This is a genomic window from Pseudomonas sp. Os17 (assembly GCF_001547895.1).
GTDB lineage: Bacteria > Pseudomonadota > Gammaproteobacteria > Pseudomonadales > Pseudomonadaceae > Aquipseudomonas.
The window spans coordinates 6451004-6563506 of record NZ_AP014627.1 but is presented as its reverse complement, the minus strand read 5'-3'; the positions used below and the strand labels follow the sequence as shown (position 1 = coordinate 6563506).

Here is a 112503-nt window from a genome sequence, read left to right as displayed (position 1 = left end):
CCAACTGGGGGGTATCTGCACAGTTTGATTCTAGATACCCCAGCGGAGTTCCGTGACCCGTCAGTCAAGGTTTTCGACCAGCAGGACGGCGCCCTCCTGGCCTATCACCCGCACCCGGGCCCCCACCGGCGCGTCGGCGCCCTTGGCGATCCACACCCCGTCGGCGACCTTGATCCGGCCGCGGCCGTCGATGATCGCCTGGTGCACGACGAAGGTCTTGCCGATCAGTTCCTGGCCCCGCAGGTTCAGGTTCGGCTGGTCGCTGGGGCGGACCACGCTGCGCTGGCGTCGCCACCAGTACAGGGCCGTCAGCACCGACAGCAGGCCGAACAGGAAAAACTGCACCTCCCAGGACAGCCCGGGAATCAGGAAGGTCAGGGCCCCGACGAAAGCGGCTGCCAGTCCGATCCACAGCAGATAGCCGCCGGCACCGAACACCTCGAAGATCAGCAGGAGGGTGCCCAGGGCGAGCCAGTCCCAGAACGACAGGGTTTGCAGGTATGCCAGCATGGTGCGTGCCTCAGCCTTTCTTGCCGTCGAACGTGGCCTTGACGATTTCGCCAATGCCGCCCACGGCGCCGATCACCTGACTGGCCTCCAGCGGCATCAGAATCACCTTGCTGTTGTTGGCGGCCGCCAGCTTGCCCAGGGCATCGATGTACTTTTGCGCCACGAAGTAGTTGATCGCCTGAACGTTGCCGCTGGCGATCGCCTCGGACACCACCTGGGTCGCCCGGGCTTCGGCTTCGGCTTGACGCTCCCGGGCTTCGGATTCGAGGAACGCCGCCTGGCGCTCGCCCTCGGCTTCCAGAATCTGCGCCTGTTTCTTGCCTTCGGCCGTGAGGATGGCCGCCGCCCGCAGGCCTTCGGCTTCGAGGATCTGTGCGCGCTTGACCCGTTCGGCCTTCATCTGCCCGGACATGGCCGCCATCAGGTCGGCAGGAGGGCTGATGTCCTTGATTTCGATCCGGGTGATCTTGATGCCCCAGGGCGCGGTGGCTTCGTCGACGGTGCGCAGGAGTTTCTCGTTGATGCCGTCACGCTGGCTGAGCATCGCGTCCAGTTCCATGGACCCGAGCACGGTGCGGATATTGGTCTGCAGCAAGTTGCGGATGGCGTGCTCGAGGTTGTTGACCTCGTAGGCGGCCTGGGCCGTGTTGACCACCTGAAAGAAGCACACGGCGTCGATTTGCACCGTGGCGTTGTCGGCGGTGATGACTTCCTGGGGAGGGATGTCCAGCACGCTTTCCATGACGTTGATCTTGCGACCGATGCGGTCCATCACCGGAATGATGATGTTCAGCCCCGGCTTGAGGGTGTTGGTGTAGCGGCCGAAGCGCTCCACGGTCCATTGATAGCCTTGGGGCACGACCTTGAAGCCCATGAACACCAGAGCTACCGCCAGGGCGACGAAAAGTAACAGTACGCTTCCGATCTGCATCACATTCACCTGCTCAGTCATTGCTCAAGGGGACGGTGAGCACGAGTGTAGGGGGCTGCCCGTTCTGACGTTGGGATACCTGGGCCCTTGCATCATCAGGACACACAACACCGCTTCGATCCGCTCAAAGCTGGAAGCGGGTGACCGACGTCTGCAAAGTGGCCACGGAGTTTTCCATCTGCTCCACCGTGAGGGTCAGGTCCCGCATGGCCTGGCTGTTGCGCCGTGCCACCTGGCTGATCATTTCCACCCGCTGGGCCACTTCGCTGCCGGCCTTGGACTGTTCGCCGATGGTGTGGGAAATCTCTTCCACCATCAGTGCCGAGCGCTGGGCGCCCTGGCGAATCTCGTTGATCGACGTCCCCGCCTGTTGGGCCATGTGCACTCCGTCGTTGACCCGGCTGACTCCGGTTTGCATGCTGCTGACCGCCTGTTCGGTGGTTTCGCGGATGCGCTGGATCATGCCGGTGATCTCCCGGGTGGATTGCGCGGTGCGCGCCGCCAGGTTGCGCACCTCGTCGGCGACCACGGCAAATCCGCGTCCGGCCTCGCCGGCCCGGGCCGCCTCGATGGCGGCGTTCAGGGCCAGCAGATTGGTCTGCTCGGCAATGCCATTGATCACCTGGATGATCGAGTGGATCTCTTCCGAGGACTGTCCCAGGGCGGTGATGCTCTGGGACGAATTGTTCACCGCTTCGGCAATGTGGCTCATGCCGTCCACCACCCCTAGGATGACCTGGCCACCGCTGCCGGCCAGGGATTCGGACTGGGCGGCGATGCTCTGGGCGTTGCGCGCATGCTCGGCAACCTGGGCAATGTTGCTGATCATCTGTTCCATGGCGGCGGCCATGTTGGTGGCGCCGTCGGCCTGCTCGGTGGCGCCGTCGGCAATGCCCAGTGAGGTGTCGCTGAGGCTGTGGGAGCGTCCTCGCAGCTCCTCGCTCTCGTGGCGGATGGTGGTGATCATCTGCCGCAGGTTGTCCTGCATTTCACCCAGGGCCTGCTGCAACTGCCCCGCTTCGTCCCGGCTGTCGATACTGATGACGGTGGTCAGGTTGCCCTGGGCGATGGCCCGGGCGGTGGCGACGGACTTCTCCAGGGGCTTGAGTACCCGGATGAGCAACTGGCGGGTCAGCAGGCACAGGATCAGGGCGGCAATCAGGCTGCCGCCAATCAGCCACCCGGCCGCCTGGCGCACGGCATGTTCACTGTCCTGGCGAGTTTGGGCGGAGCTGGCTTCGATCTTGCTGCTCAGTGCCGTGTTGCGGGATTCCACTTCGCTGAAGCGCTGGGAAAACTCCTGCATGTGCTGGCGTGCCGCCTGCGGATCCTTGAGGGCCTGTTCGGCGATGCTTTCGGCGGCGTGAATGTAGCTCTCCAGGACCGGCTGCAGCTCGCTGATGGCATCGCGGATATCCGGCGCCAGGGGCAGTTTGGCGTTTTCCGCCAGAGCCTTGCGGAACCACTCGCCGTGTTCCCGCAGGCTGCTACGCACCTCCTCGCCGGCCGCAGTGTCGCCGGGTTCGCTGCTGAGCGCCTCCAGCACATCGGCCCGCAGGGCGTCGTGCATCATGTCCGCTTCCAGGTGGTTGCGCAGGGCGCTGGCATTGAGTTCATTGTCCTGCAGGGCGCCGGCCAGGCGCGATTGTCCCCACAGACCGAGGCCCGCCACCAGGGCAATGGCCAGTAGGCTGAGAACCCCGGAGGCGATCATGTTTTGACGAATATTCATGCCTGGCTTCCTGCTCGTTTTGGCGGTAACTGAAGCGTAGTCCAGCGCTCGCGGTTCGCCGCTGGTCGAGTGCTCGGTTATCCGTCCGGGTTCTGCGGCGTGACCCGCAATACCTCCTCGAAACTGGTCAGGCCTTCGGCGAGTTTGCGTGCGGCGACCTGGCGCAGGCTGTGCATGCCGTCCTCGGCGGCCTGACGGCGCAGATCGGCGAGATCGAGGTCGCTTCGGATCAGGGCCCGGAGCGCGGCGCTCAAGGGCATGACTTCGTAGACCGCAGTGCGTCCGTGGTAGCCGGTGCCCCGACACTCGGCGCAGCCCACGGCGCGCATGCTCTGGCGCGGTGGTGGCGCTTGCCGGGGATGGATCAGGTTCTGCCAGTCGTCGCTGGCGAGTGCGGCGGGGGCCTTGCAGTGTCGGCACAGGGTGCGCACCAGGCGCTGGGCCATGACCCCGACCAGGGTGGCCCTGAGCAAATAGTGCGGCACGCCCAGTTCCAGCAGGCGGCTGATGGCGGCCGGGGCGTCGTTGGTGTGCAGGGTGGACAGCACCAGGTGCCCGGTGAGCGCGGCCTGGATGGCCATTTCCGCTGTTTCCAGATCACGGATCTCGCCGATCATGATGATGTCCGGGTCCTGGCGCATCAGGGCCCGTACGCCGCTGGAAAAACTCAGGTCGATGTTGGGCTGGACCTGCATCTGGTTGAATGCCGGTTCGATCATCTCGATCGGGTCCTCGATGGTGCAGAGGTTGATTTCAGGCGTCGCGAGCTGCTTCAGGGTGGTGTAGAGGGTGCTGGTCTTGCCCGAACCGGTGGGCCCCGTGACCAGGATGATGCCGTGGGCCTGGGAGGTCATGGCCTGCCAGCGGCTCAGGTCCTCGGCGCCAAAGCCCAGTTGGTCGAAGTCCTTGAGCAGCACCTGGGGATCGAAGATGCGCATGACCAGTTTTTCGCCGAAGGCCGTGGGCAGGGTCGACAGGCGCAGCTCGATTTCGCTGCCTTCGGGAGGGCGGGTCTTGATCCGGCCGTCCTGGGGTTTGCGCTTTTCTGCGACGTTCATGCGTCCCAGGCTCTTGAGGCGGCTGACCATGGCCAGGGTGACCTGGGGCGGAAACTGATAGACGTTGTGCAGCACACCGTCGATGCGAAAGCGCAGGGTGCCGTGTTCGCGGCGTGGTTCGATATGAATGTCGCTGGCCCGTTGCTGGAAGGCGTACTGGAACAGCCAGTCGACGATGTTGACGATGTGGGCGTCGTCGGCATCCGGTGCCTGATCGTTGGCTCCCAGCTTGAGCAGTTGTTCGAAGCTGCCGGGGCCGCTGGTCTTCTGTTCGCTGCTGGCGCCGCTGACCGACTTGGCCAGGCGATAGAACTCCAGGGTCAGGCGCTGGATATCCGCCGGGCTGGCCACGACCCGGCGGATCGGGCGCTTGAGCACATGGACCAGATCGGCCTCCCAGCTCCTGACATAGGGCTGGGCGCTGGCCACGGTAACGCTGTGGGCATCCACCGCCACGGCAAGGATCTTGTGCCGTTGGGTGAAGGCGAAGGAGATCAAGGGGGTGATGCCGGCCACGTCGATCCGTAACGGATCGATGCGCAGGTAGGGCTGCCCCGCCTGCCGCGCCAGCCAGGCGGTGAGGCTGTCCAGATCCAGGTGTTGCCCAGGGTGCTGTCGGTCGGGCAACTGCCGGCTGGCGATGAACTCAAGAGGATGCAGGCTCGGGTCGGCCCCCTGGCGAGCGGCGCTCATGGCCTGTTCGGCGGCGTCCTGGCTGATGCGCTGCTGGGCCAGCAGCTCACTCAGCAGCTCGCTGAGATCCAGCCAGCGGTCCGGGGACACCTGGGCGGCGTTCATGGGGACTCCTCGGCAGCGTGGCCCAGAGTCGGGTCTCTGGTCGCAAACTGCCAAGAATAGTCGCATCGGACGGCATGGCCGCCGGCCAAGGGTTGCAGGGTTTTACCGGCCTCAGCCAGCGGCCTGCAGGCGCGAGGCCTCCACCAATTGCAGCTCCACCGAGCTGACACTGATCAGGTTGCGCAGCTTGTCGCCGATCACCCGGGCCCGGTGCCAGCTCAGGCCCGCGAGCTCCACTTCCATATGCAGCGTGTCGTCCTGCTGGATGACCGCGACCCGGTGCGGCACCAGGAGCTGCAGGGCGAAATGGTTGAGTACCCGGCACAGCACGTCGGCCTCGACATCGGCGAGCAGCTGGTAGTGCACGTGGCACGGGGCATTGTCGGGGTTCCAGACATCGGCGCGGGTCGCAGGGCTCGGGGCGGGGCTGTGAAAGGGCATGGCGGTCTCCAGGTCAGTGGAGAAATTTTTACATTCGGTTTCGGGTTTTTCTTATCTAAGATGCAGACAATTCGCCTGTTTTCGAATTAGATAATTCGACTTTTAATAATTTTAGGGGTTGATTATGCAAAGCGAGCTGGATGCCTACGATCGCCGGATCCTGGCGTTGCTGCAAGACGACGCGTCGCTTTCCAGCGCCCAGATTGCCGAACAGGTGGGGTTGTCCCAGTCGCCTTGCTGGCGACGGATTCAGCGCATGAAGGATGAAGGGGTGATTCGCGGTCAGGTGACCTTGCTCGACCGCAAGAAGATCGGCCTGAACACGCAGATCTTTGCCGAGGTCAAGCTCAACGCCCATGGACGCTCCAACTTCACCGAGTTCACCGAAGCCATTCGCGGTTTTCCCGAGGTGCTGGAGTGTTATGTGCTGATGGGGGCGGTGGACTTCCTGTTGCGAATCGTGACGGCGGATATCGAAGCCTACGAGCGGTTCTTCTTCGAGAAGCTGTCCATGGTGCCCGGCATTCAGGAGGTGAACTCGATCGTCGCCCTGTCGGAGATCAAGTCCACCACCAGCCTGCCGGTATTGCGCTGAGGGCGAGCGATTACAGGCGCAGCAGGGTCTTCCAGGCGCGGTTCTGGAACACCGCGATGGCTTGCTGCTTGCGAGCATCGAGGGCTTCGTCGGTGATCGGTTCGTTGGCCAGTTGGGCCAGCTTGTTCAGTTCACCGTAGAGGCGGTCCAGCTCGGCGATGTCCAGTGCGGCGCGGGCATGGTGCAACCAGGCCTGGATGCGTTCGATCCGTGGCAGTTGCTCGGCCAGGTCTTCGGGCTGCTGCTGGTAGCGCGGCAGTTGCAGCGAGGTGGCTTCTTCGGCCAGCAGGCGTGGCAGCCAGCTGCCCAGTTGCGCCGCGCCCTGGCGGTTGCCACGGGTGTTGCGCTCGGCAGTCCAGGAGCGGGCCAGCAGCCAGCGCGAAGTGTTCAGGGAGAACAGGCCCCAGCGCACGTCCTGCAGCTCTTCGATGAATTGCTCCGGCGCGGCCTTGCGCACGTCTTCATCGTCGAGGCCGGCTTGCACCAGCGGGCGCCAGTCTTCCAGCAGGGCATCCAGGGCACTGCGCAGTTCGGCAGTGGACTGGCGCGGCGCGGCCTGGCCCAGGCTGCTGGCCAGGGCCCGCAGTTCGGCGAGGTTGTCCACCCAGTCCTGCAGCAGGCGCCAGTGGCCGTTGAAACGATACTGTTCGGCCAGGCGCTGGCTGCTGCCCAGCAGATGCCAGGCCAGGGCGGCGAAAGCGTCGTCCAGCGGGGTTTCGGCGCTCAGCTGTGGCGCCGGCAGGCTCAGGGAGTAGCTGCCTGCATCGAACAGGCGATAGCCGCGCTCGGCCTTGCTGATGTCGCAGGGCATCAACGGCAGGGTGAGGGCCAGTTCCGCGGCCAGTTCCAGCAGCGCGGCCGGTTCGCCTTCGCGCAGTTCCAGCTCCAGCTCGCAGATTTCTTCCTTGTGCTTGCCGGCAATCACCTGGCCCAGGTCCAGGGCGGCTTCGATCACCACCTTGGTCTTGCCCCGGCCCCAGGCGATTTCTGCACGCTCGCGGACAAAGTCGGTGGTGAACAGCGGCTTGAGGGTCTTTTTGTCCAGCTCGGCGAGGGCGTCGGGCCAGCATTCGCCGTCGAGTTTCTTCAGGTCGAGCTTGGCCTTGGCCAGTTGCCAGTCGTATTCGTTGCGCTCGGACAGGCCGGCGACGCTCTGACCGCTGGTCTTGAGGGTCTGGATCACCGCGTCACCGTCGCGGCGCAGGCGCAGGGCGACTTTGGCCCGGGCCAGATCGCGTTCTGGGGTGTCGAAGTACTGGTTCATCAGCTCACGGCGTTCCCAGCCACTTTTGTTGCGTTTTTTCAGGAGCGGGTGCTCGCGCAGGGCGGCGAGGGTTTCGCGGCTGACGCGGAGTTTGATTTCGGTTTCTTTCTGCATGGCCGGAAAATCCAGGATCGGGAGTGCAGCCGGAGGAAGAGTTGGCTGCCAAGGCCGTGCAGTGTACAGGACCGGGCGCGTGGAGGCGCCACGACGGTTCCTTCCTCTCGCCCGATGCCTCTATGATGCTGCTCATCTTGGGATTTCCGGAGCCAGCTCATGCCATTGCCGTCCTTGAAGGAGCAGTTCGCCGCACTGATCGCCGCGCCGTCGGTGAGCTGCACCCAGCCTGCGCTGGACCAGTCCAACCGTGAGGTGATCGACTTGCTGGCCGGCTGGCTCGGCGACCTGGGGTTCAACTGCGATATCCAGCCGGTCAGCCCCGGCAAGTTCAACCTACTGGCCAGCTACGGCAGTGGTCCTGGTGGACTGGTACTGGCCGGGCACAGCGACACCGTGCCGTTCGACGCCGCGTTGTGGCAGACCGATCCGCTGAAACTGACCGAAGTCGACGGTCGCTGGGTCGGTCTGGGCAGTTGCGATATGAAGGGCTTCTTCGCCCTGATCATCGAAGCAGTGCGGCCGTTGCTCGAGCAGCCGTTCAAGCAGCCGCTGCTGATCCTGGCCACTTGCGACGAAGAGAGCTCCATGGCCGGGGCGCGGGCCCTGGCGGAAGCCGGGCGTCCCCTGGGGCGCGCGGCGGTGATCGGCGAACCCACGGGGCTCAAGCCGATCCGTCTGCACAAGGGGGTGATGATGGAGCGCATCGATATCCTCGGGCGCAGCGGGCACTCCTCCGACCCGAGCCTGGGCCGCAGTGCCCTGGAAGCGATGCACGACGCCATCGGCGAGCTGCGGGGGCTTCGGCTGCTGTGGCAACGCGAGTACCGCAATCCGCAGTTCAGCGTGCCGCAGCCGACCCTGAACTTCGGCTGCATCCATGGTGGCGACAATCCCAATCGCATTTGTGGCCAGTGTTCCCTGGAGTTCGACCTGCGCCCCTTGCCGGGCATGGACCCGCAGCTGTTGCGCGAGGCCATTCGTCAGAAGCTGGCGCCGATTGCCCAGCGCCATGAAGTGCAGATCGACTATGCCCCGCTGTTTCCCGCCGTGCCGCCGTTCGAGCAGCCCGAGGACGCGGAGCTGGTGCGGGTGGCGGAGCGGTTGACCGGGCATCGCGCCGAAGCAGTAGCGTTTGGCACCGAAGCGCCTTATCTTCAGCGCCTTGGCTGCGAGACCCTGGTGCTCGGTCCGGGTGATATCGCCTGTGCCCACCAGCCGGGGGAATACCTCGAAATGTCACGCTTGCAGCCTACCGTGCATCTATTACGAGAATTGATCGAACATTACTGCCTGACACCGGCCCAGCTTTAAGTAAATTGCCGGTGTTCCTGTCCGTACCCATTGAGGAGAGTAAGCGTGTTGCCAAGCCTGTTCCGACGATAACCATCAGCCCGCTGTGCGTTTTCCGTTTCGTCCTTTTATAGGCTGCTATTTATTTACAGGCTCAGGTTCATGCCCGAATACGTCAATTGGCTTCGCCACGCGTCTCCCTACATCAACGCTCACCGGGATTGCACCTTTGTGGTCATGCTCCCCGGCGACGGTGTTGAACACCCCAACTTCGGCAATATCGTTCACGACCTGGTGCTGCTGCACAGCCTGGGGGTGCGTCTGGTGCTGGTGCACGGTTCCCGCCCGCAGATCGAAGCGCGCCTGGCGGCTCGTGGCCTGACGCCGCATTACCATCACGGCCTGCGCATCACCGATGCGGCGACCCTGGAGTGCGTGATCGACGCCGTCGGCCAGCTGCGCATTGCCATTGAGGCGCGCCTGTCCATGGACATGGCTTCTTCGCCGATGCAGGGCTCGCGGTTGCGGGTGGCCAGCGGCAACCTGGTGACGGCGCGTCCGATCGGGGTGCTGGAAGGCGTCGATTTCCATCACACCGGCGAGGTGCGCCGGGTCGATCGCAAGGGCATCAACCGCCTGCTGGATGAACGCTCCATCGTGCTGCTGTCGCCCCTGGGTTATTCGCCCACCGGTGAAACCTTCAACCTGGCCTGTGAGGACGTGGCGACCCGCGCCGCCATCGACCTGGGTGCCGACAAGCTGCTGCTGTTCGGTGCCGACCCCGGGTTGCTGGATGAAAACGGCAAGCTGGTGCGCGAACTGCGTCCGCAACAGGTGCCGGCCCACCTGCAGCGCCTGGGCAGCAACTACCAGGCCGAACTGCTGGATGCCGCCGCCGAGGCCTGCCGTGGCGGGGTGGGGCGCAGCCATATCGTCAGCTATGCCGAAGATGGCGCGCTGTTGACCGAGCTGTTCACCCGTGATGGCGGCGGCACCCTGGTGGCCCAAGAGCAGTTCGAGCGGGTGCGCGAGGCGGCGATTGAAGACGTCGGCGGGTTGCTGGATCTGATCAGTCCGCTGGAAGAGCAGGGCATCCTGGTGCGGCGTTCCCGCGAGGTGCTGGAGCGCGAGATCGAACAGTTCAGCGTGGTCGAGCGCGAGGGCATGATCATTGCCTGCGCGGCCTTGTATCAGATTGCCGATTCCGATGCCGGCGAACTGGCCTGTCTGGCGGTGAACCCGGAATATCGCCATGGCAAACGTGGCGATGAACTGTTGGAAAGGATCGAGGCCCGGGCCCGGGCCCAGGGCCTGAAAACCTTGTTCGTTCTCACCACCCGCACCGCGCACTGGTTCCGTGAGCGGGGCTTTGTGCCCAGCAGCGTCGAGCGCCTGCCGTCGGCCAGGGCTTCGCTGTACAACTATCAGCGCAACTCGAAGATCTTCGAGAAGGCTCTCTGAGCCTTCCGCTCGTCCCGCAAACGGCAACGCCTCGGTCCCCGGATCGAGGCGTTGTGCTTTATGGACATGTCAGAAAAATTTCATTTCGATACAAAAACTGTAACAAATTGACGGGAGGATAGGCTCTTAGCCATGATTGCGTCGCTTTTTTGATCCTGTTTGACGTTTTGCGCCCAAAACGCATCGGATCATGGGCCGCGGGAGTGGGAAAAATCTTTTCAGTCATAAGCTCGTGAGCGTCTACGCTGGGACGTTCAGCGTATTAGTGGCGAGCTTTATTCCTGAAAGGCATGAAAAAGAATTAAACAATTCTTTTTGGGTTTATGAGTAATTCATTACCCTGCAGGGACCAAATTACGGCGATTAGACCATGGTCGTAGACACAGATCGTTACGATTGACTTATCAGTCACGGTCTGGCGCTAATCGCGCATCTGTGGCACCCGGGCGTTCGATCCGGGGCCAGGAACCACAAGAATTAGAAACGAGAGGAGCGAAACATGAACAAGTCCACCTTGGCCCTGGCTGTGGCCGTAGGGGTTTTGGCGCAGCAGGCAGGCGCCGCCGGTTTCATCGAAGACAGCAAGGCCACCTTGGGGCTGCGTAACTTCTATATCAATACCGATAACCGTGACAGTGATACCAAAGCCGCCAAAGCCCAGAACAAGCAGGAAGAGTGGGGCCAAGGCTTCATCTTCAACTTCACCTCTGGCTACACCGAAGGCACTGTAGGTTTCGGTCTGGATGCGATCGGTTTGCTGGGCGTGCGCCTGGATTCCGGTGGCGGCACCAACGGCGCGACCACCACATCTGCTGGCGGCACCGTTTTCCCGACTCACTCCTCCAGCGGCAAGAACGCTCAAGCGGTGAACGATTACTCCAGCCTGGGCCTGACCGGCAAGGTCAAGGTTTCCCAGACCGAGCTGAAGATCGGCACCCTGCAACCGAACAACCCGGTGATCAAGTACAACGACGGTCGTCTGTTGCCACAAACCTTCCAGGGTGGCCAGATCACGTCGAACGAAATCAAGGACCTGACCCTGACCGCAGGTCAGATCGAACACGCCAAAGGGCGTAACTCGAGCAACAACGAAGGCCTGTCCATCGCCGGTGCCAACGCCAGCTCCAACTACGATGCCGGCAAGTTCAGCAACAAGTTCTACTACGCTGGTGCGGACTACAAGATCACCAAGGATCTGACTGCTTCGTACTACTACGGTGAGCTGAAAGACTTCTACTCGCAGAACTTCCTGGGCCTGGTGCACAACTGGTCCATCGGTCCTGGCGTGCTGAAAAGCGATCTGCGCTACTACCGCAGTCGCGACAACGGCTCCAACGGCGACACCGCCGCTTACTACACCACCGGCTACTACCCCGACAAAGGCCTGTCGGCAATCACCAAGGGCAAGGTCGACAACAACCTGTACAGCTACCTGGCCCTGTACTCGGTTGAAGGTCACACCTTCGGTGGCGGCTACCAGTACAGCAACGGTGACAGCGACTTCCCTTGGCTGAACCAGGGTGACGGTTCGTCCAACAGCACCATCACCGACATGCAGATCCAGAAGTTCGCCCGTGCCGGCGAGCGTACCTGGCAGGCTCGCTACGCCTATGACTTCGCCAAGGTTGGCGTGCCTGGCCTGACCGCCGGCATCATCTACCTGCGCGGCAACAACATCGACACCGCCGGTAAAGTCGGCGCTGCTCAGAAGCTCACCCTGGGCACTGGTGGCACCGAATGGGAACGCGACCTGACCCTGTCCTACGTGGTGCCGCAAGGTCCGCTGAAGAACCTGGGTCTGACCTGGAAAAACGCCATGTGGCGTAACGACATTCCGGGCCAGCGCGACCAGGACGAAAACCGTCTGATCGTCAGCTACTCGATCCCGTTGAAGTAATTCGCGGTTCAAGCCTCGCCCGGCGCAATGCCGGGCGAGGTATTGCTTCAAGTCAGGCCCACCCCCGTGAGCCCTTCCTGAATTCCCCTCTTTGTACAGCGACTCAAGGCCTTCTCGAACCTTGTTGAGAAGGGTGGTCTTCGCCGGTGCGCGCGTCCAGTGAAGAGATTTTTAATATTCCTTGTAGTTCTTAATAAATCGATATTTATTCTTTTTAAATAAGCTCAGGCGCAGGCAGAGTAGCTCCATCACGCACTCACAGGAGCAGCAGCCATGAGCCTCAGACTGGGCGATATCGCCCCCGACTTCGAACAGGATTCCAGTGCCGGCAAGATTCGTTTCCACGAGTGGCTGGGCGACAGCTGGGGCGTGCTGTTTTCCCATCCGGCGGACTTCACCCCGGTGTGCACCACCGAGCTGGGCTTCACCGCCAAGCTCAAGGATGAATTCGCCCAGCGCGGGGTGAAAGCCATTGCCCTGTCGGTGGACCCGGTGGATTCCCATCACAAGTGGATCGAAGACATCAACGAAACCCAGAACACCCGGGTCAACTTCCCGATCCTGGCGGACGCTGATCGCAAGGTGTCGGACCTCTACGACCTGATCCACCCCAATGCCAGCGACACCCTGACCGTGCGTTCGCTGTTCATCATCGACCCGAACAAGAAGATTCGCCTGACCATTACCTATCCGGCCAGCACCGGGCGCAACTTCAACGAAATTCTCCGGGTCATCGACTCGCTGCAACTCACCGACAACTACAAGGTGGCCACGCCGGCCAACTGGCAGGACGGTGACGAAGTGGTGATCGTGCCTTCGCTCAAGGATGAAGACGAGATCAAGCGCCGCTTTCCCAAAGGCTATCGCGCAGTGAAGCCTTACCTGCGCCTGACTCCACAACCCAATCGCTGACCCGCTCACCGCTGCAGGGGCCGGCTTGCCGGCGAAGGCGGCGGTGAGACCGGTGCTAATTTCGCCGATCCTTTCGCGGGCAAGCCCGCTCCTGCGCTGAATGCAGGGGTAACAGAACCATAAAGCAGGGGTTTTAAGGCCGTTTCGACGGCCTATTTTTTTGCCTGGAAATCACCATCACTTATATTCATTTAAGGAATAAACAAATGAAAAAATAAGATTTATGGATATATAAATAGGCTGTTAAGGTCTGTGCAGTCCGGCGAGATCGCATCCCGCGAATCGCTTATCTAGTTCAAGGAATCCCCCGAATGCTGGTGGTCTCTCTCGGTGGCAGTCCCAGTCAGCGATCCCGTTCCGGGGTGCTGCTGGAGTTGGCCAAGCGCTGGTTACAGCACAACGGCGTGGAAGTGGTCAGTTACCAGGTGCGGGACTTCCCGGCCGAGGATCTGCTTCACGCCCGCTTCGACAGCCCCAAGGTCATCGACTTGCTGCAACAGATCGACCAGGCCGATGGCCTGTTGATCGCTACGCCGGTGTACAAGGCGTCGTTTTCCGGGGCATTGAAAACCCTGCTCGACCTGCTGCCGGAGCGTGCCCTGAGCCACAAGGTGGTATTGCCCATGGCGACCGGCGGCAGCATCGCCCATATGTTGGCGGTGGATTACGCCCTCAAGCCCGTGCTCTCGGCGCTCAAGGCCCAGGAAATGCTCCAGGGCATCTTTGCTGAGGACAGCCAGATCGCCTACGGCGAAGGCAGTGTCCAGCCGCAGCTGGCCGAGGCCCTGGAACTGCGCCTGCGTGAAGCGCTGGAGCAGTTCCACAGTGCCATGGCGCGCCGCCCCAAGCCGCTGGATCCACACCTGTTGAATGAACGTCTGTTGAGTGCTCGCTGGAGCATTTGAGCCACACCCCTGATGTGAATTACTGACCTTACTCGCCCGCCAACGGGCAAGCAGGTGCAGCCACAACCCCCACAGCAAAAAGGAGAGCGCCATGCGCCCTGTCATTTTGCGTCGCGGTCTGGTCGCTCTGTTTGCTGCGGCTGTGTCCTTCGGCGCCATCGTTCAAGCTCAAGCCGAAACCCTGCGTATCGGTTATCAGAAGTACGGCACCCTGGTGCTGCTCAAGGCCAAGGGCACCCTGGAAAAGCGCCTGGCGCAGCAAGGCGTGGACGTGAAGTGGACCGAGTTTCCGGGTGGTCCGCAGTTGCTGGAAGGGCTGAACGTCGGTTCCATCGACTTCGGCGTGACCGGCGAAACCCCGCCGGTGTTCGCCCAGGCCGCCGGTGCCGACCTGCTCTACGTGGCCTACGAACCACCGGCGCCCCATAGCGAAGCGATCCTGGTGCCCAAGGACTCGCCGATCAAGTCGGTGCAGGACCTCAAGGGCAAGAAAGTGGTGCTGAACAAGGGCTCCAACGTTCATTACCTGCTGGTTCGTGCCCTGGAAGACGCCGGCCTCAAGTACAGCGACATCCAGACCGTGTTCCTGCCGCCGGCCGATGCCCGCGCTGCGTTCGAGCGTGGCAGCGTTGACGCCTGGGTCATCTGGGACCCTTACCAGGCGGCGGCCGAGCAGCAACTGCAGGCGCGCACGCTGCGCGATGGCAGCGGCATCGTCGACAACCACCAGTTCTACCTGGCGACCAAACCCTATGCGCAACAGCACCCCGAGGTGATCAAGGCCCTGGTGGAAGAAGTGCGGGCGGTGGGCGAGTGGTCCAAGGCCAATCCGCAGGAGGTCACCGAGCAGGTGGCGCCGCTGCTCGGCCTGCCCACTGAGATCACCCTGACCTCGGTGAAGCGCCAGGGCTACGGCGCGGGCTTCCTGACTCCGGAGGTGATCGCCGCGCAGCAGAAAATCGCCGACAGCTTCTATCAGCTCAAGTTGATTCCCAAGCCGCTGAGCATCAAAGACGTGATCTGGACGCCCACCGCCGCAGTGGCCAAAGCGCCGTAAATCGACCCCTTAGGAGACAACTCCATGAGCCTCAACATCTTCTGGTTTCTGCCCACTCACGGCGACGGCCATTACCTTGGCACCGCCGAAGGCGCCCGCGCCGTGGATCATGCTTACCTGCAGCAGATCGCCCAGGCCGCCGACCGCCTGGGGTTTGGCGGCGTGCTGATCCCCACCGGACGCTCCTGCGAGGATTCCTGGCTGGTGGCGGCTTCGCTGATTCCGGTGACCCAGCGCCTGAAGTTTCTGGTCGCCCTGCGCCCCGGGATCATTTCCCCGACGGTGGCGGCGCGCCAGGCGGCGACCCTGGATCGGCTGTCCGGCGGCCGGGCGCTGTTCAACCTGGTGACCGGTGGCGACCCGGACGAACTGGCCGGTGACGGCCTGTTCCTCGACCATGAAGAGCGTTATCAGGCGTCGGTGGAGTTCACCCGTATCTGGCGCCGGGTGCTGGAAGGCGAAACCGTGGATTACGACGGCCAGCACATCAGTGTGAAGGGCGCCAAGTTGCTCTATCCGCCGCTGCAGCAACCGCGCCCGCCGCTGTATTTCGGTGGCTCTTCGGAAGCCGCTCAGGACCTGGCCGCCGAGCAGGTGGACATGGTTCTGACCTGGGGCGAGCCGCCGGCTGCCGTGGCCGAGAAGATCCGGCAGGTGCGTGACAAGGCCGCCAAGCTTGGACGCAGCGTGCGCTTCGGCATCCGCCTGCACGTGATTGTGCGGGAAACCAATGCCGAAGCCTGGCAGGCCGCCGAACGCCTGATTTCCCATCTGGACGACGACACCATCGCCCGGGCCCAGGCGTCCCTGGCGCGCTTCGACTCCGTTGGGCAGCAGCGCATGGCGGCCCTGCATGGCGGCCGTCGCGACCGGCTGGAAGTCAGCCCCAACCTCTGGGCCGGTGTCGGCCTGGTGCGTGGCGGGGCCGGCACCGCCCTGGTGGGAGACGGCCCGACCGTGGCGGCGCGGATGAAAGAGTACGCGGACCTGGGCATCGATACCTTCATCTTCTCCGGTTATCCACACCTGGAAGAGTCCTATCGCGTGGCCGAGTTGCTGTTCCCGCACCTGGATATCGAACGGCCCAAGCTGCCTGAAGCCGCCGGTTACGTCAGCCCGTTCGGGGAGATGGTCGCCAACGACATCATTCCCAAAGCCGCGTCCCAGAGCTGAGGTGCGGCCATGAATGGACAACGCATAGTGCAGCGTCTGGCGCCCTGGGCCCTGCCCTTGCTGCTGCTCGCGGTGTGGCAACTGTCGGTGTCGGCGGGTTGGCTGTCGACCCGCATCCTGCCGGCTCCCAGCGCAGTGATCGAAGCCGGGATCAGTCTGGTGCGCAGCGGTGATATCTGGACCCACCTGGCCATCAGTGGCTGGCGTGCGGGGCTGGGGTTTGTCATCGGTGGCGGTATCGGCCTGGCGCTGGGCTTCATCACCGGTCTGTCGAAGTGGGGCGAGCGGCTGCTGGACAGTTCGGTGCAGATGATCCGCAACGTGCCGCATCTGGCGCTGATCCCCCTGGTGATCCTGTGGTTCGGCATCGATGAGTCGGCGAAGATTTTCCTGGTGGCCCTGGGCACCCTGTTTCCCATCTACCTCAACACCTACCACGGCATCCGCAACGTCGATCCGGCGCTGGTGGAGATGGCGCGCAGTTATGGCCTGTCAGGCTTTGCGCTGTTTCGCCAGGTGATCCTGCCGGGGGCCTTGCCCTCGATCCTGGTGGGCGTGCGCTTTGCCCTGGGCTTCATGTGGCTGACCCTGATCGTCGCCGAAACCATCTCCGCCAGCTCCGGCATCGGCTACCTGGCGATGAACGCCCGGGAGTTCCTGCAGACCGACGTGGTGGTGCTGGCCATCGTCATGTACGCGGTGCTCGGCAAGCTGGCGGATCTGGCCGCACGTGGCCTGGAACGGGTCTGGCTGCGCTGGCATCCGGCCTACCAAGTGGCCAAAGGCGGTGCCCAATGACGGCTCAACAACCTCCACGGCTGCTGCGGGGCATTCCCCTGGCCGTGCGCAAACTGCAAAAGACCTTCGGCTCGCGCCAGGTGCTGCGGGAAATCGACCTGCACATTCCCGCCGGCCAGTTTGTCGCGGTGGTGGGGCGCAGCGGTTGCGGCAAGAGCACCTTGCTGCGCCTGCTGGCCGGACTCGACCAGCCTTCGGGCGGGGAGTTGCTGGCGGGCTCCGCGCCCTTGAGCGCCGCCATCGAAGACACCCGGTTGATGTTCCAGGAAGCGCGTTTGCTGCCCTGGAAGAAAGTCATCGACAACGTCGGACTCGGTCTGGCGGGCCACTGGCGGCCCCAGGCCCTGGAAGCCCTTGAGGCGGTGGGCCTGGCCGATCGCGCCAATGAGTGGCCGGCGGCGCTGTCCGGTGGCCAGAAGCAGCGTGTGGCGCTGGCCCGGGCCCTGATCCATCAACCGCGGCTGTTGTTGCTGGACGAACCGCTGGGGGCGCTGGATGCCCTGACCCGGATCGAGATGCAGCAGTTGATCGAACGCCTCTGGCAGCAGCACGGTTTTACCGTGTTGCTGGTGACCCACGATGTCAGCGAGGCGGTGGCGATTGCCGATCGGGTGATCCTGATCGAGGACGGCGAGGTGGGGCTGGACCTGCACGTCGAGCTGCCGCGTCCGCGCGTGCGCGGTTCCCATCGCCTGGCGGCCCTGGAAACCCAAGTCCTCAACCGCGTGCTGTCACTGCCCGGCTCGCCGCCGGAACCGGAACCTGTTTCACCCTTGCCCACGCAGTTGCGTTGGGCGCTTTAGAGCAGCGGCAAGTTTTCAGCTGCAAGCGGCAAGCAAGAGCGTCGCGCTTGTGCTTGCCGCTGAGCGCTTGAAGCTTGCAGCTCTGTTTTTCGACCCTAGGAGAAATACCATGACCATCAAAGCCATCAACGTACGCAACCAGTTCAAGGGCACCATCAAGGAAATCGTCGAAGGCGACGTGCTCTCGGAAATCGATGTCCAGACCGCTTCCGGGATTGTCACTTCGGTGATCACCACCCGTTCGGTCAAGGAGCTGGAACTGTCCATCGGCAGCGAAGTGATTGCCTTTGTGAAGTCCACCGAGGTGTCGATCGCCAAGCTATGAGCGATGCCAGAGATCAGCCCCGAAGGGTGCGAGCCCTTCGGGGCTTTTTCATGGGCGCTGTAAATACCGGTCAGATTTGATACTTTCCCTGCTTTCGGCAAGACCTGAACAGTAAACATGACAACAGAGCAGGGTCCAAACGCAGGGTATCTGGAGTTCGATCGCGACCACTGGTCGGCGTTGCGGGCCGGAGAACCCATGAACCTGTCGCCGTCCGAGATGGACTCGCTGACCAGCCCGACCCAGCCCATGGCGTCCGAAGAGGTGCGGCAGATCCTGCTGCCCCTGTCGCGCCTGCTGCATTTGCATGCAGCCCAGGTGCAGTCGCTCAAGGTGCCCCAGGCCGGCTTCAAGGCCCCCTATGTGATCGGTGTGTCCGGCAGCGTGGCGGTGGGCAAGAGCAGTTTTGCCCGGGTCCTGGCGGCGCTCCTGGCCTATTGGCCGGGCAAGCCCAATGTGCACCTGGTGACCACGGATTCGTTTCTGTTCCCCCTGGCCACCCTGCAGGAAAAAAATATCCTGCATCGCAAGGGGTTTCCCGAGTCCTACGATGAGCCGCTGTTCGTGGATTTTCTCCAGGCCGTGTGCCGCAGGGGCGAGGCGGCGCGGATTCCCATCTATTCCCATGTCCGCTACGACATCCTGGCCGATGAGGCACAGTCGGTGGAGGCGCCGGACATCATCATCCTCGAAGGCCTGAATGTGCTGCAGGGGGAGCGGGGCCAGGGCTTGAATCCCCTGGACTTCATCGACTTCTCCATCTACGTCGACGCGTCCGAGGAGGCGATCAAGGCCTGGTATCTGGAGCGTTTTGTCTACTTGAAGAACACCGCTTTCCAAGCGGCAGATTCCTATTTCAACAAGTACAAGGGGCTTTCGGACCCCGAGGCGTTGTCGGTGGCGTCCGATACCTGGGATAGGGTTAACCTGAAGAACCTTATCGAAAACATCCTGCCGACCCGGGAACGGGCCAACCTGATCATTCACAAATCAGCGGATCACAGCATCGACAGGCTGCTACTGCGGCAAGCTTGAGCGCTCAGAGTGGCGCTGGGCGCTTGGGCAGGTAGGGCGGTAGATATAGGCTCAGGTAGGCGTCGAACACGCGCATGCCTTCCTCGGCCATGCGCGGGGTGATCTGCCCGTGCTGCTGCACCGAGCGGGCATACACCCGGTCCCCGAGCTCCATGGCCAGGGCGAACACGTCCACGTCGGCGGGCAATCTCGGCAGTTCGAAGTGTTGATTGAACAGTGTGTGCATCAGGTCCCCCAGCTCAAGGTCGTGCTGGCGATCGGCCTGGGTGACTTCGGTCAGCCCGTGCTGGGCGAGGATCAGCTGGCGGGCCGCCGCGTCCGCGCCGTAGATGTCGAGCATGCGCTGTTCCACCAGGCGTGACAGGTCACGCCAGCCCTGGAGCCGGTGGTGGTCGATGGGGGCTTGCAGGCAGGCACGAAACGCAGCGTGCACATCGGCGGTCAGGGCCTCCAGCAGGGCCGGGACGCTGGCGAAGAAGTGATAGACCGATGAGGGTGGAATCTGCGCCCGTTCGGCCACGCTGTAGATCGACAGGCTGGCCACGCCCTCGCTGGCCAGCAGGGTCCGGGCGGCCTCGAGTATCGAGTCGATCCGGGCCTGGCTACGTGCACGGGGTTTGCGAAGCGGGGCGGTGCGCGTCATCGGTGTCTCCTACTGGGCAGCGGGCATTGTACGCGACAGTGCGAGGATTCCTGAATCCGCCGACCATGGATCCGAGCCCCAAAAAAAACGCCGCGAGCGGTGAGCTGCGCGGCGTTCTTTATTTTGCGACAACCGCTTACACGGTGTGCAGGTACCAGTTGTACTCGAGGTCGGAGATGGAGTGTTCGAACTCCTCCAGCTCGCTCTCTTTGCAGGCCACGAAGATATCGATGTATTTCGGATCGATGTACTTGGCCATCACTTCACTGTCGTCCAGCTCGCGCAGGGCATCGCGCAAGTTGTTCGGCAGGCTTTGTTCGTTCTGCTCGTAGCTGTTGCCTTCGGTCGGTGCCGGCGGCTCGATCTTGTTGGTCAGGCCGTGGTGCACGCCCGCCAGGACCGATGCCATCAGCAGGTACGGGTTGGCGTCGGCACCGGCGACCCGGTGCTCGATGCGCACCGCATCAGCGGAGCCCGTCGGTACGCGAATGGCCACGGTACGGTTGTCCAGGCCCCAGCTCGGCGAGTTCGGCACATAGAACTGGGCGCCGAAACGACGGTAGGAGTTGACGTTCGGGCAGAGGAAGGCCATCTGCGCCGGTAGGGTCTCGAGCACACCGCCGATCGCGTGACGCAGTGCGGCGTTCTGCTCGGGATCCTCGCTGGCAAAGATGTTCTTGCCATCTTTATCCAGAACCGAAATGTGGACGTGCAGACCGTTGCCCGCCTGGCCCGGGTAAGGCTTGGCCATGAAGGTGGTGTCCATCTCATGGTCGTAGGCGATGTTCTTGATCAGGCGCTTGAGCAGTACCGCGTAGTCGCAGGCCTTGATCGGGTCGGCCACGTGGTGCAGGTTCACTTCGAACTGCGCCGGGGCACTTTCCTTGACGATGGCGTCGGCCGGGATGCCTTGCTCCTTGGCACCTTCCAGAATGTCCTGGAGGCAGTCGACGTATTCGTCGAGATCGTCGATCAGGTAGACCTGAGTGGAATGCGGGCGTTTACCGGAGATCGGTGAGCGTGGAGGCTGTGGACGGCCGTTCACGTTCTCCTGGTCGATCAGGTAGAACTCCAGTTCGAAGGCTGCGCAGATGGTCAGTCCCAGTTCGTCGAACTTGGTCACGACCTGACGCAGCACTTCCCGTGGATCGGCGAAGAACGGATCGCCTTCCAGCTCGTGCATGGTCATCAGCAGCTGCGCGGTTGGGCGCTTCTGCCAGGGTTCATTGCACAGGGTATCGGGGATCGGATAGCAGATTCGGTCAGCATCGCCGATGTCCAGGCCCAGGCCGGTGCTTTCCACCGTAGAGCCATTGATATCCAGGGCAAAGAGGGAGGCCGGCAGGTTGATGCCTTTCTCGTAAACCTTGTGGAGGCTGGTGCGTTCGATGCGCTTGCCGCGCACCACACCATTCATATCCGCAATCAGAAGGTCAACGTACAGAACCTCAGGATGTTCCTTAAGGAACGCGTTCGCTTCGTTAAGCTGAACGGCACGCGGGGGTACCGACATGATGCAACACCTTTGTTGTTAAAAATATCAATCATTGATCTTTTCTGGTTTCAGTCAACCCGAACGGCATGCCGAAGTCAAGTAAGGCTCTTTACGCCCTAATAAAGGGCTACCAAGGCTCTTTTGGGGCAAAACAGGGCATTTTTTGGGACTCGACTGCCTCGGGTAGCGCAGGCTTGAGCGGGCCGTGTTGTATTTTTTACGGGGGTGTTGTGTAAAAAAATGAACAAGGCTAAGCTCGAATCAAACCCATAACAGCAATAATACCGGGGTGTTTCATGTCTCGCCTGCCGTTAATCGGCATCACCGCCTGCTCCAGGCAGATCGGTCTGCATGCTTATCACATCAGTGGCGACGAGTATGTCCAGGCAGTAGCCAGCGCAGCCCAGGGCGTGCCGGTGATTCTTCCATCCCTGGCGCAGCTGCTTTCCCCGTCCGATATTCTGGACGGCCTGGACGGCATCCTCTTTACCGGCTCTCCCTCCAATATCGAACCTTTCCATTACCAGGGGCCCGCCAGCGCGCCCGGCACTGCTCATGATTCTGCACGGGATGCAGCGACCCTGCCCCTGCTGGACGCTGCCGTTGCCGCGGGCGTTCCCGTGCTGGGCATCTGCCGCGGGTTTCAGGAAATGAACGTCGCCCTGGGCGGCAGCCTCCACCAGAACGTGCATGAAGTGCCGCCGTTCATGGACCACCGCCATGATGAAGAGGCCGACCAGCCCCTGGATGCCTGGTACGCACCGGCCCATGACGTGCATGTCCAGGCCGGTGGTGTCCTGGCGGGACTGGGCCTGCCGCAGACGATCCAGGTCAACTCGATTCATGCTCAAGGCGTTGAACGTCTGGCGCCGGGGCTGCGGGTCGAGGCGCTGGCTGTCGACGGCTTGGTCGAGGCCGTTTCGGTCGAAGCAAGCAAGGCTTTTGCGTTGGGGGTGCAATGGCACCCCGAATGGCAGGTAAGCTGCAACCCTCACTACCTGGCCATTTTCCAGGCTTTTGGTGATGCCTGCCGCCAGCGGGCAAAACAACGCGACGCCGAAGCGTCACACAACGCCTGACTTAATAGAGAGTCAGGAAACTCAGCCTAGAGGCATTTATGAGTAACAACCTCGACCAGCTCACCGATTGGTTGAAAGACCACAAGATCACAGAAGTCGAATGCATGATCGGCGACCTGACCGGTATCACCCGGGGCAAGATCTCGCCGACCAACAAGTTCATTGCCGAAAAAGGCATGCGCCTGCCCGAGAGCGTGCTGTTGCAGACCGTGACCGGCGACTATGTCGAAGACGACATCTACTACGAGCTGCTGGACCCGGCGGATATCGACATGGTCTGCCGTCCGGACCATAACGCGGTGTACCTGGTGCCCTGGGCCATCGAGCCCACGGCCCAGGTGATCCACGACACCTACGACAAGCAGGGCAACCCCATCGAGCTGTCGCCGCGCAACGTCCTGAAGAAAGTCCTCAAGCTCTACGCCGACCACGGCTGGCAGCCCATCGTGGCGCCGGAGATGGAGTTCTACCTGACCAAGCGCAGTGACGACCCCGACTACCCGCTGCAGCCGCCGATCGGCCGTTCCGGCCGCCCGGAAACCGGTCGCCAGTCGTTCTCCATCGAAGCGGCCAACGAATTCGATCCGCTGTTCGAGGACGTCTACGACTGGTGCGAACTGCAGGAGCTGGACCTGGATACGCTGATCCACGAGGACGGCACGGCGCAGATGGAAATCAACTTCCGTCACGGCGATGCCCTGTCCCTGGCCGACCAGATCCTGGTGTTCAAACGCACCATGCGCGAAGCCGCGCTCAAGCACGACGTGGCCGCCACCTTCATGGCCAAGCCCATGACCGGCGAGCCCGGCAGTGCCATGCACCTGCACCAGAGCATCATCGACATCAACACTGGCAAGAACGTCTTCTCCAACGAGGACGGGACCATGAGCCAGCTGTTCCTCAACCACATCGGCGGCTTGCAGAAGTTCATCCCCGAGCTGTTGCCGCTGTTCGCTCCCAACGTCAACTCGTTCCGCCGCTTCCTGCCGGACACTTCGGCACCGGTGAACGTCGAGTGGGGCGAGGAGAACCGCACCGTGGGCCTGCGGGTGCCGGATGCCGGTCCGCAGAACCGTCGGGTGGAAAACCGCCTGCCGGGTGCCGACGCCAACCCCTACCTGGCGATCGCCGCCAGTCTGTTGTGTGGCTACATCGGCATGGTCGAGGGCCACAACCCGAGTGCGCCGGTGGTCGGGCGCGGCTATGAACGCCGCAACCTGCGTCTGCCGCTGACCATCGAGGACGCCCTGGAGCGCATGGAAAACAGCAAGACCATCGAGAAGTACCTGGGCCAGAAGTTCATCACCGGCTACGTCGCGGTGAAGCGGGCCGAACATGAAAACTTCAAGCGCGTGATCAGTTCGTGGGAGCGGGAATTCCTGTTGTTCGCCGTCTGATTCGCCGGGCGCCACTGCCCGCCAGTGGCGCCTTCACTGACACTTAGGAGAGATTGATGACTCAAAAAAACCCGCAAACCCGCGAGTGGCAAACCCTCAGCAGTGATCACCACCTGGCGCCCTTCAGTGATTTCAAGCAATTGAAAGAAAAGGGGCCGCGGATCATCACCCACGCCAAAGGCGTGTATCTCTGGGACAGTGAAGGCAATCAGATTCTCGACGGCATGGCCGGTCTATGGTGCGTCGCCATCGGCTATGGCCGTGATGAGCTGGCCGATGCCGCCAGCCAGCAAATGCGCGAACTGCCGTACTACAACCTGTTCTTCCAGACCGCGCATCCGCCGGTGCTGGAGTTGTCCAAGGTGATTGCCGAGATCGCGCCGCAAGGCATGAATCATGTGTTCTTCACCGGTTCCGGTTCCGAAGGCAACGACACCATGCTGCGCATGGTCCGCCATTACTGGGCGATCAAGGGCCAGCCGAACAAGAAAACCATCATCAGCCGGGTCAATGGCTACCACGGCTCCACCGTGGCCGGCGCCAGCCTCGGCGGCATGACCTACATGCACGAACAGGGCGACTTGCCGATCCCGGGCATCGTCCATATCCCGCAACCCTACTGGTTCGGCGAGGGCGGCGACATGAGCCCCGACGAGTTCGGCATCTGGGCGGCCAATCAACTCGAAGCAAAGATCCTGGAACTGGGCGTGGACAACGTCGGTGCCTTTATCGCCGAGCCGATCCAGGGCGCCGGTGGCGTGATCGTGCCGCCAGACAGCTACTGGCCGCGGATCAAGGAGATTCTCGCCAAGTACGACATCCTGTTTGTCGCCGACGAGGTGATTTGTGGCTTTGGTCGTACCGGTGAGTGGTTCGGTAGCGATTTCTACGACCTCAAGCCCGACATGATGACCATCGCCAAGGGCCTGACCTCCGGCTACATCCCCATGGGTGGCCTGATCGTGCGTGACGAAGTGGTGGCGGTGCTCAACGAGGGCGGCGACTTCAACCACGGTTTCACCTATTCCGGGCATCCGGTAGCCGCTGCCGTGGCCCTGGAGAACATCCGCATCATGCGCGAGGAAAAAATTATCCAGCGCGTCCATGAAAAAACGGCACCTTATTTGCAGAAACGTCTGCGTGAGCTGAACGACCATCCGTTGGTGGGCGAGGTTCGCGGGGTGGGTCTGCTGGGGGCGATCGAGCTGGTCAAGGACAAGGCCACCCGGGCGCGCTATCAGGGCCGGGGCGTGGGCATGATCTGTCGGCAGTTCTGTTTCGACAACGGTCTGATCATGCGTGCCGTGGGCGACACCATGATCATTGCCCCGCCGCTGGTGATCAGCGAAGCGGAGATCGACGAGCTGGTAGCCAAGGCGCGCAAGTGCCTGGACCTGACCTTGAGTGCCCTGCAGGGCTGAGTGCTAGGCTTTGATCGCGGTGCTTGCGGGCGCCCTGTTCGAAGCAGGCATAAAGGCCGGTCTTTCCTTGAAAGCCGGCCTTGGATCTTGCCAGACTACCCGCCGTTTTGGTTGCCCGGATATTGGCCGCTGAACGAGTGGTTAAAAAGAATAATTGGAGCATTACGCATGAAGGCATTAGGTATGAAGTTAGCTGGCAAGACCCTCCTCGCCATGTCCCTGATGGGCGTGATGGCGGCGGCAGCACAGGCGGACGATAAAGTGCTGCACGTTTACAACTGGTCCGACTATATCGCTCCGGACACCATCAAGAAGTTTGAAGCCGAGTCGGGCATCAAAGTGGTCTACGACGTGTTCGACAGCAACGAAACCCTGGAAGCCAAGTTGCTCGCCGGCAAATCCGGCTACGACGTGGTAGTGCCTTCCAACAACTTCCTGGCCAAGCAGATCAAGGCCGGCGTCTATCAGGAGCTGGACAAGTCCAAGCTGCCGAACTGGAAGAACCTCAACGAATCGCTGCTCAAGGCGGTATCGGTGAGCGACCCGGGCAACAAGCACGCATTCCCTTACATGTGGGGCTCGATCGGCATCGGTTTCAACGCCGAGAAGGTCAAGGCGGTGTTGGGTGCCGACGCACCGACCAACTCCTGGGACCTGCTGTTCAAGCCGGAAAATGCCGAGAAGTTGAAGGCCTGCGGCGTCAGCTTCCTCGATTCGCCAACCGAGATGATTCCGGTGGCGCTGCACTACCTGGGCTACCCGACCGACAGCCAGGACAAGAAACAGCTGGCTGAAGCCGAAGCGCTGTTCCTCAAGATCCGTCCTTCGATCGCCTACTTCCACTCCTCCAAGTACATCTCCGACCTGGCTAACGGCAACATCTGCGTCGCCGTGGGCTACTCGGGCGATATCTATCAGGCCAAGGCCCGTGCTGCCGAAGCCGGTGACAAGGTCAAGGTCAGCTACAACATTCCGAAAGAAGGTGCTGGCAGCTTCTACGACATGGTCGCCATCCCTAAAGACGCGGAAAACGTCGAAGGCGCCTACAAGTTCATGACCTTCCTGCAAAAGCCTGAAGTCATGGCCGAAATCACCAACGCCGTGCGTTTCCCCAACGGTAACGCGGCTGCAACCCCACTGGTCGATAAAGACATCACCAGCGACCCGGGCGTTTACCCGCCAGCTGAAGTCCAGGCCAAGCTGTACGCGATTGCCGACCTGCCGGCCGCGACCCAGCGCATCCTGACCCGCAGCTGGACCAAGATCAAATCCGGCAAATAAGCCGATTTGCAGCACGACCTGTTGCCGTCGTCATGGCGAGGGCGGCAACAGGAAACAATTAAATGACAGAAAGTTTTGCTGGATTGGTTTATCGAGGGTAAGTTGCGCGCCGGTTTTGTTGCTGGGCAGCTCGGAGGCTGTCAGGTAGCGCGGGGCAACTTGGGCCCAACTATTGAAGAGGACCTCCACTTGCCTATTTCTTTATTTCGCAAAGCCATGCTGGTCGCCGCCAGCCTGACGCTGGTGGCTGGCGTCCAGGCTGCACCGTCCGTGCATATTTATAACTGGTCCGACTACATTGGGAAAAACACCCTGGCCGAGTTTGAAAAGGCCACGGGCATCAAGCCGGTGTATGACGTTTTCGATTCCAACGAAACCCTGGAAGGCAAGTTGCTGGCCGGTCGTACCGGTTATGACGTGGTGGTGCCGTCCAACCACTTCCTGGGCAAGCAGATCAAGGCCGGCGCGTTCCAGAAGCTCGACAAGAGCTTGCTGCCGAACTACTCGAATCTCGATCCGGCGCTGCTCAAGCGCCTGGAAATGAACGACCCGGGCAACCAGTACGCAGTGCCGTACCTGTGGGGCACCAACGGCATCGGCTACAACGTCGACAAGGTCAAGGCCGTGCTGGGCGTGGACAAGATCGACTCCTGGAGCGTGCTGTTCGAGCCGGAGAACATCAAGAAGCTCAACAGCTGCGGCGTGGCCTTCCTCGACTCCGCCGATGAAATGCTGCCCACGGTCCTCAACTACCTGGGCCTGGATGCCAACAGCACCAACCCCCAGGACTACAAGAAGGCCGAGGCCAAGCTGCTGGCGGTGCGTCCCTACGTGACCTACTTCCATTCGTCCAAGTACATCTCGGACCTGGCCAACGGCAATATCTGCGTGGCCATCGGCTTTTCCGGCGATGTGTTCCAGGCCAAGGCCCGGGCCGCCGACGCCGGTAAGGGCGTGAACATCGCCTACACCATTCCGAAGGAAGGCGGTGCCCTGTGGTTCGACATGCTGGCGATCCCCAAGGACTCGACCAACGTCAAGGAGGCTCACGCCTTCATCAACTATTTGCTGCAACCTGAGGTGATTGCCCAGGTCAGTGACTACGTCGGTTATGCCAACCCCAACCCCGGGTCGGACAAGCTGATGGAGCAGTCCATTCGCACCGACGAAGCGGTTTATCCACCGCAAGCCGTACTCGACAAGACCTACGTGTCCATCGAGTTGCCACCCAATATCCAACGCTTGATGACCCGCAGCTGGACCAAGGTCAAGACGGGTAAATAGTTCCACAGGCTCAAACTATCCAAGGTCCGCCCGCATGGGGCGGGCTGCAAATTTTGTTGGGAGTTTCGCAAATGGCAGTTGCCTCCGGCGCCTATAAGAAAGCCCTCGAGGGCGACCAGACACCTAAGCAGGTGCTGGTCAAAATCGACCGGGTCACGAAGAAGTTCGACGAGACGGTTGCCGTGGACGATGTGTCCCTGGAAATCAAGAAGGGCGAGATCTTCGCCCTGCTCGGCGGTTCGGGTTCGGGCAAGTCCACCTTGCTGCGGATGCTGGCCGGTTTCGAACGGCCAACGGAGGGGCGAATCTTCCTCGATGGCGTGGACATCACCGACATGCCGCCTTACGAGCGGCCGATCAACATGATGTTCCAGTCCTACGCGTTGTTCCCGCACATGACCGTGGCCCAGAACATCGCCTTCGGCCTCAAGCAGGACAAGATCCCGCCGGCGGAAATCGACGCACGGGTGGCAGAAATGCTCAAGCTGGTGCAGATGAGCCAGTACGCCAAGCGCAAGCCGCACCAGCTGTCCGGTGGTCAGCGCCAGCGCGTGGCCCTGGCCCGTTCCCTGGCCAAGCGTCCCAAGCTGCTCTTGCTGGACGAACCCATGGGCGCCCTGGACAAGAAACTGCGTTCGCAGATGCAGCTGGAGCTGGTGGAAATCATCGAGCGCGTCGGCGTGACCTGCGTGATGGTGACCCACGACCAGGAAGAGGCCATGACCATGGCCGAGCGCATCGCCATCATGCACCTGGGCTGGATCGCTCAGATCGGCAGCCCGATCGACATCTACGAGACCCCGGTCAGCCGCCTGGTCTGCGAATTCATCGGCAACGTCAACATCTTCGAGGGTGAAGTGGTGGACGATGCCGAGGGTCACGCGCTGATCACCTGCAAGGACCTGGATCGCAACATCTACGTCGGCCACGGCATCAGCACCTCGGTGCAGGACAAGTCGGTGACCTACGCGATTCGTCCGGAGAAGCTGCTGGTCACCGCCGAAATGCCGACCTGCGAATACAACTGGTCCAGCGGCAAGGTGCATGACATCGCCTACCTGGGCGGGCATTCGGTGTTCTACGTCGAGCTGCCGAGCGGCAAGCTGGTGCAATCCTTCGTCGCCAACGCCGAGCGCCGTGGCGCGCGGCCTACCTGGGGTGACCAAGTCTACGTCTGGTGGGAAGACGACAGCGGCGTGGTACTGCGCTCATGAACATGCGAAAGCTCAAGCGCCGACTCAATCGAATAATTCCCGGTGGCCGTCAGATGGTCATCGGGGTTCCGTTCATCTGGCTGTTCCTGTTCTTCATGCTGCCGTTCTTCATCGTCCTGAAGATCAGCTTCGCCGAAGCGGACGTGGCCATTCCGCCGTACACCGAGATCTACAGCTACGTCGACCAGAAGCTGCAGGTGCTGCTCAACCTGGGCAACTACGCCATGCTGGGGGACGACGAGCTGTACATCGCCGCCTACCTCGGCTCGCTGAAGATGGCGTTCTTCAGCACCATCCTCTGCCTGCTGATCGGCTACCCGATGGCCTATGCCATTGCCAGTGCCCGCAAAGAGCTGCAGACCGTGCTGGTGCTGCTGATCATGATGCCGACCTGGACCGCGATCCTGATCCGCGTCTATGCCTGGATGGGCATCCTCAGCAACAACGGCCTGCTCAACGGCTTCCTGCTGTCCATGGGCTGGATCAACGAGCCGCTGCAGATCCTCAACACCAACATCGCGGTGTACATCGGCGTGGTCTATTCCTACCTGCCGTTCATGATCCTGCCGCTGTACGCCAACCTGGTGAAGCACGACACCAGCCTGCTGGAGGCCGCCGCCGACCTGGGCTCGAGTACCTTCAACAGCTTCTGGAAGATCACCGTGCCGCTGTCCAAGAACGGCATCATCGCCGGCTGCATGCTGGTGTTCATCCCGGTGGTGGGCGAGTTCGTGATTCCGGAACTCCTGGGCGGCCCGGAAACCCTGATGATCGGCAAGGTGCTGTGGCAAGAGTTCTTCAACAACCGTGACTGGCCGGTGGCGTCCGCCCTGGCGGTGGTGATGCTGGCGATCCTGATTGTGCCGATCATCCTGTTCAACCGCAGTCAGGCCAAGGAAATGGAGGGCAAGGAATGAAGCGCTTCAGTTTCTCCAGCCTGATGCTGGTGTTGGGCCTGTTGTTCATCTACCTGCCGATGCTGATCCTGGTGATCTACTCGTTCAACGCCTCGAAACTGGTGACCGTTTGGGGCGGCTGGTCGATCAACTGGTACGTCGGCCTGCTGGATAACACCCAGCTGATGGGCTCGGTGGTGCGTTCCCTGGAGATCGCCTGCTACACCGCGGTGGCGGCGGTGGCCCTGGGCACCCTGGCGGCGTTCGTGCTGACCCGGATCACCCACTTCAAGGGGCGCACCCTGTTCGGTGGCCTGGTGACCGCGCCGCTGGTGATGCCCGAGGTGATCACCGGTCTGTCGCTGTTGCTGCTGTTCGTGGCCATGGCCCAGGCTGTGGGCTGGCCGCAGGAGCGCGGCATCGTCACCATCTGGATCGCCCACACCACGTTCTGCGCGGCCTATGTGGCGGTGGTGGTGTCGGCTCGCCTGCGTGAACTGGACCTGTCCATCGAAGAGGCAGCCATGGACCTGGGCGCGCGGCCGTGGAAGGTGTTCTTCCTGATCACCATCCCGATGATCGCGCCCTCGCTGGCGGCCGGCGGCATGATGTCCTTTGCCCTGTCCCTGGATGACCTGGTGCTGGCCAGCTTCGTTTCCGGCCCGGGTTCCACCACCTTGCCGATGGAAGTGTTCTCGGCGGTGCGCCTGGGGGTCAAGCCGGAGATCAACGCCGTGGCCAGCCTGATCCTGCTGGCGGTGTCCCTGGTGACCTTCCTGGTCTGGTTCTTCAGCCGTCGCGCCGAAGAATCCCGCAAGCGCGCGATCCAGCAGGCCATCGAAGAAAGCGCCGCCGACTCGTGGAAGCAGCCGGACGTGCGTCGGGCCCAAGCGCCGGAAGCGGTCTGACCTCAGGTTCGCAACACCTCAGGTTCGCAATAAAAAAAACCTCGCCCCGTAACCGGGAGCGAGGTTTTTTATTGCCTCATGCCGCCTGTTTCGCCGTAGGAGCCGGCTTGCCGGCGAAAGCGTTCGCGAGATGCACGCCAGGCTTGCAAGCCTCTTCGCTGGCAAGCCAGCTCCTACGGGGCGGGGTGCTCAGGGGCGGCGCGCCGGCAGCAGCTTCAGGGTGCTGCGGGTATTGGCGGTGACTTCCTCGTCGCTGAAGTGCGCCTGTTGGTAGACGCCTTCGATATAGGCCTCGGCCTGGTCGTCGTAGTGCTTGTCGAACAGCACGCCGCTCTGGCCCACCGGGTTGATGGTCAGGCTGTGGGCCGGGTCGGCGAAGTCGATGATGCGTCGGGTCGAGGGACCGTAGACCACCGACCAGGGCGCCGGCCCGATCTTGGCGGTGAGGTTGTTCGGCACCTCATGGCTGCCGGGAGCGTCCAGGGGGCCGACGTTGAATACCCGGTCCAGAGGCTTCTGCATCCCCAGGGGATGGCCGTGGGTCAGGGTGTGGGCGCTGCCCCAGCGCCACTGTGCCGGGTTGGCGCCGAGGGTCAGCCGCAGGTGGTCGATGCTGGCGCGCCAGGCCACCCTGACCGTGTCGGCCCGGCTTTCGCGCTGTGGCGTGGTGCGGTTGTCCCACCAGGGCGAGTCGGGATCGGCCGCCAGCCGGGGCAGGGCGGCATCCACCACCCGGGCCTGGATCAGCGCGTCGAAGTAGGCGTCACCGAGTTTTTCATGGAAGGTGGCGTTGGCCAGCTCGAACAGGAACTGGTTGAACAGGGTGGCGCTGGTGGAGTCCAGCGGGTAGTCGCCCTGCCACTTGGCCAGTTGCTCCACCAGCTTCTGTTCCTCGGGGTCGCCGACCACGTCCCGCAGCACGGGCAGCAGCGGTGCCAGCAGGCGCGGCCCGTAGGCGGTGGTCGTGCCCAGTTGCAGCTTCTGGGTGTTTTCCAGGTCCCATTTCACGCTCTTGTCGCTGAGCTGGCGATCCAGTTGCTGGCCGCGGTCGGCGAGGTTGTAGTAGCCGGGAATCTCCATGCCGGTAGGGGAAACCGGTTGGAAATTGGCCGAGACAATGTAGCCCCGGGCCGGATTCTCTTCCTGAGGGTTGGCACTGAAGGGATAGAAGCCTTCCTTGTCGGCCATGACCGTGCTGCCGTCGAGCATGAACGCCGGCTTGGCCCCGGCCGGGCGTTTGGGCAGCAGCGCCGCCGCCCACCAGCCGATATCGCCCTTGGCGTTGGCCCAGATGATGTTGAGGCCGGGGGCATGGACCTTGGCCGCCGCAGCGCGGACCTTGGCCAGGGTGTCGGCGCGGTTGAGCTGGTAGAAACCGTCGAGGATCGGGTTCGGGGTTTCCAGGAAACCCCACCACATGGCCACCGGGGCCTTGCCCACGGTGGTGCCGAGCATGTCGTTGATGATCGGTCCGTGGGGCGAGCGGCGCAGGGTCAGGGTGACCGGGGCCTGGCCCTTGACCGCAATCTGCTGCTCGCTGCTGATCAGGTCGACCCACTGGTCACGAAACCAGACCTGATTGGCGTTCTGCGGGTTGACCTTCTCGGCGATCAGGTCGAGATCGTCGTTCTGGAACATGGTCAGGCTCCAGCCGAAATCCAGGTTGTGGCCCAGGAAGGCGAAGGGCACCAGGGCCTGATGATGGCCATAGAGCTCGAAGCCCGGCGCCGACAGCTGCGCCTCGTACCACACCGACGGCAGGGAATAGCGGATGTGCGGGTCGCCGGCCAGCAGGGGGCGGCCGCTTTTGGTCCGTGTGCCGGCCACGGCCCAGGCGTTGCTGCCTTCGAATTGCGGCAGTCCGGCGTCGCTCAGGGCATCCTGGCTCAGGCGCGAGATCCGGCCCAGGTCCTGCCAGTCGACCGCGGCCAGGGGCAGCGCCGGTTGCGGCTTGCCCTTGGCCAGCACGCCCTTGGGCTGCCAGTCGAGGTCGAAGACTTTCAGGTAATCGTTGCCCAGCTGATCGCGGATGTAGGTCAAGAGCGGTTCGGTGCGAAAGGCCATGGCGAAGCTGTAGGCCATGAAGCCGGCGACGCTGACCGTGTCCTCGGCGGTGAACGGCCGCTTGTGGATGCCCAGGGCATCGAACTCCATGGGGCTGGCGTGGCTGTCCTGATACTGGTTGATGCCGTCCAGATAGGCTTCCAGGGCCTTCCACGCCGGAGACTGGCGGTCGAGGCCGGCCACGTAGCTGTCGGCGCGCTCGCGGATGCGCAGGCTGCGGAACAGCTTGTCGGTGTCCAGCAGCTTGGGGCCGAGGACTTCTGCCAGCTCGCCCCGGGACAGGCGGCGCAGCATTTCCATCTGGAACAGCCGGTCCTGGGCGTGGACGTAACCCAGGGCGCGATACAGGTCGGCTTCGTTTTCCGCACGGATGTGCGGGACCCCGCGCTCGTCGTAGCGCACGGTCACCGAGCCCTGCAGGCCACGGATTTCCACCTGGCCCTGACGCGTCGGCTGCTTGCTGTACAGATAACCGGCGGCACCCGCCAGCAGGGCGAGGATCAGAACGGCGACCAGAGTCAGGCTGCGTTTCATGCGGGCTCCTTGCTGTTGTTGTCAGTGCCGCCTTGAGAGCTGCAGAGATTTAGCACAAGTCTTGGGCCTCGGGCAGGAGGCGGTCCTTGAATAGTCGCGAATGCCCTAGTGGGTGCTGGCCGGCCAGGGACAATAGCAGCCTACCGCCAGGGTATGGGTGGCATTGATCTGGCGATCGCTGGCCAAGGCCTGGAGGATGGGCTCGATGAAGCTGTTGCTGGAATTGCAGGTCAGGCCTTCGCTGTAGGGCCCGAAGTAGGCCAGCTTGCCGTTGCGATCCCAGATCGCCACCGCCGGACTGGCGGGGATCTGTTCGGCGCCGGGCAGGTGGTCGAGGGACTTCAGGGCGCTCAGGGTCGCGGGCAACTGGCCGTGACTGCCGGGTTTCTGCACCGAATAGAACTCCACGCCTTGCGAGCCGTAGGTGGCGATCAGCTCGGCCAGGTGCTGCTGGTTGCCGACGTTGCAGGGGCAGGCCGGATCCCAGAAGTGCACCAGGCGAATGGCGCCAGGGCCGGCCAGTTCGGCGGGCAGTTGCAGCGGGTCGCCGGAAAATACCGCGGTGTGTTCACTGAACGCCCGCAGATAGCGCCCCTGGAACCAGTCGTAGGCGCTCCACAGCACAACGGCGCACATCAGGACGAGCAGGCTGGCAAGCAGGGGCGTGCGGTAAGACTGGCGCATTAAGATCGGTCCTCGAAGGTCGCGTAGCTTGCCATGCTTGTCGCGACAGATGAATATCGCAGGCCCAGAAAGCCCGTTTTGTCTCAATGCCCTCCGTTTTGGAAAACCCCATGTCCGTGAACTTCGACCCCGACCATCTGCGTGCCAGCCTGCAACCCCTGGTGGCCGGGCAGCCCTTGTCGGCCGAGGCTCAGGCCTATCAACGCTTCTACGGGCTGGACTTTGCCGGACGGGCGCTGGTGCCCCGCAGTCGCCTGGGCCGTATCCAGGTGGACGACTACGAGGTGGTCTGCCAGGTCTGGTGGCCGGAGCAGCCGCGGGCGACGCTGTTTCTGTTCCACGGCTTCTACGATCACATGGGCTTGTACCGGCATGTGATCGAATGGGCGCTGCAGCGCCGCTTCGTGGTGATCTCCTGCGATCTGCCAGGGCATGGCCTGTCCAGCGGCGAGCGCGCCAGCATCGATGATTTCGCGGTGTATCAGCGGGTGCTGCAAGGCCTGTTCGGCGAGGCCCGTGCCCTGGACCTGCCCCAGCCCTGGCACCTGTTCGGGCAAAGTACCGGCGGCGCCATCATCATGGATCACCTGCTCAACCAGGGCGCCGAGAGTCCGGCCCAGGGGCGGGTTGTGCTGCTCTCGCCCCTGGTGCGGCCGCGGGCCTGGGGCTGGTCGATGCTCAGCTACTACGTGCTGCGGCCCTTCGTCACTGGCATTGCCCGACGCTTCAGCGAGAACTCCAATGACCCGGATTTCCTTGCCTTCCTCCAGGCCGACCCCTTGCAACCGCAGCGCTTGCCAACGGCCTGGGTGGGGGCGCTGTCGCGCTGGATCAAGCGCCTGGAAGCGGCGCCACACAGCTCCAGGCAGCCGCTGATCGTCCAGGGCGACGCGGACATGACCGTGGACTGGCAGCACAACCTGCAGGTGATACGCGGCAAGTTCGCCGCGCCCGAAATCCTCATGCTGGCGCAAGCCCGGCACCACCTGGCCAATGAAATTGCGCCATACCGCGACCAGTATTTCGCCTTTCTTGACCGGTATTTCTGAGTCGCCGCGGCGACCGCCCGCGAGCGTTGCGTGCAGCAGCAATCTGCTGCGCGGCCCTGGGCAGTCGCTACGAGGGTACTTTGCGTGCCGGGCTCAGGGGGCGAGGCTGGAGGTGCTCTGGCCGACGGCCAGGCCGGCGCGAATCGCTGCCAGGGCCGCTTGATAGTAGGCCTTGCCTTCGCTGGATTCGGCGAAGGTGGCGAACTCTTCGAGTTCGGTGTCGGACAGATCCCGATAGACGTAGAGCAAGGTGTTGTTCAGGTCGTTGCCGATCTGCTGCATCAATCGCTGGCGCTGGCCATTGAGCATGCCCTGGGCCTGGCCGCCTCCCAGCAGTCCGGGAATCATCTGGCTCAGGCTGTCGGCGGCGACTCCGGCAATCGCCAGGCTGACTTCCGCCCCGGCTTCCTTGGCCGGCAGGGCCTGGGCCAGGTGGCCGATGATCAACTGGCGGGTGTCGCTGGCCTGCATCTTGGGCAGGCCCTGGGCGTTCTTGGCCAACTGGTCGCGACGGGTGGCCAGCAGTTCGGCGGCAACGATCTTGCGTCCCAAGGGCGATTGGAAGAAGGCCAGGGCCGGTGCGGGATCGGCCAGGTGCTGGCGCAGTTGGGCTTCGGCACGGCGGTCCACGGCCTGGGGCGCAAAGCGCTGATTGCTGTTGTCCACCAGGGCCTGGTAGACCGCTGGCGGCAAGCTGTTCTGGTAGCGCTGCTGGGCGGCGCTGAGGGCATCGTTGAAATGCGCGCGCTGTTCCGGCCAACCGGCGACCTTGTACAACTGGTCGTGGCTGTCTGCCCAGGCAGGCAAGGCGCAGAACATCAACAGTGAGAAAAGCAAACGGCGCATAAGGACTCCTGTCAGCAGGCGACTATTCTCCGGGGCAAGGCGATGGTTGTCGAGAATTCGTATCAGGATCGCCAGCTAAAGTCATGAGTGGAAAGTGCATTGGAAAAAAATGCTCGATCCTCCGCTCTGCGGCTCTGTCAGATTTATCTGATGCTGGATACTATGCGCGCCATGCAAATACCCTCTGATCATCCGCTGTTGTTGAACATTGTCGACGACCTGGCCACCCGTGGCTGGTCGCAGCAAAATGTCTTTCTGTCCGAGGATCTGACCCTCGAACTGGCGGCTGAGTGCCGTAAACGTGCACTCGAAGGTGAACTGGCGCCTGCGGCGGTGGGGCGTGGCCCGGCCCAGGAAATACGCGAAGCGATTCGCGGTGACCATATCCAGTGGCTCGAGCCCGGTCAGGCCGAGGCCAGCGATACCTATCTGGGGTTGATGGACAGCCTGCGCGAGGCCCTCAATCGCGGCCTGTTCCTGGGGCTGGAGGACTTCGAGTGTCACTTCGCGATGTACCCGCCAGGGGCTTTCTACAAACGCCATGTGGACCGTTTTCGCGACGATGACCGGCGCATGGTGTCGGCGGTGATCTACCTCAATGAACAGTGGCTGCCCGAGCATGGCGGGCAATTGCGCATGTACCTCAATGACCAGGGGCAATACGACGTGGTCCCCGTCGGGGGCCGGCTGGTGGTGTTTCTTTCCGGCGAGGTGCCCCATGAAGTCCTGCCCGCGACCCGGGAACGCCTGTCCCTGACCGGTTGGTTCCGGCGTCGTGGCAACGAGCCGTTCTGAACATGCACAAGATCCTGGTCAGCCGCTGCCTGTTGGGCCACCGCGTACGCTACGACGGCGGCGCCAGCGGCCCGTTCGATCAACTGGCCGCCTGGCTGCAAGAGGGGCGGGTGGTTGCGCTCTGTCCGGAAGTGGCCGGTGGCTTGCCGACGCCACGGGCGGCGGCGGAAATTCCCGGTGGTCAGGGCGGCGATGTGCTTGCAGGGCGGGCACCGGTGATGACCACGGAAGGCGAAGATGTCAGCGCCCAGTTCCTCTCGGGGGCACGTCAGGCGCTGGAGCTGGTGGAACAGCACGGGATTCGCGTTGCCGTGCTCAAGGCCAACAGCCCATCCTGCGGCAACCTGCTGACCTACGACGGCACCTTCAGTGGGGTCAAGGTCTCGGGAGAGGGCGTCACCGCGGCGTTGCTCAAGCAGCACGGCGTGCACGTCTTCAGTGAGTTTCAACTGTCCGAAGCCGCCAGCGCCCTCGCCGCATTGTCCTTGTAGCCGCTGCCGAGCCCCGGCGAGGCTGCGAAAAGGCTCGCAGAGCCTTGCCTGGCGGTCTCTCGCCGACCTCTAGCGGCCAAATCCCTGCGTCCCTTCGGGCCGTTCGCAGCCTGCGGCAGCGGATACAGGTCAATCCGGCAGGTTGTGTCGTTTACTGCCCGGCGTCGCTCTTGGGCGGTTTGCTGGCATCCATGCCGAACCATTTTTCCGACAGGGCCATCAGCCGACCATCGGCCTTGATCCGCTGCAGGGCGCTGTCCAGGCTGGCCTGGAACGCCGGGTTACCTTTCTGGAACGGAATTGCCAGGCTCAGGGTCGGCCCCACCTTGGCCCCTTCCTTCACCGGCAGGCGGCTGTCGCGAATGGCGTAGGGAATCAACAGGCGATCGCTGATGGCGGCGTCGATCTGTTTGTCCGCCACGTCCTTGATCGGCTGCTGGGCATCGGCGTAGCTGCGCAGGTTGATCCCTTCCACGGTGCGCGCCTGGTCGACGAACTGGCTGCCCTGAGCCACGCCCAGGGCCTGGCCGCGCAGGGCCTGCAGGGAAAACAGCGGGCGCTGCTCTTCCTTGCGCACGATCAATTGGGCGCTGGAGTAGCTGTAGGGTTCGCTGAAATCGAAACGATCCTTGAGTTCCGGGGTCACTGCTATGTGGTTGATGGCCACGTCGAAGCGGCCGCTTTCCACACCGGGCAGCAGTTCGGCGGCAGCCGTCACCACGAAGTCCGGGCGCACATCCAGTTCACTGGCCAGCAACTGTCCCAGCTCCACCTCGAAACCGGTGAGTTTGCCGTCATCCTTGAAGTTGAAGGGTGGCGCATTGGCTTCCAGGGCGATGCGCAGTTCCCCGCGGTCATTGATGTCGTCCATCAGTTCGGCTTGAGCGTAAGTGCTCACAAGGGGCAGCAAAAGTATCAGGCCAGGCAGGAAACGCATGGTCACTCCTTGAATTTATATGAGCGATGCGCCGTTCAGGCTCGCTTTGCTAAGGTGTTGAGTGCCTTCGACAACGAATCGCCACGAAGTTGTCATAACCGTAAAAGAATTGCGGAAAAACTGGAGAAGATAATGAAAATTTTTATGTCTCGTGCGGCCCTGGCCGGGCTGTTGCTTGGTGCCTCGATGCTGGCCGGCGCAGCGGAAATACCGCGGACTGCAGCCCCCGCCGGCGCCAAGGTGTTTATCGTTTCTCCCGCTGACGGGGCCGTTGTGGACAAGACCTTTACCGTCAAGTTCGGCGTTGAGGGCATCGCCCTGGCCCCAGCCGGCGATCAAACCGCCAACACCGGCCACCATCACCTGTTGATCGACGTCGACCAGCTGCCGGCGGAAAACCTGCCGATCCCGATGGACGCCAACCACCTGCACTTCGGCAAGGCCCAGACCGAAACCGAAGTGACCCTGACTCCCGGCAAGCACACCCTGCAACTGGAGCTGGGAGACAAGAACCACGTGCCGTTCGACCCGGTCATCGTCTCCAAGAAAATCACAGTGACAGTGAAATAATCGTAAATGCCGCGCAAAAAAAGGGAGCCTTGAAAGGCTCCCTTTTTTGTCCGGCTGGCTGCGAGTCAGAGCGTGCTCTGGCTTGCAGCTTGAAACTTGCCGCTTGAAGCTGCTCTTAGAACAGCACGCGGCAACGGATGGTGCCGTTGATGTGCTGCAGCTTCTCTTGCGCCAGGTCCGAGTACTCGGCGTCGACGTCGATCACCACGTAGCCGACCTTTTCGTTGGTCTGCAGGAACTGACCGGAGATGTTGATGCCGTTTTCGGCGAAGACCTTGTTGATCTCGCTCATCACGCCCGGGATGTTCTCGTGGATGTGCAGCAGACGGTGCTTGCCAGGGTGGGCCGGCAGCGCCACTTCCGGGAAGTTGACCGAGGACACCGAGGTGCCGTTGTCGCTGTACTTGACCAGCTTCTCTGCCACTTCCAGACCGATGTTGGCCTGGGCTTCAGCGGTGGAACCGCCGATGTGCGGAGTCAGGATCACGTTGTCCAGGCCGCGCAGCGGGCTCTCGAACTCTTCGTCGTTGGAACGCGGCTCGACCGGGAAGACGTCGATGGCCGCGCCGATCAGGTGCTTGTCCTTGATCGCGTCCGCCAGGGCGTCCAGCTCGACCACGGTGCCGCGAGCGGCGTTGATCAGGATGCCGCCCTTCTTGATGGCGCGAATTTCCTTCTCGCCGATCATCCACTGGGTGGCCGGGGTTTCCGGTACGTGCAGAGTGACGATGTCGGACATGCCCAGCAGTTCGTGCAGGTTGCCCACTTGGGTCGCGTTGCCCAGCGGCAGCTTGGTCACGGTGTCGTAGAAGAACACCTGCATCCCCAGGCCTTCAGCCAGGACCGACAGTTGGGTACCAATGGAGCCGTAACCGACGATACCCAGCTTCTTGCCGCGGATTTCGAAGGAGTTGGCCGCGCTCTTGATCCAGCCGCCACGGTGGCAGGAAGCGTTTTTCTCGGGGATGCCGCGCAGCAGCAGGATGGCCTCGGCCAGCACCAGCTCGGCGACCGAACGGGTGTTGGAGTAAGGCGCGTTGAACACCGCAATGCCGCGCTCGCGAGCGGCAGACAGGTCAACCTGGTTGGTGCCGATGCAGAAGCAGCCCACAGCGACCAGTTTCTTCGCGTGGTCGAAGATCTCTTCGGTCAGTTGAGTGCGGGAGCGAATGCCGATGAAGTGTGCATCGGCGATCTTTTCCTTGAGCTGGGCTTCCGGCAGAGAACCGGTGAGGTACTCGATGCTGGTGTAGCCGGCGGCCTTGAGGACGTCGACAGCGGATTGGTGGACGCCTTCGAGGAGAAGGAACTTGATCTTGCTCTTATCGAGAGAAGTCTTGCTCATCTGCGTAAACCTGTGTCCCGGAGAAAAATGGCAGGGAAATGGACAGCTTGAGCTGACCTGGACGGCATGCAACCGCCACCGCGGGAAGGCCCTTGGGCACTCTCCTGCGGGGGCGGTATGCTAGCATACGCGCCCCGCTAAACACTCATTCCTGCGACGTGAAGCGTTCTCAGGATGACCATGAATTGTTCGAGAGTTCTGTCGATGACCAATCCTGCCCTGATTGATGAACTGAAGACCCTGGTTGAGCCTGGCAAGGTGCTGACCGACGCTGACTCCCTGGAAGCTTACGGCAAGGATTGGACCAAGCATTTCGCCCCGGCCCCCACGGCCATCGTGTTTCCCAAGACCATCGAGCAGGTTCAGGCCATCGTGCGCTGGGCCAATCAGCACCGGGTGGCCCTGGTGCCTTCCGGCGGACGTACCGGCCTGTCGGCCGCCGCCGTGGCAGCCAATGGCGAAGTGGTGGTGTCTTTCGACTACATGAACCAGATTCTCGACCTGAACCTGACGGATCGCACGGCGGTGTGCCAGCCGGGTGTGGTCACCGAGCAGTTGCAGAACCTGGCGGAAGAAAACGGCCTCTACTACCCGGTGGATTTCGCTTCCGCAGGTTCCAGCCAGATTGGCGGCAACATCGGCACCAATGCCGGTGGAATCAAGGTCATTCGCTACGGCATGACCCGCAACTGGGTGGCCGGCATGAAAGTGGTGACCGGCAAGGGCGACCTGCTGGAACTGAACAAGGACCTGATCAAGAACGCCACCGGCTACGACCTGCGCCAGCTGTTCATCGGTGCGGAAGGCACGCTGGGGTTCGTGGTCGAGGCCACCATGCGCCTGGATCGGGCGCCGAAGAACCTCACCGCGATGGTGCTCGGCACCGCCGACTTCGATTCCATCATGCCGGTGCTGCACGCCTTCCAGAGCAAGCTTGATCTGACCGCCTTCGAGTTCTTCTCCGACAAGGCCCTGGCCAAGGTCCTGGCCCGTGGCGACGTGCCGGCGCCATTCGAATCCGAATGCCCGTTCTACGCGCTGCTGGAATTCGAGGCCACCACCGAGGAGGTGGCCAACCACGCCCTGGAAACCTTCGAGCACTGTGTCGAGCAGGGCTGGGTCCTGGACGGGGTGATGAGCCAGAGCGAAACCCAGCTGCACAACCTGTGGAAGCTGCGCGAGTACATCTCCGAAACCATCTCCCACTGGACACCCTACAAGAACGACATCTCGGTCACCGTGTCGAAAGTCCCGGCCTTCCTCCAGGAAATCGACGCCATCGTCGGCAAACACTACCCGGATTTCGAAATCGTCTGGTTCGGCCACATCGGCGACGGCAACCTGCACCTGAACATCCTCAAGCCGGACAACCTGAGCAAGGACGAGTTCTTTGCCAAGTGCGCCACGGTCAACAAGTGGGTGTTCGAAACCGTCGAGAAGTACAACGGTTCGATTTCCGCCGAACACGGCGTGGGCATGACCAAGCGTGACTACCTGACCTACAGCCGCTCGCCGGTGGAGATCGAGTACATGAAGGCGGTCAAGGCGGTGTTCGATCCCAACGGCATCATGAACCCGGGCAAGATCTTCGCCGTTTGAGCGCAAGCGGCACCCTGATGAAGCACACAAGCAGGAGTCGGTAATGAGCTATCAGCACCAGTATGTCGACGGTACCCGGATTCATTTTCCGGTAGGCAAGTTGGTATGCATCGGCCGCAACTACGCCGAGCACGCCAAGGAGTTGGACAACCCGGTTCCTACCGAACCCCTGCTGTTTATTAAGCCGGGCAGTTGTGTGGTGCCGCTGGAAGGGGGGTTCGCCATTCCCACCGAGCGTGGCTCGGTGCACTACGAGGCGGAGATCGCGGTGTTGATCGGCAAGCCGCTGTCCACCCAGCCCAGCCGCGAAGAGGTGCTGGACGCCATCTCCGGTTTCGCCCCGGCGCTGGACCTGACCCTGCGGGACAAGCAGGCCGAGCTGAAGGCCAAGGGCCTGCCGTGGGAGATCTCCAAGTGCTTCGATGGGGCGGCGGTCCTCGCGCCCTTCGTGGTAAGCAGCAGCTTTGCCGACCTGACCGACATCGGCATCCGCCTGACCATCAACGGCGAAGTGCGTCAGGACGGTAACAGCAGCGTCATGCTCAATCCCATCGTGCCAATGATTCAGCACATGGCCGGTTGCTTCTCCCTGCAGGCCGGCGACGTCATTCTCACCGGCACACCGGTGGGGGTTGGTCCACTGAATGTCGGTGATGAGCTGGTGCTGGAGCTGCCGGGCGTCAGCCGTTTCACCAGCAGCGTCCGTTGATCTGAAGCGCTCTGCGCTGTCCCTAATCCAGGGCGCGGCGCAGAGAGCTCAGCGAGCTTTAACCGGTTTTTCACATTTACTCCGGATAATTCCGATGTTTATGGTTCGCGGATCCGAAATTCGTGTGCTATTACCATTGGCCGAGCTTCTGGAATCTGTGTGATGGACGCCCACTCCCTACCCAAACCTCACCCCATCCACCGCCTGCGTTTGCGCATGCGCTGGTACTCCTGGCTGCTGCTGGCCGGCGTGATCTGCTATGGCGTTGCCAGTGTCATGCACTGGGATGATCGTGGCGCGCTTTGGGTTCAGGAAGGTTTTGTCAGCAGCGCCGAGCGCAACGCCAGCGTCTGGCTGCCCAGCTACCGGGCGGTCATCGATGCCAAGGCCCTGCCGGGGATGGAGCGCGATGAAGCCTCCGACCTTGCCTACAATCCGCAAACCAAAACCCTGTTTTCAGTGATGGGCAAGAATCCGTTCCTGGTGGAGCTGACCCTGCAAGGCGACGTCCTGCGCAAAATGCCGCTGGTGGGTTGGAGCAATCCGGAAGGGGTGGCGGTCCTGGAAAACGGCCTGCTGGCGATCGTCGATGAGCGCCAGCACTCGCTGGTGATCGTCAAGGTCGATGCCAACACCCAAGCGCTGAACATCGCTGATTTCCCCCAATACGACCTGGGCCCTTCGAAAGACCAGAACAAGGCGTTCGAAGCCATCGCCTGGAACCCGCGCAAGCAGCAACTGCTGCTGGGCGAGGAGCGTCCTCCGGCGCTGTTCACCTGGAACAGCGATGGCAGTCAGGTGCTCAAGGGCGACAAGCAGAAGCTGGCCAGCGACGAACTCGACCTGCGCAACCTGTCGGCCCTGGGCGTCGACCCACGTACCGGTCATGTGTTGGTGCTGTCCGCCGACTCCCACCTGCTGCTGGAGCTGGACGAGCAGGGCGAGCAAGTCAGCTTCATGGCCCTGCTCGGTGGCTTCAACGGCTTGAAGAAAACCATTCCCCGGGCCGAAGGCGTGGCCATGGATGACGCCGGCAACCTGTACATGGTCAGCGAACCCAATCTGTTCTACCGCTTCGAGAAGCAGTGAATCCCGGGCTCGGCCCCCGAGCCGGGCCGTCCCGCGCATTAAGCTTGAATTCAGTCGGCTGTGATATTTCATTCGCCTGTCCTGATTTCGAGCCTGCCCGCCATGTATCGCCTGACCCGTCTGCAACCCCTCTACCTGATTCTCGGCCTGATGGCCGTGCTGCTGGCGGCGTTTGTCCACAACCACCGCTTGTGGCAGCGCGCCTGGTTCGACTGGCAAGCCTACTGGCAGGTGGCGGCCCCTGAATCGCTGGGGCTGGGCGACTATCGGGCGGTGCTGGAGGCGCAGCCGATCAAGGGCCTGGACGAAGTCTCGGCGCTGACCTACGACCCCTTGCGCAATAGCCTGTTTACCGTGACCAACAAGAATGCCGAGCTGGTCGAGCTGTCCCTGGACGGTCAGGTCCTGCGGCGCATCGCCCTGGTGGGCTTCGGCGATCCGGAGGCGGTGGAGTTCATCAGCGCCAATACCTACGTGATCAGCGACGAGCGTCAGCACCGGCTGATCAAGATCCAGCTGGATGACGAAACCACCGTGGTGGATGCGGCAGAGGCCGAGCAGATCACCCTCGGCGTGCACCTCTCGGGGAACAAGGGCTTCGAAGGGCTGGCTTACGATTCAAAGGGCCAGCGGTTGTTCGTCGCCAAGGAGCGCGACCCGATGCTGATCTATGAAGTACAGGGCTTTCCCCATCACGATCCGGAAAAATCCTACGGCGTGCACGTGCTGAATAACCCCAAGCGCGATGCCGGACTCTTTGTGCGTGATCTCTCCAGCCTGCAATACGACGAGCGCAGCGGCCATCTGCTGGCCTTGTCGGACGAGTCGCGGTTGGTGGTGGAGCTGGACGTGGACGGGCGCCCACTCAGCACCCTGGCCCTGGGGCGGGGCCGCCAGGGTTTGAGCAAAGCGGTGCCCCAGGCCGAAGGAATCGCCATGGATGACGCCGGCAGCCTGTACCTGGTGAGCGAGCCGAACCTGTTCTACGTCTTCAAGAAATCGACCCAATAGACACTGGCGGGTGCAGGAGCGGGCTTGCCAGCGAAGAGGCTCAAGAGCGCCTTCACCCGCCCGCTGGCTCCTACGCCCGGCCGGCTCAGGCCTTGAGGGTTTTCACCCCTTCAGCGGTGCCCAGCAGCAGTACATCGGCAGGGCGTGCGGCGAACAGGCCATTGGTGACCACGCCGACGATGGCGTTGATCTGGCTTTCCAGTTCCACCGGGTTGGTGATCTGCATGTTGTGCACGTCGAGGATGATGTTGCCGTTGTCGGTGATCACGCCTTCGCGGTACACCGGGTCGCCGCCCAGTTTCACCAGCTCACGGGCCACGTGGCTGCGGGCCATCGGGATCACTTCCACCGGCAGCGGGAAGTTGCCCAGCACCGGCACCAGCTTGCTGGCGTCGGCGATGCAGATGAAGGTCTTGGCCACGGCGGCGACGATCTTTTCCCGGGTCAGGGCGGCGCCGCCCCCCTTGATCAGGTTCAGGTGCTCATCGCTTTCGTCGGCGCCATCGATGTAGAACTCCAGGTCGCTCACGGTATTGAGTTCGTACACCGGAATGCCGTGGCCCTTGAGGCGTGCGGCGGTGGCTTCGGAGCTGGCCACGGCGCCGTCGAAGGCACCCTTGTGCAGGGCCAGGGCATCGATGAAGCAGTTGGCGGTGGAGCCGGTGCCGACCCCGACGATGCTCTTGTCATCGAGTTTCGGGAGGATAAGGTCGACGGCGGCCTGGGCGACAGCCTGTTTGAGTTGATCCTGGGTCATGCGGGCTCCGAAGCGGGCAAGGGGGGCACAAAGGCCGGCATTATAGGCGCCGCGGCAGATCAGGTCATTGCCCGTTTGGCTAATCGGCCGGGGTGGACGGGCCGTTCGCATGGCGGGGAAGGGGTGGCGAGGGCGCCGGCTAAAACCTCGGTATTCGTGTGGTCGCCCGGGCAAACGCTGGGTTAGACTCCTTGGCCCTGCCCAACCCGCTCAGTGATGCTTTCCGATGCTCGAACAGTACGTCAAGAAGATCCTCACCTCGCGCGTTTATGACGTTGCCGTAGAAACCCCATTGCAGACTGCCCGCCAGCTCTCCGAGCGGCTGGGCAATCAGATCTGGCTCAAGCGCGAAGACTTGCAGCCGGTGTTCTCGTTCAAGATCCGTGGCGCCTACAACAAGCTGACCCAGCTTAGCGACGCCGAGCGCGCCCGTGGCGTGGTCACCGCGTCGGCCGGCAACCACGCCCAGGGCCTGGCCCTGGCGGCCAAGGTGCTGGGGGTCAAGGCCACCATCGTGATGCCCAAGACCACCCCGGAGATCAAGGTCGAAGGCGTGCGCTCCCGTGGCGGCAAAGTGGTGCTGCACGGCGATACCTTCCCCGAGGCGCTGGCCTATTCGCTGAAGCTGGTGGATGAAAAGGGCTACGTCTACATCCACCCCTACGATGATCCCCACACCATTGCCGGGCAGGGCACGGTGGCCATGGAGATTCTGCGCCAGCACCCGGGGCCGCTGGACGCCATCTTCGTTCCGGTCGGTGGCGGCGGGCTGATTGCCGGCATCGCCGCCTATGTGAAGTACCTGCGCCCGGAGATCAAGGTGATCGGCGTCGAGCCGGACGACTCCAACTGCCTGCAGGCGGCCATGGCCGCGGGCGAGCGTGTGGTGCTGCCGACCGTGGGGATCTTTGCCGACGGTGTGGCGGTGGCGCAGATTGGCCAGCACACCTTCGATATCTGCAAGCACTATGTGGATGAAGTGATCACGGTCAGTACCGACGAGATCTGCGCCGCAATCAAGGATATCTACGACGATACCCGCTCGATCACCGAACCTGCCGGGGCCCTGGGAGTGGCCGGGATCAAGAAGTACGTCGAGCAGCGCGGCATCAGTGGGCAGACCCTGGTGGCCATCGATTCCGGGGCCAACGTCAACTTCGACCGCTTGCGCCATGTGGCCGAGCGCGCCGAGCTGGGTGAGGGCCGTGAAGCCATCATCGCCGTGACCATTCCCGAGAAGCCGGGCAGCTTCAAGGCGTTCTGCGAGGCGGTGGGCAAGCGCCAGATCACCGAGTTCAACTACCGCTACAACACCGGCAGCGAAGCGCACATTTTCGTCGGGGTGCAGACCCACCCGGAAAACGATCCGCGCAGTGCCCTGATCGCCAGCCTGACCGAGCAGGGCTTTCCGGTGATCGACCTGACCGACAACGAACTGGCCAAGCTGCATATCCGCTACATGGTCGGTGGCCATGCCGAGAAGGTCAGCGACGAAGTGGTGCTGCGCTTCGAGTTCCCGGAGCGTCCGGGTGCGCTGTTCAACTTCCTCAACAAGCTGGGCGGGCGCTGGAACATTTCGATGTTCCACTACCGCAACCACGGCGCGGCGGACGGCCGGGTGGTGGCCGGCCTGCAAGTGCCGGCCGAGGAGCGTCACCTGGTGCCGGCGGCCCTGGAGCAGATCGGTTATCCGTACTGGGATGAAAGCGACAACCCGGCGTACCAGCTGTTCCTGGGCTGAACGACTACGCTGAGGAACGGAGCCTTAAGGAAGCGAGAACATGGAAACACTGACCACGCTGAAGACGCTTCATGTACTGGCCACGGTGCTGCTGTTGGGCAGCGCCCTGGGGCTGGCGATCTGGGTCTGGCGCCTGCGTCGCCAGGGCGATGCCACGGTTTACAGCCGGGTATTGCAGCGTCCGGGGCTGTTCGGCTGGTTGCTGCTGGCCATCGGACTGCTGAGCCTGCCGTTCAGTGGCTGGTGGATGGTGCATCGGGTGGGCTGGCCGCTGGGCCAGGCCTGGCTCCTGGGCTCCAGCGTGCTCTATACCCTGGGTGCCCTGGCCTGGCTGTGGCTGATGGTGCGACTCAATCGCCTGCGGCGGGCCAAGGCCGCCAGCGGCCTGACCTTCACCCTGGTGCTGGCGGTGTTCAGCCTGGTGTGTTTTGTCGCCATAGCCGGCCTGATGGGCGCCAAGCCGGTCTGATCCCGGCGTGAACCTTAAGGATTGCCATGAAGGTTGTTCTGGTGGGGGCCACAGGGTTTGTCGGCCGCCATCTGCTGGCGGCACTGCACGCCGCCGGTCATCAGTTGATCGCCACCAGTCGTTATCCACAGCCGCGCGGCCTGCCGGGGGTGGAATGGCGACAACTGGACCTCGATCGCCTGGGGCATGAGCCCCAGCCCTTTGTCCTGCCTGCCGATACCGATGTGCTGATCAATGCCGCCGGGTTGTTGAGCACCGATGCCCGGGCGCTGACCCTGACCCAGGACCTGGGCACGCGTGCCCTGTTCGACCTGGCGCAGGCCCGTGGCGTGCGGGTGCTGCAGATTTCCGCATTGGGTGCCGGCACCCAGCCCCATGTGCCATTTCTGGCCAGCAAGGCCGCGGCGGATGATTACTTGCTGCGCTCGGGTATTGCGGCCGTGGTGCTGCGGCCGTCGCTGGTGCTTGGCGCCGGCGGTGCCAGCAGCGGCTGGCTGGCGAAGATGTCGCCCTGGCCGCTGCTGGGGTTGTTGTCCACCCAGGCGCAGATGCAGCCCCTGCATGTCGAGGACTTGAGCGCGGCGGTGCTGGCGCTGCTCAGGCAATGGCCGCAGGAATCCATGGTCCTGCCCCTGGTCGGCCCGGAACGCCTGACCATGGCGCAGTTGCTGGATCGCCTGCGGGCGGCCCAGGGCTGGGCCCCGGCCCGTTACTTCCAGTTGCCTTCGATCCTGCTCAGGCTGGCGGCTGGCGCCGGTGATCGCCTGGGCTGGCGCGCCTTGAACCGACAAAGCCTGGCCATGGCCCGCACTGACAACCTGGCCGATCCGGAGGTGCTGGCTTCGGTCTGCGGTTATCACGCGGCGCCCCTGGCGGCCCGCCTGCAGGCCTGGCCGCAGGCGGCGCAAAGCACCCAACTGGCCCTGCGGCCGTTGCTGCTTGCGGTGATGGTGTTGATCTGGCTGGGCACGGCGCTGGTGTGCATCGGCCCGGGCTACGATTGGGGCCTGCGGATCATGGCCGAGGCCGGCGTACAGGGCGTCTGGGCGGCGCTGGCGGTGATCGCGGGCTCGCTCTGCGACGCCGTGCTGGGTGTCGGCCTGCTGCTGCGACGCTGGCGCCGTCGGGCCTTGCAGGCACAGTTGGGGCTGATGCTCGGCTACACCCTGATCATCAGCCTGATCCTGCCGCATTTCTGGTTTGACCCTTATGCCGCCGTGGCCAAGAACCTGGTGCTGATGGTGGCGACTCTCTGGCTGTTGTGGACCGAACCCCGTCGATGAGCGCTTATCTGCTGTTGAAAACCCTGCATATCCTGTCCTCGACCGTGCTTTTCGGCCTCGGTGCCGGCTCGGCCTATTACGCCTTGCGGGCCTGGCGCAGCGGCCGGGTGGAAGTGATTGCCGTGACCTTCAAGCACCTGGTGTTCGCCGATTGGGCCTTTACCGCCACCACGGCGGTGTTCCAGCCGTTGAGCGGCCTGGGACTGGTGCACCTGGCGGGCTGGCCGATCCAGCAGGCGTGGCTGCTGTGGAGCCTGGGGCTGTATGTAGTGGCCGGGCTGTGCTGGCTGCCGGTGGTCTGGTTGCAGATCCGGGTGCACAAGATGGCCGAGCAGGCATTGCATGACGGGGTGCCGATGCCGATCCGGGCCAACCTTTATATGCGCTGGTGGTTCGCCCTGGGCTGGCCGGCGTTTCTGGCCTTCATGGTGATTTTCTACCTGATGGTGGCCAAGCCGGTGTAGGGCCTGTCGCTGGCAAGCCGGCGAATGCAGCCGGCTCGCCGACGAGTTGGTCAATCGCGCAGGCTGATGACCTGCCATCCGCGTTTCTCGGCTTCGGCCCGCAGGTTCGGGTCGGGATCGACGGCCACCGGGTTGCTGACTTGTTCCAGCAGCGGCAGGTCATTCATCGAGTCGCTGTAGAAGTAGCTGTCTTCCAGGTCGTGGCCGGTTTCTTCCAGCCAGCGCTTGAGGCGGATTACCTTGCCTTCGCGGAAACAGGGCACGTCGGTGCTGCGCCCGGTGTAGCGGCCCTCATGCATCTCGCATTCGGTGGCGATCAGGTGTTCGACCCCCAGGCGCTCGGCGATCGGTGCGGTGATGAAGCGATTGGTGGCGGTGATGATCACCAGCTTGTCGCCGGCCTCGCGGTGCTGATCCAGCAGCGCTTGGGCCTTGGGCAGGAGGATGGGCTCGATGCAGTCGCGCATGTAGTCGCGATGCCATTGTTCGAGCACGGCCATTTCGGTGCGGCCGAGGATTTCCAGGCAGAAGTTCAGGTACGCGGCGTTGTCGAGTTGGCCGGCCAGGTAGTCCTGGTAGAACTCGTCGTTGCGGGTCTTGTAGGCGACGGCGTCGAGGAAGCCCCGCTCGCACAGGTAGTCGCCCCAGGCGTGGTCGCTGTCGCCGCCAAGAAGCGTGTTGTCCAAGTCGAATAAAGCCAGGCGCATTGCAGTTACTCACTGAAAAGTCGCGGAAAAAGGTGCCCAGAATACGGTCTTTTCACAAGAGTGCACATAAGCTAAGCAGCCTCGTTGCTGCATTCCCAAGCTTTGTGGAACAATGCGGCGACATGCGTTTGCGAGGTTGTAGCCGTGATCGACCCCGATGGTTTCCGCCCCAATGTCGGGATCATTCTGACCAATGATGCCGGACAGGTGCTATGGGCTCGCCGTATCAATCAAGATGCCTGGCAGTTTCCTCAAGGTGGGATCAACCCCGACGAGACGCCGGAAGACGCCTTGTATCGCGAGTTGAATGAAGAAGTGGGGCTGGAGCGCGAAGATGTGCAAATTCTCGCCTGCACCCGGGGCTGGTTGCGCTATCGTTTGCCGCAGCGTCTGGTCCGAACGCACAGCCAGCCGCTGTGCATCGGCCAGAAACAGAAATGGTTTCTCCTGCGCCTGATCTCCAACGAGCAGCGGGTGCGGATGGATTTGACCGGTAAACCGGAATTCGATGGCTGGCGCTGGGTCAGTTATTGGTATCCGTTGGGCCAGGTGGTGACATTCAAGCGCGAAGTGTATCGCCGCGCTCTCAAAGAGCTTGCCCCGCGCCTTTTAGTGCGCGACTGACGACGGAGTTCGACCCCGAGCCATGCTCAATACGCTGCGCAAGATCGTCCAGGAAGTTAACTCCGCCAAGGATCTCAAGGCGGCGTTGGGGATTATTGTATTGCGCGTCAAAGAGGCCATGGGCAGCCAGGTCTGCTCGGTCTATCTGCTGGACCCGGAAACCAACCGTTTCGTGCTGATGGCCACCGAGGGCTTGAACAAGCGCTCCATCGGCAAGGTCAGCATGGCCCCCAACGAAGGCCTGGTAGGCCTGGTGGGCACCCGGGAAGAACCCCTCAATCTGGAAAACGCCGCCGATCACCCGCGCTATCGCTACTTCGCCGAGACCGGTGAAGAGCGTTATGCCTCGTTCCTGGGGGCTCCGATCATCCACCACCGTCGGGTGGTCGGGGTGCTGGTCATCCAGCAGAAGGAGCGTCGCCAGTTCGACGAGGGCGAAGAAGCCTTCCTGGTGACCATGAGCGCCCAATTGGCCGGGGTAATTGCCCATGCCGAGGCCACCGGTTCGATCCGCGGCCTGGGTCGCCAGGGCAAGGGTATTCAGGAAGCCAAGTTCGTCGGCGTGCCCGGTTCCCCTGGTGCCGCGGTGGGCAGCGCGGTGGTGATGCTGCCGCCAGCCGACCTGGACGTGGTGCCGGACAAATACATCACCGACATCGATGCCGAGCTGGCGCTGTTCAAGACCGCGCTGGAAGGGGTGCGCGCCGATATGCGCGCGCTGTCGGAAAAACTCGCCACCCAGTTGCGCCCGGAAGAGCGCGCGCTGTTCGACGTCTATCTGATGATGCTCGACGACGCTTCCCTGGGCAGCGAAGTGAAGACCGTGATCAAGACCGGGCAATGGGCCCAGGGCGCCTTGCGCCAGGTGGTCACCGATCACGTCAATCGTTTCGAATTGATGGACGACGCCTACCTGCGCGAGCGCGCCTCGGACGTCAAGGACCTGGGGCGCCGGCTCCTGGCCTACTTGCAGGAAGAACGCCAGCAGACCCTGGTCTACCCCGACAACACCATCCTGGTCAGCGAAGAACTGACCCCGGCCATGCTCGGCGAAGTGCCCGAAGGCAAGCTGGTGGGGCTGGTGTCGGTGCTGGGTTCGGGCAACTCCCACGTGGCGATCCTGGCCCGGGCCATGGGTATTCCCACGGTGATGGGCTTGGTGGACCTGCCGTATTCCAAGGTCGACGGCATCCAGATGATCGTCGACGGCTACCACGGCGAGGTCTACACCAACCCCAGCGAAGTGCTGCGCAAGCAGTTCGCCGATGTGGTCGAAGAAGAGCGACAACTGGCTCAGGGCCTGGACGCCTTGCGCGATCTGCCGTGCGTGACGCCGGATGGGCACCGCATGCCGTTGTGGGTCAACACCGGTCTGCTGGCCGACGTGGCCCGCGCGCAGAAGCGCGGGGCCGAGGGCGTTGGCCTGTACCGCACCGAAGTGCCGTTCATGATCAACCAGCGCTTCCCCAGTGAAAAAGAGCAGCTGGCGATCTATCGCGAGCAACTGGCGGCATTCCATCCGCAACCGGTGACCATGCGCAGCCTGGACATCGGCGGCGACAAGTCGCTGTCGTATTTCCCGATCAAGGAAGACAACCCCTTCCTTGGTTGGCGCGGCATCCGTGTGACCCTCGACCACCCGGAAATCTTCCTGGTACAGGCCCGGGCCATGCTCAAGGCCAGCGAGGGCCTGAACAACCTGCGCATCCTGCTGCCGATGATTTCCGGCATCCACGAGCTGGAGGAGGCCCTGCACCTGATTCACCGGGCCTGGGGCGAAGTGCGTGACGAAGGCACCGACGTGCCCATGCCGCCGGTGGGGGTGATGATCGAGATTCCGGCGGCGGTGTATCAGACCCGGGAGCTGGCGCGCCAGGTGGACTTCCTCTCGGTGGGCTCCAACGACCTGACCCAGTACCTGCTGGCGGTGGACCGCAACAACCCACGGGTCGCCGATCTCTACGACTACCTGCACCCGGCAGTGCTGCAAGCCCTGCAGAACGTGGTGCGCGATGCCCATGCCGAAGGCAAGCCGGTGAGCATCTGCGGCGAGATGGCCGGCGATCCGGCGGCCGCGGTGCTGCTGATGGCCATGGGCTTTGACAGCCTGTCGATGAACGCCACCAACCTGCCGAAAGTGAAGTGGATGCTGCGCCAGATCAGCCTGAGCAAGGCCAAGGAACTGCTGGACGAGATGATGACCATCGACAACCCGCAAGTTATCCACAGCTCGCTGCAACTGGCCCTGAAGAAGCTCGGGTTGGCGCGGATGATCAATCCGGCTTCGAGCAAGACCTTGTAATCGCGGCGTTTTCTTCGCCGGCAAGTCGGTTCCTGCAGGAGCCTTCTTGCCGGCGAACGCTTCAGAGCTTCAGCTCGACCTCCCCCAGATGCCCGCCATAAGGGCCAAAGCTGCGTTCGACCAGATGCCGCGAGCCGTCGGCGTTGACGATCAGCGCGGTGCTGGCCCGTGTGCCGTAGCTGGGGCTGGCGATGAATACGCTGGACAGCAGGCTTTCCGTGGCCAGCCCCACCCCGGTGTCCGGCAACTCGGCGAAGGGTGCAGTCTGCGGATCGCTCAAGAGCGCCAGCAGCGCCTGGGGCTTGGGGTCATCCATCACTTCTTGCAGCGCCGCTCTGGCCTTGAGCAGTTTTGGCCAGGGCGTGTTGAGCCCGGCATTGGACAGGCCGTAGACGCCGGGCTGGAGCAATTGGGGCTCCAGGTCCTGGGCGTTGTAGTGCCACAACTGATCGCCGGTGCCCAGTAGCAGGTTGAAGCCGGCGTACTCCACCGAACGGCCGACTACATCGCGCAAGTAATCTTCCAGGGGCATGCCTCCGGCGAGAAAGCGCGCCACCAGTTCGCCCCGGGAGCGCCGCGCGGGCGGTTGGTGCGGGTTGCGGATGTTGGTCAGGGCGGCAAATCGCCCGTCGGCACCAACCCCAAGCCAGGTGCCGCCTGCCTCCAGGTCACGTCCGGCGTGGATCTGCGGCGACTCGGGCCATTGCCCCAGGGGCAGGCTGGGGCGAGCGTAGAACTCGTCACGGTTGGCCGCGACGATCAGTGGCTGGGCGTGGCCCGGCCTCCAGGCGAAAACGATCAAGCACATTGAGGTGGCCCCCTGGGTGTTTTTGCTCACTCTACGCACACAACCCCGGGGTATCCATCGCCATCCAGTGGAGTCCGGGGCGGCGCATCCGTTACCATGCCGCTCTCATTTTCGGATGCTCCCATGGAATTTCTGCTCTATCTGCTGTTGGGCGCCTGTGCAGGCGTGCTGGCCGGGCTGTTCGGCGTGGGCGGCGGGATCATCATCGTCCCGGTGCTGGTGTTCAGTTTTACCCTGCAAGGCTTCGATGCCTCGGTACTGACCCATCTGGCGGTCGGCACCTCCCTGGCCAGCATCATCTTCACCTCGGTCAACGCGGTTCGTGAGCACCATCGGCGCGGCGCGGTGCGTTGGCCGATCTTTGCCTGGATGGCCGCAGGCATCCTGCTGGGGGCCGGCTTCGGTGCGCTGACGGCGGAAGCCATTTCCGGCCCGCATCTGCAGAAGATCATCGGCGTCTTTGCCCTGCTGGTGGCCCTGCAGATGACCCTGGAACTCAAGCCCAAGGCCAGTCGCCAGGTGCCCGGCAAATTGGGCCTGGCCGCGGCCGGTGGGGTGATCGGTTGGGCCTCGGCGATCTTTGGCATCGGTGGTGGCTCGCTGACCGTGCCGTTTCTCACCTGGCGCAGCGTGCCGATGCAACAGGCGGTGGCCACCTCTTCGGCCTGTGGCCTGCCCATCGCCCTTGCCAGTGCCTTAAGTTTCATGATTCTGGGCTGGCATGATCCGCTGCTTCCGGCTCATAGTCTCGGCTTCGTGTATTTGCCGGCGCTGTTGGGCATTGCCCTGACCAGTATGGTGTTCGCCCGTATCGGCGCGCGCCTGGCCCACAGGTTGTCGCCGCGCCTGTTGAAGCGGATGTTCGCCGCGCTACTGTTTTGCGTGGGCATCAGCTTCCTGTTCTGAGTGACGACGCAATCCTGGCTTAATCCCGGTCTGGCAGTTTGCCCGGGAATCTTTGAGTTCTAACCCTGACGAGGAGTCGCAATGCTGCCTTACCCGCAGATTGATCCGGTGGCCCTGGCCATCGGCCCGCTGAAAATCCACTGGTACGGCCTGATGTACCTGATCGGCATCGGCGGTGCCTGGCTGCTGGCCTCGCGCCGGCTGAACCGTTTCGATCCGACCTGGAGCAAGGAGAAGCTCTCGGACATGGTGTTCTGGATGTCCATGGGGGTGATCGTCGGCGGCCGTCTGGGTTACGTGCTGTTCTACGACCTGAGCGCCTACCTGGCCAACCCGACCCTGATCTTCGAAGTGTGGAAGGGCGGCATGTCGTTCCATGGCGGTTTCATCGGGGTGATGCTGGCGGCCTGGTGGTTCGGCAAGCGCAACAACAAAAGCTTCTTCGAGCTGATGGACTTCGTCGCGCCGATGGTGCCGATCGGCCTGGGTGCCGGGCGGATCGGCAACTTCATCAACGCCGAGTTGTGGGGCAAACCCACCGATGTGCCCTGGGCGATGATCTTCCCGCCGTTCAGCGATCCGGCGCAGTTGCCGCGTCACCCGTCGCAGCTGTATCAGTTCGCCCTGGAGGGCGTGGCGCTGTTCCTGATTCTCTGGCTGTTCTCGCGCAAACCGCGGCCGACCATGGCGGTTTCCGGTATGTTCGCGCTGTTCTACGGGATCTTCCGTTTCATCGTCGAGTTCGTCCGGGTGCCGGACGCGCAGCTGGGCTACCTGGCGTGGAACTGGCTGACCATGGGTCAGGTTCTGTGCGTGCCGATGATTCTCGGCGGCCTGGGGCTGATCTGGCTGGCTTATCATCGCGCTCCGGCCCAGAGCGCGGCGCAATAAATTCGAACCCCGGGGCGTGCCCCGGGTTCAAGGATGCAGGTAATTCATGAAGCAATATCTTGATCTGGTGGCCCACGTCATCAACAACGGCACCAAGCAGGCCAACCGCACCGGTGTGAACACCATCAGCTTTCCCGGGGCGATGCTGCGCTACGACCTCAAGGAAGGTTTCCCGGCCATCACCACCCGCAAGATGGCCTTCAAGTCGGCAATCGGCGAAATGGTCGGCTTCCTGCGTGGGGTGAACAACGCCGCCGAGTTCCGCGCCCTGGGCTGCAAGGTCTGGGACCAGAACGCCAACGAAAATGCCCAGTGGCTGGCCAACCCGTTTCGCCAGGGTGACGACGACCTGGGCGAGATCTACGGCGTGCAATGGCGCAAATGGCCGGCCTACAAGCAGATCAAGACCAGCAACCAGGCGGCCATCGACCTGGCGCTGAGCCAGGGCTACCGGCAGATCGCCGCCGGCGAGGAAGACGGCCAGGGCTACGTGGTGCTGTACAAGGCCATCGACCAGGTGCGCCAGTGCGTCGACACCATCATCAATGACCCGGGCAGCCGGCGGATCCTGTTCCACGGCTGGAACTGCGCCCAGCTGGATGAAATGGCCCTGCCGCCGTGCCACCTGCTGTATCAGTTCCACCCCAATGTCGAGACCCGGGAAATCTCCCTGACCCTCTACATCCGCTCCAACGACCTGGGGCTGGGGACGCCGTTCAACCTCACCGAGGGCGCGGCGCTGCTGAGCCTGATCGGCCGCCTGACCGGCTACACGCCACGCTGGTTCACCTATTTCATCGGTGATGCCCACGTCTACGAAAACCACCTGGACATGCTCAACGAACAGCTCAAGCGCGAGCCGTTCCCGATGCCCAAGCTGGTGATTTCCGAGCGCGTGCCGGAGTTCGCCAAGACCGGCGTCTACCAGCCGGAGTGGCTGGAGCTGATCGAACCGAGCGACTTCTCCCTGGAAGGCTACGAGCACCACGCGCCGATGACCGCGCCGATGGCCGTATAAGCCTCCGTCTGCTGTGCCAGGGGCCGCGCGGCTGACACCGCGTGGCCCCTGTCGATTGAACCTGTTGTCTTTATCGACCTGTGTCCGGAATCGTTCCGGGCCTGACTGTGCCTGGCGGCCAGCTACGCTCTGAAGAGTGACCCCGCCAGACACAGGGCGTCGCCCTTGTGAACTTCAACGTGAGCCGCGAATGGAAGAACTCAATCAAAGCCTGTTCCTGGCCATCAACGCCAGTGCCGGGGCGTCAATGCCGATGCGTACACTGGCGGTTTTCCTCGCGCAATGGCTGGTGCTCAGCGTGCCGTTGCTGCTGGCGGTGCTCTGGGTTTTCGGTGAGCGCCGCCAGCGCATGATCGTGCTGCTTGCGACCCTCGGCATCGTGCTGGCCCTGGCCAGCAATGTGCTGATCCGTGAGCTGTGGTTCCATCCACGGCCGTTCATGATCGGCCTGGGGCAGAACTTCCTTGCCCACGCGCCCGGCGCGTCCTTCCCCAGCGATCATGCCAGCGGCATGTTCGCCATGGCGTTCGCGCTGATCCTCGCGCCCCTGCGCAAGACCGGGCTGGTGATGCTGGGCCTGGCGCTGCTGGTGGGCTGGGCCCGGGTCTACCTCGGGGTGCATTTCCCCTTCGATATTCTCGGCGGGTGCCTGGTGGGGCTGTTCAGCGCCTGGCTGGTGCGCCAGGCCCTGGCCTGGCGGCAGCTTGACCAGCGGCTGCTGACGATGCTCGAAGGGGTTTATCTGCGGTTGATCGGCAGCCTGTGGCGCGGCGCCTGAGGTCGCGCCCGGGGTTCAGTGGCCGTGGCTGCGGCCGACATGTGAGGGTTCGGCTTCCTTGGGGGCCACCGAGCCGCTGACTTCCAGGCGCTGGAGGATGCCACAGTGCTCCAGGTCCGGGCCTTCGCTGCAGCGCTGGCGCAGGTCCAGCAGTTGTTCCTGCAGGGCCAGCAAACCGTCGATGCGCGCCTTGACGTGATGGATATGCTCGTCGATCAGGGCGTTGACGCTGGCGCACTGGTCCTGGGGACTGTCGCGCAGGTTGAGCAGGCTGCGGATTTCCTCGAGGGTCATGTCCAGGCTGCGGCAATTGCGGATAAAGGTCAGGCGCTCGGTGTGGGCCTGGGTGTAGAGGCGGTAGTTGCCTTCGCTACGGGCCGGTTCCGGCAGCAGTCCTTCGCGCTCGTAGTAACGGATGGTTTCGACCTGACAGTCGGTGAGTTTCGCCAGTTCGCCAATCTTCATTGCCGTCGTCTCCGAATGGGTGCTTGACCCTATAGTGGCTACAGGGTGTTCACTTGGCAACAAGCACCTCTATTCGGACGCGACCCCTTATGAGCGACTCCATTCACAACCCGCGCAAGCCCGACGCCCAGCACACCCATGCTGAACACGATCACGATCACAGCCATGCCCACGCCCCGACGGGCAAGCTGCAGCCGGTCAAGGCCCACGACCACGCCGCCCATGGCGCTTCCTGCTGCGGTGCCGCCGTCCCTTCGCCGTCCAGGGTCACCCTGAGCGAAACCCCGACCGCCGGCGCACGCTTGAGCAGCTTTCGCATCGAAGCCATGGACTGCCCCACCGAGCAGACCCTGATCCAGAACAAGCTGGGCAAGCTGGCCGGGGTCCAGGCCCTGGAATTCAACCTGATGAACCGTGTGCTGGGGGTGACCCACGACCTGCCGAGCACCGCGCCGATCATCGAGGCGGTCAAATCCCTGGGCATGCACGCCGAGCCCCTGCAGCAGGAGGGCGCCGCAGCCGCGCCTGCCGCCGCGCCGGTGAAGAAAGCCTGGTGGCCGCTGGCGCTGTCCGGGATCGGTGCGCTGGCCGCCGAAGTCATTCATTTCACCCAGGCCGCCCCCGATTGGGTGGTGGCGTTGGTGGCCCTGGTGTCGATCCTCAGCGGCGGCCTGGGCACCTACAAGAAGGGCTGGATCGCCCTGAAGAACCGCAACCTCAACATCAATGCGCTGATGAGCATCGCGGTGACCGGCGCGGTGCTGATCGGCCAGTGGCCGGAAGCGGCGATGGTGATGTTCCTGTTCACCGTGGCCGAGTTGATCGAGGCGCGCTCCCTGGATCGGGCGCGCAACGCCATCAGCGGCCTGATGCAGATGACCCCGGAACAGGTCACGGTGCAGCAGGCCGACGGCAGTTGGCGCGAAGTGGAGGCGAAAAGCGTCGAACTGGGGGCATTGGTACGGGTCCGTCCCGGCGAGCGCGTCGGTCTGGACGGCGAGGTGGTGTCCGGCAGTTCCACCATCGATCAGGCGCCGATCACCGGGGAAAGCCTGCCGGTGGAAAAGACCGTGGGCGACAAGGTGTTCGCCGGCACCATCAACCAGGCCGGCTCCCTGGAATACCGGGTGAGCGCCGCCGCCAACAACTCGACCCTGGCGCGGATCATCCATGCCGTGGAACAGGCCCAGGGCGCGCGGGCCCCGACCCAGCGCTTCGTCGATACCTTCTCGAAGGTCTACACCCCGGCGGTATTCGCCTTCGCCCTGGCCGTGGCGCTGATTCCACCGCTGTTCATGGCCGGCGCCTGGTTCGACTGGATCTACCGCGCCCTGGTGCTGCTGGTGGTGGCCTGCCCCTGTGCCCTGGTGATCTCCACTCCGGTGAGCATCGTCAGCGGCCTGGCGGCGGCGGCGCGCAAGGGCATCCTGGTCAAGGGCGGGGTCTACCTGGAGGGTGGCTACAAGCTCGACTACCTGGCCCTGGACAAGACCGGCACCATCACCCACGGCAAGCCGGTGCAGACCGATTTCCTGGCCCTGGACCCACTGGCCCAGGACACGGCTCCGGCCCTGGCCGCGAGCCTGGCGGGGCGTTCCGACCACCCGGTGTCCCTGGCCATTGCTCGCGCGGCTGTGGATAAACAGCTGGCCATGCACCCTGTGGATAACTTCGCAGCCCTGGCCGGGCGCGGAGTCCGCGGTGAAATCAACGGCCAGCTCTATCACCTGGGCAACCACCGCCTGGTGGAAGAGCTGGGCCTGTGCTCGCCGGCCCTGGAAGAAAAACTCTTCGCCCTGGAGCAGCAGGGCAAGACCGTGGTCCTGTTGCTGGACAGCAACGGGCCGCTGGCGCTGTTCGCGGTGGCCGACACGGTCAAGGAATCCAGTCGCGAAGCCATCCGACAGTTGCACGAGCTGGGGATCAAGACCCTGATGCTCACCGGCGACAACCCGCACACCGCCCAGGCCATCGCCGCCCAGGTCGGAATCGACCAGGCCCGGGGCGACCTGCTGCCCAGCGACAAGCTGCAAGCCATCGAAGACCTGTATGCCCAGGGCCACCGGGTCGGCATGGTCGGCGACGGCATCAACGACGCCCCGGCCCTGGCCCGGGCCGAGATCGGCTTCGCCATGGCCGCGGCCGGCACCGACACCGCGATTGAAACCGCGGATGTCGCCCTGATGGACGATGATCTGCGTAAGATCCCGGCATTCATCCGCCTGTCGCGCCAGACCTCGCGGGTGCTCAAGCAAAATATCGCCCTGGCCCTGGTCATCAAGGCGATCTTTCTTGGGGTAACCTTTGCCGGGCTCGCCACCATGTGGATGGCGGTGTTTGCCGACATGGGCGTCAGCCTGCTGGTGGTGTTCAACGGTCTGCGCCTGCTGCGCAAATAGGACACCTTAGCGACAAGCGACAAGCGACAAGCGGCAAGCGGCAAGCAACAAGCAACTGAGGTGAGAAGCAGAGTGATGAACCCATACCCACCCGCTCCAGCGTGTGGCTTGGCGCTGCAAGCGTGCTGCTGCGACAAGCCGCCATGCTGAGCGCGGAGCTGAAGGCCTTTTACATGGTCGCCCGCCTGGGCAGCATCACCCTGGCGGCGAAGAAGCTTGGCCTCAGTCAGCCGACTGTGACCACGCAGATCCGCAACCTGGAAAGCCAGTACTCGGTGGAGCTGTTCTACCGCGGCGGTCGGCGCCTGAGCCTGAGCGACGAGGGCGCGCGCCTGCTGCCGATGGTCAAGGAGCTGTTGCAGAAAGAAGCCGACATCGAGTTCTTCCTGCGTAACAGCGGCCAGGTACAGGGCACCTTGCGGATTGCCGCCACGGCGCCGTACTACATCCTCGATCTGGTGAAAACCTTCCGCCAGCGCCTGCCCCAGGTGGACGTGTCGGTGGAGATCGGCAATTCCCAGCAAGTCCTCGAAGCCCTGGAGGACTACCGGGTGGACGTGGCGGCCTCGTCACAGTTGCTGGAGGATTCGCGCCTGATCCGTCGGGTGCTGGGCAGCGACCCGCTGGTGCTGGCGGTGCACCGCGACCATCCCCTGGCGGCGCTGGAGCACGTGCCCCTCAATGCCCTGGCCGGGCATACCCTGCTGATGCGCGAGCCGGGTTCCACCACCCGCAGCCTTACCGAAGCCCTGCTCAAGGACGCCAATGTCAGCGGTGGCCCGCTGCTGGAAATCGGCAGTCGCGAATCGATCCGCGAGGCGGTGCTGCGCAACATCGGCATCAGCATCATTGCCCGCCAGGAAGTGCCCCACGACCCGCAGCTGCGGGTGCTGACCATCGAGCATGCGCCGCAGATCGTCGAATACCTGTACTGCCTCAAGGAGCGCAAGAACGCGCGCCTGCCCGCGGCGTTTCTCGGATTGGCGCAGGAGATGGCTCCCGCCTGAAGGATCTGCATCGGCCATGCCGATGGCTTCGCGAGCAAGCTCGCTCCTACAGGGGAGAGTGCATTTCAATGTAGGAGCGCGCTTGCTCGCGAAGGCGTCAGATCAGCCAGCACATGACTGGCAGGTTGAACCAAAATCCCCGAATACCACTATCGGTCGTTTTTGCCTTACTGCCATATGACCGACGCATTACAACTCTAGGATTGGCCCCATCTGCTTGATGAGGTCCATCCATGAACCACTCCACTGCAACTGCCCTGAGCAACCCCGGCGCGCCGATGAAGGTGCGCGGCGTCCAGAAGCGCTTTGGCGCCTTCACCGCATTGGACAACGTGTCCCTGGACGTCGCCGCCGGCGAGCTGGTGTGCCTGCTGGGCCCGTCCGGCTGTGGCAAGACCACGCTGCTGCGTTGCATCGCCGGCCTGGAGCGCCAGGACCAGGGCGAGTTGTACCTGGGGGATCGGGACGTTTCGCTGCTGGCGCCGCAAGCCCGGGACTACGGCATCCTGTTCCAGTCCTACGCGCTGTTTCCCAATCTCACGGTAGAAGCCAACATCGCCTACGGCCTGGCCGGTAGCGGCCGTGAGGAAGTGCGCAAGCGCGTGGCGCAAATGCTGGAACTGGTGGGCCTGAGCGGCAGCGAGAAGAAGTACCCCGGCCAGCTGTCCGGCGGCCAGCAGCAGCGCGTGGCCCTGGCCCGCGCCCTGGCACCGGCACCGTCGTTGCTGTTGCTCGACGAACCGATGTCGGCCCTGGACGCCCGGGTCCGCGAGCACCTGTGCACCGAGCTGCGCCAACTGCAACGGCGCCTGGGCATCACCACCCTGATGGTCACCCACAATCAGGACGAGGCCATGCTGATGGCCGACCGCATTGCCGTGATGAACAACGGCAGGGTCGAGCAGTACGCCACGCCCCAGGAAATCTACGATCGTCCGGCCACGCCCTTCGTCGCCGAGTTCGTTGGCCAGGGCAACTGGCTGCCCTTCAGCCGCAACAGCGACAGCCATGCCCAGGTCGGCGGAATGAATGTGCGCTTGGCCGACGACTCGGCCAAGGCCGCTTCGGGCCGGCTGTTCTGCCGTCCGGAAGCGATCAGCGTGAACCCGCCAGTGCATGAGGAAAACCTGTTCCCGGCCAAGGTCCGCGAGATCACCTTCCTCGGCAACCGCTGCCGCATGAGTTTTGAACTCGATCAGCTGCCGGGGCATGCACTGCTGGCGGAACTGGCCCCGGAAGCCATGCCGCGCCTGGGCGCCCGGGACATCTGGGTCGCCTTGCCGCCGCGCAGCCTCCAGGTGTTTGCCTGAGATGAGCCTGCCCATGTCCCTGCCGCTACCTGCCAAGCGGGCGCGCCAGGCTTCTCGTGCCCAGATCGGCGACCGTATCTTTGTCGTCGGCGGCAAGGTTCTGCTCCTGGTCCTGCTGGGTGTATCGGTGCTGTTGCCGCTGCTGGCGATCTTCTGGCGCGGCTTCAGCTCCGAGGCCGGGCAGGGCGGTGGCTGGCTGGCGGCCCGCGAGCTGGTGAGCAGCGCCAACTTCCACTGGTTGCTGGGCAACAGCCTGAAAGTCTCCCTCAGTGTCGCCGCCATCGTGGTGCCCCTGGCCTACCTGTTCGCCTACGCCCTGCAACGCACGCTGATTCCCGGCAAGGGCCTGTGGCGTGGCCTGTCACTGTTGCCGCTGATGGCGCCGTCGATGCTGCCGGGCATTGCCCTGGTCTATCTGTTCGGCAACCAGGGCCTGCTCCGCGGCCTGTTCGCCGAGAACATCTACGGCTTCTGGGGCATCGTCCTCGGTGAGGTGATCTACACCTTTCCCCATGCCCTGATGATCCTGCTCTCGGCCCTGTCCCTGGCGGACGCGCGGCTGTTCGACGCCGCATCGAGCATGGGCGCCAGTCCCGCCAGGGCCTTTCGCAGCATCACCTGGCCGGCGACCCGGCAGGCGGTGTTCGCCGCCTTCTGCCTGGTGTTCACCCTGACCATCACCGACTTCGGCGTGCCGGTGGTGGTGGGCGGCGACTATCAGGTGCTGGCCCTGGAAGCCTACAAGGCGGTGGTGGGGCAGCAGCAGTTCGGTCGCGGCGCCTTGATCGGCATGGTCCTGCTGTTGCCGGCACTGTTGAGCTTCGGCGTCGATGCCTGGCTGCGCCGTCGCCAGGGCGATTCCATGAGCGGTCGCGCCCAGGTGTTCCGGCCTGCGCCATCGCGGCTGCGGGACGCCTGCTACCTGGCCATCGTGCTGCTGATCTGCGCCGCGCTGCTGCTGGTGTTCGGCATGGCGGTGTATTCGTCCCTGGTGAAGTTCTGGCCCTACAACCTGTCGCTGTCGCTGAACCACTACCAGTTCGACGACACCGCCGGCGGTGGTTGGCTGGCCTACCGCAACAGCTTGAGCATGGCCCTGTGCACGGCGCTGATCGGCAGTGTGCTGATCTTCACCGGTGCCTACCTGATGGAAAAGACCCGCGGCCAGCGCGGCCTGAACCTGGCGCTGCGTCTGCTCAGCTTCGTGCCGATGGCGGTGCCCGGCCTGGTGCTGGGCCTGGGCTACGTGTTTTTCTTCAACCTCAACGGCAACCCGCTGCATGTGTTCTACGGCAGCCTGACCCTGCTGGTGGTGTGCACCATCGCCCACTACCTGACCACCGCGCAGATGACCGCCACCACCGCCCTGCGCCAGCTGGATGCCGAGTTCGAGGCCGCCGCGCTGTCGCTCAAGGCGCCGCTGTACCGGCATTACCTGCGGGTCACTGTGCCGATCTGCCTGCCGGCGCTGCTGGACATCGTGCGCTACCTGTTCGTCTCGGCGATGACCACGGTGTCGGCGGCGATCTTCCTCTACAGCCCGGACACCATCCTCGCCGCCGTGGCCGTGCTGAACATGGACGACGCTGGCAACGTCGGCGGCGCCGCGGCCATGTCGACCCTGATCCTGTTCACCTCGGCCGGCGTCTCGCTGCTCTTGGCCTGGGCTTCGCGCGGCTTGCTGCGCCGCTCCCAGGCCTGGCGGCAGACCGCGCCGGGTCAATGATGCCTCGTTCACCCACCCTCTGATCCGCACTCACCAAGGAACCGCACCATGTTCAAGCCCCTGGCTCTTGCCGCTGCCGTCCTCTCTGCTGTCAGCCTGAATGCGTTTGCCGGGAAAACCGAGCTGACGGTCTACACCGCCCTTGAAGCCGAGCAACTGAAGACCTACAAGCAGGCCTTCGAAAAGGCCAACCCGGAGGTGGAGATCAAATGGGTGCGTGATTCCACCGGGATCATCACCGCCAAGCTGCTGGCGGAAAAAGCCCGGCCGCAAGCGGACGCGGTCTGGGGCCTGGCGGCGTCCAGCCTGGCGATCCTCGACCAGCAGGGCATGCTGCAAAGCTATGCGCCCAAGGACCTGGGCCAGATCGGCCCGAACTACCGCGACGCCGCCAACCCGCCGGCCTGGGTCGGCATGGACGTCTGGGCCGCGACCATTTGCTTCAACACCGTGGAGGCCGAGAAGCAGGGCCTGAGCAAGCCGGTGAGCTGGCAGGACCTGACCAAGCCCGAGTACAAGGGCAAGATCGTCATGCCCAACCCGGCGTCCTCGGGCACCGGTTTCCTGGATGTCAGCGCCTGGTTGCAGACCTTCGGCGAGAAACAGGGCTGGCAGTACATGGATGAGCTGCACCAGAACATCGGCCAGTACGTCCATTCCGGCTCCAAGCCGTGCAAGCTGGCCGCTGCCGGTGAATTCCCCATCGGCATCTCCTTCGAATACCCGGCCGTGCAGCTCAAGCGCCAGGGCGCGCCGCTGGACATCGTCCTGCCCAAGGAAGGCCTGGGCTGGGAAATCGAAGCCACGGCGGTGATCAAGGGCACCCCTCATGAAGAGGCGGCGAAGAAGCTCGCCGACTTCTCCGCCAGCCCCGCGGCCATGGAGCTGTACAAGGAAAACTTCGCCGTGCTGGCCCAGCCGGGCATCGCCAAGCCGCAGACCGAACTGCCGGCGGACTACGAGCAGCGCCTGATCAAGAACGACTTCGCCTGGGCCTCGAAGAACCGCGACCAGATCCTCGCCGAATGGCGCAAGCGCTATGACGGCAAGTCGGAAAAGGTCGCCAAGCAGTAACGTCAGGGGCTGCTGTGGCGAGGGAGCTTGCTCCCGCTGGGCGGCGCAGCGGCCCTGAATCCCGACCGTGCGGTGCATCTGCCTGGGAGTGCTGCGCACTCCCGCGGGAGCAAGCTCCCTCGCCACAAACAACGAGACATGAACATGACCCATCACAGCGATCTGCTGATCGTCGGCGCCGGCATCCTCGGCCTGTCCCACGCCTACGCCGCCGCCAAGCGCGGTTTGCGGGTACAGGTATTCGAGCGCAGCGCCACGCCCCTGGGCGCCTCGGTGCGCAACTTCGGCCAGGCCCTGGTCACCGGCCAGCCGCCGGGCATCATGCTGGAGCTGGCCCGAGCCAGCCGCGAAATCTGGGCCGACTGGCAGCAGCTGGCGGGCCTGTCACTCAAGCGCAACGGTTCCTACCTGTTCGCCCGCAGCGAAGCCGAGGAGCAGTTGCTGGAAGCCTTCTGCGCCGGGCGCGCGCGGGAGCACGGCTACCGCGTCGAACTGCTCCGGGGCGCGGCCCTGAATGACCTGTATGGCGGCCAGTTCCGCCATCATCGGGCGGCCTTGCACGGCCTGGACGACCAGCAAGTGTATTCCCGCGAGGCGCTGCCGCTGCTGATCGACTACCTGCGCCGCGACCTGGGGGTGCAGTTCCACTTCTCGACCCTGGTCCGGGACATCCAGCCGGGCCGGCTGCAGAGCACCGCCGGCAGCTTTCATGCGCCGCAGATCGTGCTGTGCTCGGGCCACGACTATCAGACCCTGCTGGCCGAGCCGATCGCCACCCTGCAGCCGCAGGTCTGCCGCCTGCAGATGCTCCGCGCCCGGCCCCAGGTCAACCTCAACCTGCAACATGCTTTGCTCACCGGGCTGAGCTGTGTGCACTACGGCGCCTTCGCCGATCTGCCGCAAGCGGCGGCGGTGCAGGCGCAGATCCTGCGCGAGGCGCCACACCTGCATGAGCACGGCATTCACCTGTTGATCAGCCCGACCCCCTACGGCGAGTTGATCATCGGCGATTCCCACGACTACGGCAGCGATCCATCGCCGTTCAACGCCGAACAGGTGGATAACTGGCTGATCGAGCTGGCCGAGCAGACCCTGGGCTGCAAGGTCCAGGTGGTGGAGCGCTGGCAGGGCGTGTACGGCGCTCGCGGACCCGGGCCGTTCTCCTTCCTGGAAGCCGCGCCCGGGGTGCATGTGGCGCTGATGCACACCGGCGTGGGCATGAGCGTCGGTCCAGCCATGGCCGAGGGCAATATCGCCCGGCTGCTGGAGCACGCGTGATGAATCGACAGCAACGGATCATCGACGAGGTTTTCGGCCTGTACGAACGCTTTGGCGACTGCGACTACATTGGCGAGCCCGTGTCGCAGATCGAACACATGTCCCAGGCCGCGCAACTGGCCCTGGCCGAAGGGCATGACGACGAAGTGGTGCTGGCGGCGTTCTTCCACGATATCGGGCATATCTGCCAGCAGGATGCCGAGAACATGGGTGGTTTCGGCGTGGTCAGCCATGAGCGCCTGGGGGCCGATTACCTGCGCCGGGCGGGCTTCAGCGAGCGTTTGGCGCGGCTGGTGGAATACCACGTCCAGGCCAAGCGCTACCTGACCTTCAAGGAACCCGAGTATGACCAGCGGCTGAGCGAGGCCAGCCGCCGCACCCTGGAATACCAGGGCGGGGCGATGAGCGCGGCAGAAGCGGCGGCCTTCGAGCTCGACCCCTTGTACGCGTTGAGTCTGCGCCTGCGCCACTGGGACGAGCAGGCCAAGGAGCTGTGGGTGCCGGTGATGGACCTGCAGGTGCTCAAGGACAAAGCCATGGCGCTGCTTTGAGCAGAGTGCTTTTTGTAGCCGCTGCCGCAGGCTGCGAACGGCTCCGCAGGAGGCGCCGCTTTGGGGAGTGTTGAAGGTCCTGCGGCCCTTGGCGCAGCCTCGCGGGCTCGGCAGCGGCTACAGGATATGTTGGGCCAGGGCCTCGATCTGCTCCTGGCGCTCGGCCTGGCTCAGGCGTTTGTGCGGGTTGAGCGATGACCACTGCGGATGCGCCCGGGCCTTGTTCAAGGCTTCCGGCAACTTGCCCTCGCGCCAGCTCTTATCCTCCGGGGTGGCCAGGCGGATGCTGTCCAGCGCCGCATGCCCGCGCCGGTTCAGCGCCTGCACCAACTGCCGTTGGCGCAGGGCCAGCAGGCGCAGCACGCTGTCGTCCAGGGTCAGCTCGCGCTGGCCCTTGAGCTTGCCCAGCAAGCGGCTGCCATAACTGCGGGCGGTCTGCAGCGCGCCACCGGCAATCGCCCCAGCCAGGGCCGCGGCGCCCAGGGTCAGGCCGCCCACCAGCAGGTCGACCCCGGCACCGGCCGCCGCGCCCGCGGCAATGCCGCCGCCGACGCGCACCCCCAGTTGCTTGAGGGTTTCCGGGTTGAACAGGTCGTCGCCCCAGCGCCCATCCAGCAGCGGCAGGTCGCTGGCGGCAGCGTCCTCGGGGCGGAAGGCATAGAGCTTGAGCAGGGCTTCGACACAGCGCTGCTCGCGCTGGCGGATGGCCTGGCGCAGTTCGCCGATGGCCTGTTGCTCCAGCTCAGCATCGCTGGCCACGCTGCGGCGGCAGGCGGCGCAGTCCACCAGCAACTCGGCAATCAGTCGCGCGGCGCTGTGCTGGCGCGCCAGGCGCTGGGCCTCCTGGTCGTCGATCAGCCGTTGCAGGGCCGGGCGGGCATGTTCCAGCAGCAGGGCCAGGCTTTCATACAGGCGCCGCTCACCATCCTCCGGCGGCGCCACGCTGTCGAAGCGCACCAGGGCGTGCAGCCCGAGGCGGGCCAGGGCTTCGCGCCAGTCGCCTTCGCGCTGCTCGGCGCTGCTGACGAAATTCAGCACTGGCAGCAGCGGCTTGCCGCAACCGGCCAGGACTTCCAGTTCATCCCGGTACTTGGCCAGCACCGGCTCCCGGGCGTCGATCACATACAGGCCGGCGTCCGAGGCCAGCAGTTGGCGCAGGACCTTGGCTTCCTGCTCGAAACGTTGCCGAGCCTCGCTGCCCTCGAGAAAGCGCGCCAGTCGGGCCGGGCCGTCCAGGCGTTCGCCGGGGCGCTCCAGGCGCTCCAGGCGCTCCAGGTAATCCAGCAGGGCGATGGCGTCTTCCAGGCCGGGGGTGTCGTAGAGCTCCAGCAGGGGCTGGCCATCCACCGAGAGGCGGGCGCCTTCCACGTGTCGGGTGGTGCTGGGGCGATGGGAGACTTCGCCAAAACCCACGTCCCGGGTCAGGGTGCGCAGCAGCGAGGTCTTGCCGACGTTGGTGTGACCGACCACCGCGAGTTTCAGCGGTTTTTGGCGAGCATCAGTCATGACCGTTCTCCAGCCAGTCGAGGGGCGCGCAATCGGCGCAGGGCAGCTCCAGCTGTTGCAGGGCGCTGTGCCAGTCGCCCAGGCGGTCGGCATCCAGGGCCTGGCCGGGTGGGGCTTGCAGCAGCCAGACCCGGGTCGCGCTGGCGTTGCGCGCCAGTTCGGCGATCAGCCCGAGGCTGCCGCGGTCCGGCGAGCGCCGCGGGTCGCAGGCGATCAGCAGGCGCGCCGGGGGGAAGCGGCTCATCTGCTCCAGCAGGCGGTTGCGTGACTCGCGGCTGTCGAGGATGCCGGCGTCCTTGACCTTGTCCGGCAGCTGCGGCGGCCAGGGGCGCTGCTCGTCCAGCTCGATGGCCACCAGCAAGGCGCCGCTGCTGTCCTCGGCGCTGACGCCGCCTTCGACCCGGTGCAACTGCTCGGGGGCCGCGTCATTGACTCCCAGGCGTTCGCTGCTGGGCATCAGGCGTTCGCGCAGTGAGGCGTAGCCCGGCAGGTTGAGGTCCAGTTGCAGGCGCGCCTGCCCGTGTTTCCAGCGCCAGCGGCAGAACAGCATCAGCAGCAGGCGCGGCAGCACGCCGTAGATCACCACCAGCACCACCAGCCAGATGGCCCAGGACTGGCGGATCAGCTCGGTGTTGTAGACGTCCCGGGTGCTGGCCTGGATGGTCGCCACGCTCGGTGCGCCGAAGCCCAGGCCCCGGGGCAGGGCGCTGAGGGCGTTGGTAATGGCCACGAAGGCATCGCTGCCCAGCAGGGTGCTTTCCCAGACGAAGCTGTAGCGGTGGGTGGTCAGCAGCACCAGCAGCATGACCACGGCGCTGAACAGGGCCAGGCACCACAGGCCGTTGATCAGGCTGCCCAGGGCCCAGCGGTTGAGCTTGCGCCGCTGCAGCAACAGCAGCAGTGCCGGCGGCAGCTGCGCGGCCTTGGCATCGCGGGAGAATTTTTCGCTGAGCCACAGCCACAGGCGGCCCAGGCCGGCCCCGTGTTCACCGGCAAACAGCAGGCCGGCCAGCCAGCTCAGCAGCAGGATCAGGTTCAGGCCCAGCAGACTGCCCAGGGCCCAGAACACATTGACCGGTTGCTGGGTGCTGCCCAGGGCGCTGAAGGCCAGACCGGCGCCGCTGATGACCGCCAGGACCGAGAGCGCCAGCAGCGCCAGGCGCGCGCCCTGCAGCCAGTGCAGCAGGGCACTGTGCAGGCCGTCGCGCTGGGCCAGCCACAGGGCGCGGTTCTGGATGCGGGTGGCCAGGTCGCCGCCCTGGTTGCGGGCCAGGCGATTGGCTTCCTGATCCTCCAGCGGGCCGGCGTGTTCCTCGCGCAGGCGCACGGTTTCGGTCAGCCACAGTCGTTGCAGGGGAGTCAGTGCAGTCACGCGTCATTCCATCGCTTACAAAGTGCGCTGAGCATAACTGCTGCAGCGGTGGTCGGGTGAAGTTGCCAGGCTTGGGGCCTCTGGTATCCTCGCCGGCATGAAAAAATCTCTCCCTCTCAGCCTGATCGCGGCCCTCGCACAAAACCGCGTGATCGGCGTCGACAACAGCATGCCCTGGCATTTGCCGGGGGATTTCAAATTCTTCAAGGCCACCACCCTGGGCAAGCCGATCATCATGGGGCGCAAGACTTGGGATTCCCTCGGCCGGCCCTTGCCCGGGCGCTTGAACATCGTGGTCAGTCGTCAGACCGGCCTGGTGCTCGAAGGTGCCGAGGTCTACCCATCTTTGGAGGCCGCCGTGGCACGGGCCGAGGAATGGGCCCTGGAGCAGGGCGCCAGCGAGCTGATGCTGATCGGCGGCGCGCAGCTTTACAGCCAGGGCCTGGAGCAGGCGGATCGCCTGTATTTGACGCGGGTGGCCCTGAACCCGGAAGGCGACGCCTGGTTTCCGGAATTCGACGAGCAGCAGTGGAAGCGGGTGTCAGAGGTGCCGAATCCGCCGGAAGGGGACAAGCCGGCGTACAGCTTCGAGGTGTGGGAGAGAAGGTGACAGCTTCAAGCCGCCAGCTACAAGCTACAAGTAAAAGCCGACTGGCTCTTTCTTGCGGCTTGTAGCTTGTAGCTTGCAGCTGCTTTTACACGTGGTGCAGCTCCGAATGCTCATCGGCGTCCAGCAGCGTCTTGTCGGTCTGCTGCATCACTTGGCTGGTGATGGCGCCGGCGGTCATCGAGCCGCTGACGTTCAGTGCCGTGCGGCCCATGTCGATCAGCGGTTCCACGGAAATCAGCAGCGCTACCAGTGACACCGGCAAGCCCATGGCCGGCAGCACGATCAGCGCGGCGAAGGTCGCGCCGCCGCCCACGCCCGCCACGCCGGCGGAACTCAAGGTCACGATGGCCACCAGGGTGGCGATCCACAGCGGGTCCAGCGGGTTGATGCCCACGGTCGGGGCAACCATCACCGCCAGCATGGCCGGGTACAGGCCGGCGCAGCCGTTCTGGCCGATGGTGGCGCCGAACGAGGCGGCAAAGCTGGCGATGGACTGGGGAATGCCCAGGCGCCGGGTCTGGGCTTCGATGCTCAGGGGAATGCTGGCGGCGCTGGAGCGGCTGGTGAAGGCGAAGGTCAGTACCGGCCAGACCTTGCGGAAGAAGCGCAGCGGGTTGATCCCGGCCAGGGCCACCAGCAGGCCGTGGACCACGAACATCAGGCCCAGGCCGAGGTAGGACACCACCACGAAACTGCCGAGCTTGATGATGTCCTGCAGGTTGGAGCCGGCCACCACCTTGGTCATCAGCGCCAGCACGCCATACGGGGTCAGCTTCATCACCAGGCGCACCAGGCGCATCACCCAGGCTTGCAGGGTGTCGATGGCGTTGAGCACTTTCTGCCCTTTGTCGGCGTCATCCTTGAACAGCTGCAGCGCGGCCACACCGAGGAAGGCGGCGAAGATCACCACGCTGATGATCGAGGTCGGCTTGGCCCGGGCCAGGTCGGCGAAAGGGTTCTGCGGGATGAACGACAGCAGCAGCTGCGGCACGTTGAGGTCGGCGACCTTGCCCGCGTAATCGCTCTGGATCACTTGCAGGCGAGCCATTTCCTGGGTGCCGGCCACCAGCCCTTCGGCGCTCAGGCCGAACAGGTTGGTCAGGCCGATGCCCACCAGCGCGGCGATGGCGGTGGTGAACAGCAGGGTGCCGATGGTCAGGAAGCTGATCTTGCCCAGGGACGAGGCGTTGTGCAGGCGGGCCACGGCGCTGAGGATCGAGGCGAATACCAGGGGAATCACGATCATCTGCAGCAACTGCACGTAGCCATTGCCCACCAGGTCGAACCAGCTGATGGAGGCCTTGAGCACCGGGTGGCCGGCACCGTACAGGCTGTGCAGGGCAATGCCGAAGACCACGCCCAGCACCAGGGCCAGCAGGACCTTCTTGGCCAGGCTCCAGGTGGTGTGGCGGGTTTGTGCCAGGCCCAGCAGCAGGGCCAGGAACACCAGCAGGTTGAGGATCAGCGGCAGATTCATTGGGACTCCGATAAGACGTGTGCCAATCGCGGCTCGGGGCGATTGCGAACCGGAAAGCCTAACAGCTTGAAATCTAAAGAATTAATAACGATATCGCATGGCAACTGTCGTTTTTGGAATAAGCCGCTGACGCTCAGGCGCATGTGGCTGGCGCTCTCGGGACGCAAGCGGTCGCGTGGAGACGAGAACTGTCACAGGGATTTGTTAGCGTCGAAGGCTTTCACTCAGGGAGAAAACCGTCGATGAAACTTGCTCCGAAATTGCTCGCAGTCGCACTCTGCCTGGGCCTCGCCGGCCAGGCCCTGGCCACCGAGTTGAAGCATTGGCCCGCCGAACAGGCCAAGCAGCTGGACGCGATGATCGCGGCCAACGCCCACAAGGGCAACTTCGCGGTGTTCGACATGGACAACACCAGCTACCGCTACGACCTGGAGGAGTCCCTGCTGCCCTTCATGGAAAACAAGGGGCTGATCACCCGCGACACGCTCGACCCGTCGCTCAAGCTGATCCCGTTCAAGGACACCGCCGAGCACAAGGAAAGCCTGTTCAGCTACTACTACCGCCTGTGTGAAATCGACGACATGGTCTGCTACCCCTGGGTGGCGCAGGTGTTCTCCGGCTTCACCCTCAAGGAGCTAAAGGGCTACGTCGATGAGCTGATGGCCTCCGGCAAGCCGGTGCCCAGCACCTATTACGACGGTGACGTGGTCAAGACCATCGAGGTCAACCCGCCCAAGGTCTTCACCGGCCAGGCCGAGCTGTACAACAAGCTGATGGAGAACGGCATCGAGGTCTATGTGATGACCGCCGCCTCCGAAGAACTGGTGCGCATGGTCGCCGCCGATCCCAAGTACGGCTACAACGTCAAGCCGCAGAACGTGATTGGCGTGACCACTCTGCTCAAGGACCGCAAGACCGGCGCCCTGACCACCGCGCGCAAGCAGATCACCGACGGCAAGTATGACGAGCAGGCCAACCTTGGCCTGGAGCTGACGTCGTACCTGTGGACCCCGGCCACCTGGATGGCGGGCAAGCACGCGGCGATCCTGACCTACATCGACGAGTGGAAGAAACCGGTACTGGTGGGCGGCGACACCCCGACCAGCGACGGCTACATGCTGTTTCATGGCGTGGACGTGGCCAAGGGCGGCATCCACCTGTGGATCAACCGCAAGGACAAGTACATGACCCAACTCAACGGCATGATGGCCAAGCATGCCGCGGCCCAGGCCAAGGAAGGCTTGCCGGTGACCGCCGACAAGAACTGGGTGATCGTCAAGCCCGAAGACATCCAGTAACCCCGGCCTCCCCACCGTTGCAGGAGCTGGCTTGCCGGCGAACAGGCCTTTGGGTCTGGCGTCGCCCTCGCGGACGCTTTCGCTGGCAAGCCAGCTCCTACGGTAAACCGATCCGCCAAGCCGCTTTCATCCGTAGGAGCCGGCTTGCCGGCGAAGAGGTCCTTGGATCTGGCGTCGCCCTTGTGGGCGTTTTCGCTGGCAAGCCAGCTCCTACGGTAAACCGATCCGCCAAGCCGCTTTCATCCGTAGGAGCCGGCTTGCCGGCGAAGAGGTCCTTGGATCAGGCATCGCCCTTGTGGGCGCCTTCGCTGGCAAGCCAGCTCCTATGACAGGCCGTTAGCGCCATGGGCGGCGAATGTTTCAACTTGTGACTGCCAAACCCCCTCTGCCATAATCGCGCCCGTTTCCTGTCCCCCCGCCTGCTCTCCCTTGTGCCGGGTTTGTCCCCGATTGCACGTAATGGACTACGTTGTGAGCTATCTCTCGATCGAATTCGGCCTCTGCTTCATCCTGTTCTTCATCGTCTATTGGAGCCTGGGCTTCAGCCTGCGTCTGCAGAACGGCCTGCTGCTGGCCGCCAGCTACGCGATCCTCGCCAGCTTCAGCCTGAACTTCCTCTATATCCTGCTGGGCTACACGGCCCTGGTGTACCTGCTCGGCCTGTTGAGCCAGCGTTACCCCGGCAGGGGCTGGGTCAATGGCCTGATGCTGTTGCTGGTGCTGGGGGCTTTCTACCTGTTCAAGTACCAGGACTTCTTCACCAGCACGGTGCAGAACGCCTTCGCCCAGTTTGGCGTGGAGGTGTCGCTGCCGCTGCTGGAGGTGCTGCTGCCGGTGGGGCTGTCGTTCTATGCCTTCCACTCGGTCAGCTATCTGGTATCGATCAATCGCCGTGAGCTGACCCCGGGCTCGCCCTTCGACCTGGCGCTGTACCTGGCGTTTTTCCCCAGCCTGATTGCCGGCCCCGTGAACCGGGCGATCCCGATGCTGGAACAGATCAACCCGCCGCAACTGCGCCAGGTGCTGGAGCCGCAACGGGCCCTGGGCCTGATCGCGGTGGCGGTGGTCAAGCTGTTCTTCCTCAGTTCGTGGCTGGCCAACGAGTGGGTCGACCCGGTGTTCGACAGCCCGGTGGCCTTCTCGGCCGAGCAGATCCTGCGGGCGGTCTACGGCTATTCGTTCCTGATCTACTTCAACTTCAGCGGCTACACCGATCTGGTGACCGGCATCGCCCTGTTGCTGGGCTTCCGTCTGCCGCTGAACTTCAACTACCCCTATGCGGCGCGCAATCTCAAGGAGTTCTGGGGCCGCTGGCACATCAGCCTGTCGACCTTTATCCGTGATTACGTGTACATCCCGCTGGGGGGCAACCGGGGCCCGGTGTGGCGCGGCAACCTGAACATGCTGCTGGCCATGCTGATTTCCGGCTTGTGGCACGGCGCCAGCGCCAACTTCATCATCTGGGGCGCGCTGCATGGCGTGGGCCTGGCGCTGTACAAGTTCTGCAGCCCGCTGCTGGCCCGGGGGCCGAGCTGGATCGGTTCGGACCTGGCGGCCCGCCTGCTGACCTTTCACTACGTGGCACTGGCCTGGATCTTCTTCCGCTGTGCGACCTTGTCCGATGCCATGGACATGCTCAGCGGCCTGGGCGGCCTGTCCTTCAGCGGCTTGGCCGGCAGCGCCCTGAGCCTGTTGGGCTGCCTGCTGTTCGTTGCGTTCTACCCACGGATCGTGGCGCTGCTGCAGCGCCTGTTCACGGCCGCCACAAGCTTGCCGTGGCTGTTCTACCCAGTGCCGTTGGGGCTGTTCATCTGCGTGGTCATCTTCGCCTCACCGTCGGGCGTGCCGGGGTTCATTTATGCCAGCTTCTAACCGTTCGCCCTTGTCGGTCAGCCTCGGCAGCGCAGCCAAGGTGTTCTATGCGCTGGTGGTGACCAGCCTGTTGCTGGTGTGGTTCAACCAGCAGTCGATCCGCCTCTACTGCCAGCAGAAGTACCACGATGACTGCGAGATCCCGGGGCTGTCGCAGAACCCGCAGTGGCGCTTTGGCGCCCAGCTCAACCAGGCGCTGGAGAATGCCCGGGTGGCCTTTGTCGGCACCTTTGCCGCCACGGCCGACCTGACGCTGGTGGCCCAGGCCGAAGCGGCGGCAGACGACGAGCCGGAGCCGTTGCCGAAGGTCGCCGCCGCGCCGGTGCCGGAGCATCCGCCGCTGAGCGCCGCCCATGCAACCCCAGCTCATGCGGCTCCCCAGGGCCCGGCCCCGGTCGCCCCGCAGCCGGTGGCCGTGGCTCCGGCGCTCAACCATGGGCCCAAGGTCCAGCAGGCAGGAGTGGCGCCGCTGATGGCCAGCCTGGCCACTGGCGACGAGGTGTTCTTTGTCGGTGACTCGCTGATGCAGGGCGTGGCGCCGCACATGGCCAATACCCTGCGCAAGCGCTACAACGTCAAGAGCCTGAACCTCAGCAAACAGAGCACGGGGCTGGCCTATCCCAGTTTCTTCAACTGGCCCAAGACCGTTGAGAGCACCCTGGCCAGCAACCCGAACATCCGTCTGATGGTGATCTTCCTCGGCCCCAACGACCCGTGGGACATGCCGGTGGCCAAGGGCAAACCGTTCCTGCGCTTCAAGACCCCGGACTGGGAAGAAGCCTATCGCCAGCGCATCGATTCGATCCTCGACACCGCCCAGGCCCACAATGTGCAAGTGATCTGGGTCGGCCCGCCGAACATGGAGAAGCCCAAGCTGTCTACGGCCATGGCTTACCTGAGCGACCTGTACAAGAGCCAGATCGAGCGCTATCAGCAGCATTTCGTCTCGGCCAACGAGATTCTCGGCTACCAGAACGACGAGTTTTCCTATTACCGCACCACCGGCGACGGCAAGAAGGTCAAGACCCGGGTCGATGACGGCATCCATTTCACCACCACTGGGCAGAAGCTGATCGCTGAGCGTGTGATCTCGCTGATCAGCTTTCCCAGCCAACAATTGACGGAGCACTGATATGGGGCGACTGCAAGGCATTGCGCTGTTGCTGGGCATCACCTTGCTGAGCAGTTGCAGCCCGACCACCGAGGTCCAGGCCACTCCGGCCTCGGCCCTGGCCCGGTCCGGGAGCGGAACCAAGAAAGTCGTGACCACCGGCACCGACCCGAACCTGGCACTGCTGGCGCGCAAGTTCAGTACCTCCAACCGCACCCCCATCAACATAGTGCAACTGGGTGACTCCCATACCGCCGCCGACCTGTTCAGCGGCGAGATGCGTCGCCTGCTGCAAGCGCAGTACGGCGATGGCGGCATCGGTTTCGTGGCGGCCACGCCGGTGCCCGGCACCCGCTATGAGCGAGTGATCCTGGGAGCGGCCAAGCGCCAGTGGTCCCTGGTGTCGGCGCGCAACCAGCAAAGCAACCAGTTTCCTCTGGGGGGCTACCTGTCGCTGCCGATGACCCCGGGAGCCCGGGTGCATATCGCCGAGCGCCAGCCGAGCAACCAGCAGTACCGGATTTCCGCGCTGTACCAGGCGTCCAGCAACAACACCCTGACCGCCCGGGACAACCTCAACAAAAGCAGCCGCATGCTGGCCGCCACTGGTGGACAGTGGCGCTTCAGTCCGCCGTTCAACAACCTGACCCTGCCCCTGGACCTGAACGTGGCCAACAACCAGGGCCTGGCCCTGGGCGGCTGGAACATCCTCGGGCAGAAGAGCGCCGGGGTGATCTATTCCTCCCTGGGCATCAATGGCGCGCGTCTGGACGTGCTGGACAAGTGGCAGCCCGGCTGGCTGGAAACCCTCAAGGCCCTGCGCCCGGACATGGTGGTGCTGGCCTACGGCACCAACGAAGCCTTTGATGACGATCTGGACCTGCAGCTCTATCGCAGCCAGTTGCAGGAAAAGGTCGCGCTGCTGCGCAAGAACCTGCCCAAGAGCGTGATCCTGCTGGTGGGGCCGCCGGACTCCATCAAACGCCGCAATGCCGGCAGTTGCGCGGCTTCCCAGCCGCAACCGCTGCGGCAGATCGTGCAGATCCAGAAGGACGTGGCCAAGACCAGCCGCACCCTGTTCTGGGACTGGCAGGCGTTCATGGGCGGCGACTGCTCCATCAGCAAATGGCAGGGCAGCGACCTGGCGCGCAACGACCTGGTGCACCTGACCGCCGACGGTTATCGCAAGAGCGCCGACGGCCTGTACCGTTTCCTGCGCGGGCAGTTGGGCGAACGCATGCCCTGAGAACCCGGAACCGGCTCCTATGCTGGCGCCAACACCACCCCGGCTCCTACGGTGGCGGCGCCAGCACCCCGAATGCTGCTGTAGGAGCTGGCTTGCCAGCGAAGGCGCTCGCGAGGGCGATGCGAGGTTTAAAGGCCCATTCGCCGGCAAGCCGGCTCCTACGGTGGCGGCGCCAGCACCCTGAATGCTGCTGTAGGAGCTGGCTTGCCAGCGAAGGCGCCCGCAAGGGCGATGCGAGGTTCAAAGGCCCATTCGCCGGCAAGCCGGCTCCTACGGTGGCGGCGCCAGCACCCCGAATGCTGCTGTAGGAGCTGGCTTACCAGCGAAGGCGCTCGCGAGGGCGATGCAAGGTTCAAAGGCCCATTCGCCGGCAAGCCGGCTCCTACGGTGGCGGCGGTAGCACCCTGAATGCTGCTGTAGGAGCTGGCTAGCCAGCGAAGGCGTCCGCAAGGGCGATGCAAGGTGAAAAAAATGCCCCGCACTTGGCGGGGCATTTTCATTTCAGGGCGATGCGATCACAGGCCGTCGAGCATGGCCTTGTTGCGTACCGCGCCCTTGTCGGCGCTGGTGGCCAGCAGGGCGTAGGCTTTCAGGGCGGTGGTCACTTTGCGTGGACGCGCTTCCACCGGCTTCCAGCCTTTCTTGTCCTGTTCGACGCGGCGCGCCGCCAGCTCCTCGTCGCTGACCAGCAGGTTGATCGAGCGGTTGGGGATGTCGATCAGCACTTTGTCGCCGTCCTGCACCAGGCCGATGGCGCCGCCGGCCGCCGCTTCAGGCGAGGCGTGGCCGATGGACAGGCCCGAGGTGCCGCCGGAGAAGCGGCCGTCGGTGAGCAGGGCGCAGGCTTTGCCCAGGCCCTTGGACTTCAGGTAGGAGGTCGGGTAGAGCATTTCCTGCATGCCCGGGCCGCCTTTCGGACCTTCGTAGCGGATGATCACGATGTCGCCTTCCTTCACTTCGTCGGCGAGGATGCCGCGCACGGCGCTGTCCTGGCTTTCGAAGATCTTGGCGTTGCCTTCGAAGACGTGGATCGACTCATCGACGCCGGCGGTCTTCACCACGCAGCCGTCCAGGGCGATGTTGCCGTAGAGCACGGCCAGGCCGCCTTCCTTGGAGTAGGCGTGCTCGACGCTGCGGATGCAGCCGTTCTCACGGTCGTCGTCGAGGCTGTCCCAACGGGTCGACTGGCTGAACGCGGTCTGGGTCGGGATGCCCGCCGGGCCGGCCTTGAAGAAGTGGTGCACGGCTTCGTCGCTGGTCTGGGTGATGTCCCAGCGGGCGATGCCTTCGGCCAGGGTCTTGCTGTGCACGGTGGGCAGGTCGGTGTGCAGCAGGCCGCCACGGGCCAGCTCGCCGAGGATGCTGAAGATGCCGCCGGCGCGGTGCACGTCTTCCATGTGGTACTTCTGGATGTTCGGCGCCACCTTGCACAGCTGCGGCACATTCCGCGACAGGCGGTCGATGTCCCGCAGGTCGAAGTCGATCTCGGCTTCCTGGGCGGCGGCCAGGAGGTGGAGGATGGTGTTGGTGGAACCGCCCATGGCGATGTCCAGGGTCATGGCGTTCTCGAACGCCTTGAAGTTGGCGATGTTGCGCGGCAGGACCGACTCGTCGTTGTCGCCGTAGTAGCGCTGGCACAGCTCGACGATGGTGCGCCCGGCCCGCAGGAACAGCTCTTCGCGGTCGCTGTGGGTGGCCAGGGTCGAACCGTTGCCCGGCAGGGCCAGCCCCAGGGCTTCGGTCAGGCAGTTCATGGAGTTGGCGGTGAACATGCCGGAGCACGAACCGCAGGTCGGGCAGGCGCTGCGCTCGTACTCGGCAACCTTCTCGTCAGAAGCGCTGGAGTCGGCGGCGATGACCATGGCGTCCACCAGGTCCAGGCCGTGGCTGGCCAGCTTGGTCTTGCCGGCTTCCATCGGACCGCCGGAAACGAAGATCACCGGGATGTTCAGGCGCAGGGCGGCCATCAGCATGCCGGGGGTGATCTTGTCGCAGTTGGAGATGCAGACGATGGCGTCGGCGCAGTGGGCGTTGACCATGTACTCCACGGAGTCGGCGATGATCTCGCGGCTCGGCAGGGAATACAGCATGCCGTCGTGGCCCATGGCGATGCCGTCGTCCACGGCGATGGTGTTGAATTCCTTGGCCACGCCACCGGCGCGTTCGATCTCGCGGGCCACCAGCTGACCCAGGTCCTTCAGGTGCACGTGCCCCGGGACGAACTGGGTGAAGGAGTTGGCAATGGCGATGATCGGCTTCTTGAAGTCGGCATCTTTCATCCCCGTGGCGCGCCACAGGGCGCGGGCGCCGGCCATGTTGCGGCCGTGGGTGGATGTTTTCGAGCGGTAATCAGGCATGGAGCACTCCGGGCGGCTAATCAGGGAACAAATGGGGAGTGAGCTTCTATTGACCTTGGGAACACTCAGAAATGGCCGTGTGTCCGAAAGCTGCCGATGACGTCGCGGGATCGCCGCGCGCCTCAGCCTGAGCTCATAAACCCGCCGGGGGATGACTGGCGATGAATTCGCCGATTCTACACCGCTGGCGTCAGGAAGGAATGCCGTGGCCGCTCTGCGGCGTGCGATTGCCTGGATATCACTGAGCGCTGCCAGCACGGTGGTTCCTGGTTTAGACTCGCCGCCCCTCGAACATCATCCAATGGAGCTGGAATGTCCGCGAACATGCGATCCTTGAGGTTCTACCTGGGCATCGGCCTGCTGCAGGGGCTGTTGCTGATGTGGCTGGTGCTCCATAGCGACTGGCCCGGCAGCACCATGGCCGTGGTGGGCGCGGCCCTGCTCACGGGCGGCGGCTTCGTGCAGCTGCTGGCCGGGCAGCGGCGCCAGTGGCGCACCTGGAAGGCCGCGCTGCTGCTGGCCTTCGCCGCGGCGGTGGTGGTCCAGGCCAGCAGTGAGTTGCCCTTCACGCGTGGGGTGATCTACAGCGTGGTGGCGCTCCTGCTGCTGATGACGCTGCTCAGCGCCACCGGGCTGCCGGGCCGCGAGGGCTTCGAACGGCGGCTGCTGGGGGACGGCAGCTGGATGCTGGTGGCCCTGTCAGCGTCATGGCTGGTCCAGGCGCTGTTCGATTTCTGGACCCACGAGTGGCATCTGGATCCCTTCAAGAGCGGGTTCCTGTCCCTGCGCTACTTCACCGGGCCACCCCTGGCATTCTCCTTTGTCCTCTACCTCAGGGACTTGTGCCGCTTGCGCGATCTTCAGACGCAAGCGCCCTGATAGCGGCGATTGATCAGGCTGTTCAGGCCCAGGGCGATGGCACTCAGCCCCAGGAAGCACAGCCCGAGCGCCATCACCAGATTGCTGGCGCTCAGGCTGATGAACCCGCTGATCAGGCCACCAGCGATAAAGACGAGCATGTTGCCCGCCGACGCCGAGGTTCCGGCGTTGTGCGCAAAGATGCCCATGGCCCGCGAGGTCGCCACCGGGCGGGTGATGGTGGTGCCGGCGGTGCAGACGATCATCGGCACCAGGACCGTGGCGACGGACAGCTCGAACGGCTGCAACAGCAGCATCAGCAGGCCGGATAGGGCGATCAGCCCCAGGCCGGTGACGATCTGGGTGCTGGCCTGCAGGTAGCGGTTCATCACCCCGGCGCCGGCCCCGCCCAGCACATAGGCCGCCCCATACAACAGCAGCGCCAGGGAGTACTGGTAGGGCGTGAGCTGCAACTGCTCCATGAAAATGAGCGGGGAAATGACGATGAACGAAAAGTGGCAGGCGAAGGCCAGCGCCGAGATCAGCCAGTAGCCGACAAACGACAGGTCGGCAAACACCAGCCGGTAGGCCGCGAGGATATGCCTCTGGCCTGGCGCCGTGCCTGGCCTGTTCTCCAGCAGGACCCAGGCCTTGAGGATGACCAGCAGGCCGAGGCCGACGAACACACCGAAGCTGCCCTGCCAGCCCAGGTTCGCCTGCAACCAGGTGCCCAGCAGCGGGGACAGGGAAATGAAGATGCCGCTGGCGGTGACCAGGGCGATGCGCAGGCGCTCCTGCTGCCGGCCGACGAACAGGTCCTGTACCAGCGCCTGGGACAGCACGAAGCAGCCACACCCCACGGCCTGGACCACGCGAAACAGCAGGAACCATGGGTACTCGGTGGCGGCCATGCAGCCCAGCGCCCCGGCGATGGCCACGGCCATGCCTGCCAGTAGCAGCTTCTTGCGCCCCAGGGAGTCTGATAGCGGCCCGATCACCATCAGGGAAAACGACAAGCCAATGGCGAACAGGCTGACGGACAGCGCGATATCGGCGCTGGAGGTATTGAAGCGTTCGGCCAGGGCGGGAAAGGAGGGGAGGATGACGTCCAGCGGGAAGACCCCGAGCAGGGTCATGGTCAGCAGCAGAATGACGGCCGCGGTGTTTTTCGGGGTGGCGGGGGAGTGGTCCATGGTGCCGCGCTCTCGGTCCTTGAGAAGGTGCCGAGAATCGAGTCGTGGCCGCGCAAAGTCAATCGCTGGCGCTGGCCAATCCCGCGTCGGGCGGGAATGGCCGTCGGCCGGGGCTCAGCTGTTGGGCAGCAGGCGGCAGGTGATGCTCTTGATGTAGCGGGTTTCCGGGATGGCCGGGTGCACCGGGTGATCCGGACCCTGGCCGCCGCGTTCCAGCAGCTGGATATTGCGGTCCAGGTGGCGGGCGCTGGTCAGGAGGATGTTCTGCAGATCGTCCTCGGGCAGGTGCATCGAGCACGAAGCGCTGACCAGGATGCCGTCCTTGCTCAGGAGGCGCATGGCCTGTTCGTTGAGGCGGCGGTAGGCGCCTTCGCCGTTCTTCAGGTCTTTCTTGCGTTTGATGAAGGCGGGCGGGTCGGCCACGATCACGTCAAAGCGTTCTTCGGCGGCCTTCAGCTCTTTCAGGGCTTCGAACACGTCGCCTTCGACACAGGTGACCTTCTCGGCAATGCCATTGAGCGCGGCGTTGCGTTCCACGCCATCGAGGGCAAAGCCCGAGGCATCGACGCAGAACACTTCGCTGGCGCCGAACACACCGGCCTGCACGCCCCAGCCGCCGATGTAGCTGAACAGGTCCAGCACCCGCTTGCCCTTGGCGTAAGGCGCCAGGCGCGCGCGGTTCATCCGGTGGTCGTAGAACCAGCCGGTCTTCTGGCCTTCCATCACCGGGGCTTCGAACTTCACGCCGTTCTCTTCCAGGGCGACCCACTCCGGCACCAGGCCGAACACGGTTTCGACGTAGCGGCCCAGGCCTTCGGCGTCACGGGCGGCGGAGTCGTTCTTGAACAGGATGCCGCTGGGCTTGAGCACCTGGACCAGGGCGGCGATCACGTCGTCCTTGTGCTGTTCCATGGTGGCCGAGGCCAGCTGGACCACCAGGATGTCGCCGAACCGATCCACCACCAGGCCCGGCAGCAGGTCGGAGTCGCCGTAGACCAGGCGGTAGAACGGCTTGTCGAACAGGCGCTCGCGCAGGGACAGGGCCACGTTCAGGCGATGCACCAGCAGCGACTTGTCCAGGGCCAGCTTGGCATCGCGCGACAGCAGGCGAGCGCAGATCAGGTTGTTCGGGCTCATGGCCACGACCCCCAGAGGCTTGCCGCCGGCGGCTTCCAGCAGCGCCTGGTCGCCTGCCTTGAAGCCGTGCAGTGGGGTGGCGGCTACATCGATTTCGTTGCTGTAGACCCACAGGTGGCCGGCGCGCAGGCGGCGATCGGCGTTGGCTTTGAGGCGCAGGCTTGGCAGGGACATGACGTCGCTCCGGAAAAAAGGGCGCGATTATACCTTGCTGCGCAACTTCAGCGACGGCCAATGGACCTGCGGCTAAAGGCGCAGGGTAAAGTTCCTGTCCGTTCGCCCAACATTGGCCCGTTAGGGGTTAGAATCGCCGCCTCAGCCAGAGTGTGTACTTATGTCCCAAGAGCTATCAGCCGAACAGATTCAGCAGGCCCTGCAAGGCATCAGCGTGCCGCCTCAGCCGCAAATCATGGTGGATTTGCAGATGGAGCAGTACATGCCCGATCCCGATCTGGAGGTGATCGCCAAGCTGATCTCCCAGGACCCGGGCCTGTCTGGGGCGTTGCTGAAGATCGTCAATTCGCCGTATTACGGGCTGAGCAACAAGATTGCTTCGATCCAGCGGGCGGTGAACCTCCTGGGCAGCCGCTCGATCATCAACCTGATCAATGCGCAGTCGATCAAGGGCGAGATGAGCGATGAAACCATCGTCACCCTCAACCGCTTCTGGGACACCGCCCAGGATGTGGCCATGACCTGCCTGACCCTGGCCAAGCGCACCGGCTCGCAAGCGGTGGACGAAGCCTACGCCCTGGGCCTGTTCCATGACTGCGGCGTGCCGCTGATGCTCAAGCGCTTCCCCGACTACATGGCGGTGCTGGAAGAGGCCTACGGCAGTGCCGGACCCGAGCGGCGGGTGGTGGACACGGAAAACCGTGCCTTCAACACCAATCACGCGGTGGTCGGCTACTACACCGCCAAGTCCTGGCGCCTGCCGGAACACGTGACCAACGCCATCGCCAATCACCACAATGCCCTGGCGATCTTCAGCGACGAGTCGTCGCGCAACAGCCAGCTGAAGAACCTGCTGGCGATCCTGAAGATGGCCGAGCACATCTGCGCCTCCTACCGGGTGCTGGGCAACCAGACCCAGGATTTCGAGTGGAACAGCATCGGCCACCTGATTCTCGATTACGTCGGTCTGTCGGACTACGACTTCGAGAACCTCAAGGAAACCGTGCGCGAGCTGGGCGCACACTGACTGTTCATATCGCAATGAGTGCCTGAGTCGAAGATGCCTGAATTACCGGAAGTCGAAACCACCCGGCGCGGGATCGCGCCGCACCTGGAAGGCCAGAAGGTCAGCCGGGTGATTGTTCGTGAGCGACGTTTGCGCTGGCCGATTCCCGAGGATCTGGACGTGCGCCTGTCCGGGCAGCGCATCGTCCAGGTGGATCGTCGGGCCAAGTACCTGCTGATCAATGCCGAAGTCGGCACCCTCATCAGTCATCTGGGCATGTCGGGCAATCTGCGTCTGGTGGAGATCGGCCAGCCGGCGGCCAAGCATGAACATGTGGATATCGAACTGGAGTCGGGCCTGGCCCTGCGCTACACCGACCCGCGCCGGTTTGGCGCCATGCTCTGGAGCCTGGACCCGCTGAACCACGAGCTGCTGGCGCGCCTGGGGCCGGAGCCGCTGACCGATCTGTTCGACGGCGAGCGCCTGTTCCAGCTGTCCCGGGGCCGCTCCATGGCGGTCAAGCCGTTCATCATGGACAACGCGGTGGTGGTCGGGGTGGGCAACATCTATGCGACCGAGGCGCTGTTCGCCGCGGGCATCGATCCGCGTCGTGAAGCCAAGGGCATTTCCCGCGGTCGCTATCTGCAACTGGCGATCGAGATCAAGCGCATCCTGGCGGCGGCCATCGAGCGTGGCGGCACCACCTTGCGCGACTTTATCGGCGGTGACGGCCAGCCGGGGTACTTCCAGCAGGAGCTGTTCGTCTACGGGCGTGGCGGGGAGCACTGCAAGGTTTGCGGCACGGGGCTGCGGGAAATCAAGCTCGGCCAGCGGGCCAGCGTCTATTGCCCGCGTTGCCAGAGCTGAGGCGCCTGGCCGGCCTGCCGGCTCCTACAAGGGGTTGTGGGAGCCGAAACGAGTTTCCATCACTCAAGCCTTGCCGGTGATCTTCCGGTACTTGGCCATCAACTCTTCTTCGGTTTCCGGGTGCGCTTCGTCCAGCGGAATGCAATCCACCGGGCACACTTGCTGGCACTGCGGCTCGTCGTAGTGGCCGACGCACTGGGTACACAGGTTCGGATCGATGACGTAGATCTCTTCGCCTTGGGAGATCGCCGCGTTGGGGCACTCGGGTTCGCAGACGTCGCAGTTGATGCAATCGTCGGTGATGATCAGGGACATGGGGGACTCCGGCCTGGGCGGCAGGCCCGGGCATGTAAAAACGAATGCGCGCAATTGTGCCGTATTGACGCCCGCAGTGCACGCGGGCGTGATGGCTGGCGTCTGGCAATGGCCCCGCAGCGGGGCCAAGGGGCTTACTTCTTGAAGCGCAGGGTCAGCGCGTCGGCGACGGCGGGGTGGACGAACTTGGTGATATCGCCACCCAGGGCGGCGATTTCCCGCACCAGCGTCGAGGAAATGAACGAGTAGCGTTCCGACGGAGTGAGGAACAGGCTTTCCACGTCCGGCGCCAGTTGGCGGTTCATGTTGGCCAGCTGGAACTCGTATTCGAAGTCCGAAACCGCCCGCAGGCCGCGCAGGAAGACATTGGCGTTCTGCTCCTTGGCGAAATGCGCCAGCAACGTGGAGAAGCCGACGACCTCAACGTTGGGCAGGTGCTTGGTCACCTCGCGCGCCAGTTCCACGCGCTGCTCCAGGGGGAACAGCGGGTTTTTCTTGGGGCTGGCGGCAACGGCGATGATCACGTGGTCGAACAGCCGCGAGGCGCGCTCGACCAGATCGCCGTGGCCCTTGGTAATAGGGTCGAAGGTACCTGGGTACAACACTCGGTTCATCGCGTCGTCCTGGCGGGAATCCGTTGGGGAGTCGGATGGTATCGCAGCCTTCCCGGTCGGCCAAGTCGCCTTTTAGAGAAGAAAGCCCGATGGACGCCGAAATTTCCCGGCTGTTTCACGCCGTTTTCAAGCGCTGGGCCAGGGCCGTGGCCAGTTGCGCCGTCAGGCCGTACACCGACAGCTGCGGGTTGGCGCCGATGCTGGTGGGGAACAGCGAGCCGTCGTGGATCGACAGGTTGTGCAGTTGATGGTGGCGCCCGAGGCTGTCGGCCACGGCGATTTTCGGGTCTTCGCCCATGGCGCAGCCGCCCATCACGTGGGCGCTGCCCAGGCGGGTGCGGTACAGGGCCAGGTCCAGGCCGTCGATCTGCGCACGCACTTCGCCCAGGGTCTTGGCGAAGCGGGCATCGCTGTGCAGCGGCTTGACCGCCTTGGCGCCACCGGCGAACTGGATCTCCGCCATGCTGTGGAAGGCCCGGCGCAGGCCATCCCAGGCGTAGGGTGAAACCTGATAGTCGAGCACCGGGGTGCCATCGCCGCGCAGCTCGACGTTGCCGCCGGTGCTGTCGGGGTGGAAGCCGTCCCGCAGCAGGGCCAGCATGGCGTGGGTGTGGGGCAGTTGCTCCATGGACAGCCCGCTCTGCGGCCCGAAACCGCCCAGCAGGGTGCTGGCCAGGGCCGGTTGCAGGGGCGGCACTTCAAGTTTGTAGGACATCTTGCCGGTGGTGCCGTCCTGCCACTGGAAATGGTCGGAATAGATCGATTGCGGCGCGCCGTAGAACGGGTTGATCACCTCGTCGAACTGCCCGGCGGAGAAGTTCACCAGGTGCAGGAAGGTGCGCTTGCCCAGCCGCGAATGCGGGTCCGGGGCATCGGAGCGCAACAGCAGGGCCGGGCTGTTGATGCCGCCGCCGGCCAGCACGTAGTGCCTGGCCTTGACCGTGATGGTGCGCCCGGTGGGGGCGACGCAGCGGGCGTCCATGGCCTGGCATTGCAGGCCGCTGACCTTGTCATCCTTGATCAACAGGCGCTCGGCCCGGGCCAGGTACAGCAGTTCGCCGCCTTTCTCCAGGGTCGCCGGAATGGTGGTCACCAGCATCGACTGCTTGGCGTTGGTCGGGCAGCCCAGGCCGCAATAGCCCAGGTTCCAGCAGCCACGCACGTTGCGCGGAATCACGTGCCAGCTGTAGCCCAGGGCTTCGCAGCCCTTGCGGATCACGTCGTTGTTGGCGTTGGGCGGCATGACCCAGGGCGCGACACCCAGGCGCTGTTCCATCTTTTCGAACCAGGGCGCCATCTCGGCCGAGCTGTGGCCCACCACCCCGTGCTCCCGGGCCCAGTGTTCCAGGGTCGGGTCCGGGGTGCGAAAGCTCGATGTCCAGTTGATCAGGGTGGTGCCGCCCACGGCCCGGCCCTGGAGGATGGTGATGGCGCCGTCCTTGCTCATGCGCCCGATGCCTTCCTGATAAAGGCTGGTGTAGGCCTGGTCCTCGAGCATCTTGAAGTCGTCGCTGGTCTTGAGCGGGCCTTCCTCGATCAGCAGCACCTTGAAGCCGGCGGCGCTGAGGATTTCGGCGGTGGTGCCGCCACCGGCGCCGCTGCCGATGATGGCGACATCGGCTTCCAGGGTCAGGTCCTGCTCCAGCTGCGCGCCGTTGTAGGTTTTCCAGCCACGGTTCAGGCCTTCGCGGAACAGATCAGGTACAGGCATATCGGATGCTCTCTTATTATTGAAGGCTCGGCGCGAATCCACTGTAGCCGCTGCTGAGCCTGCGAAGCTGCGAAAAGGCCCGCAGGGCCTTGCTTGACGATCCCCAGCCGCTGCCCCATCGCCCCGCGAACCCAGCGCTCGCGCAGCCAGTGGCAGCGTCTACACCACCCGATCAGACCTTCGGTGGCCCGGGGTAACCGCAATGGGCCCAGGACTCGGGGCGGGTGTACCAGGCCATCATCACCAGTTGCAGCAACGAGGCATGGCCCATGCGCAGCAGGGCCAGGACGCTGTTTTCCCAGCGGCTGAGGAAGTGCCGGATGTCGTCCGCGCTGGCGTTCTCCCAACTGCCCCAGATCCCCGTCAGCGGGCCGCGGGTCACCGCCATGCCCAGCACATCGAACAGTTGCTGGGTGAGCTTGAACATCTCCGGCGAGAGGTGGTTCAGGGCATTGTCCAGGCTGGCCAGGGTGCCCTCGACGGCGGCGGGCATCTTGTCCGCCGCCACCGCGCCTTCTAGCATCACCGGAATCAGCGCCCGCAGGAATGGCAGGTCATGGCTGCGCAGCATGCTGAAACCGCTGGCGGGGGTACTGGCGGAGCAACCGCTGAGGCTGGCGCCGAGCCCGGCGGTGGCCAGGAAGGCGCTGGCGCAAAGGCCGATTTTCAGCAGGCCGCGCCGTGACAGCGCGGGTGTTGCAGACAGACTAGGGGTCATTGTTGTTATTACCCGGCGTTGTACTGGTTAACGAATGAACAGCTTCTGGATGAGCTTCTGGATCGATTTGCCATAGGGCGGGTAGATCAGGCGCGCGGCGTTGAAGCGCTGCTTGATGAACACCCCCTTGGCCTTGCTGAAGGTCAGGAAGCCTTCGTGGCCGTGGTAGTGGCCCATGCCGGACGGGCCGATGCCACCGAACGGCAGGTCGTCCTGGGCCACATGCAGCAGGGTGTCGTTGAGGCACACGCCGCCGGAGTGGGTTTCGTTGAGCACCCGCTGCTGTTCGGCCTTGTCGTAACCGAAGTAGTACAGGGCCAGGGGACGCGGGCGCTGGGTGATGTAGGCAAAGGCCTGATCCAGGGTCCGGTAAGGCACGATGGGCAGGATCGGGCCGAAAATCTCGTCCTGCATCACGCTCATGTCGTCCGTGACGTTGAGCAGCAGGCTGTGGCCCAGGCGGCGCTCCTGGCTCTGCTCGAACAGCGGCACCAGCAGCGCGCCCTTGCTGGTGGCGTCGCTCAGGTAGCCATTGAGCCGGTTCAACTGGCGCTGGTTGATGATCGCGGTGTAGTCGGGGTTGTCCGCCAGGGTCGGAAAGAAGCCGCGGACCGCCTGGCGATAGGCTTCGACAAAGGCTCCGACCCGTTCTTCCGGCACCAGCACGTAGTCCGGGGCGACGCAGGTCTGCCCGGCGTTCAGGGTCTTGCCGAAGGCGATGCGTTCGGCGGCGTCCTTGAGCGGCACGCTGCTGGAGACGATGGCCGGGGATTTGCCGCCCAGTTCCAGGGTCACCGGTGTCAGGTTTTCCGCGGCGGCGCGCATCACATGTTTGCCGATGCTGGTGGCGCCGGTGAACAGCAGGTGGTCGAAACGCAGCTTGGAAAACGCCATGCCCACTTCGGCCTCGCCCAGCACCACGCACACCAGGTCCTCGGGGAACACCCGCGCCAGCAGTTGCTTGAGCAACTGGCCGGTGGCCGGGGTGGACTCGCTGAGCTTGAGCATCACCCGGTTGCCGGCGGCCAGCGCCCCGACCAGCGGGCCCATGCACAGGTACAGCGGGTAGTTCCACGGCACGATGACCCCGACCACCCCCAGGGGCTGGTAGACCACCTTGGCCGAGGCCGGCTGGAAGGCCAGTCCCACGGCGCGGCGGGACGGCTTCATCCATTTCTTCAGGTGTTTGCGGGCGTAGTGGATGCCGTGCAGGCTGGGCATCAGCTCGGCCAGCAGGGTTTCATCGGCGCTGCGGTTGCTGAAGTCCTGGCTGATGGCGTCGATCAGTGCCTGGCGCTCGTTGTTGAGCAGGTCGTGCAGCGACTTGAGCCATTGCTGGCGCTGCGCGGCGGGTGGCATGGGGTTGGCGGCAAAGGCCCGGCGCTGGGCTTCGAACAGTGTTTGCAGCGCGTCCTGTTGCTGAAGGGAATCCTGCAGGTAGGCGATTTCGGCAGACATGGACGGGCTCCGGTTTCAGGGGGTGGCTAGTTTTTTAGAGCTTATGCTCTAAATTGTCAAATACCATCCGGTGCCGGTCGCGATTTATCCCCAGGGGGATAGAACGTAAGATGCACCCCAGCCTTCTGATTAAAGCCCACACCCATGGCCCCACGCATAAAAACCCGCGAACGCATCGTCCAGTTCAGCCTCGAACTCTTCAACCAGCAAGGCGAACGCAACGTCAGCACCAACCACATTGCGGCGCACATGGAGATATCCCCGGGCAACCTGTACTACCACTTCCCCAACAAGCAGGCGATCATCGCCGTGCTGTTTGCCGAGTACGAAAGCCTGGTGGACAGCTTCCTGCGCCCGCCGCCCGGGCGCGCGGTCACCGTGCAGGACAAGCGCTATTACCTGCAGGCGCTGCTGGCGGCCATGTGGCGCTACCGTTTTCTGCATCGCGACCTGGAGCACCTGCTGGACAGCGACCCGGAACTGGCCGCGCGCTACCGGCGTTTCTCCCAGCGCTGCCTGATCCAGGGCATGGCCATCTACGGGCGCTTCGTCGACGCCGGAATCGTCGCCATGGACAAGGTGCAGATCGAATCCCTGACCCTCAATGCCTGGATCATCCTCACCTCCTGGGTACGCTTTCTGTGCACCACCCGGGAAAACTCCACCCACCTGAGCGAAGAAGCCATCAAGCGCGGCGTCTATCAGGTGCTGGTGCTGGAAGCCGGCTTTGTCACCGAGCAGGCCCGTGAAGCGGTCAATGCGCTGTTCGAAGAGTTTTACGTGCCCCTGGCCCAAGCCCTGGAAGAAGTGCAGTAGGATCAACCTCCGACTTATTCACAGGAGCCCGCTATGCCCCTTGCGCAGTTGATCAGCCCGCTTGCCCTGGACCAGAAGAAGCAGCAGCCCGGCCTGGTGATTCTGGATTGTCGCTTTGCCCTGGAAGACCCCGATTACGGCCAGCGCAGCTACGCCAACGGGCATATTGCCGGGGCGCATTTCGCCGATCTGAACCGCGACCTGAGCGCGCCGGTGATCAAGGGCGTGACCGGCCGGCATCCGTTGCCGGATCCCGCGCAGTTGCTGGCGCGGCTGCGGGCCTGGGGCATCGATAACGACAGCCAGATCGTGCTCTATGACGACGGTCCCGGTGCCTACGCTGCTCGCGCCTGGTGGTTGCTGGCCTGGCTGGGCAAGCGTGATGGCGTGTTCATTCTCGATGGCGGCCTCAACGCCTGGCACGCCGCCGGCCTGCCCCTGAGCCTGGATGCCCCCGACAGTGTGAGCGGGCACTTCAGCGGTCAGCCCGATCACGCTTTGCTGCTGGATGCCGAGCACTTGAAGCAGCGTCTGGGCCAGCCGGACCTGACCTTGCTGGACGCCCGGGCCTTGCCGCGTTTTCGCGGTGACGTGGAGCCGATCGATCCGGTGGCCGGGCACATTCCCGGGGCACAATGCGCGGCGTTCACGGACAACCTGGACAGCGACGGGCGCTTTTTGCCGGCGCAGCAGCTCAAGCAGCGTTTTGCCGAAAAACTCGCCGGGCGTTCTCCGGAGCACTTGGTGGCTTACTGCGGCTCCGGGGTCACCGCCTGCCACAACCTGTTCGCCTTGTGCTTGGCCGGCTATCCCCTGGCACGGCTGTATGCCGGGTCGTGGAGCGAGTGGATCACCGATGCCCAGCGGCCTGTCGCCACGGGCGACTGACGGGCTGCCCCGGTCGGCCTCTTCGCTGGCAAGCCAGCGCCTATGATTCGCAGGCCCCCACGAACCTGTAGGAGCGAGCTTGCTCGCGAAAGCGTCGACAGGGACGGGTGGGCGGCAGCGGGCGTGAACGTGCTCGCGAAAGCCGCACCGTCCTACTGCAGGACGGCGCTGCGATAAGCCGCCGGCGCCACCCCATAGACCTGCTTGAACTGCCGACTCAGGTGACTCTGGTCGGCAAATCCCAATTGCGTGGCCACTTCCAGCGGCAGGCAGCCATCGCGCAACAGGGCTCGGGCCTTGGCGATGCGCTGCTGCATCAGCCAGGTGTGGGGCGGAATCCCGGTGGCCCGGCGAAACACCCGGGCGAAGTGGAATGGCGACAGGTTCACCGCCGCCGCCAACTCTTCCAGTGACGGCGGCGCGGCCAGTTGCGAGCGCAGCAATTCCTTGGCCTGGACAATCGCCCGGTGCTCTTGCCCGGGCGCACCCGGCGCCCTGACCCCGGCGTGTCGCTGCAACAGCAGGAGCAGCATTTCTCGCCATTGGGTCTGTTGCTGCAGGGCGGTGGCCGGGCTTTCCAGCAGGTGGTGCAGGCGGGCAAACCCCTGCACCAGGTCCGGGTCGCGATACAGGGTCGCGCCGAAGGTCGGCAGGCTGCCGTTGGGCAGCTCCAGTTCACCCAGCAGGCCGAGGATCTGCCGGTTGTCCGGGTAGAAGGCCCGGTACAGCCAGCCGTCCTCGACGCCCTTGGCACCGGTGTGCAGTTCGTCCGGGTTGATCAGCACCAGGGTGCCGCTGCCCGCCAGGTGCTCGGCCCCGCGATAGCGGTAGCGCTGGGCGCCGGCCATGATCATGCCGATCACATAGCCCTCGTGCACATGAGGCACGAAGCGCTGTTCGATATAGCGCGCGGCCAGCAACTCGACCCCGGCCAGGGGCTCGGTCTGCCAGAAACGGATCGACTCCCGGGTGGGCTTAGCCATGGCGGTCCAGGTCCATCAGCCATTGCGGAATGCGCTGTTCCAGGTAGTAGCGCGGATGTTTCAGGCTGCCACCGACAAAACCCACGTGGCCGCCCTTGGCCTGCAGCTCGAAGCGGGTGCTGGCGGACAGTTCACGGGCTTCGGGCAGGCTGTGGCGAAACACGAAAGGGTCGTCCGCGGCCTGGATGATCAGGGTCGGGGTGCGGATTTCGCCGAGAAAATAGCGGCTGGAGGCGCGGCGGTAGTAATCCTGGGCATCGGCAAAGCCGTGCAGCGGCGCGGTGACCCGGCCGTCGAAATCCCAGAAGGTGCGCATCTTGGTCAGCGGGCCCAGTTGCGCCAGGGTGGCCAGGCCGTCGTGGCGGCCGTCGTGCTGGAACTGGCGCTGCTTGTCCTTGATGTAGGCCAGCATCTCGCGCATGAAGTGCGCCTGGTAAATCTTCGAAAAGCCCTGGCCGATGCGGTCGGCGCACTGGTCCAGGCGAAACGGCACCGATACTGCCGTGGCGCCCTGCAACGGGCTTTCGCTGCCGCTTTCCCCCAGGTACTTGAGCAGCACATTGCCCCCCAGCGAATAGCCCACCGCATACAGCGGCGCCTGAGGGCGCTGGGCCCGCAGGTGGGCGATGGCCGCAGCCAGGTCTTCGCTGGCGCCGGAGTGGTAGCTGCGCGGCAGCAGGTTGGGTTCGCCGGAGCAGCCGCGCCAGTTCAGGGCCGCGCTGGCCCAGCCCCGAGCGGCGAGGGCCTGTTGCAGGCCGGTCACATAAGGCGAGTTGGACGAGCCGGTCAGACCATGCAGCACCAGCACCAGCGGGGCTTCGGCGCTATGGGGGCCGTGCCAGTCCAGATCGAGAAAGTCGCCGTCATCCAGCCACAGGCGTTCGCGCTGGCGCTCTAGCTGAGTGGCCGGGCGCCACAGCGGGCCCCACAGGGTCTGCAGGTGCGGGTTACCAAGGCCGAAGGCGGGGATGAAACGATCAGGCGAGTCGGGCACGGGGAGGATCTCGATGCAGCGGCGCGCAGCCCGGGCGGGGTGCGCGCCTTGTTCCGGCCGAACGTAGGCGGGTGCTACGCGGCGTTGTCTGCCATACGTTGCCACAGCGAGTAGTACACCTGCCCGGATTTTTGTTCACGGTGCAGGCGCCAGCGTCCGGGCAGGCCCAGGGTTGATGGCGCGGTTTCGCTTTCGGTGTAGATCCAGGCGTCGTCCGCCAGCCAGCCGCGCTCTTCCAGCAGGGCGCAGGCGGCGGGCAGCAGGTTCTGGTTGAACGGCGGGTCGAGGAAGGCCAGGTCGAACGGCGTCGCCGGCTGGGTTTCCAGGTAGCGCAGGGCGTCGGCGGTCTGCGCCTGGCCCACGGTGCAACGCAGGGTGCCCAGGTGCTCGCGCAGGCTGGAGATGGCCACGCTGCTGCTGTCCAGGGCCAGGCCCGTGGCGGCGCCACGGGACAGGGCTTCGAGGAACACCGCGCCGCTGCCGGCGAACAGGTCGATGACCTTGGCCCCGGCGACATAGGGCGCCAGCCAGTTGAACAGGGTTTCGCGCACCCGGTCCGGGGTCGGGCGCAGGCCCGGCAGATCGGGAAAACTCAGTTTGCGGCTGCGCCATTCGCCGCCGATGATGCGCAGCTGGCCCACGCCATTGTGCTGGTTATGGACGGGTTTCTTGCTGGGACGGGCTGGACGGGCCATCAGTGCTCCGGAACCCCGAGCGGCTGCTCGGCGGGTTTGTCAGTGGGGGGCGGCAACGGCTTTTGCGCGACGGTGGGGCCGGCGCTGACGATGACCATCTTGTCGACACTCAGGTGCTTGTTCATGGCGGCCTTGACCTGTTCCACCGTCAGTTCCTGGGATTGACGCATGAAGTCTTCCAGGTAGCTCAACGGCAGATTGTAGAAGCCCATGGCCCCCAACTGGCCGACGATATCGGCGTTGCTGGCGGTGGACAGCGGGAAGCTGCCGGCCAGTTCGCGCTTGGCGTCGTCCAGTTCCTTCTGGGTCGGGCCGTTCTTCAGGTAGTCGGCGAACACGTCCTGCACCAGTTTCAGGGTGCCTTCGCTCATTTCCGCGCGGGTCTGCAGGTTGATCATGAACGGGCCGCGGGCCTGCATCGGGGTGAAGGCGGAGTAGACACCGTAGGTCAGGCCGCGTTTCTCGCGCACTTCGCTCATCAGCCGGGTGCCGAAACCGCCGCCGCCGAGGATCTGGTTGCCCAGGGATACGGCGGCGTAGTCGGGATCGTCACGGTCGATGCCCAGCTGCGCCAGCATCAGGTTGGTCTGGCTCGACGGGAATTCGATATGGCCGATGCTGGCCTTGGGTTCGGTGGGTTGCTCGACCTTGGCCAGGGCCGGGCCTTTGGGCAGGGCGGCGGAAACCTGCGCGGCAATCGCTTCGGCGTCGCTGCGCGAGAGGTCGCCGACCAGGGCGATCACCACGTTGCCGGCGGTGTAGGCCTTGGCGTGGAAGGCCTGCAGTTGCGCCAGGCTGATGCCCGGAACGCTCTTGGCATTGCCTTCGCTGGCGTGTGCATAGGGATGAGTGCCGTACAGGCGCTGCATCAGTTCCAGGCTGGCCAGCTTGCCGGGGTTCTGCTTCTGGTATTCGAAACCGGCGAGCAGCTGGTTCTTGATCCGCGCCAGGGAGTCGGCAGGGAAGGTCGGCTTGCCCACCACTTCGGCGAACAGCTTCAGCGCCGGTTCGCGTTTATCCACGGCGCTGAGGCTGCGCAGCGAGACCACGGCCATGTCCTTGTAGGCGCCGTTGCCGATATCCGCGCCCAGGCTCTCGAAGCCCCGGGCGATGGCGCCCACATCCTTGCCGGGCACGCCTTCGTTGAGCATGGCGTTGGTCAGCAGGGCCAGGCCGGAGGTGTTGCCGTCCTGGCTGCTGCCGGCGGCGAAGATCAGGCGCATGTCGAACATCGGCAGCTCGCGGGCTTCGACGAACAGCACCTTGGCGCCTTCGGCGGTGTTCCAGGTCTGCACATTGAGGTTGCGATGGCTGGGGGCCTTGCCATCCAGCTCGGCCAGGGATTGCAGCTTCTGGCTGCTCTTGGCCTTGTCCAGGGCCTGGCTGGCATTGCTCTCGCCGGAGCGCGACAGGTACAGGCCACCGGCGGTGAGCAGGGCGACCAGGGCCAGGCCCAGCAGGACCGGTGAAGCATTCTTGCGCTTACTCATGAGCGGACTCCTCAGGCAGTACGTGGGCCACGCTCATACGCTCCCGGGTGAAATAGGTGCGGGCGGCCTTCTGGATGTCTTCCGGGGTCACGCTTTGCAGTTCCGCCAGCTCGGTGTCCATCAGCTTCCATGACAGGCCGACGGTTTCCAGCTGGCCGATGGCGCTGGCCTGGCTGGTGATGGAGTCACGCTCGTAGACCAGCCCGGCAATCACTTGGGCCCGCACCCGCTCCAGTTCCTCGGCGGACGGCGGGGTGGTCTTGAGTTGGTCCAGCAGGCGCCACAGCCCGGCTTCGGCCTGGGCGATGGTTTTCTTCTTCTGGCTGTTGGGGGTGGCCGAGAGCATGAACAGGCTGTCGCCCCGGGTGTAGGCGTCGTAGCTGGTGGAACCGTTGGACAGCAGCTCTTCGCCGCGCTCCAGCTGGGTCGGGATGCGCGCGCTGTAGCCGCCGTCCAGCAGGGCCGCGGCCAGGCGCAGGGCGTGCACCGAGCGCTGATCCTCGGCGGTGGCGATGCTGGGCACGTTGAAGGCCAGCATCAGGCTCGGCAGTTGGGTCTTCACGTGCAGGGTGATCAGGCGCTCGCCGGGTTCGGCCAGCTCCATGGGGATCTTCGCCGGTGGCACGTCACGCTTGGGGATGGCGCCGAAGTAACGCTGGGCCAGGGTCTTCACTTCGTCGGGGGTGACGTCGCCGACCACCACCAGGGTGGCGTTGTTCGGCACGTACCAGGCCTGGTACCAGTGGCGCAGTTCCTCGACCTTCATCCGGTTCAGGTCGGCCATCCAGCCGATGGTCGGCGTGTGGTAGCCGCTGGCCGGGTAGGCCATGGCCTTGAAGCGCTCGTAGGCCTTGGACAGCGGCTTGTCGTCGGTACGCAGGCGGCGTTCTTCCTTGATCACTTCGATTTCGCGGGCGAACTCGTCGGCCGGCAGGCGCAGGCTGGCCATGCGGTCGGCTTCCAGCTCCAGGGCCACGCCCAGGCGGTCGCGGGCCAGGACCTGGTAATAGGCGGTGAAATCGTCGCTGGTGAAGGCGTTCTCTTCGGCGCCCAGGTCCCGCAGGATCAACGAGGCCTCGCCGGGGCCGACCTTCTCGCTGCCCTTGAACATCATGTGTTCCAGGGCGTGGGACAAACCGGTCTGGCCCGGGGTTTCGTAGCTGGAGCCGACCTTGTACCAGACCTGGGACACCACCACCGGCGCGCGATGATCTTCGCGGACCACCACTTTGAGGCCGTTGTCGAGGGTGAATTCGTGGGTGGGTTGCGGGTCGGCAGCCAGGGCTGCAAGGGGCAGACAAACTGTGCTGAGCAGCAGGCCTGCAGCGCGGCGGGCTAGAGCATTCATTCGTTTTTAAACCTGTTGGGCTGCCCGCGTGTTCTTAGCGTCAGCGGGCGAGGAGGTGCTAGGATACTGATCCGTTTTACTGGCGGCCACGCCTATCAGGTCTTCGTGGATCAGCAGGTACTTGAGCAGGTTGTATGAGTTACCGGCAATAAGCCTTGATTTGTCAGCTAAACTGCGACTTTTCGCCGATTTTGCCGTTCCAGTCCTTTAGTAAAATCGATCCCTGAAGTGCTTTTGGGCATTTCGACAACATGTTGCGCGTGAACAAGCTGGAATAAACACAGTCTGTTCTGCATCGAATATTTATTTACCGAGGCGCCCAGTGGCGCATCGCTACCTTGAGATAGCCGTCTCCATGTTTGGTTCCAACGACGACAAAAAGACCCCAGCCGCGGCTGGCGAGAAGAAAGGCCTGTTCGGATGGCTGCGCAAAAAGCCGCAGGAACCCGTCGTCGAACAGCCGCAAGTGCCTGTCGAGCCAGCGCCGGCTCCGGTCATTGAAACCGCCCCCAGCGTAGCCCCGAGCGAGCCGGTGGTGCTGTCGACCGGCGAGCCGGTGCTGCAACCCCGGGTCGAGGCTGAGCCGGTAGCGGCCGTCGCCCCCGAGCTGCCCCTGACTCCGAGCCCGGAGCACAAGCCCTGGCTGACGCTGCCGGTAGCGGAAGAGCCGGTGGCCCTGGTGGAGGATACGCAGGCAGAACATGTCACGCCGCCGATCCCGGCCTTGAGCGCGGCGCCCGAGCCGGTTGTCGAGGCGGTTGTCGCCCCGGCCCCGGTGATCGAGGTGCAGGCTCCGCTGGCCCCGGCGCCGGTCGTCCCCGAGCCTGTTGCTCCTGCTCCTGCTCCTGCTCCTGCTCCTGCTCCTGCTCCTGCTCCTGCTCCTGCTCCTGTTGCCGAGCCGGTTGCCCAGGTGGCGGAGCCTGTGGTCGAGCCGGTCCGTCCCGCTGAAGAGAACAAGGTCGGTTTCTTCGCCCGTTTGAAACAGGGCCTGTCCAAGACCAGCGCCAGTATCGGCGAAGGCATGGCCAGCCTGTTCCTGGGCAAGAAGGCCATCGATGACGAGTTGCTGGAAGACCTGGAAACCCGTTTGCTGACCGCCGACGTCGGGGTCGAAGCCACGTCGGTGATCATCCAGAACCTGACCCAGAAGGTGGCGCGCAAGCAGCTCACCGATTCCGACGCGCTCTACGCTTCGTTGCAGGCCGAACTCACCAGCATGCTCAAGCCGGTGGAGCAGCCGCTGAAAATCGTCGCCCAGAACAAGCCTTTCGTGATCCTGGTGGTGGGCGTCAACGGCGCCGGCAAGACCACCACCATCGGTAAGCTGGCGAAGAAGCTGCAGCTGGAAGGCAAGAAAGTCATGCTGGCGGCCGGCGACACCTTCCGCGCCGCAGCGGTGGAGCAACTGCAGGTCTGGGGTGAGCGCAACAAGATCCCGGTGATCGCCCAGCACACCGGCGCCGATTCTGCCTCGGTGATCTTCGATGCGGTGCAGGCGGCCAAGGCCCGTGGCATTGACGTGCTGATCGCTGACACGGCAGGTCGCCTGCACACCAAAGACAACCTGATGGAAGAACTGAAGAAAGTCCGTCGGGTGATCGGCAAGCTGGATGCCGACGCGCCCCACGAGGTGCTGCTGGTGCTGGACGCCGGTACTGGCCAGAACGCCATCAACCAGGCCAAGCAATTCAACCAGACCGTGGAACTGACCGGCCTGGCCCTGACCAAACTCGATGGCACTGCCAAGGGCGGGGTGATCTTCGCCCTGGCCAAGCAGTTCGGTCTGCCGATCCGTTATATCGGGGTCGGTGAAGGCATCGATGACCTGCGTACCTTTGAAGCCGAACCCTTTGTCCAGGCACTGTTTGCCGAGCGGGAGCGTTCATGATTCGTTTCGAACAGGTCGGTAAGCGCTATCCCAACGGCCACGTTGGCCTGCATGAGCTGAGCTTTCGCGTCCGTCGTGGCGAATTCCTGTTTGTCACCGGCCACTCCGGCGCCGGTAAGAGCACCTTGCTGCGCCTGCTGCTGGCCATGGAGCGTCCGACGTCGGGCAAGCTGCTGCTGGCCGGCCAGGATCTGGGGCAGATCAGCAATGCGCAGATCCCTTTCCTGCGGCGCCAGATCGGCGTGGTGTTCCAGAACCACCAGCTGTTGTTCGATCGCACGGTGTTCAATAACGTCGCGCTGCCGCTGCAGATTCTTGGGCTGTCCAAGGCGGAAATCGCCAAGCGGGTGGACTCGGCCCTGGAGCGCGTGGCGCTGTCGGACAAGGCCGACCTGTACCCCGGCGATCTGTCCACCGGCCAGCAACAGCGCGTGGGCATCGCCCGGGCCATCGTTCACCGTCCAGCCTTGCTGCTGGCGGACGAGCCCACCGGTAACCTCGACCCGCGTCTTGCGGCGGAAATCATGGGCGTGTTCGAAGATATCAACCGCCTGGGCACTAGCGTGCTGATCGCCAGTCACGACCTGGCGCTGATCGCGCGCATGCGTCACCGCATGCTGACCCTGCAGCGCGGCCGATTGATCGGTGATGGGGAGGCCGGCGTATGAGTGCAACACGTACCCCTAAAGTGGCGGAGCGCGTGGCGCCCAAGGCCTCCGAGGCGCCGCCGCCGAAGAAAAAACGCGACGAGGACGACGGTCCGGATTTCGCCACCCTGCTGCACGCCTGGATCGAAAGCCATCGTGCCAGCCTGCTGGACAGCCTGCGGCGCCTGGGCAAGCAGCCCATCGGCAGCTTCTTTACCTGCCTGGTGATGGCCGTGGCCCTGAGCCTGCCCATGGGCCTGTCGCTGCTGCTCAACAACGTCGAGCGCCTGGGCGGTTCCTGGCAGCGTGCGGCGCAGATTTCGCTGTACCTGGAGCTGGGCGCCTCGGCGGCCGAGGGCGAGAAACTCAGTACCGAGATCAAGGGCCTGCCCGGGGTCGCGGATGCCGAGTTCATCAGCAAGGAAAAGGCCCTGGAAGAGTTCCAGCAGCAGTCCGGGCTGGGGGAGGCCTTGCGCGAGTTGCCGCACAACCCGTTGCCGGGTGTGGTGCTGGTGACGCCGAACGAGGTGGACAAGGCTACGCTTGAAGCCTTGCGCCAGCGTTTGGCGGACATGCCCAAGGTGCAACTGGCGCAGCTGGACCTGGTCTGGGTCGAGCGACTGGCGGCGATCCTCAAGCTGGGGGACCGTTTTGTCTTCGGTCTGACGGTGCTGTTGGTTTCTGCATTACTTTTGGTGATAGGCAATACCATTCGTCTTCATATTGAAAACCGCCGCACCGAGATAGAAGTGATTAAACTCGTCGGCGGCACGGACAGCTATGTACGACGTCCCTTCCTTTATATGGGCGCGCTGTATGGCTTCGGTGCGGGGATTCTGTCCTGGGGGGTACTGGCGTTCGGCCTGGACTGGTTGAACGACGCGGTGGTCGGTCTGGCCGGCCTGTATGGCAGTGATTTTGCCCTCGCAGGAGTACCGGTTGCCGATGGTCTGTCGCTCTTGCTTGGGGCGGTGCTGTTGGGTTATATCGGTGCGTGGATTGCGGTGGCCCGCCACCTGAGGGAGCTGGCACCGAAGTAATGTCTTTTTGCTTGTATTGACCTTTCTGAATATTTGGGAACTTGTTTCGCGGTTTCCGGTCAATTTTCGCAGTGCTGAACTGCACGAGTTATGTGAGTCGGAGGTTTTTTCGTATGACCACTTCTTTGCAACCTGCTTACGCATTGGTTCCAGGCGCAAACCTGGAGGCCTATGTGCACACGGTGAACAGCATTCCATTGCTGACGCCCGAGCAGGAGCGTGAACTGGCCGAGAGTCTCTACTATGAGCAGGATCTTGAGGCGGCTCGGCAGATGGTGCTCGCCCACCTGCGTTTTGTCGTACATATCGCCCGCAGCTATTCCGGCTACGGGCTGGCCCAGGCCGACCTGATCCAGGAAGGCAACGTTGGCCTGATGAAAGCCGTGAAGCGCTTCAACCCGGAAATGGGCGTGCGCCTGGTGTCCTTTGCCGTGCACTGGATCAAGGCGGAGATTCACGAGTTCATCCTGCGTAACTGGCGGATTGTCAAAGTCGCGACCACCAAGGCTCAGCGCAAGCTGTTCTTCAATCTGCGCAGCCAGAAGAAGCGCCTGGCCTGGCTGAACAACGAAGAAGTGCACCGTGTGGCGGAAAGCCTGGGCGTCGAGCCCCGTGAAGTGCGCGAGATGGAAAGCCGGCTGACCGGCCAGGACATGGCCTTCGATCCAGCGGCTGAAGCGGATGACGACAGCGCTTTCCAATCGCCGGCCAATTACCTGGAAGACCATCGCTACGATCCGGCCCTGCAACTGGAAGACGCCGATTGGAGCGACAACTCCACCCACAACCTGCACGAAGCGCTGGAAGTGCTGGACGAACGCAGCCGCGACATTCTCTACCAGCGCTGGCTGGCCGAAGAAAAAGCCACGCTGCACGACCTGGCGCAGAAGTACAACGTTTCCGCCGAGCGTATCCGCCAGCTGGAAAAGAGCGCGATGAACAAGCTGAAGCTGTCCATCGCCGCTTAAGTCTGCAGCGTCATGCAAAACGCCCCGAGATGATCGGGGCGTTTTTGTTTGTGCGGCTGTCGCAGGCGCCGGCTTGGCGGCGAAACCCTGGCCCAACGTCCCTCTTGAACAGGCTCAGGCAGGGCGGGCGCTAGGCCGAATGCGGATTACTCCGCCCAGGGCGCCTTGCGCGACTCGTTCAATCGATTCAGATAATCGGCGCCACCGAGCAGGCTCATCTGCCGCCGAACCCAGCCGGCCCGCTGCAGCACATATGTACTGGGTCGCGCAGCGCTCAGCACCCGTGGATTGGGCAGCACCGCGGCCAGCAGACTGGCCTGCTGGCGCGACAGATTGGCCGCGCTGACGCCGAAATGATGGCGTGCGGCGGCCTCGGCGCCGAACACCCCTTCATCCCACTCGGCGCTGTTGAGGTAGACCTCGAGAATCCGCTGCTTGGGCCAGAGCACCTCGATCAGGGCAGTGAACCAGGCTTCCAGGCCCTTGCGCAGGTAGCTGCGGCCGGACCACAGGAACAGGTTCTTCGACACTTGCTGGCTCAGGGTGCTGGCACCGCGGATCGAGCCGCCACGTTCGTTGTGGGCCAGGGCCGCCTGGATCGCATCGATATCGAAGCCCCAGTGATCGGGGAATTTCTGATCCTCGCTGGCGATTACCGCCACCTTGAGGTTGTCGGAGATGTCGTCCCAGGGTTTCCAGGTGCGCTGCAGGTCGATGGGGTCGTTGTCGATCCAGGATTCGATCTTGCGTTCCACCATCAGGGCGGTGCCCGGTGGCGGCACGAAGCGAAACAGCAGCACCAGCAGCACGCTGCCGACCAGGAACCACATCAAGGCTTTTACAAGGCGACGAAACAGATAACGCAGCATAGAGATGGCTTGGCCGAACCCGTTGAGCGCGCCATTATACAGACCCTTTGCCCTGAATCTGACTGGAGTTCCTCATGCTGCGTGGCTTCCTGATGCTGGCCGCCTTCTTCGGTTTTACCGGGGTTGCCCTCGGCGCCTTCGCCGCCCACGGCCTGAAAAACCGCCTGAGCACGGAATACCTGGCGATTTTTCATACAGGCGTGACCTACCAGCTGGTGCACACCCTGGCCCTGTTCGGCGTCGCCTTGCTGGCGGCCCATGTTCCCGGGCGCCTGGTGACCTGGGCTGGCGCCGCGTTCACCCTGGGCATCCTGCTGTTCTCCGGCAGCCTGTATCTGTTGACCCTGAGCGGCATCGGCAAGCTGGGCATCATCACCCCCTTCGGCGGTCTGGCCTTCCTCGTCGGCTGGTTGCTGCTGGGGCTCGCCGCCTGGCGCCTGCAAGTCGCCGGCTGACGCTTGTAGCTGACCTTTGGGTCACGATCGGGCTAGAATGCTGGCCCCTAAAAATGATGGCGGCTTCGAGCATGCGCATTCAGTTGAACGGTGAATCCTTTGAACTGCCCGACGGCTCGACCGTTGCGGCCCTGCTGAGTCAGCTGCAACTGAGCGGCCGGCGGATCGCGGTGGAACTCAATCTGGATATCGTTCCGCGCAGCCAGCACGCCGAGACGGCCCTCAGCGAGGGCGATCAGGTGGAAGTGGTCCACGCCATCGGCGGCGGCTAGCCGCTGGCCTCGACAGCGCTGGCGCTCCCCTGCGCAGCGCCCAGGCCCGCCGCCGGGCCCTCTCATGGACGACTGCGTTCAGCGGCCCCGGAGCCCGGGTCAGCAGCGCCCCGGGCCTGATACAGAATTCTGCAAGAACCTCACCCCAACAGAGGATTTCCGATGAGCAACGTTCGTAGTGACAAGCCTTTCGTCCTGGCCGGTCGGACGTACCAGTCGCGTTTGCTGGTAGGCACCGGCAAGTACCGCGACATGGAAGAAACCCGCCTGGCCATCGAGGCCTCGGGTGCCGAGATCGTCACCGTCGCCGTGCGCCGGACCAATATCGGCCAGAACCCGGGCGAACCGAACCTGCTGGATATCCTGCCGCCGGATCGCTACACCATCCTGCCCAACACCGCCGGATGCTATGACGCGGTGGAAGCGGTGCGCACCTGCCGCCTGGCCCGTGAGCTGCTCGATGGCCACAACCTGGTGAAGCTGGAAGTCCTGGCGGACCAGAAGACCCTGTTCCCCAACGTGCTGGAGACCCTCAAGGCCGCCGAAGTGCTGGTCAAGGAAGGGTTCGACGTCATGGTCTACACCAGCGACGACCCGATCATCGCCCGCCAGCTGGCGGAAATGGGCTGCATCGCGGTCATGCCGCTGGCCGGCCTGATCGGCACCGGGCTGGGGATCTGCAACCCGTACAACCTGCAGATCATTCTTGAAGAAGCCAAGGTTCCGGTGCTGGTGGATGCCGGTGTCGGCACCGCTTCCGATGCCACCATCGCCATGGAGCTGGGCTGTGAAGCGGTGCTGATGAACTCGGCCATCGCCCACGCGCAGCAGCCGGTCATGATGGCCGAAGCCATGAAACACGCGATTGTTGCGGGCCGCCTGGCGTACCTCGCCGGTCGCATGCCGAAGAAACTCTATGCCAGCGCCTCTTCGCCGCTGGATGGTCTGATCAAGTAAGAGCCATTGATGACTGAATCAAACGACACGCCAATCCAGCCGGAAGCCGGCGACGAGCGCCAACACCGCCGCATCAAGAGTTTTGTGATGCGCGCCGGGCGCATGACCGAAGGCCAGCAGCGCGGCCTGGACCAGGGCGCACCGCTGTACGTGCTGCCCCTGGCTGACGCCCCGGTGGACTACGACCAGGTGTTCGGCCGCTCGGCGCCGCGCTCCCTGGAAATCGGCTTCGGCATGGGCCACTCGCTGCTGGAAATGGCCGCGGCGGCCCCGGAGCAGGATTTCATCGGCGTGGAAGTTCACCGTCCGGGTGTCGGCGCGCTGCTCAATGGCGTGCTGACCCAGGGCCTGACCAACCTGCGGGTCTACGATTGCGACGCGATTGAAGTGCTCAACCGCTGCATCGCCGACAACAGCCTGGACCGGCTGATGCTGTTCTTCCCCGATCCATGGCACAAGAGCCGGCACCACAAGCGCCGCATCGTCCAGGCCTCCTTCGCCGAGCTGGTGCGCAGCAAGCTCAAGGTCGGCGGCATTCTGCACATGGCCACCGACTGGGAGCCCTATGCCGAATACATGCTGGAAGTGATGAACGTCGCCCCGGGTTATCGCAACCTGGCCGAAGACGGCAAGTGCGTACCGCGCCCGGCCGAACGCCCGATCACCAAGTTCGAGCGTCGTGGCGAGCGCCTGGGGCATGGCGTGTGGGATCTGAAGTTCGAAAAAATCGACTGAGCCGGACTCGCTGTTGTAGGAGCTGGCCGGGCGGCGTTCCGCTTGCCAGCGAAGAGGCCGGCAAGGACGTCTTCGCCAGCAAGCTGGCTCCTACAGGGGTTGGATGAAACTGACCGGCACCTGGTCGGTCAGCCACACCCCATTCTCTGCCTGATAGAAACTGAAGCCTTGGGCCTGCATGGCCTGGGCGTCGATCTGCAGGATCACCACCTTGCCATAGCGCTGGCCCACGGCCTTGGCAGTGTCGATCTCCTGGGACAGGTGCACGTGATGCCGTGAACCAGGGATCAGCCCCTTCTCATTGATCGAATCCATGAAGCGCGTGGCGGTGCCGTGGTAGAGCACGGCGGGCGGTTGCTTTGCCTCAAGCTGCAATTGCACGGTCTTGTTGGAATGCCCCTGAACGGCACGAATCCGCTGGCCGTCAGCCGAGAGGGCGAAGCGCTTCTTGTCATTACCTTCGACGACTCGCTCGATCAGTTCCCGGCTCAGTTGTCGGCCGCCCTTGGCGGCGCCGCTGATCAGCGCTTCGATATCGCCCCAGCCTTCACTATCCAGTTCCAGGCCGATGGCCTGGGGCTCGTGGCGCAGCACGTAGCTGAGGAATTTGCTGGTGTCCTCGATAACTTTCTTGCTCATGTTCTTCCTTGATAACGGGGGCAGCCGTTGGATTGCGTTCGCCGGCAAGCCGCCTCCTACGGGGGGCTGTAGGAGCCGGCTTGCCGGCGAAGGGGGGCGACAGGTCAGCGACGATCAGCGACTACGCCAATCAGCACCAGCACCACCAGCAGCACCGGCGCCAGGCTGTAGTTGTTGAACTGGCTCAGGCCGCGGACGATCCACGGCGTGGCGTAGATCAGCGCCAGGCCGCTGCCGACCATGCACAGCAGGGCCATCAGCGGCACGCGCAGGGCGCCGGCGATGCCGCCCAGGCGTTGCTCGACCCAGCCCTTGATGTCCGCGCCGAACAGCACCAGCAGGCAGCCCACCAATGCCAGGGCGATTTCCGAGAGGTTGCTGCGACTCCAGCGGGACACGGTGGCAAGCAGGTCGAGTACCAGATCCATGTGATTTCCTTAGATCAGAAAGTATTGCAGCAGGTCATTGAGGAAGAGTTGCCCACGGGCCGTAGCCGCCAGGCGTGACGGTTCGACCTGCAACAAGCCGCTTTGTTCGGCCTGGCGCCGGCCTTCGGCCAGGCTGGCCAGGTCCAGGCCGGTGCGCTGGGCGAACAGCGCGGCGTCGACGCCGTCGGTGAGGCGCAGGGCGTTCATCAGGAACTCGAACGGCAGCTCGTCGTTGCCCAGGGTCTTCTCGCCGGCCTTGAACGGCTTGGCCGGGTTCAGGTAGTCCTTGGGCAGGCGGGTCTTCCAGGTGCGCTGGATACGCCCGTCCGGATGGCTGAGCTTGCCGTGGGCCCCGGCGCCGATGCCGATGAAGTCGCCAAAGCTCCAGTAGTTCAGGTTGTGCCGCGCCGCGCGGCCGGGCTGGGCATAGGCCGACACTTCGTACTGGGCGTAGCCATGCTCGGCCAGCAGGGCCTGGCCGGCTTCCTGGATATCCCACAGGGTGTCGTCTTCCGGCAGCACCGGCGGCTGGTTCCAGAACACCGTGTTGGGCTCCAGGGTCAGCTGATACCAGGACAGGTGGGTCGGCTTCATCGCAATGGCCTGGCGCAGGTCGTCCAGGGCATCGTCCAGGGACTGGTCCGGCAAACCGTGCATCAGGTCCAGGTTGAAGTTGTCGAACCCGGCCTGGCGCGCCATGCTGGCGGCGCGTACTGCTTCGTCACCGTTGTGGATGCGGCCCAGGGCCTTGAGCTTCTGTTCCTGGAAGCTCTGGATGCCGATGGACAGGCGGTTGATCCCCAGGGCGCGGTAAGCGGTGAACTTCTCCTGCTCGAAGGTCCCGGGATTGGCTTCCAGGGTGATCTCGATATCGCCGGCGAAGGGGATGCGCTGTTCCACGCCCTTGAGCAGCCGGCCCAGGGCCTGGGCGCTGAACAGGCTCGGGGTGCCGCCGCCGAAGAAGATCGAACTCAGCTCGCGGCCATAGACCGCGTGCAGCTCCAGATCGAGGTCGGCCAGCAGGGCGTCGACGTACTCTTCTTCCGGCAGCGTCGGGCTGGCGGCGTGGGAGTTGAAATCGCAATAGGGGCATTTGCGTACACACCACGGGATGTGGATGTACAGCGCCAGGGGCGGCAACTGGGGCAGCGCCGCCCGAGGCGTTGGCGCGCCGCCGAGAATCAGCGGCGACGCGGAAGGGTCATGACTCATTGCAGGCCCAGGCGTTGCCGCAGAATGGCCATGGCGCGGGCGCGGTGGCTGAGCTGGTTTTTCTCCACCGGGCCCAGCTCGGCGCTGGAGCAGTCACGTTCCGGCACCCAGAACAGCGGGTCGTAGCCAAAGCCGTGCTCGCCGCTGGCAGCCGTGAGGATGCGCCCGTGCCACAGGCCTTCGCAGAGGATCGGCAATGGATCGTCGGCGTGCCGCACCAGGGCCAGGACGCAGACGAACTGCGCGCCGCGCTGGGCTTCGGGCACGTCCTTCAGGGCGTCCAGCAACTTGGCGTTGTTCGCCGCGTCGCCCTGGCCGTCGGCATAGCGTGCCGAGTAGATGCCCGGCGCGCCGCCGAGGAAGTCCACCGCCAGGCCGGAATCATCCGCCAGTGCCGGCAAGCCGGAAATGCGCGCAGCGTTGCGTGCCTTGAGGATGGCGTTTTCGACGAACGACAGGCCGGTTTCCTCGGGCTCGACGCTGCTGAACTCGCCGATCGAGCGCAGTTGCACCGAGGCGCCGAGCATGGCCTGGAGTTCTTTGAGTTTGCCGGCGTTGTGGCTGGCCAGTACGAGTTGCGTAAGGTTCATTATTCGCCCGGGAATAGCTCTTGGTTGAAGCTGAAGCTGTTGGTATCGCCACCCGTTTGCACGGTGATGGTGAAGGTACGGGTTTCCTGCTGTTCCACCGGGAACTGGGCGATGTAGTAGATCGCGCCCTGTTCGGTGATCTGGCGGAATTTCAGCGGGATGCTCTTGCTGGTCAGGTCCTTGACCGTACCGCTGACCTGGCCGACCAGCGGCTTGCCGTCCTTGATCAGCGAAACGTTGATCACGCCCTGGTTCTTGCTGCGAACCAGCTCTGCGGCCCTGGCGACGTCAGGTTGCAGGTAGGTGGAGTTGAAGGTGTTGTAGTGCACGGTGATGTCACCGAACACCTCCTTGCGCTCGCTCTTGATCGGGTCTGCCGCCAGGGCACTGAAGCTCAGGCAGGCAGCCAATAGAAATGTCACCAGACGTCCCATGATGGTTCTCCTCGATGCAACGTGGTTTATACCGCGACCTTGTGATCTTGCAGGCCGGGACTGCTGACGCGGTAGATGCCGATCTCCCCTAAGAGATTAGGCCATAGCTTACTGGCCCACCCGTGGCGGTGTTGTTGATCGACGGCAAGGCGGTTGATCACCCGGGCTTGGCGCTCGCGGCACAGCTCTTCGAAGTCCTCGAAGGTGCAGAAGTGGATGTTCGGCGTGTTGTACCAGGTGTACGGGAGGAATTCCGAAACCGGCATCCGGCCCTTGCTGGCCAGGTACCAGCGGCAGCGCCAGTGGCCGAAGTTGGGGAAGGTGATGATGCACTGGCGGCCGACCCGGAGCATCTCGTCGAGGATCTTGTCCGGGTAGTGCACGGCCTGCAGGGCCTGGGTCATGACCACGATATCGAAGCTGTTGCTGGCGAAGTTGCCCAGGCCCTTGTCCAGGTCCTGCTCGATCACGTTGATGCCCTTGGCCACGCACTGGGCAATGTTGTCCGGGTCGTTTTCCAGGCCGTAGCCGGTGACCTGCTTGTGTTCCTGCAGCCAGCTCAGCAGCTCGCCGTTACCGCAGCCCAGGTCGAGGACGCGGCTGCCGGCGGGGATCCATTCCTGGATGATTTCCAGATCGGCTCTCATCGTGTCCTCACAGCGTTATGCGGTTCATGTAGTGACTAAAGGCCTGCAGGTAGCGCGGGATCGGAATCAGGAAGGCGTCGTGCCCCTGGGGTGCGTCGATCTCCAGGTAGCAGACGTCCTTGCGCGCGGCCATCAGCGCGTCCACCAACTCCCGGGAGCGGGCCGGGGAGAAGCGCCAGTCGGTGGTGAAGGACATCACGCAGAACTTGGCGCTGGCGTTGGCGAAGGTCTTGGCCAGGTCGTCGTCGAAGTTCGCCGCCGGGTCGAAATAGTCCAGGGCCTTGGTCATCAGCAGGTAGGTGTTGGCGTCGAACCGCCCGGAGAACTCCTCGCCCTGGTAGCGCAGGTAGCTTTCCACCTGGAACTCGACGCTGTGGAAGTCGTAGTTGAGCTTCTCGCTCTTGAGGCCGCGGCCGAATTTCTCGCCCATGGAATCGTCGGACAGGTAGGTGATGTGCCCCACCATGCGCGCCAGCATCAGCCCGCGCTTGGGAATCACGCCCTGTTCCTGGAACGAGCCACCGTGGAACTCGGGGTCGGTGAGGATCGCCTGGCGCGCCACTTCGTTGAAGGCGATGTTCTGCGCCGAGAGCTTGGGCGCCGAGGCGATGGCCAGGCAATGCCGTACCCGGTCCGGGTAGGTGATGGTCCATTGCAGGGCCTGCATGCCGCCCAGGCTGCCGCCGATCACCGCCGCCCACTGGCTGATGCCCAGGCGGTCCGCCAGGCGCGCCTGGCTGTGCACCCAGTCTTCCACGGTGAGCACCGGGAAGTCGGCGCCGAACGGCTTGCCGGTTTCCGGGTTGAGGCTGCTGGGGCCGGTTGAGCCGTTGCAACCGCCGAGGTTGTTGAGGCTGACCACGAAGAACTTGTTGGTATCGATGGGCTTGCCGGGACCGATGCAGCTGTCCCACCAACCGGGCTTGCGGTCATCGACGCTGTGGTAGCCGGCGGCGTGATGATGGCCGGACAGGGCGTGGCAGATCAGCACCGCGTTGCTGGCGCTGGCGTTGAGCTGGCCGTAGGTTTCATAGATCAGGTCGTAGGCTGGCAGCGAGCGCCCGCAGGCCAGGGCCAGGGGTTCGCTGAAGTGGGCCAGTTGCGGTGTGACCAGACCAACAGAATCGGGGGGGAAGGCAGTTGGCATCGATCCTGCTCTCGTTCAAATGAGGCGTAAGTCTAAAGACCGCTGTCTCCAGCGGCAAGCAAAGCCCGGGCCTGTGTTTCGCCGGTGCAAATAGCGGCGGAAGGTTCGCGGGCAAGCCGGCTCCTGCGGCGGGCGTGGGCCCCCGGGAGCCGGCTTGCCGGCGAATCGGACGAATCAGGCGGGACGCGCCAGCCCCGGTAGCTCGGGGAGTTTCTTCGGCGCTTGCAGGCGCACGCGCTTCTGCCGGTTCAACTCGCCGCTGACCAGGCTGACGTGGCTCTTGGGGATGCCGAAAGCCTTGGCCAGGAACGCCATCAGGTGCGCGTTGGCCTTGCCCTCCACCGGCGGGGCGGTGAGGCGGATTTTCAAGCGCTCCCCATGCAGGCCAGCGAACTCGTCACTGCTGGCCTTGGGTTGCAGATGACAATCGAGGATCAGATCGTCACCGTCCCAGCGGAAATAACTCATGCAGGCCGCCTGGGTCAGATCAGCAGACGCAGGATGTCCGGCATCATGGTCATGGCCGCCAGGTTGTTGATCACCAGCATGTCCAGCAGCTTGAGCACCATGAAGGCCAGGATCGGCGAGATGTCCAGGCCGCCCATGCTCGGCAGGATGCGGCGGAACGGCGCCAGGGCCGGTTCGCAGATCTGGTTCACCAGCTCGGCGCCGGGGTTGTGGCTGCCCGGCGCGACCCAGGACAGGATCACGCTGATGATCAGGGCGAAGAAGAAGATCTTCAGGAACAGCGCGGTCACGCCGATGATCGACCAGATCAGCAGTTGCAGCGGGTTGCCGGTGGTGCCGTAGGTCAGCAGCAGGGTCAGGGCCATCAGCGCCAGCTGCACCAGGATCGCCAGCAACAGCGAGGACATGTCCAGGCCGCCAAGGCTGGGAATGATCCGGCGCATCGGCTTGAGCAGCGGCTGGGTGGCCCGCACGATGAACTGGCACAGCGGGTTGTAGAAGTTGGCGCGGACCAGTTGCAGGACGAAACGCATCAGCACGATCAGCAGGTACAGGCTGCCCAGGGTTTGCAGCACGTACACCGCGGCGGTGTTCAATCCAATCATCATTGGCTCCTTATTGGCCCAGTTGTTCGGCCATTTCGGCCGAGCGGTGCGCGGCGGCACCCAATGCTTTTTCCACCAGGGCTTCAAAGCCACCGGCCTGGAAGGATTTGATGGCCGCTTCTGTGGTCCCGGCCGGCGAGGTTACGCGGCGGCGCAGTTCGGCGGCGTCGACGTCACTGGAAACAGCCATGTGGGCGGCGCCCAGGGCGGTTTGCAGGGTCAGTTGGGCGGCGGTTTCCCGGGGCAGGCCGAGTTTCTCGCCGGCGGCGGTCATGGCTTCGATCAGCAGGAAGAAATACGCCGGGCCGCTGCCGGATACGGCGGTCACCGCGTCCAGTTGCTGCTCCTGGTCCAGCCACAGGGCGATGCCCACGGCGGACAGCAGTTCCTCGGCCTGCTGGCGCTGCTGGGCGCTGACCTGGGCGGTGGCGTACAGACCACTGACGCCCTGGCGCAGCAGCGCCGGGGTATTGGGCATGCAGCGCACGATGGGCTGGGCGCCGAGCCAGTTGTTCATGCTTGAACAGGTGATGCCGGCGGCGATGGACACCACCAGTTGCTGCGGCTGCAGGCTCGGACGCAGGGCCTCGCACACGGCTTTCATGGCCTGGGGCTTGACCGCCAGGACGATCACGTCGACGCCGGCGATGGCCTCGGCGTTGTCGGCGAACACCTGGATACCGTGCTCGGCGGTCACCTTGGCCCGGGTTTCGGCCCCGGGGTCACTGGCGCGGATCTGGTCCGCCTCCAGGCCTTTGGCGCGCAGGCCGCCAATGAGGCTGGCCGCCATGTTGCCGGCACCGATAAAAGCGATACGAGTCGTGTTCATGACAGGTCCTTATGAGAGGTCAGGGTCAGTCGCATCAGGACTGACTGTAGTCGCGGGCGCCAAACAGCGCGGTGCCGATCCGCACCCAGGTGGCGCCTTGGGCGATGGCCGCTTCGAGGTCGTGGCTCATGCCCATGGAAAGGGTGTCCAGGGGCAGCTTGAGGCTGTCCCGCAGTTGATTGTTCAAGGCCTGCACCGCAGCGAAGGCGGCCTCCTGGGCGGCCCGATCCTCGGTGGGCTCGGGAATCGCCATCAGCCCGCGCAGTTGCAGGCGCGGCAAGGCGCTGATGGCGCTGGCCAGGGCTGGCAGGTCGGTCGGGGTGCAGCCGGACTTGCTGGCTTCGCCGCTGACGTTCACCTGGATGCAGATGTTCAGCGGCGGCAGCTCGGCCGGGCGTTGTTCGGACAGGCGTTGGGCGATTTTCAGGCGATCCACGGAGTGCACCCAGGCAAAGTGCTCGGCGATGGCACGGGTCTTGTTCGACTGAATGGGGCCGATGAAGTGCCAACTCAAGGGCAGGTCAGCCAGTTCCTGTTGCTTGCCCAGGGCTTCTTGCA

Annotated in this window: 108 protein-coding genes and 1 pseudogene (1 of these 109 running past the window's edge); 63 read left to right on the top strand and 46 right to left on the bottom strand. The window is 63.9% G+C overall.

Annotation, left to right across the window (positions count from 1 at the left end; all coding sequences use genetic code 11):
• Nucleotides 1-60: 60 nt before the first annotated feature.
• From POS17_RS29130 to POS17_RS29110, 6 genes and pseudogenes are all read right to left on the bottom strand, one after another.
• Nucleotides 61-510: an NfeD family protein gene (locus POS17_RS29130; RefSeq protein WP_060841624.1), complete on the bottom strand. Its 450-nt coding sequence runs from the start codon at nt 508-510 to the stop codon at nt 61-63.
• A 10-nt stretch (nt 511-520) separates the two neighbouring features.
• Nucleotides 521-1441: an SPFH domain-containing protein gene (locus POS17_RS29125; RefSeq protein WP_047306628.1), complete on the bottom strand. Its 921-nt coding sequence runs from the start codon at nt 1439-1441 to the stop codon at nt 521-523.
• Nucleotides 1442-1565: 124 nt separating this feature from the next.
• Nucleotides 1566-2279, bottom strand: coding sequence for a methyl-accepting chemotaxis protein (locus tag POS17_RS32875; RefSeq protein ID WP_442963177.1), 714 nt, complete (start codon nt 2277-2279; stop codon nt 1566-1568).
• A 141-nt stretch (nt 2280-2420) separates the two neighbouring features.
• Nucleotides 2421-2747 (bottom strand): annotated as a pseudogene (locus POS17_RS32870) (HAMP domain-containing protein); the annotation flags it as partial.
• A 503-nt stretch (nt 2748-3250) separates the two neighbouring features.
• Nucleotides 3251-5029: a GspE/PulE family protein gene (locus POS17_RS29115; protein ID WP_060841622.1), complete on the bottom strand. Its 1779-nt coding sequence runs from the start codon at nt 5027-5029 to the stop codon at nt 3251-3253.
• A gap of 111 nt (nt 5030-5140) precedes the next feature.
• The gene (locus POS17_RS29110) at nt 5141-5470 is read right to left on the bottom strand and encodes a hypothetical protein (RefSeq protein ID WP_060841621.1); all 330 of its coding nucleotides are present in this window, start codon (nt 5468-5470) and stop codon (nt 5141-5143) included.
• 124 nt (nt 5471-5594) lie between these two features.
• Here POS17_RS29110 and POS17_RS29105 point away from each other — a divergent pair, with 124 nt between their 5' ends.
• Nucleotides 5595-6065: an Lrp/AsnC family transcriptional regulator gene (locus POS17_RS29105; RefSeq protein ID WP_016967645.1), complete on the top strand. Its 471-nt coding sequence runs from the start codon at nt 5595-5597 to the stop codon at nt 6063-6065.
• Between the two features lie 10 nt (nt 6066-6075).
• Here POS17_RS29105 and POS17_RS29100 read toward each other — a convergent pair whose 3' ends face one another.
• Nucleotides 6076-7443, bottom strand: a complete 1368-nt coding sequence (locus POS17_RS29100; protein WP_060841620.1) for a CYTH domain-containing protein — start codon at nt 7441-7443, stop codon at nt 6076-6078.
• A gap of 159 nt (nt 7444-7602) precedes the next feature.
• On the opposite strand from POS17_RS29100, the gene argE reads away from it, so the two are divergent.
• The 11 genes from argE (at nt 7603) to coaA (ending at nt 19102) form a co-directional block, all read left to right on the top strand.
• A complete protein-coding gene (gene argE / locus POS17_RS29095; RefSeq protein ID WP_060841619.1) occupies nt 7603-8757 on the top strand; it encodes an acetylornithine deacetylase in 1155 nt (384 codons plus the stop codon).
• Nucleotides 8758-8898: 141 nt separating this feature from the next.
• Entirely contained in the window at nt 8899-10197 is a 1299-nt protein-coding gene (gene argA, locus POS17_RS29090) for an amino-acid N-acetyltransferase (protein WP_016967643.1), read from the top strand.
• 499 nt (nt 10198-10696) lie between these two features.
• Nucleotides 10697-12094: an OprD family porin gene (locus tag POS17_RS29085; protein ID WP_060841618.1), complete on the top strand. Its 1398-nt coding sequence runs from the start codon at nt 10697-10699 to the stop codon at nt 12092-12094.
• A gap of 273 nt (nt 12095-12367) precedes the next feature.
• Complete coding sequence (locus POS17_RS29080; protein ID WP_060841617.1) at nt 12368-13006, top strand: peroxiredoxin; 639 nt, start codon at nt 12368-12370, stop codon at nt 13004-13006.
• A 311-nt stretch (nt 13007-13317) separates the two neighbouring features.
• Entirely contained in the window at nt 13318-13911 is a 594-nt protein-coding gene (gene ssuE / locus POS17_RS29075) for an NADPH-dependent FMN reductase (RefSeq protein WP_060841616.1), read from the top strand.
• A 91-nt stretch (nt 13912-14002) separates the two neighbouring features.
• Nucleotides 14003-14968, top strand: coding sequence for a sulfonate ABC transporter substrate-binding protein (locus POS17_RS29070; RefSeq protein ID WP_060841615.1), 966 nt, complete (start codon nt 14003-14005; stop codon nt 14966-14968).
• 24 nt (nt 14969-14992) lie between these two features.
• Nucleotides 14993-16141, top strand: coding sequence for an FMNH2-dependent alkanesulfonate monooxygenase (gene ssuD / locus POS17_RS29065; protein WP_060841614.1), 1149 nt, complete (start codon nt 14993-14995; stop codon nt 16139-16141).
• A gap of 9 nt (nt 16142-16150) precedes the next feature.
• Nucleotides 16151-16939, top strand: coding sequence for an aliphatic sulfonate ABC transporter permease SsuC (ssuC, locus tag POS17_RS29060; protein ID WP_060841613.1), 789 nt, complete (start codon nt 16151-16153; stop codon nt 16937-16939).
• On the top strand, nt 16936-17742 hold the full coding sequence (gene ssuB / locus POS17_RS29055; protein ID WP_060841612.1) for an aliphatic sulfonates ABC transporter ATP-binding protein: 807 nt from the start codon (nt 16936-16938) through the stop codon (nt 17740-17742). The genes ssuC and ssuB overlap by 4 nt, the downstream gene beginning before the upstream one ends.
• Nucleotides 17743-17851: 109 nt before the next feature.
• Nucleotides 17852-18067, top strand: a complete 216-nt coding sequence (locus POS17_RS29050) for a TOBE domain-containing protein (RefSeq protein WP_011064106.1) — start codon at nt 17852-17854, stop codon at nt 18065-18067.
• A gap of 117 nt (nt 18068-18184) precedes the next feature.
• Nucleotides 18185-19102: a type I pantothenate kinase gene (gene coaA, locus POS17_RS29045; RefSeq protein ID WP_060841611.1), complete on the top strand. Its 918-nt coding sequence runs from the start codon at nt 18185-18187 to the stop codon at nt 19100-19102.
• Nucleotides 19103-19106: 4 nt separating this feature from the next.
• Here coaA and POS17_RS29040 read toward each other — a convergent pair whose 3' ends face one another.
• Both POS17_RS29040 and POS17_RS29035 read right to left on the bottom strand, forming a co-directional pair.
• Complete coding sequence (locus POS17_RS29040) at nt 19107-19745, bottom strand: TetR/AcrR family transcriptional regulator (protein ID WP_060841610.1); 639 nt, start codon at nt 19743-19745, stop codon at nt 19107-19109.
• Between the two features lie 136 nt (nt 19746-19881).
• Entirely contained in the window at nt 19882-21258 is a 1377-nt protein-coding gene (locus POS17_RS29035) for a glutamine synthetase family protein (RefSeq protein WP_047306546.1), read from the bottom strand.
• 278 nt (nt 21259-21536) lie between these two features.
• Here POS17_RS29035 and POS17_RS29030 point away from each other — a divergent pair, with 278 nt between their 5' ends.
• The 8 genes from POS17_RS29030 to POS17_RS28995 all read left to right on the top strand — a co-directional run bounded on the left by POS17_RS29030 (nt 21537) and on the right by POS17_RS28995 (nt 30720).
• A complete protein-coding gene (locus POS17_RS29030) occupies nt 21537-22319 on the top strand; it encodes a gamma-glutamyl-gamma-aminobutyrate hydrolase family protein (RefSeq protein WP_060841609.1) in 783 nt (260 codons plus the stop codon).
• A gap of 38 nt (nt 22320-22357) precedes the next feature.
• Nucleotides 22358-23716, top strand: coding sequence for a glutamine synthetase family protein (locus POS17_RS29025; protein WP_060841608.1), 1359 nt, complete (start codon nt 22358-22360; stop codon nt 23714-23716).
• Nucleotides 23717-23772: 56 nt separating this feature from the next.
• Nucleotides 23773-25137 carry an aspartate aminotransferase family protein gene (locus POS17_RS29020; protein ID WP_060841607.1) on the top strand — a complete coding sequence of 455 codons (1365 nt, stop codon included), beginning with the start codon at nt 23773-23775 and terminating at the stop codon, nt 25135-25137.
• A gap of 183 nt (nt 25138-25320) precedes the next feature.
• Complete coding sequence (locus POS17_RS29015) at nt 25321-26418, top strand: polyamine ABC transporter substrate-binding protein (protein ID WP_060841606.1); 1098 nt, start codon at nt 25321-25323, stop codon at nt 26416-26418.
• 189 nt (nt 26419-26607) lie between these two features.
• On the top strand, nt 26608-27702 hold the full coding sequence (locus tag POS17_RS29010) for a polyamine ABC transporter substrate-binding protein (RefSeq protein WP_060841605.1): 1095 nt from the start codon (nt 26608-26610) through the stop codon (nt 27700-27702).
• 71 nt (nt 27703-27773) lie between these two features.
• Nucleotides 27774-28916, top strand: a complete 1143-nt coding sequence (locus POS17_RS29005) for an ABC transporter ATP-binding protein (RefSeq protein WP_060841604.1) — start codon at nt 27774-27776, stop codon at nt 28914-28916.
• Nucleotides 28917-28951: 35 nt separating this feature from the next.
• Nucleotides 28952-29833, top strand: coding sequence for an ABC transporter permease subunit (locus POS17_RS29000; protein ID WP_173655965.1), 882 nt, complete (start codon nt 28952-28954; stop codon nt 29831-29833).
• Complete coding sequence (locus tag POS17_RS28995) at nt 29830-30720, top strand: ABC transporter permease subunit (RefSeq protein ID WP_060841603.1); 891 nt, start codon at nt 29830-29832, stop codon at nt 30718-30720. The genes POS17_RS29000 and POS17_RS28995 overlap by 4 nt, the downstream gene beginning before the upstream one ends.
• 189 nt (nt 30721-30909) lie before the next feature.
• Here the strand turns inward: POS17_RS28995 and POS17_RS28990 are convergent, their stop codons facing one another.
• Nucleotides 30910-33318 carry a penicillin acylase family protein gene (locus POS17_RS28990; RefSeq protein ID WP_060841602.1) on the bottom strand — a complete coding sequence of 803 codons (2409 nt, stop codon included), beginning with the start codon at nt 33316-33318 and terminating at the stop codon, nt 30910-30912.
• Between the two features lie 105 nt (nt 33319-33423).
• A complete protein-coding gene (locus tag POS17_RS28985) occupies nt 33424-34002 on the bottom strand; it encodes a DUF6436 domain-containing protein (RefSeq protein WP_060841601.1) in 579 nt (192 codons plus the stop codon).
• A gap of 110 nt (nt 34003-34112) precedes the next feature.
• Here POS17_RS28985 and POS17_RS28980 point away from each other — a divergent pair, with 110 nt between their 5' ends.
• The gene (locus POS17_RS28980) at nt 34113-35051 is read left to right on the top strand and encodes an alpha/beta hydrolase (protein WP_060841600.1); all 939 of its coding nucleotides are present in this window, start codon (nt 34113-34115) and stop codon (nt 35049-35051) included.
• 93 nt (nt 35052-35144) lie between these two features.
• Here POS17_RS28980 and POS17_RS28975 read toward each other — a convergent pair whose 3' ends face one another.
• On the bottom strand, nt 35145-35897 hold the full coding sequence (locus POS17_RS28975; RefSeq protein ID WP_016963463.1) for a DUF2059 domain-containing protein: 753 nt from the start codon (nt 35895-35897) through the stop codon (nt 35145-35147).
• A 162-nt stretch (nt 35898-36059) separates the two neighbouring features.
• Here POS17_RS28975 and POS17_RS28970 point away from each other — a divergent pair, with 162 nt between their 5' ends.
• Both POS17_RS28970 and POS17_RS28965 read left to right on the top strand, forming a co-directional pair.
• Nucleotides 36060-36692: a 2OG-Fe(II) oxygenase gene (locus POS17_RS28970; RefSeq protein ID WP_060841599.1), complete on the top strand. Its 633-nt coding sequence runs from the start codon at nt 36060-36062 to the stop codon at nt 36690-36692.
• A gap of 2 nt (nt 36693-36694) precedes the next feature.
• The gene (locus tag POS17_RS28965; protein WP_060841598.1) at nt 36695-37183 is read left to right on the top strand and encodes a DUF523 domain-containing protein; all 489 of its coding nucleotides are present in this window, start codon (nt 36695-36697) and stop codon (nt 37181-37183) included.
• A 151-nt stretch (nt 37184-37334) separates the two neighbouring features.
• Here POS17_RS28965 and POS17_RS28960 read toward each other — a convergent pair whose 3' ends face one another.
• Nucleotides 37335-38120, bottom strand: a complete 786-nt coding sequence (locus POS17_RS28960; RefSeq protein ID WP_060841597.1) for a transporter substrate-binding domain-containing protein — start codon at nt 38118-38120, stop codon at nt 37335-37337.
• A 132-nt stretch (nt 38121-38252) separates the two neighbouring features.
• Here POS17_RS28960 and POS17_RS28955 point away from each other — a divergent pair, with 132 nt between their 5' ends.
• Nucleotides 38253-38690, top strand: coding sequence for a DUF4399 domain-containing protein (locus tag POS17_RS28955; RefSeq protein WP_060841596.1), 438 nt, complete (start codon nt 38253-38255; stop codon nt 38688-38690).
• A gap of 115 nt (nt 38691-38805) precedes the next feature.
• On the opposite strand, the gene serA is transcribed toward POS17_RS28955, so the two are convergent.
• Nucleotides 38806-40035 carry a phosphoglycerate dehydrogenase gene (gene serA / locus POS17_RS28950; protein ID WP_016963474.1) on the bottom strand — a complete coding sequence of 410 codons (1230 nt, stop codon included), beginning with the start codon at nt 40033-40035 and terminating at the stop codon, nt 38806-38808.
• Between the two features lie 204 nt (nt 40036-40239).
• Here serA and POS17_RS28945 point away from each other — a divergent pair, with 204 nt between their 5' ends.
• The 4 genes from POS17_RS28945 (at nt 40240) to POS17_RS28930 (ending at nt 44443) form a co-directional block, all read left to right on the top strand.
• Nucleotides 40240-41634, top strand: a complete 1395-nt coding sequence (locus tag POS17_RS28945; RefSeq protein WP_060841595.1) for an FAD-binding oxidoreductase — start codon at nt 40240-40242, stop codon at nt 41632-41634.
• Nucleotides 41635-41677: 43 nt separating this feature from the next.
• Entirely contained in the window at nt 41678-42343 is a 666-nt protein-coding gene (locus POS17_RS28940) for a fumarylacetoacetate hydrolase family protein (protein ID WP_060841594.1), read from the top strand.
• A 162-nt stretch (nt 42344-42505) separates the two neighbouring features.
• Nucleotides 42506-43432, top strand: a complete 927-nt coding sequence (locus POS17_RS28935; protein ID WP_060841593.1) for an SdiA-regulated domain-containing protein — start codon at nt 42506-42508, stop codon at nt 43430-43432.
• A 102-nt stretch (nt 43433-43534) separates the two neighbouring features.
• Nucleotides 43535-44443, top strand: coding sequence for an SdiA-regulated domain-containing protein (locus POS17_RS28930; RefSeq protein ID WP_060841592.1), 909 nt, complete (start codon nt 43535-43537; stop codon nt 44441-44443).
• An 85-nt stretch (nt 44444-44528) separates the two neighbouring features.
• On the opposite strand, the gene rpiA is transcribed toward POS17_RS28930, so the two are convergent.
• On the bottom strand, nt 44529-45200 hold the full coding sequence (gene rpiA, locus POS17_RS28925) for a ribose-5-phosphate isomerase RpiA (RefSeq protein WP_016963479.1): 672 nt from the start codon (nt 45198-45200) through the stop codon (nt 44529-44531).
• 226 nt (nt 45201-45426) lie between these two features.
• On the opposite strand from rpiA, the gene ilvA reads away from it, so the two are divergent.
• From ilvA to POS17_RS28905, 4 genes are read left to right on the top strand one after another with little or no spacing between them, the layout of a single operon-like run.
• Nucleotides 45427-46941, top strand: coding sequence for a threonine ammonia-lyase, biosynthetic (gene ilvA / locus POS17_RS28920; RefSeq protein WP_060841591.1), 1515 nt, complete (start codon nt 45427-45429; stop codon nt 46939-46941).
• A 40-nt stretch (nt 46942-46981) separates the two neighbouring features.
• On the top strand, nt 46982-47410 hold the full coding sequence (locus POS17_RS28915) for a DUF2269 family protein (RefSeq protein ID WP_060841590.1): 429 nt from the start codon (nt 46982-46984) through the stop codon (nt 47408-47410).
• A 26-nt stretch (nt 47411-47436) separates the two neighbouring features.
• Nucleotides 47437-48693 carry an SDR family oxidoreductase gene (locus tag POS17_RS28910; RefSeq protein ID WP_060841589.1) on the top strand — a complete coding sequence of 419 codons (1257 nt, stop codon included), beginning with the start codon at nt 47437-47439 and terminating at the stop codon, nt 48691-48693.
• On the top strand, nt 48690-49157 hold the full coding sequence (locus tag POS17_RS28905; RefSeq protein WP_060841588.1) for a DUF2269 family protein: 468 nt from the start codon (nt 48690-48692) through the stop codon (nt 49155-49157). Before POS17_RS28910 ends, POS17_RS28905 begins: the two co-directional genes overlap by 4 nt.
• A gap of 50 nt (nt 49158-49207) precedes the next feature.
• On the opposite strand, the gene POS17_RS28900 is transcribed toward POS17_RS28905, so the two are convergent.
• Complete coding sequence (locus tag POS17_RS28900) at nt 49208-49864, bottom strand: HAD family hydrolase (protein ID WP_060841587.1); 657 nt, start codon at nt 49862-49864, stop codon at nt 49208-49210.
• A gap of 144 nt (nt 49865-50008) precedes the next feature.
• Between POS17_RS28900 and POS17_RS28895 the strand changes: the two genes are divergently transcribed.
• Nucleotides 50009-50488, top strand: a complete 480-nt coding sequence (locus tag POS17_RS28895) for an RNA pyrophosphohydrolase (protein WP_011064073.1) — start codon at nt 50009-50011, stop codon at nt 50486-50488.
• Nucleotides 50489-50510: 22 nt separating this feature from the next.
• Nucleotides 50511-52790: a phosphoenolpyruvate--protein phosphotransferase gene (ptsP, locus tag POS17_RS28890; protein ID WP_060841586.1), complete on the top strand. Its 2280-nt coding sequence runs from the start codon at nt 50511-50513 to the stop codon at nt 52788-52790.
• A gap of 61 nt (nt 52791-52851) precedes the next feature.
• Here the strand turns inward: ptsP and POS17_RS28885 are convergent, their stop codons facing one another.
• Complete coding sequence (locus POS17_RS28885; protein ID WP_060841585.1) at nt 52852-53598, bottom strand: NRDE family protein; 747 nt, start codon at nt 53596-53598, stop codon at nt 52852-52854.
• Nucleotides 53599-53721: 123 nt separating this feature from the next.
• Here POS17_RS28885 and POS17_RS28880 point away from each other — a divergent pair, with 123 nt between their 5' ends.
• From POS17_RS28880 to POS17_RS28865, 4 genes are all read left to right on the top strand, one after another.
• Nucleotides 53722-54504, top strand: a complete 783-nt coding sequence (locus POS17_RS28880) for a sulfite exporter TauE/SafE family protein (RefSeq protein WP_060841584.1) — start codon at nt 53722-53724, stop codon at nt 54502-54504.
• An 81-nt stretch (nt 54505-54585) separates the two neighbouring features.
• Nucleotides 54586-55395, top strand: coding sequence for a prolipoprotein diacylglyceryl transferase (gene lgt / locus POS17_RS28875; protein ID WP_016967543.1), 810 nt, complete (start codon nt 54586-54588; stop codon nt 55393-55395).
• Between the two features lie 46 nt (nt 55396-55441).
• Nucleotides 55442-56413, top strand: coding sequence for a thymidylate synthase (locus POS17_RS28870; RefSeq protein ID WP_015637397.1), 972 nt, complete (start codon nt 55442-55444; stop codon nt 56411-56413).
• A 190-nt stretch (nt 56414-56603) separates the two neighbouring features.
• Nucleotides 56604-57191, top strand: coding sequence for an undecaprenyl-diphosphatase (locus POS17_RS28865; protein ID WP_060841583.1), 588 nt, complete (start codon nt 56604-56606; stop codon nt 57189-57191).
• Between the two features lie 15 nt (nt 57192-57206).
• Here the strand turns inward: POS17_RS28865 and cadR are convergent, their stop codons facing one another.
• The gene (cadR, locus tag POS17_RS28860) at nt 57207-57656 is read right to left on the bottom strand and encodes a Cd(II)/Pb(II)-responsive transcriptional regulator (RefSeq protein ID WP_060841582.1); all 450 of its coding nucleotides are present in this window, start codon (nt 57654-57656) and stop codon (nt 57207-57209) included.
• 89 nt (nt 57657-57745) lie between these two features.
• On the opposite strand from cadR, the gene POS17_RS28855 reads away from it, so the two are divergent.
• The 7 genes from POS17_RS28855 (at nt 57746) to POS17_RS28825 (ending at nt 67001) form a co-directional block, all read left to right on the top strand.
• Entirely contained in the window at nt 57746-60055 is a 2310-nt protein-coding gene (locus POS17_RS28855; protein WP_060841581.1) for a heavy metal translocating P-type ATPase, read from the top strand.
• 143 nt (nt 60056-60198) lie between these two features.
• Nucleotides 60199-61062 carry a LysR family transcriptional regulator gene (locus POS17_RS28850; RefSeq protein WP_060842029.1) on the top strand — a complete coding sequence of 288 codons (864 nt, stop codon included), beginning with the start codon at nt 60199-60201 and terminating at the stop codon, nt 61060-61062.
• A gap of 233 nt (nt 61063-61295) precedes the next feature.
• Entirely contained in the window at nt 61296-62372 is a 1077-nt protein-coding gene (locus tag POS17_RS28845; protein WP_060841580.1) for a putative 2-aminoethylphosphonate ABC transporter ATP-binding protein, read from the top strand.
• Between the two features lies 1 nt (nt 62373).
• Entirely contained in the window at nt 62374-64098 is a 1725-nt protein-coding gene (locus POS17_RS28840) for a putative 2-aminoethylphosphonate ABC transporter permease subunit (RefSeq protein ID WP_060841579.1), read from the top strand.
• A 48-nt stretch (nt 64099-64146) separates the two neighbouring features.
• Nucleotides 64147-65172: a putative 2-aminoethylphosphonate ABC transporter substrate-binding protein gene (locus POS17_RS28835; protein ID WP_060841578.1), complete on the top strand. Its 1026-nt coding sequence runs from the start codon at nt 64147-64149 to the stop codon at nt 65170-65172.
• Nucleotides 65173-65316: 144 nt separating this feature from the next.
• On the top strand, nt 65317-66450 hold the full coding sequence (locus POS17_RS28830; protein WP_060841577.1) for a TIGR03364 family FAD-dependent oxidoreductase: 1134 nt from the start codon (nt 65317-65319) through the stop codon (nt 66448-66450).
• Nucleotides 66450-67001, top strand: a complete 552-nt coding sequence (locus POS17_RS28825; RefSeq protein WP_060841576.1) for a phosphonate degradation HD-domain oxygenase — start codon at nt 66450-66452, stop codon at nt 66999-67001. The genes POS17_RS28830 and POS17_RS28825 overlap by 1 nt, the downstream gene beginning before the upstream one ends.
• Nucleotides 67002-67118: 117 nt before the next feature.
• Here the strand turns inward: POS17_RS28825 and POS17_RS28820 are convergent, their stop codons facing one another.
• Both POS17_RS28820 and POS17_RS28815 read right to left on the bottom strand, forming a co-directional pair.
• A complete protein-coding gene (locus tag POS17_RS28820) occupies nt 67119-68507 on the bottom strand; it encodes a GTPase/DUF3482 domain-containing protein (protein ID WP_060841575.1) in 1389 nt (462 codons plus the stop codon).
• Nucleotides 68500-69879, bottom strand: coding sequence for a DUF2868 domain-containing protein (locus POS17_RS28815; protein WP_060841574.1), 1380 nt, complete (start codon nt 69877-69879; stop codon nt 68500-68502). Before POS17_RS28815 ends, POS17_RS28820 begins: the two co-directional genes overlap by 8 nt.
• A gap of 97 nt (nt 69880-69976) precedes the next feature.
• On the opposite strand from POS17_RS28815, the gene POS17_RS28810 reads away from it, so the two are divergent.
• Nucleotides 69977-70489: a dihydrofolate reductase gene (locus POS17_RS28810; RefSeq protein ID WP_060841573.1), complete on the top strand. Its 513-nt coding sequence runs from the start codon at nt 69977-69979 to the stop codon at nt 70487-70489.
• Between the two features lie 85 nt (nt 70490-70574).
• On the opposite strand, the gene POS17_RS28805 is transcribed toward POS17_RS28810, so the two are convergent.
• Complete coding sequence (locus POS17_RS28805; RefSeq protein WP_060841572.1) at nt 70575-71966, bottom strand: L-cystine transporter; 1392 nt, start codon at nt 71964-71966, stop codon at nt 70575-70577.
• Nucleotides 71967-72208: 242 nt separating this feature from the next.
• Here POS17_RS28805 and POS17_RS28800 point away from each other — a divergent pair, with 242 nt between their 5' ends.
• From POS17_RS28800 to POS17_RS28785, 4 genes are all read left to right on the top strand, one after another.
• Nucleotides 72209-73264, top strand: coding sequence for a hypothetical protein (locus tag POS17_RS28800; RefSeq protein WP_060841571.1), 1056 nt, complete (start codon nt 72209-72211; stop codon nt 73262-73264).
• Nucleotides 73265-73735: 471 nt separating this feature from the next.
• Complete coding sequence (locus tag POS17_RS28795) at nt 73736-75136, top strand: MBOAT family O-acyltransferase (RefSeq protein ID WP_231978987.1); 1401 nt, start codon at nt 73736-73738, stop codon at nt 75134-75136.
• Nucleotides 75123-76268 (top strand): SGNH/GDSL hydrolase family protein, encoded by a 1146-nt coding sequence (locus tag POS17_RS28790; RefSeq protein WP_060841569.1) that lies wholly within the window; start codon nt 75123-75125, stop codon nt 76266-76268. The genes POS17_RS28795 and POS17_RS28790 overlap by 14 nt, the downstream gene beginning before the upstream one ends.
• A 1-nt stretch (nt 76269) precedes the next feature.
• Nucleotides 76270-77493, top strand: coding sequence for an SGNH/GDSL hydrolase family protein (locus POS17_RS28785; protein WP_060841568.1), 1224 nt, complete (start codon nt 76270-76272; stop codon nt 77491-77493).
• 515 nt (nt 77494-78008) lie between these two features.
• Here the strand turns inward: POS17_RS28785 and ilvD are convergent.
• Nucleotides 78009-79850, bottom strand: a complete 1842-nt coding sequence (ilvD, locus tag POS17_RS28780) for a dihydroxy-acid dehydratase (RefSeq protein ID WP_060841567.1) — start codon at nt 79848-79850, stop codon at nt 78009-78011.
• A 312-nt stretch (nt 79851-80162) separates the two neighbouring features.
• Here ilvD and POS17_RS28775 point away from each other — a divergent pair, with 312 nt between their 5' ends.
• Complete coding sequence (locus POS17_RS28775) at nt 80163-80729, top strand: hypothetical protein (protein WP_060841566.1); 567 nt, start codon at nt 80163-80165, stop codon at nt 80727-80729.
• Here POS17_RS28775 and POS17_RS28770 read toward each other — a convergent pair.
• Both POS17_RS28770 and POS17_RS28765 read right to left on the bottom strand, forming a co-directional pair.
• Complete coding sequence (locus POS17_RS28770; protein WP_060841565.1) at nt 80711-81901, bottom strand: MFS transporter; 1191 nt, start codon at nt 81899-81901, stop codon at nt 80711-80713. The genes POS17_RS28775 and POS17_RS28770 overlap by 19 nt on opposite strands.
• Before the next feature lie 114 nt (nt 81902-82015).
• The gene (locus tag POS17_RS28765) at nt 82016-83212 is read right to left on the bottom strand and encodes a class I SAM-dependent rRNA methyltransferase (protein ID WP_060841564.1); all 1197 of its coding nucleotides are present in this window, start codon (nt 83210-83212) and stop codon (nt 82016-82018) included.
• Nucleotides 83213-83426: 214 nt separating this feature from the next.
• On the opposite strand from POS17_RS28765, the gene POS17_RS28760 reads away from it, so the two are divergent.
• On the top strand, nt 83427-84239 hold the full coding sequence (locus POS17_RS28760) for an HDOD domain-containing protein (protein ID WP_164990730.1): 813 nt from the start codon (nt 83427-83429) through the stop codon (nt 84237-84239).
• Nucleotides 84240-84272: 33 nt separating this feature from the next.
• Nucleotides 84273-85085 carry a bifunctional DNA-formamidopyrimidine glycosylase/DNA-(apurinic or apyrimidinic site) lyase gene (gene mutM, locus POS17_RS28755; protein WP_060841562.1) on the top strand — a complete coding sequence of 271 codons (813 nt, stop codon included), beginning with the start codon at nt 84273-84275 and terminating at the stop codon, nt 85083-85085.
• A 63-nt stretch (nt 85086-85148) separates the two neighbouring features.
• Here the strand turns inward: mutM and POS17_RS28750 are convergent, their stop codons facing one another.
• The 5 genes from POS17_RS28750 to POS17_RS28730 all read right to left on the bottom strand — a co-directional run bounded on the left by POS17_RS28750 (nt 85149) and on the right by POS17_RS28730 (nt 89901).
• Nucleotides 85149-85400, bottom strand: a complete 252-nt coding sequence (locus tag POS17_RS28750; protein WP_007921257.1) for a YfhL family 4Fe-4S dicluster ferredoxin — start codon at nt 85398-85400, stop codon at nt 85149-85151.
• Nucleotides 85401-85534: 134 nt separating this feature from the next.
• Entirely contained in the window at nt 85535-86014 is a 480-nt protein-coding gene (gene coaD, locus POS17_RS28745) for a pantetheine-phosphate adenylyltransferase (protein ID WP_003176711.1), read from the bottom strand.
• Nucleotides 86015-86129: 115 nt separating this feature from the next.
• A complete protein-coding gene (locus POS17_RS28740) occupies nt 86130-87725 on the bottom strand; it encodes a GMC family oxidoreductase (RefSeq protein ID WP_060841561.1) in 1596 nt (531 codons plus the stop codon).
• A gap of 172 nt (nt 87726-87897) precedes the next feature.
• The gene (locus tag POS17_RS28735) at nt 87898-88443 is read right to left on the bottom strand and encodes a hypothetical protein (protein WP_060841560.1); all 546 of its coding nucleotides are present in this window, start codon (nt 88441-88443) and stop codon (nt 87898-87900) included.
• 27 nt (nt 88444-88470) lie between these two features.
• Nucleotides 88471-89901 (bottom strand): coniferyl aldehyde dehydrogenase, encoded by a 1431-nt coding sequence (locus tag POS17_RS28730; protein WP_060841559.1) that lies wholly within the window; start codon nt 89899-89901, stop codon nt 88471-88473.
• 144 nt (nt 89902-90045) lie between these two features.
• Here POS17_RS28730 and POS17_RS28725 point away from each other — a divergent pair, with 144 nt between their 5' ends.
• Nucleotides 90046-90717 carry a TetR/AcrR family transcriptional regulator gene (locus tag POS17_RS28725; protein ID WP_060841558.1) on the top strand — a complete coding sequence of 224 codons (672 nt, stop codon included), beginning with the start codon at nt 90046-90048 and terminating at the stop codon, nt 90715-90717.
• 33 nt (nt 90718-90750) lie between these two features.
• Nucleotides 90751-91605: a sulfurtransferase gene (locus POS17_RS28720; RefSeq protein WP_060841557.1), complete on the top strand. Its 855-nt coding sequence runs from the start codon at nt 90751-90753 to the stop codon at nt 91603-91605.
• A gap of 152 nt (nt 91606-91757) precedes the next feature.
• On the opposite strand, the gene POS17_RS28715 is transcribed toward POS17_RS28720, so the two are convergent.
• The 5 genes from POS17_RS28715 to POS17_RS28695 all read right to left on the bottom strand — a co-directional run bounded on the left by POS17_RS28715 (nt 91758) and on the right by POS17_RS28695 (nt 97115).
• Nucleotides 91758-92588 (bottom strand): AraC family transcriptional regulator, encoded by an 831-nt coding sequence (locus tag POS17_RS28715; protein WP_060841556.1) that lies wholly within the window; start codon nt 92586-92588, stop codon nt 91758-91760.
• Entirely contained in the window at nt 92581-93582 is a 1002-nt protein-coding gene (locus POS17_RS28710) for a hydrolase (RefSeq protein WP_060841555.1), read from the bottom strand. Before POS17_RS28710 ends, POS17_RS28715 begins: the two co-directional genes overlap by 8 nt.
• A gap of 74 nt (nt 93583-93656) precedes the next feature.
• Nucleotides 93657-94277: a 16S rRNA (guanine(966)-N(2))-methyltransferase RsmD gene (gene rsmD, locus POS17_RS28705; protein WP_060841554.1), complete on the bottom strand. Its 621-nt coding sequence runs from the start codon at nt 94275-94277 to the stop codon at nt 93657-93659.
• Nucleotides 94277-95767, bottom strand: a complete 1491-nt coding sequence (locus POS17_RS28700; protein ID WP_060841553.1) for a M16 family metallopeptidase — start codon at nt 95765-95767, stop codon at nt 94277-94279. The genes rsmD and POS17_RS28700 overlap by 1 nt, the downstream gene beginning before the upstream one ends.
• On the bottom strand, nt 95760-97115 hold the full coding sequence (locus tag POS17_RS28695; protein ID WP_060841552.1) for a M16 family metallopeptidase: 1356 nt from the start codon (nt 97113-97115) through the stop codon (nt 95760-95762). The genes POS17_RS28700 and POS17_RS28695 overlap by 8 nt, the downstream gene beginning before the upstream one ends.
• Nucleotides 97116-97470: 355 nt before the next feature.
• On the opposite strand from POS17_RS28695, the gene ftsY reads away from it, so the two are divergent.
• The 4 genes from ftsY to rpoH all read left to right on the top strand — a co-directional run bounded on the left by ftsY (nt 97471) and on the right by rpoH (nt 101658).
• On the top strand, nt 97471-99003 hold the full coding sequence (gene ftsY / locus POS17_RS28690) for a signal recognition particle-docking protein FtsY (RefSeq protein WP_060841551.1): 1533 nt from the start codon (nt 97471-97473) through the stop codon (nt 99001-99003).
• Entirely contained in the window at nt 99000-99671 is a 672-nt protein-coding gene (gene ftsE, locus POS17_RS28685; RefSeq protein ID WP_060841550.1) for a cell division ATP-binding protein FtsE, read from the top strand. The genes ftsY and ftsE overlap by 4 nt, the downstream gene beginning before the upstream one ends.
• Nucleotides 99668-100690, top strand: coding sequence for a permease-like cell division protein FtsX (gene ftsX / locus POS17_RS28680; protein WP_016967615.1), 1023 nt, complete (start codon nt 99668-99670; stop codon nt 100688-100690). The genes ftsE and ftsX overlap by 4 nt, the downstream gene beginning before the upstream one ends.
• Nucleotides 100691-100803: 113 nt before the next feature.
• Entirely contained in the window at nt 100804-101658 is an 855-nt protein-coding gene (gene rpoH / locus POS17_RS28675; protein ID WP_016967616.1) for an RNA polymerase sigma factor RpoH, read from the top strand.
• 146 nt (nt 101659-101804) lie between these two features.
• On the opposite strand, the gene mtgA is transcribed toward rpoH, so the two are convergent.
• Nucleotides 101805-102527: a monofunctional biosynthetic peptidoglycan transglycosylase gene (gene mtgA / locus POS17_RS28670; protein WP_060841549.1), complete on the bottom strand. Its 723-nt coding sequence runs from the start codon at nt 102525-102527 to the stop codon at nt 101805-101807.
• Nucleotides 102528-102601: 74 nt separating this feature from the next.
• On the opposite strand from mtgA, the gene POS17_RS28665 reads away from it, so the two are divergent.
• The 4 genes from POS17_RS28665 to trmB all read left to right on the top strand — a co-directional run bounded on the left by POS17_RS28665 (nt 102602) and on the right by trmB (nt 104946).
• Entirely contained in the window at nt 102602-102982 is a 381-nt protein-coding gene (locus POS17_RS28665; protein ID WP_060841548.1) for a DUF423 domain-containing protein, read from the top strand.
• Nucleotides 102983-103053: 71 nt separating this feature from the next.
• Nucleotides 103054-103254 (top strand): sulfur carrier protein ThiS, encoded by a 201-nt coding sequence (thiS, locus tag POS17_RS28660; protein WP_060844880.1) that lies wholly within the window; start codon nt 103054-103056, stop codon nt 103252-103254.
• Between the two features lie 162 nt (nt 103255-103416).
• Nucleotides 103417-104211: a thiazole synthase gene (locus POS17_RS28655; RefSeq protein ID WP_011064024.1), complete on the top strand. Its 795-nt coding sequence runs from the start codon at nt 103417-103419 to the stop codon at nt 104209-104211.
• 9 nt (nt 104212-104220) lie between these two features.
• On the top strand, nt 104221-104946 hold the full coding sequence (gene trmB, locus POS17_RS28650; protein WP_016967620.1) for a tRNA (guanosine(46)-N7)-methyltransferase TrmB: 726 nt from the start codon (nt 104221-104223) through the stop codon (nt 104944-104946).
• Between the two features lie 90 nt (nt 104947-105036).
• Here the strand turns inward: trmB and POS17_RS28645 are convergent, their stop codons facing one another.
• From POS17_RS28645 to POS17_RS28595, 11 genes are all read right to left on the bottom strand, one after another.
• Nucleotides 105037-105585, bottom strand: a complete 549-nt coding sequence (locus POS17_RS28645) for an RNA 2'-phosphotransferase (protein ID WP_060841547.1) — start codon at nt 105583-105585, stop codon at nt 105037-105039.
• Between the two features lie 104 nt (nt 105586-105689).
• A complete protein-coding gene (locus tag POS17_RS28640; protein WP_011064021.1) occupies nt 105690-106013 on the bottom strand; it encodes a DUF3392 domain-containing protein in 324 nt (107 codons plus the stop codon).
• A 9-nt stretch (nt 106014-106022) separates the two neighbouring features.
• Nucleotides 106023-107225, bottom strand: coding sequence for a radical SAM family heme chaperone HemW (gene hemW / locus POS17_RS28635; protein ID WP_060841546.1), 1203 nt, complete (start codon nt 107223-107225; stop codon nt 106023-106025).
• Nucleotides 107222-107818, bottom strand: a complete 597-nt coding sequence (gene rdgB, locus POS17_RS28630) for an RdgB/HAM1 family non-canonical purine NTP pyrophosphatase (RefSeq protein ID WP_060841545.1) — start codon at nt 107816-107818, stop codon at nt 107222-107224. The genes hemW and rdgB overlap by 4 nt, the downstream gene beginning before the upstream one ends.
• Nucleotides 107815-108249, bottom strand: coding sequence for a DUF4426 domain-containing protein (locus tag POS17_RS28625; protein ID WP_060841544.1), 435 nt, complete (start codon nt 108247-108249; stop codon nt 107815-107817). Before POS17_RS28625 ends, rdgB begins: the two co-directional genes overlap by 4 nt.
• A gap of 26 nt (nt 108250-108275) precedes the next feature.
• Nucleotides 108276-108896, bottom strand: a complete 621-nt coding sequence (metW, locus tag POS17_RS28620; RefSeq protein ID WP_060841543.1) for a methionine biosynthesis protein MetW — start codon at nt 108894-108896, stop codon at nt 108276-108278.
• Between the two features lie 7 nt (nt 108897-108903).
• On the bottom strand, nt 108904-110043 hold the full coding sequence (gene metX / locus POS17_RS28615) for a homoserine O-succinyltransferase MetX (RefSeq protein WP_060841542.1): 1140 nt from the start codon (nt 110041-110043) through the stop codon (nt 108904-108906).
• Nucleotides 110044-110217: 174 nt separating this feature from the next.
• On the bottom strand, nt 110218-110511 hold the full coding sequence (locus POS17_RS28610) for a DUF167 domain-containing protein (RefSeq protein ID WP_060841541.1): 294 nt from the start codon (nt 110509-110511) through the stop codon (nt 110218-110220).
• 14 nt (nt 110512-110525) lie between these two features.
• On the bottom strand, nt 110526-111116 hold the full coding sequence (locus tag POS17_RS28605; RefSeq protein ID WP_060841540.1) for a YggT family protein: 591 nt from the start codon (nt 111114-111116) through the stop codon (nt 110526-110528).
• A 10-nt stretch (nt 111117-111126) separates the two neighbouring features.
• Nucleotides 111127-111945: a pyrroline-5-carboxylate reductase gene (gene proC / locus POS17_RS28600; protein ID WP_060841539.1), complete on the bottom strand. Its 819-nt coding sequence runs from the start codon at nt 111943-111945 to the stop codon at nt 111127-111129.
• 34 nt (nt 111946-111979) lie between these two features.
• On the bottom strand, nt 111980-112503 hold the 3' portion of the coding sequence (locus POS17_RS28595; protein ID WP_060841538.1) for a YggS family pyridoxal phosphate-dependent enzyme. It continues 175 nt past the right edge of the window; the window shows 524 of its 699 coding nt (coding positions 176-699); its start codon lies beyond the right edge, outside the window — the gene reads right to left on this strand; it ends in the stop codon at nt 111980-111982.

Bases quoted from the DNA above. Each gene is read 5' to 3' on its own strand.
- POS17_RS28820 (WP_060841575.1), bottom strand. From the start codon at position 68,507: ATGACTGATGCTCGCCAAAAACCGCTGAAACTCGCGGTGGTCGGTCAC.
- POS17_RS28750 (WP_007921257.1), bottom strand. From the start codon at position 85,400: ATGTCCCTGATCATCACCGACGATTGCATCAACTGCGACGTCTGCGAA.
- POS17_RS28880 (WP_060841584.1), top strand. From the start codon at position 53,722: ATGGAATTTCTGCTCTATCTGCTGTTGGGCGCCTGTGCAGGCGTGCTG.
- ssuC (WP_060841613.1), top strand. From the start codon at position 16,151: ATGAATGGACAACGCATAGTGCAGCGTCTGGCGCCCTGGGCCCTGCCC.
- POS17_RS28800 (WP_060841571.1), top strand. From the start codon at position 72,209: ATGAAACTTGCTCCGAAATTGCTCGCAGTCGCACTCTGCCTGGGCCTC.
- POS17_RS28720 (WP_060841557.1), top strand. From the start codon at position 90,751: ATGCCCCTTGCGCAGTTGATCAGCCCGCTTGCCCTGGACCAGAAGAAG.
- hemW (WP_060841546.1), bottom strand. From the start codon at position 107,225: ATGAGTCATGACCCTTCCGCGTCGCCGCTGATTCTCGGCGGCGCGCCA.
- POS17_RS28980 (WP_060841600.1), top strand. From the start codon at position 34,113: ATGTCCGTGAACTTCGACCCCGACCATCTGCGTGCCAGCCTGCAACCC.
- POS17_RS28970 (WP_060841599.1), top strand. From the start codon at position 36,060: ATGCGCGCCATGCAAATACCCTCTGATCATCCGCTGTTGTTGAACATT.
- POS17_RS28930 (WP_060841592.1), top strand. From the start codon at position 43,535: ATGTATCGCCTGACCCGTCTGCAACCCCTCTACCTGATTCTCGGCCTG.
- metW (WP_060841543.1), bottom strand. From the start codon at position 108,896: ATGAGAGCCGATCTGGAAATCATCCAGGAATGGATCCCCGCCGGCAGC.
- rpiA (WP_016963479.1), bottom strand. From the start codon at position 45,200: ATGACCCAGGATCAACTCAAACAGGCTGTCGCCCAGGCCGCCGTCGAC.
- argA (WP_016967643.1), top strand. From the start codon at position 8,899: ATGCCCGAATACGTCAATTGGCTTCGCCACGCGTCTCCCTACATCAAC.
- POS17_RS29005 (WP_060841604.1), top strand. From the start codon at position 27,774: ATGGCAGTTGCCTCCGGCGCCTATAAGAAAGCCCTCGAGGGCGACCAG.
- ftsY (WP_060841551.1), top strand. From the start codon at position 97,471: ATGTTTGGTTCCAACGACGACAAAAAGACCCCAGCCGCGGCTGGCGAG.
- POS17_RS28770 (WP_060841565.1), bottom strand. From the start codon at position 81,901: ATGGACCACTCCCCCGCCACCCCGAAAAACACCGCGGCCGTCATTCTG.
- POS17_RS28905 (WP_060841588.1), top strand. From the start codon at position 48,690: ATGAGCGCTTATCTGCTGTTGAAAACCCTGCATATCCTGTCCTCGACC.
- thiS (WP_060844880.1), top strand. From the start codon at position 103,054: ATGCGCATTCAGTTGAACGGTGAATCCTTTGAACTGCCCGACGGCTCG.
- POS17_RS28830 (WP_060841577.1), top strand. From the start codon at position 65,317: ATGACCCATCACAGCGATCTGCTGATCGTCGGCGCCGGCATCCTCGGC.
- POS17_RS28725 (WP_060841558.1), top strand. From the start codon at position 90,046: ATGGCCCCACGCATAAAAACCCGCGAACGCATCGTCCAGTTCAGCCTC.
- POS17_RS28825 (WP_060841576.1), top strand. From the start codon at position 66,450: ATGAATCGACAGCAACGGATCATCGACGAGGTTTTCGGCCTGTACGAA.
- POS17_RS28995 (WP_060841603.1), top strand. From the start codon at position 29,830: ATGAAGCGCTTCAGTTTCTCCAGCCTGATGCTGGTGTTGGGCCTGTTG.
- POS17_RS28845 (WP_060841580.1), top strand. From the start codon at position 61,296: ATGAACCACTCCACTGCAACTGCCCTGAGCAACCCCGGCGCGCCGATG.
- POS17_RS28990 (WP_060841602.1), bottom strand. From the start codon at position 33,318: ATGAAACGCAGCCTGACTCTGGTCGCCGTTCTGATCCTCGCCCTGCTG.
- POS17_RS28940 (WP_060841594.1), top strand. From the start codon at position 41,678: ATGAGCTATCAGCACCAGTATGTCGACGGTACCCGGATTCATTTTCCG.
- ftsE (WP_060841550.1), top strand. From the start codon at position 99,000: ATGATTCGTTTCGAACAGGTCGGTAAGCGCTATCCCAACGGCCACGTT.
- POS17_RS28910 (WP_060841589.1), top strand. From the start codon at position 47,437: ATGAAGGTTGTTCTGGTGGGGGCCACAGGGTTTGTCGGCCGCCATCTG.
- POS17_RS28740 (WP_060841561.1), bottom strand. From the start codon at position 87,725: ATGCCTGTACCTGATCTGTTCCGCGAAGGCCTGAACCGTGGCTGGAAA.
- POS17_RS28610 (WP_060841541.1), bottom strand. From the start codon at position 110,511: ATGAGTTATTTCCGCTGGGACGGTGACGATCTGATCCTCGATTGTCAT.
- POS17_RS29020 (WP_060841607.1), top strand. From the start codon at position 23,773: ATGACTCAAAAAAACCCGCAAACCCGCGAGTGGCAAACCCTCAGCAGT.
- POS17_RS28855 (WP_060841581.1), top strand. From the start codon at position 57,746: ATGAGCGACTCCATTCACAACCCGCGCAAGCCCGACGCCCAGCACACC.
- POS17_RS28715 (WP_060841556.1), bottom strand. From the start codon at position 92,588: ATGGCTAAGCCCACCCGGGAGTCGATCCGTTTCTGGCAGACCGAGCCC.
- POS17_RS28790 (WP_060841569.1), top strand. From the start codon at position 75,123: ATGCCAGCTTCTAACCGTTCGCCCTTGTCGGTCAGCCTCGGCAGCGCA.
- POS17_RS28975 (WP_016963463.1), bottom strand. From the start codon at position 35,897: ATGCGCCGTTTGCTTTTCTCACTGTTGATGTTCTGCGCCTTGCCTGCC.
- cadR (WP_060841582.1), bottom strand. From the start codon at position 57,656: ATGAAGATTGGCGAACTGGCGAAACTCACCGACTGTCAGGTCGAAACC.
- ptsP (WP_060841586.1), top strand. From the start codon at position 50,511: ATGCTCAATACGCTGCGCAAGATCGTCCAGGAAGTTAACTCCGCCAAG.
- ssuE (WP_060841616.1), top strand. From the start codon at position 13,318: ATGCTGGTGGTCTCTCTCGGTGGCAGTCCCAGTCAGCGATCCCGTTCC.
- POS17_RS28870 (WP_015637397.1), top strand. From the start codon at position 55,442: ATGAAGCAATATCTTGATCTGGTGGCCCACGTCATCAACAACGGCACC.
- POS17_RS29040 (WP_060841610.1), bottom strand. From the start codon at position 19,745: ATGACGCGCACCGCCCCGCTTCGCAAACCCCGTGCACGTAGCCAGGCC.
- POS17_RS28850 (WP_060842029.1), top strand. From the start codon at position 60,199: ATGCTGAGCGCGGAGCTGAAGGCCTTTTACATGGTCGCCCGCCTGGGC.
- POS17_RS28765 (WP_060841564.1), bottom strand. From the start codon at position 83,212: ATGTCCCTGCCAAGCCTGCGCCTCAAAGCCAACGCCGATCGCCGCCTG.
- POS17_RS28625 (WP_060841544.1), bottom strand. From the start codon at position 108,249: ATGGGACGTCTGGTGACATTTCTATTGGCTGCCTGCCTGAGCTTCAGT.
- POS17_RS28785 (WP_060841568.1), top strand. From the start codon at position 76,270: ATGGGGCGACTGCAAGGCATTGCGCTGTTGCTGGGCATCACCTTGCTG.
- POS17_RS28700 (WP_060841553.1), bottom strand. From the start codon at position 95,767: ATGAGTAAGCGCAAGAATGCTTCACCGGTCCTGCTGGGCCTGGCCCTG.
- POS17_RS28900 (WP_060841587.1), bottom strand. From the start codon at position 49,864: ATGCGCCTGGCTTTATTCGACTTGGACAACACGCTTCTTGGCGGCGAC.
- POS17_RS29025 (WP_060841608.1), top strand. From the start codon at position 22,358: ATGAGTAACAACCTCGACCAGCTCACCGATTGGTTGAAAGACCACAAG.
- POS17_RS28960 (WP_060841597.1), bottom strand. From the start codon at position 38,120: ATGCGTTTCCTGCCTGGCCTGATACTTTTGCTGCCCCTTGTGAGCACT.
- POS17_RS32875 (WP_442963177.1), bottom strand. From the start codon at position 2,279: ATGGAACAGATGATCAGCAACATTGCCCAGGTTGCCGAGCATGCGCGC.
- POS17_RS29130 (WP_060841624.1), bottom strand. From the start codon at position 510: ATGCTGGCATACCTGCAAACCCTGTCGTTCTGGGACTGGCTCGCCCTG.
- mtgA (WP_060841549.1), bottom strand. From the start codon at position 102,527: ATGCTGCGTTATCTGTTTCGTCGCCTTGTAAAAGCCTTGATGTGGTTC.
- POS17_RS28865 (WP_060841583.1), top strand. From the start codon at position 56,604: ATGGAAGAACTCAATCAAAGCCTGTTCCTGGCCATCAACGCCAGTGCC.
- POS17_RS28655 (WP_011064024.1), top strand. From the start codon at position 103,417: ATGAGCAACGTTCGTAGTGACAAGCCTTTCGTCCTGGCCGGTCGGACG.
- POS17_RS29080 (WP_060841617.1), top strand. From the start codon at position 12,368: ATGAGCCTCAGACTGGGCGATATCGCCCCCGACTTCGAACAGGATTCC.
- POS17_RS29110 (WP_060841621.1), bottom strand. From the start codon at position 5,470: ATGCCCTTTCACAGCCCCGCCCCGAGCCCTGCGACCCGCGCCGATGTC.
- POS17_RS29070 (WP_060841615.1), top strand. From the start codon at position 14,003: ATGCGCCCTGTCATTTTGCGTCGCGGTCTGGTCGCTCTGTTTGCTGCG.
- POS17_RS28915 (WP_060841590.1), top strand. From the start codon at position 46,982: ATGGAAACACTGACCACGCTGAAGACGCTTCATGTACTGGCCACGGTG.
- POS17_RS28775 (WP_060841566.1), top strand. From the start codon at position 80,163: ATGTCCGCGAACATGCGATCCTTGAGGTTCTACCTGGGCATCGGCCTG.
- POS17_RS29100 (WP_060841620.1), bottom strand. From the start codon at position 7,443: ATGCAGAAAGAAACCGAAATCAAACTCCGCGTCAGCCGCGAAACCCTC.
- rpoH (WP_016967616.1), top strand. From the start codon at position 100,804: ATGACCACTTCTTTGCAACCTGCTTACGCATTGGTTCCAGGCGCAAAC.
- POS17_RS29085 (WP_060841618.1), top strand. From the start codon at position 10,697: ATGAACAAGTCCACCTTGGCCCTGGCTGTGGCCGTAGGGGTTTTGGCG.
- POS17_RS28985 (WP_060841601.1), bottom strand. From the start codon at position 34,002: ATGCGCCAGTCTTACCGCACGCCCCTGCTTGCCAGCCTGCTCGTCCTG.
- POS17_RS28665 (WP_060841548.1), top strand. From the start codon at position 102,602: ATGCTGCGTGGCTTCCTGATGCTGGCCGCCTTCTTCGGTTTTACCGGG.
- POS17_RS28945 (WP_060841595.1), top strand. From the start codon at position 40,240: ATGACCAATCCTGCCCTGATTGATGAACTGAAGACCCTGGTTGAGCCT.
- mutM (WP_060841562.1), top strand. From the start codon at position 84,273: ATGCCTGAATTACCGGAAGTCGAAACCACCCGGCGCGGGATCGCGCCG.
- lgt (WP_016967543.1), top strand. From the start codon at position 54,586: ATGCTGCCTTACCCGCAGATTGATCCGGTGGCCCTGGCCATCGGCCCG.
- ilvD (WP_060841567.1), bottom strand. From the start codon at position 79,850: ATGCCTGATTACCGCTCGAAAACATCCACCCACGGCCGCAACATGGCC.
- POS17_RS28810 (WP_060841573.1), top strand. From the start codon at position 69,977: ATGAAAAAATCTCTCCCTCTCAGCCTGATCGCGGCCCTCGCACAAAAC.
- POS17_RS28835 (WP_060841578.1), top strand. From the start codon at position 64,147: ATGTTCAAGCCCCTGGCTCTTGCCGCTGCCGTCCTCTCTGCTGTCAGC.
- ssuD (WP_060841614.1), top strand. From the start codon at position 14,993: ATGAGCCTCAACATCTTCTGGTTTCTGCCCACTCACGGCGACGGCCAT.
- POS17_RS29125 (WP_047306628.1), bottom strand. From the start codon at position 1,441: ATGCAGATCGGAAGCGTACTGTTACTTTTCGTCGCCCTGGCGGTAGCT.
- POS17_RS29030 (WP_060841609.1), top strand. From the start codon at position 21,537: ATGTCTCGCCTGCCGTTAATCGGCATCACCGCCTGCTCCAGGCAGATC.
- POS17_RS28645 (WP_060841547.1), bottom strand. From the start codon at position 105,585: ATGAGCAAGAAAGTTATCGAGGACACCAGCAAATTCCTCAGCTACGTG.
- POS17_RS28695 (WP_060841552.1), bottom strand. From the start codon at position 97,115: ATGAATGCTCTAGCCCGCCGCGCTGCAGGCCTGCTGCTCAGCACAGTT.
- POS17_RS28935 (WP_060841593.1), top strand. From the start codon at position 42,506: ATGGACGCCCACTCCCTACCCAAACCTCACCCCATCCACCGCCTGCGT.
- POS17_RS28605 (WP_060841540.1), bottom strand. From the start codon at position 111,116: ATGATTGGATTGAACACCGCCGCGGTGTACGTGCTGCAAACCCTGGGC.
- POS17_RS28735 (WP_060841560.1), bottom strand. From the start codon at position 88,443: ATGACCCCTAGTCTGTCTGCAACACCCGCGCTGTCACGGCGCGGCCTG.
- POS17_RS29115 (WP_060841622.1), bottom strand. From the start codon at position 5,029: ATGAACGCCGCCCAGGTGTCCCCGGACCGCTGGCTGGATCTCAGCGAG.
- POS17_RS28955 (WP_060841596.1), top strand. From the start codon at position 38,253: ATGAAAATTTTTATGTCTCGTGCGGCCCTGGCCGGGCTGTTGCTTGGT.
- ssuB (WP_060841612.1), top strand. From the start codon at position 16,936: ATGACGGCTCAACAACCTCCACGGCTGCTGCGGGGCATTCCCCTGGCC.
- coaD (WP_003176711.1), bottom strand. From the start codon at position 86,014: ATGAACCGAGTGTTGTACCCAGGTACCTTCGACCCTATTACCAAGGGC.
- trmB (WP_016967620.1), top strand. From the start codon at position 104,221: ATGACTGAATCAAACGACACGCCAATCCAGCCGGAAGCCGGCGACGAG.
- POS17_RS29050 (WP_011064106.1), top strand. From the start codon at position 17,852: ATGACCATCAAAGCCATCAACGTACGCAACCAGTTCAAGGGCACCATC.
- metX (WP_060841542.1), bottom strand. From the start codon at position 110,043: ATGCCAACTGCCTTCCCCCCCGATTCTGTTGGTCTGGTCACACCGCAA.
- POS17_RS29035 (WP_047306546.1), bottom strand. From the start codon at position 21,258: ATGTCGGTACCCCCGCGTGCCGTTCAGCTTAACGAAGCGAACGCGTTC.
- POS17_RS28885 (WP_060841585.1), bottom strand. From the start codon at position 53,598: ATGTGCTTGATCGTTTTCGCCTGGAGGCCGGGCCACGCCCAGCCACTG.
- coaA (WP_060841611.1), top strand. From the start codon at position 18,185: ATGACAACAGAGCAGGGTCCAAACGCAGGGTATCTGGAGTTCGATCGC.
- ilvA (WP_060841591.1), top strand. From the start codon at position 45,427: ATGCTCGAACAGTACGTCAAGAAGATCCTCACCTCGCGCGTTTATGAC.
- ftsX (WP_016967615.1), top strand. From the start codon at position 99,668: ATGAGTGCAACACGTACCCCTAAAGTGGCGGAGCGCGTGGCGCCCAAG.
- POS17_RS28730 (WP_060841559.1), bottom strand. From the start codon at position 89,901: ATGTCTGCCGAAATCGCCTACCTGCAGGATTCCCTTCAGCAACAGGAC.
- rsmD (WP_060841554.1), bottom strand. From the start codon at position 94,277: ATGGCCCGTCCAGCCCGTCCCAGCAAGAAACCCGTCCATAACCAGCAC.
- serA (WP_016963474.1), bottom strand. From the start codon at position 40,035: ATGAGCAAGACTTCTCTCGATAAGAGCAAGATCAAGTTCCTTCTCCTC.
- POS17_RS28840 (WP_060841579.1), top strand. From the start codon at position 62,374: ATGAGCCTGCCCATGTCCCTGCCGCTACCTGCCAAGCGGGCGCGCCAG.
- argE (WP_060841619.1), top strand. From the start codon at position 7,603: ATGCCATTGCCGTCCTTGAAGGAGCAGTTCGCCGCACTGATCGCCGCG.
- proC (WP_060841539.1), bottom strand. From the start codon at position 111,945: ATGAACACGACTCGTATCGCTTTTATCGGTGCCGGCAACATGGCGGCC.
- POS17_RS28640 (WP_011064021.1), bottom strand. From the start codon at position 106,013: ATGGATCTGGTACTCGACCTGCTTGCCACCGTGTCCCGCTGGAGTCGC.
- POS17_RS28965 (WP_060841598.1), top strand. From the start codon at position 36,695: ATGCACAAGATCCTGGTCAGCCGCTGCCTGTTGGGCCACCGCGTACGC.
- POS17_RS29015 (WP_060841606.1), top strand. From the start codon at position 25,321: ATGAAGTTAGCTGGCAAGACCCTCCTCGCCATGTCCCTGATGGGCGTG.
- POS17_RS28805 (WP_060841572.1), bottom strand. From the start codon at position 71,966: ATGAATCTGCCGCTGATCCTCAACCTGCTGGTGTTCCTGGCCCTGCTG.
- POS17_RS29105 (WP_016967645.1), top strand. From the start codon at position 5,595: ATGCAAAGCGAGCTGGATGCCTACGATCGCCGGATCCTGGCGTTGCTG.